This window comes from Paenibacillus xylanivorans (genome assembly GCF_001280595.1).
GTDB lineage: Bacteria > Bacillota > Bacilli > Paenibacillales > Paenibacillaceae > Paenibacillus > Paenibacillus xylanivorans.
This window is the reverse complement of record NZ_LITU01000071.1, coordinates 415-102,633: the sequence shown is the minus strand read 5'-3', so window position 1 is coordinate 102,633 and position 102,219 is coordinate 415. Positions and strand designations below refer to the sequence as shown.

Here is a 102,219-nt window from a genome sequence, read left to right as displayed (position 1 = left end):
CCACGAACATCGACCGCCACTCTCCCAATACCGATGGTCACAGTAAAGTTCAGATACTGCCCCACCCTGTCCAGATAACCAGCGAGCAGCCTCTCCTCTGTTTCCTCACCCTTCTCCATCTCGGGAATCCAGAGTATTGCATACAGCCGCTGATCCGATATCCACTCTGCCCATACTTCGGTCCCTTCGTGCCTTGCACTCTCCTGCAGAATGCTGGATAACACGAATTTCAGGAGGGATTGATCCTGATTGTGATACTCCTCCATAAACCGGGAATACTGATCGATCTCCACAACAATTACAGCCCATCGATCCTCCAACTGCGGGAGCTTGAACCTGTTCATCTCCGCTATCAGCTCATTGCCGGTGAAGTCTCGTGTACCCTCCAGCAGCTCCTGAAAGAAATATTTCTTCTGCAAAATCAGGTTCTCTTCATGCTCCTCCTGATACTGCCTGGTTTGATTAATCATTTGCTCCAGCGTGGTCTGGATAAAACGGAACTCATTATCTTTTGGTTGACTCATCCCCGGCTGTTTCTGCGAAGCCACCGTCTCAATTAACGTAACAATCTGCTGAATGGGTTTATAGTTTCTTCGCGTCACATAGATCACCCACACTACGCCGATCAGGACAACGGCAACAGCAAAAACAAACCAGATATTATAAAATTGCAGGGCGAATTTGACGATCTTGCCATTATTCAGTCCGGTCTGTACCTTCCAACCGCTGTAACTGGATGTAAATTCGGAGAACACTTCACCTGACGCCATTTTGGGAGATACTTCCCTAGCGCTTTCCTGCTTTCCACCATCCCACAGATTGCCACCTGATCGATTAAAGATGTTGACGAAGGTGAACTCGGGATCATACATCTGCATGATAGACTTCTGCAAGGTAGGCAGATCCACGTTAACGACCACCAGACCTATGCCGTTCCCCACACCGCGAATGAGTGTAATCACCTGTTTTCCTTCCTCAGTCGGGAATGCCTTAAAGGATCTCGCCCCCACCCACTTTTGTGTTGCCGCAGCACGGCTGTCTTTAATAAATGCTGCATCGGGGAATTCCTCAATCGGCACTGCCTTGCCGTTGCTGAACACCGTATCGTCGTTGTATCTCACCAGATAGATTGAATCAATCAGCGGATACTCTATTTTCAATTCATCAATAACCTGGACCGCTTGAATTCCGGCATACACATCCTCGCTTCCGGTTACCGAGTAATAATTTTTCAGGTTGGGATTGGTCAAAATATCACGCAGCACCTTGAAGTCGATGGAGCGCAGTGAATTGTCCAGATATTGCGTTACCTGTGATGCCAGAAATTCATTGGCTTTGAGTGCTTCTCTTCGGTTCTGTTCATTAAATACCTGGAAGAAGATAATAAACAGGATTGTGGTCACGATAAAAAAAACGGGCAAATATGATAGCAGCAAACGTCTAAACCAACTGTTGTTCATCTCCGAGACCCCCACCACTGTTTATGTGCATGACGACAACCACGCTAATCTGGTCGCTAATTTTCATAAATATTCAGTAAATTATATCGGATGAAGTGGGGTTGTCAAAAGGAGAAGACCATCCCGATTCCTGTGTTGACATCGGGACAGCCTCAATCATGAATCCATCAACCTTTATTGATTCTTCTCAATGGCACGCTGGTAAATCTCAAGGTAATTGCTGAGTCCCAGACCATCAAAACCTTTCACGTACGCGTCCCATTCCTTTTCAATGCTTTTGCTGCCGATAATAAATTGAGCCATATTGGTCATCACGTAATCCTTGACGGCCGTCGTGAGCTGCGCAGCAGTTTCTGTATCTTCAGGACGGATAAATACGTTCGCAGGATAGACTTCTTTTGGTGCATAAGGTTCATATACATTGGTCGCTTGCGCCAGACGTGTTCCATAGCCTTCTGCTTCCAATGGGTTCTGACCTTCTGCAAACAGATTGCGGAACGTATTGGACAGGTCATGTGCCCCGATCTGTGACCAACTCTCGTTGACTACAACATTCGGGTCACGCTCAGGCAGGTTATAATAGCTGTATTTGGCAGGCTCTCCATTGATGTTTTTCTCATCAGCATCCGCCTTCTTCCAGCCTTTCCCTTCTGTTGGCCCGTACTCTGCGTACAAGGCGCCTTCTTTGCTGAACATATAATCCACGATTTTGATGGCAGCAATCTGTTGCGCTTCGGTCGCTTTGTTAGTGATGGCAAACTCAAACTCACCTACGCTCTGTGTAGCGCCCGTCGTTTGTACGCCATCCGGCCCTTTCAGCGGAGGCACGATGTCCCAGTGCTGGTGGCGGGTGATATCTTTGTCATACGTGTTCACGAGGTAGCTGACCAACGCTGTCGTAATGGAGCCGACCACTTCGTCGCCTTCCTTGTTACCCAGCTGTCCGATCGCCTGATCGTTCTGCGTGAAGGAAGCGGGATCAATCAGGCCTTCTGCGTACAGCTTGTTCATGTACTCCAGCCCTTTTTTCCATTCTTCCTTATTCGCTGCAAAATCCACCTTGCCGTCGTTCACGATCAAGTATTTGTCGTTATCATTGTAAATAAAGCTGTTCATGAGATAGGCATCGATGTTGCCGTTCCATACATACTTGTTCGGTGCACCCGTGAGTGGAATCTCATCGGCCTTGCCATTGCCGTTCGGGTCTTGCTCCTTGAACGCTTTCAACACCGTGTAGAGTTCATCGGTCGTGGTCGGCATTTTCAGACCCAGATTGTCGAGCCATTCCGTGTTAATCCAGTATTTCTGTGCATACGTACAGTGGTAACATTCATTGAAAATAGGCAGGGCATAGATGTTGCCGTCAGGTGCAGTAATCGCTTCTTTGAAATACGGCTTCTCCTCCATAATCTTGGTGAGATTCGGACCGTACTGCTTGATCAGATCTTGCAGCGGAAGGAATACTCCCTGCTTGCCATATGTCTGAAGGTCTGAGGTGGTGAACTTGCCATGGAGGAACACTTCAGGATAATCGCCACTCGCCAACAGCAGCTGTCTGCGGTCTTGCAAGGCGTCCGTCGGGGCCAGATCCCATTTCAGGGTCACATCGAACTTGTCTTCGATAAATTTGGTGAACTCATTCTCTTCCATGGACGCTTTACCTTGTGGGGCAAAGAAAGTCATCGTTACAGGGCCACCGCTCTCCCCGCTACCGTCGCTTCCTGTACCCGTCTCCTCGGATGAACCGCATGCGGACAACAAAGTCATCGAAGCAAAGACCAGAAACAACATCGAAATCCAAGATTTTCTCAATCTGACTCCTCCTTTTTGTTGAAAACGGCATAACCATCTGGTTACGTACTCGTGTTAAACCTGATCCCGGAAGCCGGAGTGTTCCCCCACCTCCTTTCAAGTGGCTTAGCGGCGTAGATTACAAAGATCATCCTTTGAGTGATCCAACCATGACCCCTTTGACAAAATGCTTCTGCACAAACGGATACATGATGAGAATCGGAATACTCGCCACGACGATTAGCGCGTATTTCAGTACCTGCTCGAACCCCTGATCCCGCAGCTGCTGGCTCGTGTTGGCAAGCATTGCCGGGTCTGCGGCATTTAGAATCAGCAGATTGCGCAGCACATATTGTAGTGGGAACAACTTCTCGGAACGAAGATAGATCAGGGCATCAAAGTACGCATTCCAGTGGCCCACCGCATACATCAGGGTCATGACCGCCAGAATCGGCTTTGATAACGGAAGAACCACACTGATCAAATACCGGATATCTCGGCATCCATCCATTTCTGCCGCCTCCCCCAGCTCTTCCGGGATGGAAGACTGGAAGAAGGTTCTCGCTACGATGACCTGGAACACTGCGAGTGCCCCTGGCAGCCACATTGCCCAGCGTGTATCCAGCAGATGAAGGTCTTTCATCAAGAGATAGGTTGGAATCAGACCGCCATCAAAGAACATCGTGATCATCATGAAAATAATGATGACCCCCCGTCCATAAAACGACTTGCGCGATAACGGATACGCGAGCATGACCGTAAGCGCCACATTGATAAATGTGCCTACAACGGTATAGATGATCGTGTTGTAGAACCCGAGCATGAGCTGTTGGCTTTTGAAAATGGAAATGTAGGCCTTGATGTTAAAGTCTACCGGGAACAGCCACACCTGACCGGATGTAACGGCACGGGAGGAGCTGAAGGAAGAACTGATGATGTACAAGAGCGGGTAAAACACCGTTAGCAGTATGGCGAACAGAAAGATATAGTTGAATGTCATGAAGATGCGGTCACCGAGCGGGTCCTTGATCCGGTTACGATTAATCAGGTTGAACATGGATGAGCTCCTCCTTTACCACAAGCTGTTCTGGGATACTTTGCGGGAAATGCCGTTGACGATAACCAGCAGGATCAGGTTGATAACGGAGTTGAACAATCCTACCGCCGAGGAGAAGCTGAAGTTGGCCCCGATCAGACCCACCTTGTACACATACGTGGAGATGACCTCCGAAGCGCTCGTGTTGAGTGGATTCTGCATCAGATATATTTTTTCGAAGCCCACGCCCATAATGCTGCCTAAACTCAGAATCAGCATGATGACGGTGACCGGAACGAGCGTTGGCAGGTCAATATGCCAGATTTTCCGAAGCCTTGAAGCCCCGTCCATCTTCGCTGCTTCATAGAGAGATGGATCAACGCCAGCGAGAGCGGCGATATAAATGATCGATGAATAGCCCATGCCCTGCCATACACCCGACCACACATAGATGGATTTGAAGTATTCGGGAATGCCCATAAAGTTGGTCATCGGGAAACCCAGGAAGGTAAATAGCTTGTCTACAACGCCCACATGTGGTGATAACATCAGAATGATAATCGATACCATGACGACTGTGGAGATGAAATGCGGAGCGTACGTGACCATCTGGACGGTCTTTTTAAAGTAACCCGTTCGAATTTCGTTCAGCGCCAGCGCAAGCAGGATCGGAATGGGAAACCCGGCGAGTAAAGAGTAGAAACTGATGCCAATCGTATTTTTGATCAGCAACCAGAAATTCGGGGATTCGAAAAAGGCTTCAAAGTGTTTCAGTCCAACCCATGGGCTGCCCCAGATTCCTTTGACGACACTGAAGTCTTTGAAGGCAATCTGTACACCGACCATCGGGATGTACTTAAAGATCAACAGATACAACACGGGAGGCAGCACCAGTAAATAGAGCTCCCAATGCTTCTTGAGGCTTCTGATAAATGGATGCTGTCGCTTGGGTTCAACATCATACCTTCCTTGCTGGAGCTCCACCGGTGCAGGTATGCTTTCCGTAGCTCGACTCATTCGCGTCACTCCTTCTACACCATAAGTGTAATAATACATTACATTTACATTCCTTAAACATCCTTTCCTTTGACTACTTTTCTGTTTCAGCGTGTTACGTGTCAACAATAGTGTCAGGTAACGCTTTCTTGAATTGATAGTACCGTGAGCAGTGTTCTTTTAGCAATTTGCAATTTTCTCCCACCTCTCCTTATTCTCAAAACCCTTGCGGGACAAGGAGAAATCTCCCTTTAGCATATGTATTTCGCAAAAATCACCAACCCAAAAAATCCCGAAGGACTGTAGAAGTCCCTCGGGATTTGGAGTGTAAATTTATTGGTTTGTGAACAATCTGAACGTCAGCGTGATAGGTGCTACTTCCGTAGCTGCTGCCTGCGGCAACTCTACAACAAGTCCATCTTCTGTCCGTTGGAATGACAGCACATCATCTGTGCCGACGAGTTCAATTCGCTCCACCTTTTCCACATATGGAATGACCACCTGTGATTGTACTGCCTCGTTCTCGTTTCTGTACAGACGGAAGGCATATGATACGTTGATATCTTCCTTACGTGTGAAGGCCCAATCTCCTGTGTAGTATGGCCCACAAATCCGTGTGCCATAGATACCTTCCCCGTTGGTTCCTAGCCATTCTCCAAGGGCTTTAATGCTTCGGACTGCCCCTTTTGGGAGACGTCCGTCCGGTTGCGGTCCCACATTCAGTGCCAGGTTACCGCCCTTGGACACTACCTCAAGCAGAATATGCGCCAGTTGTCTTGCCGATTTATACTGATCATCAAATCCAAACGCAAAGGAATTGCCCACCGTGATACAGCTCTCCCAAGGAATATTCATTGGATGCTCCGGGATGGTCTGTTCCGGGGTTACGATATTCTCATACGGCCCGCCCACCGTGCGATCTGCTGCCAGGAGCCACGGCTGTGTTGTCTGACGAGCCCGCTCCACCACCTCGCCCAATCGGATATCCTGACCGTGGCGTCCTTCACGTACCCACCCTGCATCCAGCCACAGACATTCGATTCGTCCATAGTTGGTCAGCAGTTCCATGATCTGTTCATGCGTGAACTCCACGAATTTTTCCCACAGCCATGGATACGCTTTCGGATCATAGGATGGTCCACGCCACATATGACTTCCCCGCTCCATGCCAGGTGTCCAGTAATACGGCGTGTGCCAGTCCGCTTTGGAGAAGTAAGCCGAGATCCCGAGCCCTTTGGCACGAAAAGCGTCAAAAAGCGCCCGGCAAATATCTGCATACTTATGCGTGTGAAAAGGAGTGTCCTTGCCCGTAATGCGATAATCGGTTGTATGTGTATCCCACATGCAGAAACCATCATGATGCTTGGTCGTGAACAGGAAATATTTGAACCCGTTATCTGCGGCCATCTGTGCCCATTCCTCAGGCTGAAAGCGAATCGGATTGAAGGTTTTGTTGAGATCAAAGTATTCCTGCTTGAAATGTTCCATGTCGTCAGTCCAGTCGATGTCATTACGCGACCAATCGCCATCTTCGTCACTTAGCGCCCAGGACTCCACGAGTCCAAGCTGGGAATATGGGCCCCAGTGCATCATCAGCCCCAGCTTCTGATCTTTGAACCACTCTAGCCGTTCATTCAGCAACGGATCTTCAGGCTTCACCCATTCATCTTCTTTGCTAAAGTTGTGAACCCCGGATTCGACGATCTGTTCTTCCTGTTCCAGCACCGTATCTTTGGTTTCGCTCATCCCGTTCATCTCCTTCGGATTGGATATAAGATAAACTACACAAGTTAAGCCCCTGTCACTCCGATTGCAGTACCATCTTCCGATCGCTGTTATCCCCGGATTTCTTTGATTTCACTTTATAAATGGTCGGAAATCCGGGGATAAAGGCGAGATTATGCTTACGAAGTAGCTTTCTTTCAGAAAGCTTTTAGCTCCGCTTCTTCAGATTGGTTCTGCACTCTCCGTTTTGGCTTAAACGTTCAGTTCAACTTATAAAGACGTATTAAGTCCAGTCATTTCGATTGCGGTGCCATCTTCAGATTGCAATACACCTTTTTAAAGTGAAATTTCGCGCCCTTCACGTGCGGACTCGTAGATAGCACAAAGGATTTTCATGATTTCAACGCCATCCTCAACAGGACTAAGCGTCTCTTTGCGCCCTTGGGTACTGTCGATAAAATGATTGACTTCATTACGGAAAGAACCTGCGAAATCAAGGGATTTAAAATCCACCTGTGGCGTCATATTCAAGATGGTATCGAATTTCTCGCCAATCAGTGAAATTTCCGGTTCCAGCTCAGCCCCACCCTTGTCGCCATACAATCTAACCGAAGTTTCATCCTGTTTCGCGTGCAGCGTGAAGCTTACATCCACCAGTAGGCTCGCCCCGTTCTCGAAACGAATTAACGCATTGGCCATATCCTCCACGGTGTTTTTATTCGCATCATAGTCCGCCGCCTGGTAGAACGACAGATTACGGATATTGGCACGGTTACCCAATCGATTGGAGACATTCGCGGAGACGGTTTTCACCTTCGGTTTGCCCATCAGGTACCAGGAGATATCAATAATGTGTACGCCAATATCGATCAACGGGCCGCCACCAGAACGATCAACATCTGCAAACCAGCCGCCCGGATTGCCCAGACGCCGCAGACAAGATGCTTTGGCGTAATAGATCTCTCCCAGCTCGCCTTCATCAATGAACTTCTTCAGGATCTGCGCATTGTCGCTATAACGGCGTACAAAGCCAACCTGAAGCAGCTTTCCACTACGGTGAACGGCCTTCTCCACCTCTAACGCATCTTCTACCGTCTGACAGAGCGGCTTTTCGCAAAGTACGTTTTTCCCCGCATCCAGCGCAGCAATGCTGATCTCGGCATGTGTGTCATTCCAGGTACAGATGCTTACCGAATGAATTTCGGGCAATGCCAGGAGTTCCTTATAGTCCGTGAATACATGGGTAGCGTTATATTTTTTCGCCGCTTCCTGGGCACGAGCTTCATTCAGGTCACATATGGCGTAAATTTCAACTTCGGGATTACTGTCATACGCTTGTAAATGAAAATCGGATATTGATCCTGCACCGATAACGGCAATTTTAAGTTTGGACATGGATTTTCCCCTCCATAATCTGGTGAATGATGGTCATATCAGTTGATTCATCGCTTCTAAAAAGTAATATAGCGTTCTACGAAGTAGCCGTTCCAGTTACGAATCGTTCTTCCGATCGCTCTTATCCCCAAATTTCTTATCATCCCTTTAAAAGGTGGAAATTCGGTGATAAGCTTATGCTTCCGATGTAGCTTTCTCACGAAAGCTTTTAGGCGCACGCTTCGCTTCTTCAGAATCGATTTCGTCCCTTCCACTACTATTCGACTTATAAAAAACTAATTTCGAGATTCACCAAAGCTTATATTCCACTTATATAGTAGTGCAGTAGCTGCTTATGCTTCCTCCCAGAAACGGCGGACGTTATCCATTGCGATTCGGGATGCTGTTTTGCAATTTTCCATGCCTTCGAATTCAACAGAGATATATCCGTCATAACCGGATTGCTTCAACACACGGAATACTTCCGGCATATCGATATCCCCATGGCCCACAATTGCTCCGCGCAGGTAATTGCCGTGTGAGGTCTGGAACCAGCCCTCCCCGGGATTACGGTAAGAGGGTCTCCGATAGAAATCTTTGGCGTGCACCATGGATGCATAAGGAATGTTATTTTTCACAGCGCTAACCGGGTCTTCATCCACACACAGAAAGTTGCCGATATCCAGTGTTGTCTTGAAGTTTTCTCGCGCCGTCTCATGCACCAGCCGCCGGACTCGCTCACTGGACTGCACATAGTAACCGTGATTCTCCACACTTGTCGTAATACCGTGACTCGCTGCGTAGTCGGCAATTCGCTGACAGGCCTTCACCAAAACAGGCAGATCGGCCTCAAACTGGGCGACCGTCCCTTCCTGTGCAGGACGAAATGCAACATCATGGCGCATTCTCGTAACGCCAAGTGCGGCAGCGACATCCACATGCTTCATGACAGCAGCAATTTCATTTTCAAGTGCATCCGGGCCTTCTCCTGAAACAAAGTTGGCACCAATTGCGTAATTGGAAATATCGATTCCCACTTCTTGTGCAGTCTCTCGAATCTGTTCAATTAATTCCGGCTGGTCGATCAGACTGTACCCTATCGGAACAATCTCCACATGTTCTCCGCCTTGATCGGCGATGTAACGGATGGCGTCGGGTACAGTCAGTTCTTTGGCATCCAGTGCCTGTTGCAGACTGTATGTGCTGAGTCCTACTTTCATATCCTCTCATCCTCTCCTGCTGGTGTGTGGCTCTACCTTACCTATACCTTTTTCCATAAGATCATACAATTACCAATAATCGTTTGCTACTCTATTTTCCAAGGGATGAATCCAAAATCTGCTTATCTACAAATATTACGGCTCAATCGCCAGCTTCATGCACCTCTTGTTTGCTCAGATATACACCCAGCCAGGACAATGTTGGATACCATCTGGATTCATGAATGGTCAGACGAATGGTTTTGGCGGTAAAGGAATCGAAACGACAGATTCGTTTGTGACCAACTACCGTGCCGCAATACAGCTCCTGCCAATCACCACGCTCTCCCTTTGCCTCCAGCGTAAAGCGCTCAATTCGTTGACCTGAACGGATATGCTCCATGAGAACCATTCGATCGAACAGCTTTTCCTCGGGCAGTTCCACCTCTAGCCAAGCCAGTTCAGTTCCTTCAGATGGGCACCAGAACGTATCCAATTCATCACGCAATATCTGGGTAGCCGTATGTTCTTCATCCATGGTCTCCGATGCCTGAATCTTCGCTCCCACAGCCAAACTCTGCCGATAAGTACCATGCAAAATGTCTCCGAGCTGTTGCAGCCGCTCAGCATCCTGTTCGTGAATATGCCCGCGTCGATCTGGAGGAAGGTTAAGTAGAAAATTGGCATTGCCCCCAACCGCTCCATCATAAATGCCAAGCAGTTCCTCCAGCGATTTGACTTGATCGTCCTCGCTTGCATGATAGAACCAACCCGGACGGATGGACGTATTCACTTCTGCTGGATACCAGATGAGCTTGCCCTCATGTTGCCGGATCACCTCCCGACTCCCCAAATCCGCATCCTGTGTATTAATTCTGCTGGCAAACTCGCCATCATCCACTTGCTGTGATTGCTCTTGGATCTTCTCGTTATCCTGCAAGTAGGCAGGTACAACGCTCCATTCCGAAGCTCGGGTATGACCTGCCTCATTGCCGCACCAGCGAACATCCGGCCCACATACCGAGATTACAGCCTCTGGCTGCAGCTCCCGAATCAGTGCATAATAGGAATCCCAATCGTAGACCTGCCTTTTCCCATTCGGCCCTTCTCCGCATGCTCCGTCGAACCACACGCAGAAAATTTCACCATATTGGGTTAACAGCTCACGCAACTGATTTTTGAAAAACTCATTGTATCGCTCCGAATCTCCATAGGATGCTTCATGACGATCCCATGGAGACAGATAGATACCAAACTTCAACCCGCCATCCCGGCAGGCATCGGCAACCTCTTTCACCAGATCACCCGCACCATTTCGCCAAGGGCTTGCGGCTACTGTATGACCCGTGTACTGGCTTGGCCATAAACAAAACCCGTCGTGGTGCTTGCATGTGAGAATTAATCCTGTCATACCGGCGGACTTGCACGCCTGAACCCATTGCCGGGCACTCAGATGAGAAGGGTTGAAAATAGCGGGGTCTTCATTCCCCGTTCCCCACTCCTGATCTGTAAACGTATTCATGGTAAAATGAATAAATGCGTAGAACTCCATCTCCTGCCATTTCAGCTGACGTTCTGATGGCACGACCTGCGCCGCTGCCTTCACCCAATCGGTGGTATTCACTGGATTCTTCTCCTCTCATGCCGGTTCTCTGTCCTCTTTCCGACAAATGCCATAAAGGACCGACAGAGCACAGCATCTCCAGCGGTCCTTAATTATGTTCATCTGTCCAATCTCAGTGGAACGGTCCGTGACCCCTCCTGCCGTCCCAACACCCTGATCGCCACATCAATTGCCTTTTCATGCTTGCCTGCAAACCATGCCGCCATAATCTTCATGAATGGGTCTCCTTTCAGAAAATGATGAGTTAGCCATTGGAGTAGGACATTTGTTATTTTCGTTATCATAATAATGTTATTGTTTTATTCATAAACAGTCTAAGACGTTATGAATGAAACGTCAATACACAAAAAAGACACCCCTACGGGTGCCTCTCTCTTGATTCTTATCTAATATATTATACGTTTATTTTCGCTTTGCCTTTGTCATTCGGTTAAACATAATCAGTGCAGCAATCAACATGGCAACAATTGCGATATTACTTGCTGCATCATGCGACATGCCGAACAGAACGCCCAGGTTGGTAACCAGGCCTCTGACAATCAGCGCAACCGCAATCAGCAGAATGGGGCTCCAAAAATTATACCTTCTCATCCTTCGCAACACTCCTGACCAGATTGTTCAGAAATTCCGGATCTCATAACACAATCATAACAGTCGTCATGTTCAGTTACAACCGATCAGACGATCCTGCGTTACACTTGTTTGAATTCGATCCAGTCGATCTGCAGACCCGGTTTAGTGAAGTCCAGCTTCAATTCGTATACGCCTGCTTCCAAGTCCACTTTGACAAGTTTCTGTCTGATCCATTTACTTTCGGTACCATTGGTTTGAATGGTGGTCATCAATTGATCATTGAGAATCACATTACATGCACTTTGAGCCAGTTCCGGCTCAGGAGACATGATCTGTACAATAATCCGGTATTGGCCTGCTTCATCCACTTTCATGTAGACAGGCTCGCCCACAGCTGGTTTGACCTGTGCATTGTCAGCCAGCACTTGCGCCTGTTCTGTGGTAAGTGATGCATTGGCTTGGAATGAGGCGACATTCTCTACAATCTCATGTTTTCTGGAGAAGACAGGAGCTTTCATGATGAATTCACAAATATTCATAGCCGAGCGCTGAAGCTCTCCGCGTGTCAACGTCCCATTTTCCAGAGATTCGATCGTGTTGTCATCCCAGCCGTTGATTTCTGCACCATAGTTAGGTACAACCATGTACAGATCGTTTTGAGCGCGAACCATCCAATTGGTGTTTTTCCGATCTGCTGGTCCACCTTCAACACCGTCGTTCATAATAGCCCACCAGTCGGTCATCACGATACCTTGGAAACCCCACTCTCCACGAAGAATGGTTGTGTTCAGATCGTAGTTGGAAGCCGCCCAATGTCCATTAACCGGATTGTAGGAAGTCATAATCGAATTCGCACCGCCTTCTTTCACGGCAATCTCGAACCCTTTCAGATAGATCTCACGCAATGCACGTTCGGATACTACGGCATCCACTTTACTGCGATGTTTCTCCTGATTGTTGCAGGCAAAATGTTTCAGCGTAGCATTGGAGCCACCCTTCATGATTCCTTTCGTACATGCAGCAGCAAATACACCGGAAATCAGCGGATCTTCTGAGAAATACTCAAAGTTACGTCCGTTCATCGGACTCCGGCGAATATTCAATCCAGGCCCGAGCAGTGCATCCACCTGATTTCTCAGCAATTCCTGGCCTTCCATCACATACAGCGCTTCGACGAGTTCTGCATTCCATGTTGCTGCCAGCAAAGTTCCAATAGAAACTTGTGTAGCCTTCTCCCCGCTATCCATACGAATACCGGATGGGCCATCTGCAGTACATGCGACAGGAATTCCGAAGTTAAACAGACTGTCACTCACGCCGCCAAATGCGGAAGCTGTGCCCGATGTAACGAGTGGGCTGCTCATACCTTCGCCTCTCACGATAGCTGCCAGATCCTGATCACTCAATTGGGCGATAAAAGCTTCTAAACTGACTTTACCATCCTTCACATCTCTCAGCTTGTAGCCCTGATTGCCGGTTTGCTCCAGCGTTTGCGGCAGGCATTGTTCAATCCGTTCAGCCATGGATACTTGGCGCGTCGGTACATCTACAAAGATCATCTCGTAAGACCCATCTTCTTTGCGAGTTCCCGGCTTCATTCTCGTAAAGCTTTCAGTCGGTGCCATTGCCTCCCGGAGCTGTTCCACGAGTTGAATCGTTTCTACGACGTACCCATCTTGGCCATCAATGCTGACAAGTTCCACATTTTTCACACTGGTTCCCACGTACAAACGATATTTTCCTGCCTCAAGTACATATGCCGATGCATGTCCTGTAACGCCAGCATCATCATAGGAAGCCATGGAATCCACAGGGAAGCTCACAGTCAGACGCTGAGACTCACCCGGCTGAAGCAGATTGGTTTTGCCGAATGCCACCAGAGCTTTCGCAGGTTTCCCCAATTGACCTTGTGGGGCTTCATAATAGATCTGCACCACTTCTTTACCGGCATAGGTTTTGCCCGTATTGGTTACGGTTACATTCACCTTAATGCTGTTTTCTCCATCTTGTGAGATCCATTTTGCGTCTTCAGCCTTGGTTGTGAAGGTGGTATAGGACAAGCCATATCCAAATTCAAATTGTACTTTTTCAGGTCGAAACGTTTCGAAATAACGGTAGCCTACGTAGATATCTTCCTGATATAGGTTCTTGAACTCATTACCGTAATTGCTTGTTGATGGATAATCTTCGATAGAATATGCGATCGTATCCGTTAATTTGCCGCTTGGTGTAACGTCCCCTGCCAGCACATCAGCTATCGCATTACCACCCTCCATACCGCCATGCCACGAGTAGATGACACTTTGGATCGGATGAACATAACTTTCATCATTTAACCAGCTCATGTCCATGATATTTGATACATTCAGCACCACGATCGTTTGTTCAAAATGATTCGTGACCTCCTTCAGCATCGCTTTCTCATCTTCCGTCAACCGGTAGCTGCCCGGTGCATCGACGTTATCCTGATCTTCGCCTGCTGTACGTCCAATGACCACAATCGCTTTGCTGGATTTACTTCTGGCTTGGGATACCAATTCATCGGTTAAAGGCATTTCTTGCTGATTCCAAGGCTCTGCCGCCCACACTTTCCCACCGTCATCAAATGGGTTTTCCTCAATCCATTTTTCATAGACAGCTGCCAATTCTTCATTGACCGTAAGTCCCTTCTTGCTACGCAGACCGTCCAGCAAATTGGTTGTATACGCCACATGAACGCTGCCGCCTGAGCCTGTACCACTGCGATAATAGTTAACTTGAATCCGTCCAAACACTGAAACGTTTTCGTCTTTTTGAATCGGAAGAGCCTGTCCTTCGTTTTTCAAAAGCACTGCGCCTTCAGCAGCAACCGTGCGGCTAAACTCTGCAAACCCTTCCAATGGAACTCCGATTTGATGTGTGCTCAATGATTTCCCTCCTGTTTGTCATCTCCATACCCACGAATCGCTATGTATATTCGTTAATCTGGTAGATTCACTTGTATCTAGTCTCATATTAACAGATTCTACAGTAGAAAATAAATCAGGTTAAACGTTTTTCTTATTGTGGACATAATTTTCATATATCTAATCCAAAAAGTCACGAACGTGAATCCGTTCGTGACTTTTCTATCTAGCTCGACCTACGCATCAGGTCGTTAATTTGGCATAGACAAGGAAGAATACCATGTTCTCACCCACAATTGCATAATTAGGCACCCGATAGATCAGATCGACAAGGACAAACGCGGCCATTATTCCCAGCATAAGCACCAAGTGACGCGGACGGAGCCGCAGATGAGCATGTCTGTATCGATGGAACACCAGGGAAGTGGACATAAAATACAACAGAACCGACCCGAATACAAAAGCCAACATGAAACCGTAATTGAGTTTATCCAGGTACAAAAGTTGAATGGAAGCGGCAATCATGCTCATGGATATATAGATGAACAGATGGCCGTAGATAATGGCTTGCCCGGCAGTCTGGATCTCCTTACTGACTTTCTTCTCAACGTTATCAAAATACTGCCACCACATCGCAATCACGAATAAAGATGTAAACGCGGCGAACAAAACAGATTGTACATCCCAGTGATCCATTTGCAGCACGGCAATGATACTGACGACGGATTCGCCGAGCAGGATAAGCGTAAACAGAGCGAAACGTTCCAATAAATGATGGGTGTGTATCGGCACCTTCACCAGATTTTTACGTCCAATCAGCGGAAGGATGATATCCACGGCAATTCCCACATACAAAATTGCATATCGCAGCCACGAATCAAAGAACAGGGAACCTGTTGAGATCAATATGCCGATGATGAAGCATAAGCCCAGATAACGGGCAGCCTTTTGCTGATGTTCGCTTTTAGAATTATGAATCATAAAATATTGGATGGCTGTCAGTGCCCTAGAACCAATATAACCAGCAAAGAAGGGGAGATAGTATTGGTCAAAATCAACCGAAAGGCTCGCCGTCATCACCAAAATGGACAGGAGCTGAAGGATGAGAAATACACGATGGATGAAGATATCCTGACCATAACGGTTAATAAATAGGGTCTGACCGACCCATGCCCACCAGACAGGAATGAAAATCAATACAAATTTCATCAGATATTCAAACGAAATCACGCCGTGTTCGGCATGCAGCAGGACATGACCGGCTTTGGAGACCGCTGCTACAAAGAGCAAATCATAGAACAGCTCCAGCCAGGTAACCTTTTTCTCCATCATCCTTCAATGCTCCTTTAGTTGAATTTATATCAGAAAGATTACCTTGTTCTTACCTTTCGTTTAACGCGCCAGCATAGAATGCGAAGGCTCTAACGCTCTTACCTGGATGGGCTGCAAGTTGCCTTCGATTTGGGCACGGTATGGCTCAAACCATTCGGGCAGCATGAGTTTCTGTCCAAGCGATTCCGCAGGCTCATCTTTCGCGAATCCAGGAGGATCGGTAGCAATTTCGAACAGGATTCCGCCAGCTTCTCTGAAATAGATTGCGTTAAAATATTGACGGTCCCGAACTGGGGTTGGTTGATAGCCATACTGTTGCACAGCTTCTCTCCACAGTTCGTGCTCTGCAAAATCTTTGGCACGCCATGCGATATGGTGGACCGTCCCTGCTCCGCCTGCTCCCAAAGGCATGCGGGTGACAGGAACATCCACGACATTACCGATATCTCCGAAGGACCGGAATCGTACATATTCCTCGTCCTCATCTACTTTGGTAAATCCGAGTATTTTATCCAGCGCATCCATCGTTCTCTGCGGATTGACGCTGAACAACACGGCACCTCCAAATCCTTTGATGGCTTTATCCGCTGGAATGCCTTCAAACACCCAGGTGCTAGCTGCACCCTCCTCACGTTCAACAAGCTCAAGACGCAAGCCTTCGCTGTCTTCGAATTGCAGCAGCTCTTCGTTAAAACGACTTGTTTTGGTTACCTCAATGTTATACTGCTCCAGCCGATCCTGCCAGAAGCCAATAGTCCCAGGCGGAATCACATATGAGGTAATACCGACCTGACCGCCACCAATTTTGCCTCGCGGTGATCCGGCTGTTGGGAAGAATGTAATGATGGTGCCCGGACTGCCGTTCTCATCCCCAAAGTACAGATGGTACACGTCTGGTGCATCGAAGTTGATCGTTTTTTTCACAAGACGAAGTCCCAGAACTCCAGCATAAAAGTCGACATTAGCCTGCGGATCGCCCGCGAAAGCTGTAATATGGTGAATACCTGCTGTTTGAATTGTCATCATCATTTCCTCCTTGGTTTAACGAACATTTTTGTATCGGAATGGTTATTTTCAGATAGCCTGATATGCCTAATTTATATTTATGATCATTTATATTATCTTTAAATTAAGATATTAATCCGAACTTAGTCAGTTATTATTTTGTTGTGCCTGTTCAAGTTTCAATTTATCCGGAGTGACGTCGTCGCCGTTCGGATCATAGATGGTTACATTCAGCAGAATATCATTGATCAAACCACGAAAGGTTTGCAGATATTCCTGACGCAGACGAATTTGTTCCACTTTCTCAATCTCCGTCAATCCTGCCTCTTTGGCTTTTCTTGAAAGTTCATTAATTCTGGTCAATGTTGGGATCATCATCTGGATCTCTCCTCTAAAGTGAATTTAAGATATTTGTAAACGGTTAGTCTTGGGTGTAATTTATATTCAAATTAAATATCTTAATTTAAAGATAAATGATTTGCGATGGATTGTCAACCGTTTTCTCCCATTTAAATTGGAATGAAAAAAAGGGCCTCCTCCACAGTTTGCACCCTAGAGTAAGCCCTTCTTAATATTTAGATATGTTAACCCAACTTCTGACCACAGTTTGGACAGAAATTGGCTCCTTCATTCTTTGCGCCACAGTTCGGACAGAAGTTCGGCTTTTTGTTATCCCCGGACGAAGAAGATGCACCTGCATCGCTGTTTTGAATTGCCGTAGGCTTTTGATCCGAATTCTGATTCTGAGACGGGTTAGCATTATTGTTTTGATTTTGATTCATGTTCTTCATCATTTCATTCGCCATGTTCATGCCCATCATCATGCCCGCCATATCCGAAGCAGCGCCGCCGCCCTTAACTTTACCGGATGAGATGCCGTCAGTCATGCTAACCTGCTGATACTTTTGCAAATTACCGATCATTTCATGTGAAGCCGTCTTCGTAATCATATCCTGGATTTCCTGCGGATAATTGAAGCTCATCACTTGGAAGCCTGTGATTCCGATCCCGATATCCATCATTTGCATATCCAGATCTTCCTGAATGCCTTTCGCAATATCCGAAGCATTCGCCTGCAGGTTGAACATGTCCTTGCCCTCACGGCTAATCCACTTCATCAGCAACTGATCGAGCACAGACGTAATCCGGATTTTTACATCCTCGACCAAATAACTTTGCTTAATACCCGCGATTTTGTCGATCAGTGTGACATAGTCACTCACTTTAAAATTAAACGTACCATTCGCACGAATCGGCATGCCGCCTGGAAGTTGTGGGGTCGGAATCAGTACCGGACTCTGAGTTCCCCAACGAACGGTAAACTCCTTCGTATTTACAAACAGCACTTCGACCCGCATGCCGCTGTTAAATCCGAACTTGAATCCTTTTAAGGTAGACAGAAACGGAATGATCTCGGAATCGATATTAAACGACCCTTCGTCCTCGAAAATCCCTTCTACCTTACCGTTATTCAGGAAGATCGCATCCTGTCCCGAACGGATAATCAGTTTACTTCCTTTCTTGATCTCACGGTTACTCCACTTCCAGAAAATCATATCATCTCTGAACTCTTCCCATTCCACCACATTCGAAAATTGATTTTTGAAAAATCCCATACTCGTTCCCATCCCTTCTATTTGGTCTTACTTCGTATCTTAGAAAGATCTGCTGCTACCACTGTGCGAATGTCCACCTCGGCTGGTACCTCCACCGCCGCCTCCTCCGCCACCGTTATTGTTGTTCTTCTCAATTTTGCGTTTGGTTACGGTAGTACGGATATACCGATCCTGACGATCGATCACACTGGAAGTACTTGAATCCTCATAAGTAGCACGATTGACTGTAACTCGCCCACCGGAACGATAGGCCATTACCCCAACAGCAATACCTCCAATGGCTACTGACGCAACAAGTTGGAACCAAATATTGAAGAGGATATTATCTGGATTTACTCCCGGTCTAATTCCCATATATTCGTAGGACAGCTTGATATACTTCTCAAAAGCCAGTTTATAATTACCATCCGTTACATCGGGTGCAATCTTGGCTGTGATTTTATCGGCTCTGCCGTTGTCGATATACTCTTTCCCTTTATAAAAACCAGCAAGATACATCTTCCGGTTATACATATCAATTGTCAAAATAACTGCATTGCCATGAGCCTTATCGTAACCAAGTCCCTGGTCGTCGTAGAAATCCTCGGTCAGTAACATTTCACTCTTCTGCTGCTCATTGTTTGAAGTATAAATAACAAAATCCGTCTGCCTTTCAGCCCCATACTCATTCGCCAATGCATTCAGTTCACTTTTCTCCTGCTCATTCAACAGATTAGCTTCATCGTAAATCAGGTTTTTGCTGTCGGCTGCCGATGCCACTGACATTGGAATCAATGGAGCAACGAGGCAGATCACGAATAAGATAAACGTCGTCAACGCGAGCACGTGTTTTCTTTTTCTCACAGGAATCCACCTCCCATCATCCAGGAGACCAGTTTCAATGACAACAATGAAACTGCCGAAATTCCTGCGAACCATCCGGCAACTTTAGCTTTACTAATGGGCGGTTTCCCCACCACTTTACCTGTCTGGCCATTCATGGCAAAGGTATACTGCGAACGATTGTAGTCATAGTAAACCATCCATACCGGGAGCAGCACATAGTCTGCATTTTTTAACGTAGTATCAATCTGTTTGTCTGTGTAACTGACACTGTTATAACCCGAAACTGTTGATGCAATATAAGAATCGATATAAGAGCTCGTTTTTTCCTTGGCGCGAGGGTATAGTTCCTCGTCAGTATAATTGTATTTTTCCGCAATGTACCCGGCGAGATACGGGGTTTTGAAAAGTTTCAACTGGTTATACGGAAAAGGCTCCAGCTTATCCATCAGTTCATCTTTCATTTTCTCCGAAGCATCAATGGGCAGATTCACATAATTAAGCCGGATTCTCCGGTAAATATCGAAATGCTGCGTTTCCGTGTAATGGTAATCACCCTGCGTGTAAGTTCTGATCTTCGTGCCACGGCCATGAACTTCGATTTTGTTATGTAACTCATATAACCAGAAGGGCACGTACATCCCGGTAATGCTCTTGACCCGGTCAGCCGTCATGAATCCGCTAGGTGTCAGCAAGCCGTTTCTGCACCACTTTTTGAACGCCTGCTTGGCTTCATCCTTACTGATCGAAAAGGGTAGGACCATGGCCGGTGCCAGATCTCCCGTCAGTCGATCACTCAGAACAACGGCAGCTCCACAGAAGCTGCATGTCGTTGCACTTGTCTCCGGCTCAGTCACGATGTCCGCGCCGCAGCTGTTACAGTGATACTCCTTGACCTCATTCTCCGTGAACACCTGTTTCTTCAGCGGATCAGGGATCTGTTCGATATTATCTTGTCGTCCGCAGCTGGGGCAGGATAACGCTCCAGTCGCGCTATCAAAAAGCATTCCACTCCCGCAGTTGGGACACTTGTACTCGATTACCGGCATTTGCTCACCTCAATGTTTAACGAAATGTATGACATTTTATATATCGTTATTTATCTTCCAATTTCTTCTGTATTGCTGCCAGCTCTTCCTCTGGACTCGGCGTCAACTGTGCATTATTACCCGCTTCGGCATTCATTTGTTGCTCCAACTGCGCAATTAGCACATCCAGATCATCTTCCTGTGCCCCAGCACGGAGTTCAGCCAAAGCCTCAGCTTCGTTAAGCGCCTGATTCGCTTTGTCTTCCATAGCCTTGAAAGCAGCATTCGCACTGGCAGCGGAGGCGTTCCGTTCATTGGCCTGTTGTTGCGCATTGGCAGCCGCCATCCTGCCCTTCAGCTCCGCATGCCGAGATTCCAATTGCCCCATATCCGCAACCAGCTTCTCATGCATATGCTTCATCATTTTGGCTTTGGCAGAAGCCCGATCATAGGCAGCTTGTAATTCATTCAGTCTCTCAGCCTGCTCTGCCTTCTTTTCGAGAAAACCACGTGCCTTGTCTTCATCACCCGACTCCGCAGATTTCTCTGCATACCGCTGTAATTTCTTTATCTCTGCGGTGCATTCGTCCAAAGCCCTCTTCGCCCTGCTCTCATCCGAGAGAACTGCAGCCGTCTCTGCCTTCACCTGACCCAGATCACTGCTCAAGCTCCGCATATATTCATTCACGGTCTTCTCCGGATCCTGCGCCCGAGCCAGCACATGGTTCACATTCGCTTTCATCACGTCCCTAAACCTCGATAAGATTCCCATCATTCGTTCCTCCTTCGATCAGTTCATATGTACTATAATACATGAATATGAGGTTGAAGGTTTCATTTACTGCCTCCTTACCATCAAATCCGAAACGATCCTGAGTCCTCTAGAAGCCAGGGATGCCATTCCTCTGCAAGTTGGCTATAATAAGGAAAGCCCTCTGGTCTTATGTACCAGTAGGAACCATGAATGATTTTTATAAAAGGCAGGAAAATTATGCGTACACGAGTTCATATTATTGCTCCTTACGAATCCATGACTACTATTATAGAAGAATGTATTCCGCTATTTCCCCAGTTAGCCATTCAATATGAGGTGGGCGACCTGATGAAAGGCGCCGAATTGGCGTCCCAGGCTGAACGAAACGGAGCGGAGATTATGATTAGTCGCGGTGGTACCGCTCAGCTAATCAAGGAAGCCGTAACCATTCCCGTCATTGATGTGCAGCTGTCCGGATATGACATGATTCGTTCGTTGACACTGGCTAGCCAGTTTAACGGCCAAACGGCTATCGTGGGCTTTGCCAACATTACCTCAGGTGCACAGTCAATTATCGATCTAATGGAATTGCCTTTAAAGGTATATACCATACGCAGCTCGGAGGAAGTGGCAAGGCTGCTGCTGGAGCTGAAAGCATCGGGGTACCGTCAGATTGTTGGCGATGTCATCACCGTGAATACGGCCAAAACATATGGTTTGGAAGGCTTACTGATCCAATCTGGTAAGGAATCCATCCTCAGAGCGCTTGAAGATGCACAGTTGGTATATCGGTACTTGAGCAAAAACCACGCGATATCCATCATTCTGAACAACCTGGTCACCCAAGAGCATCCAAATCTCATTATCTTGGACGATCAGAACGAAGTTGTATTCGAGAATTTGACTGATTTTGAGCAAAACCCACTGACCGATAATCACATTTATCTTACTAATACCAATCTGGATTTCCACCAGTCTCAAGTCCAAAATGTGTTCATCGTGGATGATTACCAACTTACGGTGACGGCCTATGAAACGACGCTAAGCAACAAAAGCTATAAAGTATACTCCCTTGAAAAAGGGCAGCCCTATGCTTTTGCACAATTTGGCATAACGGCATATACCGATATATCCATGGAGCCTATCGTTGCCGAATCCCCTGCCATGCAGGCGGTATTGAAGAACATCCGGGCCCTTTACGAGAACCATGAACCCATTTATCTGCTAGGCGAAGCGGATTCGGGTAAGTCTTTTCTGGTAAAACATATCCATCAGATGTACTCCAGCGGTGGGCTGATGCTTCAAATCAATCTTGCCCAGGTTCCTCCCGGTCATTTGCACAAAATCCCACTTTCCAAAGTCCGCAACGTGGAGATAAATCATTTGGAAAATGGCCCATCGGAAGAGGAACTGACCTCATTCATTCAGGCTTGTCTACAGAGGCAGATCGGGGTATTCATCCTGGGGGAACAGGGATTGAATCCAAATAGAACTCTGGATGTTGAGCTTAATACAATCATTATGCCAAGCCTTGTGGACAGGCAAGAGGATCTTGCTCCACTAATCCAGCATTTTCTCAGCGATTATTATCAGAAGTATGGAACGGTTGCGGTCAAAATGAAAGAGGACGCGTTGCAACTAATCAGAGATCAAATTTCACATATGACAGTGAACCAGTTGAGGCATCTGATCAAACAGGCGGCACTGAATGAGCAGGACTACGTGATCTCAGCCGAGACCTTGTCACATCTGCTTGGTGAACAACCCTCATCGAATACGATGAAGCTAAGTGGTACGCTGAAAGAAATCGAAAAAGAGATTATTCAATTCGTTCTACATGAGGAAAACAATAATCAATCCAAGGCGGCCGACCGCTTGGGGATTAACCGTGCCACGTTATGGCGTAAACTTAAAGAGTAACTTTAGGTTTACGCTTTTTTTACGACTATATGTGTTGCATTATTAAACACTTTTATAATTACTTTAAATTTACAATAATTAATTGTTGCTAAAATAAACAATATGGGATAACATAATCCCTGCAAACGCTTTATAAAAACGATTACTTCATAAGGAGCCACTACTATGAACATTAAAGCAACATTAGATCGTATTCCTGGCGGGATGATGGTTGTTCCCCTGTTGCTCGGCGCAACCATTAACACATTCTTTCCGAATGCTTTGCGAATCGGGGGTTTCACTGAAGCCCTGTTCGTAAACAGTTCAAGCACGTTGATCGCCCTGTTCCTATTGATTGCTGGTACACAAATCACGTTCAAGACGGCCGGTTCTTCGGTCGGTAAAGGCGTTACATTGCTTGTGTTCAAGTGGGCAGTTGGTGCAATAATAGGTTTAATCGCCATCTATTTTGCAGATTCCAATGGTTTATTCCTTGGTTTGGCACCGCTTGCCATTATCGCTGCAATGACGAATTCCAATGGTGGACTGTACATCGCGCTGGCCGGACAATACGGCAAAGAAGATGACAAGGCGGCTTATCCTTTCCTCGCGCTCAGCGACGGACCGTTTCTCACCATGGTTGCTCTTTCCATTTTCGGTGCGATGGGCTTTGCCAACGGCATGTTCTCCCCGATGTCCTTTGTAGCTGTACTGCTTCCGCTTATCGTCGGCGTAATTATTGGTAATCTGGATCGGAACTTGGCTGATTGGCTGCATAAAGGCAGTGACAAACTCGTTCCATTCTTCGCCTTTTCACTGGGTATGGGAATTAACTTCTCGTCGATCATTCAAGGCGGACTCAGCGGTATCTTGCTGGGTGTGCTAACTGTACTGATCACTGGCGGCGTTGGATTCCTGCTGTTCAGAGCCATCGGTTGGAACCCGATCGTTGGTGCTTCTGAAGGTTCCACAGCCGGTAACGCTGTAGGTACGCCTGCTGCCATCGTGGCTGCAAACGCTTCTTTTGCCCCGATTGCCGAGATCGCTACGGTACAGATTGCTGCGAGTGTTGTGACGACTGCCATCCTGTTGCCGATATTCATCGGGTTCCTTTCCAAAAGGCTGGAGAAATCAGGCGGCGTCGAGAAATACAATCAAAGACCGTCAACATAAATGCATTAAACTTAGCTGACCGGACTTATATTTAATTTTGCTTTCCAAGGAGGGATGACTGCATGAAATTAGCCATTATTGCAGATGATTTGACCGGCGCCAATGACAGCGGGGTGCAGCTTGCCCGTCATGGATTAAAGACAAGCGTACTTTTCAACATGGATGAAGATAACATTCGTAATTACGATGCGGTCGTCTTCGATACCGATAGCCGTTCCATCACACCGGTGGATGCGTATCAGCGGGTTAGCCGAGCAGCCGAACTGCTGTTGAGGAACGGATTTGGCACCATTTTTAAAAAAATGGACTCGACCATGCGCGGAAACATCGGAATCGAGATCGACGCTTTATACGATGTGGTCAAACCAGACTTCATGATGATCGCCCCGGGCTATCCCAAGAACAATCGCACCATTCTTAATGGAACGCATTATCTGAACGGAGTTCCGCTGGCTGATACCGAGATTGCGAATGATCCGAAGACACCTGTGACCCTTTCCTATCTTCCGGATTTGCTCAAGCTCCAGACCAAGTATGAAGTGGGCGAAATCAAGGTGAGTGATCTTGAAGCGGGTACAGATCATATGAAGACGCTATTGGAAACCTATAGAGCAAACGACATTCCCTATATCCTCGTCGACTCGACAGATGAGCAGCATCTGGAGCAAATCCTGAGTATCACCAGCAAGTTGGATTATACATTCGCCTGGGCAGGATCAGCAGGTATCGCGAACTACCTTCCCACTCATTACGGCTTGGGAGCCACGTCTGCGGAAATGACCATTCCGGCAAATCCGGGTCCGATCCTTACCGTTGTAGGGAGTGTGAATAAAAACTCTCGTGAGCAGCTCAAACAATTGCTACAGAAAACCAACGTATCAGCAATCGCTTTTCACTCCTTCAAAGCCGTGTCGGGTTCAGCAGATCGTGAGCAAGAAATCAATCGTGTGTATGAAGAAGTGAAGGCCAAAGCCGTTGAAGGCAATGACGTTGTCCTCTATTCAACCGCGGAACAGGTCGATATTGAACTGGCACGTGCTACGGGTGAAGTCAGAGGGCTTAATCACACCGAGGTCAGCAATGAAATTGTACGGGCTATAGGTGAGATCTGTGCCAAGCTATTGGAGAATGGGTATTTCAAAGGTGTATCCATGACGGGCGGAGATACGGCTAAACAAATCTGTATGAAGTGGAATATCAGCGGTTTCGAACTGCTCGATGAGCTTGAAATTGGTGTACCGATATCGAAATTTATTGGAATTGAGGATCTGTACGTGATTACCAAAGCGGGCGGATTCGGCAAGCCCGCCGTCTTCATCCATGCGATTGAAAAATTAAAAGGAGGAGTTACCGTATGAAACCAACCGTTGGAATTACAATGGGCGATGCAGCAGGCATTGGACCCGAGATCATTATGAAAGCATTGGGCCATCAGGAGGTCTACAACAATTGCAATCCACTCGTCATTGGCGACGCGAAAATATTGGAGCGTGTCCTGCCTGTCATCGGATCGAGTCTGAAAGTAAATGCCATTCATGAGCCATCCGAAGCCAAGTATGAATTCGGTACTGTGGACGTCATTGATCTGGATCTCATTCCTGCAGATCTGGAATATGGACAAGTATCTGCCGTTGCGGGAGATGCAGCATTTCAGTTTCTGGCGAAAGCCATTGATCTGGCCAAAAAACAGCAAATCCACTCCATCTGCACGGCGCCTCTGAACAAGGAAGCCCTGCATATGGGTGGGCACTTGTATCCAGGTCACACCGAGATTTTGGCTGATCTGACCGATACCGAGGACTTCTCCATGATGCTGACTACACCCAATCTGCGAGTGATTCACCTTACGACGCATATGGGTCTGATTGACGCCATCGCAAGCATTAACCCGGAAAGAACATACACCGTGGTTAAACTGGCTCACGATACATTGAAAAAAGCCGGCTTCGAGAACCCGCGTGTGGCAGTATGCGGCATTAACCCGCATGCAGGCGAGAACGGACTGTTCGGTAATGGTGAAGAGGAAGAAAAACTGCAGCCCGGCATCGAGCGTGCACAGAAGGAAGGCATTAACGTCGTTGGCCCACTTCCGGCGGACACGTTATTCTTCCGCGCTGGCCGTGGCGATTTCGATATCGTTGTTGCTTGTTATCACGACCAGGGACATGCACCGATCAAAGTCATGGGCATTGAAGAGGGTGTGAACATTACAGTGGGTCTCAAAGGTGGCATCATCCGCACTTCCGTCGACCATGGTACAGCCTTTGACATCGCTGGCAAAAACATTGCTGATGACAAAAGCATGCTGGCTGCCATCCGTTCTGCCATTGAGCTTGCGCCAAAAACGCAAATTTAACAGCACGTTTTCAAATATAAAGATTAAAAAGCAGCGATTCTGTCATCACGGAAGAATCGCTGCTTTTTCTTTTGGGTCAAAATATTTTAATTCATCGGCAAGGAACTTGTTCATAATCACTTTATTGACGATCGTACCAATAGCCAGGAATACCTCTTTCAAGACGCATTAACGCTTCAAGATAAAAATAATCGCCCCAGATCGTGTAATCATCAGGTGAATCCCCACCTCTTACGGAGTATGAGCCATGCTTCAGCAGACCCTCCGCTGTATCGGAGCCCTGCGTGGAATAATGATTAATTAAGGATTTCATAGACGATTCCGCTGCTTTCCGAAAAGCCTCCCGTTCAGGATCGGCTTCATCAAGCTGTCCGGCAATTTCCAACAGACCGCAGGCAACAATGGCCGATGCAGAGCTGTCCCTTTTCGTATTAGGCGTCTGCGGGGCATCAAAATCCCAGTACGCTACTTCATCCTCCGGAAGATGGGCAATAAAATAACGAGCGAGACGCTTCGCTGTCTCCAGCATCTCGGCACTTTGCAGATAGCGGCTGCACAGTGCAAAACCGTATATCCCCCATGCCTGTCCGCGTGTCCAGGTAGAGCCGTCATGGTAGCCTTGATGCGTACCGCCTCGAATAGCCTCTCCGGTAGCCTGATCAAAATAAAAGGTATGATAGCTTGAGTCATCCCCACGAACGAGAAAACGGCGGCTTTTCAGCGCATGCAGCTCGGCAACGCGGCGATACTCCTCGTTATTGGTCTGCTCATACGCCCAGAACAGCAGCGGAAGATTGAGCAGGCAATCGATAATAATTCGCCCTCCGTTATTCACATCGCCTTTACGACCCCAGGCCTGAATCAGTCCAGCATCCTCACGCCAGCGTTTCATCAGCATATCCGCAGCTTCCAGCGTGAGTTTTTTTGCGGCGGCGTCATGCTCCACAATCCATTGTGCCTTGGAAGACAACGAATAGAGGAAGCCAATATCATGATGATCAAATATGATTTTCTGATCCATTCGCCGACGGAAGTTATCGACGCTATTTACGGCTGCCTCATGAAACCTCGGGTCCTGAGTATACTCCGTACTTAACCACAGAATGCCCGACCAGAATCCTGCCGTCCACTCCGTATTATCGTTAAGCACATAATGCTCATCCCCGTTACTAACATGGGGAAAGCGTCCCTCAAATCGATCTATATTACGCCGGGTGACATTCAATGCATCTTCAATAGCCTTTTTCCACATGGAACTGTTCCTCCTCTATGCATGTAATATTCTTCAACCGTCTTGCTGGATAAGTCTGCTGTTTTGTTTATATTGGCCGGGTGTAATTCCCTCATATTTCTTAAAAACACGAATGAACGAATTGCTGTTCAGGAAACCCACTCGCTCGGATACGTCCTGGATCGTCAGTTCTTCTGCCTGTAAAATCTTCTTGGATTGTTCAATTCGATATTGATTGATGTAATCGATCACGTTGACCCCTGTCTGTTCTTTGAAGTACTTGGAGACATAGGTTGGATGAAAACGAAAGCGTTCAGACAAATGGGTCAAGCCCAAATTGACATCCGCATAACTCTCATGGATAAATTCCACTAGTTGATCCCTCAATTCCTCACTGCGGGATCGCTTGCGCTCATGCACCGTCTGGCAGACTGTCTCCAGTATCCGCAACAGCTCGGCCTCGATCTCCTCAAAGGTCTCACATGCAAACAATTGTCGGATCAGATCATTGCGCTGCGTCATTTCGTTCTGGTCATCCGTCTTGATCTGTTCCGTAGCTTTCAGGAAGGTACCGATCAACTCAAACATCAGACAGCGAGCCAGTTCAACAGACAAGGGCTCTCCTGCGAAATTGGTCATGAGAATTTCGTTCATCACTTCCGTGGAACGAGCATAATTCCCTGTAGCGATATAATTGATGAGCTGTCTCTCCAGATCGAGAGGGTAATACAGCTCCTCCTTGGGCCGATGAATCCGGTTCGGGTCAATAATCTGACCGATCCCCAGAATCAGCCGATATTCCAGTGCTTCTTCCGATTCCCGGAAACAATCTGCGATCTCCACCATACGGTGATGAACATGGCTAACCCCAACAGAAAAGTACACACAGAATCGGGAGCCGATGAAACGCTGGGCTTCTTCGACTGCACGAATTAACCGATGACCGGTATCCTCCTCACACTCCCGAATATTAATCAGGAATGCGATTCTCCCATTAATGTCCGCAGAGTATACGTGACCGATTGAGCCGATCATCTCCTCCAGCACATTGGTCAGAATCAGATGTACAAATTGATGCTTTTCCTCCTGGTCCTGCTCGCGTCCTCTGGAACGGAACAGTCCTTCAACATCCTCAATGTGCAGGAGCAATACGGCAAAGGAATCCGTCTCGAACCGAATGCCCGAACGTTCCAGTGTCGAAGCAAACTCCTCACCCACCTGTAACCTTCCCTTCATCAGCTTGGAGAGCAGACTGCTCCGCACAACGCTTTGCTGATCCTTAAGCCTGTTCGCAAATTGATCCTGCTCTTCCCAGGCTTGGATCAGGACAGATTGCAAAATGCCATATTCATCGTCTGGCTGCTCCAGTTTCCATTTGACCTTATCGGAGATAATGTTCATGATCCGGCCCAGCGGACGGTAATTCCGTCTGGTGAACCACCAGGCTGCCACCCCGCCAAGGATAAGTCCTGCGGCAACGCCTCCAAGCGTAATATCGCGGATAACCGTCAGCTTCTTGGCATAGATTCGGGTAGGTATGATGGATACATACTTCCAGTCCTGGATCTTGGAAGAAATCTGCGATATGGTCACGGATTCTCCATTCCAATCGATCGTTTCCGTTCTTTTCCCAGCATCATCGAAAAGGTTAAGGTCCTCCCCATTCATGTAAGGGGTTTCAAGTGATCCGGTAGAAAATAACGTTTGACCGTCGTGGTCCAGAATGAACACGGTGCTCTCTTTTTCCAAACGTACATTATCAATGGCTTGCTGGAACCGATTGGGGTCCAGGTTAACGACGAAGGTCGCAGGACTGTCAGCGCCATTCTGAATAGGAAACGGCTGAATATAGACAAGCGTGTCTTCAATCCGTCGGTCCTCACTCCGGACCTCCATCTTTCGGTACATGCTCTTACTGGAATCATGCATAAGCCGGGTCCACGCTTCCTCGGATACATTCGTGCCTTGATAGAATATGTCATATAGATACTTTTTCTGAATGAGTGAAGAAGAGGACAACGCGATATCGGATTGTTTGATATAAATATACAGTTCACTGATCAAACCGTTTCCGACACGTGTGGATTTCAGGTTTTTGATCAGATCTATCCCCATGAACCTCCAGCGGGCATCCTGTTCGGATGCGTGATTAATGAAGCTCATGAGTTGAGAGTCAGCCATTAATTGATTGCTGATGCTGCCAATATCGCCAATCTGGTTATCAATGGTTTCCTGCACCTGAGATAACAGCACCATGTTGGAACGATTAACTTCTTCCTCAAGCAGCATGCGAGACTCGGCAAAAACAGCAGCACCGATCACAATGGGAATGAGCAGAATGACCATGTAAGAAATGCCCCAGGACAACAGGATGCTTTTTCTCTTCATGCGTCTCCTCCTCACACTGTGTTATTTGGTATGGCATGACCTAAGGCAACTCTATTCTTTGATTGCTCCGATCATAACACCTTTAACAAAGTATTTCTGCAGAAATGGATAGATGAACAATATAGGCAGGGTGGCTACCATGACCGTTGCGTATTTTACGCTTTCCCCGATAGCCTCTTTGTCCATAGCGGTCGCTCCTGTCGTCATCGAGTCTGTACTGTTCTGAATCAGAATTTCCCTTAACACCAGTTGAAGCGGAAACAGGTTCCGGTCCCGAATGTACAGGATCGCGCTAAACCATGAATTCCAGTGACCGACGCCGTAAAAGAGAATCATGACCGCAATGACGGGCATTGATAATGGCACGACGATCCGCCAGAGAATGAGCATCTCTCCTGCCCCGTCAATACGGGCTGACTCTAGCAGACTTTCCGAGATTTCTGCAAAGGAAGTCCGCATAATAATCAGATTATAGCTGCTGATCAAACCAGGTACAATCAGAGCCCAGAGGCTGTTCCCCATATGGAGCGTGTTATTGATCAACAGATAGGACGGTATGATTCCGCCGTTAAAAAACATCGTAAATACAATCGCCAGCATGATCGGATTGCGGAGCATGAAGCTTTTGCGGGACAACGTATACGCCCCCAGAATGGTGAACAGCAGATTCAGCGCCGTGCCCACTACCACAATAAATATTGTGTTCCGGTATCCGGACAGAATGTTGGGGTTGCTCAGCACCAGCTTGTAACTCTCCATCGTAATGCCTTTGGGAAAAAGCAGCAGACCTCTGTGTGCCATGAGCTGACTTGAGTCACTGAGCGACGCATTTAGCACATGCAGCAGCGGATACAAGGTTACGATAATCAGCCCTGTCATCAAAATTGCATTCGCACCACCAAACAGCCGCTCTCCAATGGATCTTTTCATTCGCAAAGAAATCCCTCCCTTCACCTCGTTCTTGGCTAGAACAGCTTGGTATTGGATATCGCCTTAGACAGGCGATTGGCACCGATTAGAAGCGTAAAGTTAATGACCGACTGGAATAATCCCACCGCAGTCGTATAGCTGAACTCGGCACTTTCACTTATCCCTTTGCGATAAACAAACGTCGAGATTACATCTGCCGTATCATACACATTCGGATTATAGAGCAGAATAATTTTCTCGAACCCAATCTCCATCAGTCCACCAATGCGGAGTATGAGGAGAATCATAATCATCGGAATGATGCCGGGTAGCGTGATATGCCACACCTGGCGAAGCCGACTCGCTCCGTCCACGTTGGCAGCATCATAGAGTTCAGGGTTAATGCCGCTAAGTGCAGCCAAATAAATGATGCTGGAGAAACCAAGCTCCTGCCAGATCGATGAGGCGGTATAAATGGTACGAAAATTGGCCGGATCACTGAGAAGTGCGCTGCTCTGACCGCCAAAATAACCAATAATGGTGTTAAACAGTCCATCTCGGGACGAAAAATCAACAATCATGCCGCAGATGACGACAATGGAAATAAAATGGGGAATGTACGAGATCGTTTGCACCGTGCGTTTGAAGATTTCATGCCTGAGCTCATTAAGCAGAAGAGCAAGAAGAATGGGAGCCGGGAAACCGAACAACAGCTGATAAAAACTTAGCAAAAGAGTATTCTTCAAAATCCGCCAGAAATAATAACTCTGAAAGAAATCACGAAAGTGCTGTAATCCGACCCAATCACTACCCCATATGCCTTTGCCCACCGAGTAGTCCTTGAACGCAATGATGGCCCCGTACATCGGTAAGTACTTGAAGACGAGAAAATATAAAACGACGGGAAGAGCCATCCAATAGATGGCTTTATTCTTTTTGTAATTAAGCCATAACAAGGAAAGCTTGTGCGACACCTTCTCCATCCCCTTCCTTATTCATTCCAAAGAGGGCGTCCACGACGATGAAGCGGTAAAAATGGCTTCACCACCCGTGGACATTTCCTCCTTATCTGGCGTTATAACGGTCTAGGGCCGCTTGCTGAATTTCAATAGCCCGTTTAATGTTAAACTTGTTGATCTGATCGACAAACTTGTCAAAGTTCTCAATCGGCTCAACCCCAATGACGAATTTGACGAACATCTCATCCCGATAGGTTCCAATATCACTCATGATTTTGCTGTACTCCGTGGATTCTTCTGTCGTCAGACTGGTAGGTGGAAGGCCTACCTTCAGCGTATTCTCGCTGTATTTGGAGAACAGCACCGCCGCATCCTTCTGCTGCTGGAGCTGATAATACTGCTCATTGTACCGATCGTCATCCTCCCCTACGAAGGGATAGTTCGCAATAAAATGTTTGGCCATGGCCTGAGCAACCGACAGACCATCCGGATTTTTCAAAATCTCATCGGTATAAGTCGGGTAGCCGTCCTTCATCGTATAGGTGAGGCCTTCCACACCGAAATTTTTCAGCATATGTCCTTCTTCACTGAAAAAATAATCGAGTGCTTTGACCGTTTCCTCCGGATGTTTGTTGCTATTGGTGAGCACAACGCCGCTACTGCTCCATTCCCAGGAACGTCCGGTAAACATCGGTTCATCACCCTTGTTCAGCACCGGATATTGCACGGCTGTCAGATTGGCGTTCGGATCCGTTTCCTGCAGAGCGGGCAGGTAACGGCCTACACCTCCACCAATGAAGGTGAAAAACGCACCAGCTTGACTGCTCAAAATTTTGGCGTCGTATGTTTTCTGGTCATTGGTAGCAAAATCGGGATCAATCAATCCCTCCTGATACCAGCGATGGAACATCGTTAGAAATTCCTTATATTCCGGCTCGATTGGTCCATAGACCACCTTGCCATCTTTCATAAACGTATTATTAGTGATGCCATAAGCCTCTAGATACGTCGGTGCGGCTGGTCCCATCGTGGTCATTTTGGGTGGTGCACCAAACAACAGGGGCGCTGCTACGCCTTTTTTCTCCTTGAAGGCCTTGAGTACCGTCTCCCACTCCTCAATCGTTTCCGGTTTCTCCAGCTTCAGCTCATCCAGCCAATCCTGACGGATGAACGTACCGCCGAAGGTTTTGTATTCCCCCAGACGCAGATGCGGTATCGCATAGATATCTCCGTTATCGGCTTTTAACTGTTTGGCAACCTCGGGATTCTCCTCTAGGATCTTTTTCAAATTGGGAGCGTATTCATCAATGAGATCATTAAGCCGGATAATGGTGCCATCATTAAACAGTTTGGCGTAATCACCATACACAAACATCGCATCAGGCAGCTGGTTCGAAGCAATCATGACATTGAATTGCTCAGTCTCTGCACCCACCGCAGGATGCTGAAATTCGATTTTGGTATTGGTTTTCTTTTCCCATTCCTTGATCGCCGTAATTTCATTCATGCTCTTGAGTGTGATGGAAGCATTGGTATTCATCGACATCCAGATTGAAATGGGTGTAGGTCCATCTCCTCCTGCTTCACCTGCACTTCCATTATCTGCCGAGCAGCCTGCAAGAGCAGTAGTAACCATCATCAGGCAGATTCCAATTGTCAGTCGTTTTCTCCATGACCGTTTCATCGATTCACGTCCCCCCATTGAATTCATATCGTTGATAAGCAGTCCTGTCATCGCTCCCCATAAAGTTACCGCTTGCCCGTCACAATGGCTATCTTCCATTTTTGCCGACATATCCAAAATTTGATATTTCCTTATGCAGCGCAGGATTTGCACATGAATGCAAGAGATCAAGATCATATTCCAGATTGAACGGTAAGCAAAAGAAGGAGATCGATCAAGCCTGTTTCCAAAATCATAGGGTGTTTGACCAGTCGCTGCCACTTATATGGAATAAACTATTATCACTTCTTACTTGAACGTGTTCGATTTTTTCATAAGGAGCGTCCAACAACGTGAAGGAGGAAACAGGAATGGCGATCCGCTATAGCGTCATTATCCCAACCTATAATCGGGCTCATCAGTTATTGCTTACACTGGCAGCCCTCGAGACACAAACCTATCCGAAGCACCTTTTCGAGGTCATCGTAGCTGATGACGGTTCCACTGATGGAACGAAAGAACAGATCCAGACATTCCAGACTTCATATCCTTTAACCTACGTATCCCAAACGGAGCAACGTGGCAGGTCAGCTATTCGGAATTTGGGGCTTCAGCATGCCAAAGGTCTGTATGTTATCTTCTGTGATGCTGACTTTCTGGCGTTACCCGAATTTATCCGAACAGTGCGTCAATATCATCGCAAAAATCCCAGAGCCGTCGTTTCGGGTTTTCCGCATTCTTTTGCCGATGCTTATACCCACTACTATCCAGACTTCTCGCCATCAGAAAAAGAACATTGCTGTTCGATCCTTACCCCTTCAAACTTATGGCGTCCTGAATTTGATGCAGCGAATGAAATTATCCCACTGGTCACACCGGAAGATATCATTCATCAGACAGATGCATTGTCCAAAGTGACTTTCCCAACCAAAATACCGCCTGCTTTCATCAAGCAATTTGCCAGCACCGATGTGGCTCCATGGATGCTGCTTGTCACTCGGTGTGTATCCATCCGCCGAAGCCTTCTGAATCGAGTTGGAGGTTTCAATGAACGGTTCGTACTCTATGGGCTTGAAGACTGGGATCTGGGCTACAGGCTGCATCGTTTGAAAGTGCCCTTCTACTGTATGAAAGAGGTCGTGGGTTATCACCAGGAACATCCCACTCATTTCCGAGGGGAAGTGCTCAATACAGAGAATCTGAAAATCATGCTTGAAACCTATGGATTCAATGATTCCGCACTCAATTTATTCTGCGTTGTACCACCATCAGCTGACCTGGAAACCTACAAAAAAACGCTGCGAATCTTGCGCAGAGGCTTCCGGTCCAGAACAACACGTTCTTCCGCACGATTGTTAAAGAAAACATTACGGATTGCCGCCAAACACTTCGCGCTTCAAACAGATGTGGAAGCGTATAAAAAATCTCTCGCAAGAATACAGAGAAAAGCAAAAGGCAGAAGAAGTCGGGTGGCTCGCGTTTTACAGGATATGGCGCAGAGGTCTGAAAAACTGGTCGAGTAGTTAGCTGTATCAATAACTTCGCCCATACTACTCCTGTTCCAATTGCATTCACTTTTTTAATACAACACAAAGCCCCCTATCTACATCTTTGTAGAATAGGAGGCTACGTTTCCTTCATGCTCGTTTTCCTCACCTTACGGTGAATCGCACGTTTTCAAATTCAATAATTTAAAACTCTTCGTATTCGCTCGGGTCCTGATTCCACAACCGTCCATCCTCACGATTATAAGAAGAAATGACTTCCATCTCCTTATCGCTCAGCTCGAAATCGAAAATATCGATATTTTCTTGCTGGTGTTGAAGAGAGCCTGCTTTAGGGATAGGAATTGAACCAAGCTGGGTATGCCAGCGCAAAATAACCTGAGTACCCGTTTTGCCATGAGCTTCGGCAATACGAAGGATCTGCTCATCCTTTACGATATCTTGCACTGCATCATTGCCACGCCCAATGGGACTCCACGATTCGTTAACAATGCCATGCTGCGAATCCTTCTCCCGCTGATCGGCTTGGTCAAAGAATGGATGCAGCTCAATCTGATTCAGGCTTGGCGCTACTCCCGTCTCCTTAATCAGGCGTTCATTATGTTCCGGTAGGAAATTGCTAACTCCTATTGAACGGATATATCCGCGTTTTTTGGCCTCAATGAGTGCCTGCCACGCTTCCACATACATATCCTGCTTGGGATTCGGCCAATGAATCAGATATAGATCATAATAATCCAGATCTGCTCTGTATAGGGATTCTTGGATGGCTACAATCGCCTTTTCAAAGGCATGGTAACGCCCTGGCAGTTTAGATGAAATCAGCAGATCTGCTCTGGAAACGGAGCTCTGCTTAATGGCCTTTCCGACAGTCGCCTCGTTCTCATAGTTATACGCTGTGTCAATCAGTCGGTAACCTGCATCCATCGCGGACGCTATGGATTTGACACCTTTTTCTCCTTTTAAGCTATAAGTCCCAAAGCCAATGGCAGGTACTTTTAAACCATCATTCAACGTATATTCCGGGATTGTATGATTCATCTGTAAACTCTCCTTTGCGAAAGATATACTAAAACGATATGGAAAAGGTGATATGCCCTCTCCGTTTATTCTACCCCTCCATACGCGGATGAATCAAATGAAAGAGCCACCACCCCGTTTAACGGGGTAGTGGCTTTCTCGTTTAGTTCTATTGGAGGCCAGTCGCCTCTTCATTCAAACGAAGAGATCGGCGTGGCCGATAACGACTGCTTGCCCATAAAGTTCTTAATGGCCATAGCAGCCTGCTTGTACCCGCCAGCATCGCGTAACGTTTTCCCAATAACCTCAGCATGTTCCTTGTAGGAGGCATTACCGAGCACTTCTAATACCGCGTTTCTGAGTACGTCGGGTGTAAGGTTATTTTTATCCACGATGACCCCTGCTCCCAACTCCTGCACCCGGCCTGCTACACGCGGCTGATCCGAGGTTAACGGGAGCAAAACCAACGGTACATTATAATACAAAGCTTCGCTTGTACTGTTCATGCCCGCATGTGTCAGAAAAGCATCTACACCCTGCAAAACCTCCAGTTGCGGGAGGTAGGGTCTGATGATGAAGTTGTCAGGAATGAGATCAGCAATGGGCTCCAAGTCGGTATCCTTCCCTGAAGATAATATAAATTGCACAGGCAAATCCCGAAAAGCCGTAAAGCACAGCTTATAAAAATCAAGATCCTTATTTAAAATGGTTCCCATCGAAATATAAACCGCCTGTTTATAAACGGCATGCAGGGATTCGTTTGCAAAGGATGGTGCATCCTTGCGGGGTGTTATAGATGGGCCGGTGAATACAAAGCTGTCGTCCAGCTTGTCCCCCATTGGTTGAAAATAACGGCTTGTATAAACAATCTTCAGTTGTCCTGGATGCCCTGAAAGTTCCGCCAGAGAAGGCACAGCCACATTGAACTGGGAAGCTAATTGCTTGGACATCTCCATGATGCCGTTATATAGCTCTTTGACCTCCTCATCGTCATCCTTCAGTTGATTACCTAATCCGAGAGGCTCTACAAAAACAAAAGTGGTGGTTGAGCATACTGCTGGTATTCCCAGCTTTTCGCCTAAAATTTGTCCTCCCCAGCCTATTAAGGAGTCAAAAACTAAATAATCGTAGGTTTCATTTTCGATCAGATTCAGAACATCCGGAATAAACCGTTGAATAATTTTTTTCAAAACCATATATAAAAATTGGTAAGGGTGCTTGATTTCAAATGGCTTCATATCTGGGTTGTTGAGCAGGGTTGCCTCGTTGAAGGAGTATGCTTTAAATTGTGCGCCTAATGCTTCAATCTTTGTCCGATATTTTTCCGTACAACAGTAGACAACTTCATCTCCGTTCTCTATCAGTTCCTTGATTATTCCGAGCGTCGGATTGATATGCCCTTCTGCAGGCATCATTACAACTAATACACGTGCCACGAGATTCACCTCCATTAAATTTTCCAATCTTCAAAGCGGGACATTGTATTTCTAGCTTCAAGATACGATACGTGTAAAATAACATCTGGAAATCATGCCCATATGAATATACTATTAATTATTTCCATTTTTGTAAATAGTGTATATGTCACTTTTTGAACAAAAAAAGCACCTTTACGGTGCTTCCTCTGTTCATATTTATATTGGATCGGGTAAATAACCTATCTCAATATCCTCTCGAATATTGCGGGCTTTCTTTTAGTTGCACGATATCATGACCTGTTGGATTTTGGAAGGCACGAAGGCCAAATGTCGGCGCAACGGCGAAGATATGGTCAAAAATATCCGCTTGGACCGATTCATACACGCCCCAGGCGATATCATTGCTGAATGCATAGATTTCAAGTGGCAGTCCGTTATCTCCCGGCGCTAATTGTCTCACGATCAACGTCATATCCTTATGAATTTTCGGATGATTCCTCAAATATTGATGAATGTATTCTCTGAATACACCCACATTCGTAAGCTGTCTACCGTTCACAATACTTTCCGTATTAATGTGGTGTTCATTGTTGTACTCGTTAATTTCATCTAATTTTGTCGCAAGATACTCCGTAAGGTAATGGATCTTCTGAAATTCACCAATCATTTCCTTGGAGCAGAAACTGATGCTGCTTGTATCAATATAGACGCTTCGCTTAATCCTTCTGCCACCAGAGACTTGCATGCCTCTCCAATTTTTAAACGAGTCCGAGATGAGCGCGTAGCTCGGAATCATCGTGATCGTTTTATCAAAATTCATAACCTTTACCGTGTTTAATGTAATATCGATGACGTCGCCGTCAGCATTATATTTGGGCATCTCAATCCAGTCACCGACACGCACCATGTCATTCGATGATAATTGCACGCCTGCCACCAGGCCCAATATAGAATCCTTGAAGACGAGCATCAGAACAGCTGATAAAGCGCCAAGTCCACTGAGAATAATCAATGGATTCTGACCAATGAGACTTGAGATGACGATAATGCCCCCAATGATGAAAAGCACGATCTTGGCTACCTGAATGTATCCCTTAATCGGTCTGATCTTGGAGACTTCATAGGAACGATATATGGTATCAAAGGCATTAAGCAGCGCATTTAATACCGTGATGGTTATGACGATCATATAAGTTAGAGCTGCTTTTTCAATTAAAGCTTGATAGGACGGGAAGATATACGCAGAATAATAAATGATAATTGCTGGTACCAGATGCGAGAGCTTGTGGAACACTTTTTTCTCCACAATGATTTTATCCCACGTGTACCGATTGTTGTTGACGATTTGGATAATAATTTTCAGCACGATTTTTTTGGCTATAAAATTGGCCAGTATGGAGACCACAGCTATAAATACCACCATGATCATATTCGAAAGATATCCAATGGTTTGTTCACTCATGCCCGTTCCGTCTAGTTGATTTTTGATAAAGTCCATTGTATCCTCCTGACGCAGTTTATATTAACTTATTATTATAAATTAGATTCTAGTACGAAGTAAAATTTCAAAATATTACAGCAATCGGCTGATGGGGTAAAGTGTACATGCCCCCTTCATGAGTATCACGTAACACAAATGGGCTAATGTGCATAGACTGGGCTTAAATATAAACCAGATTCTTGCATTGGAGATGTGAACATTGAGTAATACAAAAAATAAGGCTAAGACTCAGCAATTTCCCATGAAAAAGCTTTCTCCCGTAAGCATGGTAACAGAGCTTCCACCCGTCCGCGGTAATTTAAGAACCTCCGCCTCAAATCCGAATAAGCCCATTCATAGTGAAAAGGACACATCATCGGCTATCGATGCCTGTGTGGATCGCGCTTTTCGTATTCCTATCTTTCTGAGTACAACCAACACGGTAAATGACCCGCAAGAACAATTTTTGAACCGTCTCATTGCGGAAATTGAAGATGCATTGCTCTTTCCCCGCACATTGCCCGTTAGTGAACAATACCCGGAAAACATTCTGACGAATATACGACGCCTGGTTTTTTCAAGCTATGGTCTGCTCGCGATCAACTTCCGAAGATTTTTTGTTCAAATTCTTGAATCCAATGTAGGGGAGCCCCCAACGACCACCCCGTTCTGGGAAGGATCGACGTTTTCTCAAATTGAGCCTGCCATGGCTTTTCAATTCGGCATTCCAATCTTATTGGTTAGAGAGAAGGGCACGGACGTCAGTAATGGCATTTGGGCTGGAGGAATCACACCTCTCAATATATTTGTTGACTGGGATTCCGACAATCAATCCGTAGACGATTTCTTTAACAGTGTTCAATGGAGAGAGGTCTTTGCCTACTGGGCCGCGGAGGTAAGGGGTAACTATTTGCTTCGCACGGAGCCACTTTTCAATAATTAAAGTTAATTTAGTAGATTCACTGCCATTGACGATGGAATTTTTGCTAGATTGCAATGCCGGGCTTGGGAGCTTCTTTCACTGGTGCGGGTGCTTCTTAACCTCATAGACAAAGCAAAAGAGACCCAACGGGTCTCCTTTGCTGTCTCGTATGGAGGCGAGGTGGCATCCCCCATTCGGTACTTAATTTGATGATTGCTGATTCTCTTATCTACTTATGGAAACAAAAGTAGAACCTGTCATTCGAGAAGACGACAAGTTCTTTTTAATCATACCTTTCTTGCCTTATTAAACGTTCGAAATGTAAGAGTACAGCCTAATGCAATGGTGCTTAATAATGTAACCAAATTTGCACTACCCCGTAAGTAGTACCAAAAATTAATTGCAATGTAAAGGATCATGAAAATTAACAAAATCCATTTTGTACTAGGCATTCTTTTAAGTATCAAATAACTAATTCCTATAAATAAGACTAGAGCTCCAAAAGACAGTAGAATAAGGTTCAGTCCTGAAATGTATACCATTTCACACCCCTTTTTTCACTTTTGATTATACTAACATATGTATAAGTTACACTCGATGGTAAGTTGTATTCGCGTTTCCGTGCATGTTGATTTTCTTTTTTTAAATTTCTTGAAGCTGTTCGCGATTTTCAAACATCTTGAGTGCTTCCATCTCTATAACTATAAATTATTATATCATAAACTGAAAAGCCACCAACCAGAACAACTGGTTGATGGCTTTTGCTTACTACTCTAATCGAGGCGAGGGGAGTCGAACCCCTGTCCGAAGATAACGACACATAAGCTTCTACGGGTGTAGTCACAGTTTTGATGTCACCATTTATATACATGGTCATTACTAGCATTCCAACTTAAATGCCACGTTTCCATATCATGTACTGAATCATATCAGAGTCAAAATGCAACTTAGCTCCACCTTTTTCATGTGGAAAGAGATCGATTCGCTTCATAATGAAGGCTTCAACATGATCCATGGATAAACAAATAAATCCTGGTATATTCATCTGTCTTTTTGTTACCAGAAGCTTTCCCACCTCATGGAATTGTCCCTTCGATACTTGATGGGATTTGAGGATTTCTGTGTGATGTCTTACTTTATTTTCAGAGAAAAACCCTATTCTTCTTAAGCAGTAAGATATTCGATCTTCTCTTTGTAGATATAGCCTTTCCCAATTAACTTGATTACCCGACTTCACTTCACATATTAATCCAATATTTGTTAGGGGACTAAAATGCCTGAAGATTTCTTCATCGCGGTGTTCTCCACCAACATCTTCCGACACAAACTTTGGGCGAACTGCAAGGAGATCCGCATCTGCACTTTGATGGTTATCACGTAAACCCTGACGATGCAATACAAAATTAGTCAGCGGATAGAAACCATTAAATCGTAAGTACCAATAGACTAATTCTTCAGCGAAGTTTTTCATTGCTATCCCCTTTATCCAACAGGTAACTGATGGACTTTTCTCTTTTCCAGGTCTTCCTTCAGCTTGGTGATCATTGCGTTTACTTCCGCACCCCGGTAGACCAACGAGGTCTCAAAACGACACCATTGGCTATTAGGCTGCCTTACCGCAGAAAGCCAATTAAATGATCCTTCGATGAGAACGGACGAGTCGACCCACAAGGCCTTGCTGTGTACCCTTTTAGTCAAAGATAGATAGATACCAGGTTTATCAAGAATCTCTTTAGCTTTCAAATAATTTACATTCAGCTTGTTCTGAAAATAATTTAAAGCTTCATCGGTATAGATATGAATCTTGACTCCTCTTTGGATCGCCTCATCAAATAAAACATCCAAATTATCCGCTTTGATGGCTGCGGAGGACAGGAAGGGCGACACAATATGGATTTCGTGATTAGCTGCTCGAATACAATCCCGTAACGTGTTTCGATGATATTCGAGCTCATGCAAATGCTCGATAGGCAGGCCATATTTGGTCTTGTAATAACCTCCGAGGTCAATATTCTTAATTTCATTCTGTTCCGATTGGAATAAGTATTTAGCCAAAACGCTTGAAGGTGTTGGTGTTCCCGGTATAAATGTGCCCATGTCACCGAATACCAAGAAACTGTCTCTTGCCCTGGATACGGCAACATTTAGCATAGATACGTCTTGATCGTAGAAATAAGTGTTCGAGTAATTGTTGTCATAGACAGGAGAAAAGATCACGATGGGCCGTTCATCTCCCTGTAACGTATGCACGGTACCGGCCTTTATTCCCCCCATGCCTGCCTTTCTTAATTTCCTGTGCAGCAGTTCTTTTTGAGAGGTGAAGGGCGTGACAATCGCAACAATTTCCTGTATGCTCGTCATTCCTTCATTCTGGTAATATCCTAGAATTTGATCTTTATTTCGATCAATCCAACTTACGATAATTTCCGCCTCAAGTTCATTTTTTAAGCTGCCTCCCTGCTTATTCGCACTTCCTGGTATATGTGCATATCCCATATGAGGAAGGAAATAATTCTTAATCGATGGCCTTTTTGGCAAAAGCTTCTCATGATAAGCGAGGTCGTTGCAGTACTTAATAATTTCAGGCACGCATCTTCTGTGCTCGGTCAGCCAAAGCCCACCGTCTGCTCCAGGTTCTGTGAACCTCGACAAACTCTTAGCCATCTTCATAACAGAGCCACCAGATGCCAATGCACCGATTATCCCTATTTTCTCATAATCATTTACGGTCTCCGCTATACCGGAGCTTTGGGCGTTGCCAATATCTACGGATAACGGAATCTTCCATACCGGTGGGATTTGAAGGGTATCTCCCACAATCACAGCTTTTTTCGCCAATGCAAAGGATGCTCCCGCTACCTCCGGAACTACTTGCCCTGCCTCGTCAATAATCAAGATATCTATAAAATTATACAAGGGGATTGTTTTTCCCAAATAAGCACTAAAAAAGGTAGGTACCATATATAGGGTGGATACAAAACAAGGAGTCAATTTCGCTAATCTCTTCCACATGAGCTCTACACCTTGCTTGCCGTTATTGCGCTTATATTTGGGATCCGACAGCATCGCTTCGGTTTCCAGAATCCATCTGCCCTCCCAATAATGCACGGCCAGCTTAAAAGCATCATAACGAAGGGTCCGATCCAAGGTATCTAGGTAGCTCTCGCCCTCTTTCATAGAAAGCTCAGCCAAGTAATCCTCCCACTCTTGCCGTAAATTCTGTAATTCTTCATGCTCTTGTTGAACCTCTGCACTTTGAATAGTACATAAGTTTACCTCATTTAAAGCCAATTCGTTTTCAACCTGTAACCAATGAAATAATTCATCTTCAATTTTCAAATTTGGCATGTCATTCTCAAAGCAGAAGTTTTGACAACGGATCTCCTTTTTCCTCAAAGCAATGTGTTTTAAAATCGGAATGCGAATCAAAATTGCAATCCACCAGTCTTCTCCCGAATGAAATTGGTTCCATTTTTTACGAAGAACCCGATTGGCTTCAAGACTGTCCACCGCCACTTGCTTCTTTTTTTGCAAATCTTCAATTACCGCTTGCAGTCCCAGCGGATATTTCTTAATAAGACGACTCTCAAGGGCTTTATAAGCGTCTCCTGTTTGGATAATGAGCTGCATCCGTTTCACTTTGCTTTGCAGTTCAGTATGCAAAAGTTTAACAGCTTGCTTGATCTCCGAAATTTCAAATCCTGCAAATTTGGAGCTGCATGTCAGATATTCTCGAGAACAATGCTCAATATATTCGAAACTCTCTAGCTTATCAAAAAATCCGCTTCCTCCCATATTCCCCTTATGTATCGTTAGCCAATTGCTTCCAGATTCCTCTTTTTTACCGGATGACTTCAAATAAGCACCGTAGCTGTAAACATCACGAACCCATCTTCCTGCAAGAGGATGCTCATCTATTTCGTTAATCTTGCCAAAGCTCTCAATCACATTGGTAACTGCATTATTATTGGTTGATGATACAACGATAATCGGTGGTTCCGCATCTTGTAAGGCATGTTCAATGACGGCAGTAGCAACGATACTCTGCAGCAAGGTAGTTTTCCCCGTTCCCGGAGGTCCATTAATGGCGAGTAAATCCCCTGTATCCAACAAGGTGGTGTGATGCATCGCTATTCGTTGAGATTGCGACAAACTGAACTGGTTGCTCATTTGTCCAAGGTGCATGGCGGCTAGAGGTTCACTATCTACATCTGAAAATACCTGCTCGGTCTGCACATCTGAAAACTTCGAGAACGTATTTAAAAGCCTGAGGTCTTCCTGCTTAGAGCAATCTCTTTCTATATGTCCATATAGATCTTGAATAGATCTGGAAGCCCCCAAGATCAAATCGTTTGACAATAGGTAACACTCATCTGATTTCTCGTATTGTGGATGGGCGAATTCCCCTAATGACATTCCTGTTACATTCAAGAACATCTCTAACGCAAAAGTTTCATACTCTTCCCATTGTTCCATTTTCGTAGAACGACTAGATAAAAAGTAATCCGCATCAACAACAGTTCCGATCGGTTCAATATCAGACTCACAAGGCTCCAAATACTCTCTACATATCCATGGTAAATAGCGAGGATGTGGTTTAAGAACGCCTTCTTTCGTCAAGAGTGCCGGGATCCATAACGGAACAATTGAAGCTGGAAGCTTGCTCGTAACTGGGCTTCCATGTTCACTTTTGACATACAACACAATTGGGCAAAGCAACACATCATATATCTCTTTCTTCTTATCTGGATGCTTTGCGATTAGTTTATTAACCGCATCGGCTGAAATTTCTCCTTGGATGATCCAATTATTCTCGATTTGGATACCATTCGGCTTTCTCTTCTCGAAGTCGGGATTGAGTCGCTCTGCATCTGCCAAGGAATTTCTCCAATATTCTAACTGCTTCATTTCTATAACCATCTCCAAAATCTTACTAAATTAATATGTTCATTCGACAGACAATTACAAAAACCTCCTAAATGACCGTAAGATAAAAAAAGAACACATATGTTATAAAAATTACCCCATAGATAGACTTTTTTAAATTGTCTACTCTTTAGGGTACAGTTTAATAGTGGCCGTCACTGATACTAATGAGGAGAGGCCCTGTCCGAAGATAGCGACATATAAGCTTCTACGGGTGTAGTCACCGTTTTAATGTTACCCGTTTGGCTTCGCCCTCATTCCTCTATTCTCTTCGCAATGATCCTGAAAACATCGACCAATCTTTGATTATACACTGTCACATCTCCACCTGAGTGAACGGAAGAAGACAAACTGGTTGATTAAATGTATAGCCTTTTACGGGGCGATACTCGGGTGACAATAAAAACTGATACATAAATAGGTACCGCCATGTACACCATCAGAGATATGTCGTATGCGACTACAGAGAAGCCCGAAGCCCTAGAACCAGAGCGGTTTACACTACCACTCCGAATCCAAACATGCAAAAACGGCCACCAAATGGTGGCCGTTGCTGATACTACTAATGGAGGCGAGGGGAGTCGAACCCCTGTCCGAAGATAACGACACATAAGCTTCTACGGGTGTAGTCACAGTTTTGATGTCACCCGAGTATCGCCCCGTAACCGGCTATACGTTGGGTCAGCCTGATTGTCTTCTTCAGCACACCCCAGGCGGAGATGTGACAGCGTATCCCACTACTTGTTAGCCCCTAATCCTGTCACATGGGCGATGCAGGTTAGAAGCACGCACACAGTTTCTTAGGCTGCGAAAGCGTAGTTTGTTTGTTGTTTGCCGTTTAATAGGCTTTAGCGTTGATGAAGTGGACGCGTCCCCACTACCCGCTACCCATGCTCGAACTATCCCCGTCGAATCCATAAACGCCCCCTCATATAAGAAGGGCTCCAGGATTAATCCGTGAATACGGAGCAAAGTTGCTGCACATCTTTTTCCTCCAAGGTAAAAAGATGCTTCTTTCAAACTCGGCATTCCTGTCTGCTACAAGAACATCATAACACAGGACCAATCACCGATATAGTACAGATTGCTGGAAAACGTTCCAGCAGGCTGAGCAACTGTGCAAGTTTAACCAACACACTTATGAGGCTCAATCGTCTACATATTATACCGCGTCCCTCAAGCGAAGTAAAGTTGAGTACCGAAGTGCAGACAATTCATGAGCATGAACAGCTTTCTTAACTATCTTACCCACGATCCGAACAAAGTACGCAGTCATCAGCAAACTTACTCCAACGATTCTTTCCAACAAACTTCAGAGTTTTACTCGGTACCACATTACTAACATTTTTATTGGACAAGGTACGTGGTAACAATTGGTGTATCTCATATTATAACTGGCACAATAATCTGACAGACTTGGCCGTACGGCATGTCAGCGTGATGCGCCAAACTCATTACAATGATCCCCCGTAGCAAGGACTCTCTAATCAAATTAAAAAAATCCCAAGCTCCACCCCATTACGGGCAAAACTTGAGATCCTGTACTAACATAACTCGCGTTTCTCACTAACTTACCATGCGCCATTCAACACATAGCAATCGCAAATCCAAATCAACGAGCAACCTTCTGCTTCTCACGCAGAACCCGTTGAATATCACGTTGTGCATCACGTTTTGCAGCAGACTCCCGTTTATCATACTGCTTCTTACCTTTACCCAGTCCGAGCAGCAGCTTTGCATACCCGTTACGAATATAGATCTTCAGCGGCACAATGCTATATCCATCCTGCTTCGAAAGCCCTAGCAGCTTGTGAATCTGCACTTTATGCATCAGCAGTTTGCGTGTACGTGTTGGATCAATTGGATTATGACGGTTCCCTTGTTCAAAAGGACTAATATGCATATTGTGAATATGAATCTCACCGTTCCGAATCGTGGCAAATGCATCGCCAATATTCGCACGGCCGTTACGAAGAGATTTAATCTCCGTTCCGGTAAGCACCATGCCCGCTTCATACGTATCTTCAATGAAGTAGTCATGGGAAGCCTTTTTATTCTGTGCAAGCACTTTACTCTGTCCATCATTCTTGCCCATGTCCTCACTCCTTCTCCGTAAAATAAGCCGGTACCATGCTCTACAGCAGCGCACCACACAGTTCTCTCGGTACCACATGCCAGACCTTAATTGTAGCAAGGACCGCTGTTAAAATCAAGAAAGAGGCGGTCTGCGCCGCCCCTTCTCATTACACTCACTTCATGCTCAGCGAAACGCGATTACTTTTTCTTCTTCCGCACAAAAGCCGCCGTTCCGTTGGCAGGTGCGCCTTTATTCTTCTTGCGCTTACGACGTGGTGCTCCGTCTTCCTGAACACCGCCTGGTGTAGCTCCTTCGCCGATAAACACACCGCTAGGTGAGGTATTTTTGCGTCCACTACCGCCTTTTCCACCTTTACCTCCGCCTTTACCGGATTTGAAGCTTCCTTCACCGCGACTGCTGCTGCTGCTCAAGCCATTCCCTTGTCCACCAGTTGAAGTGCCTTCCTGGCCACCCGCTGTAGAACTATATCCGCCTTTGCCTGAGCCAAAACCAAAGCTTACCGCACCCTTGTTCCGACCCACTGATCCGCCGGCATCTCCAGCACGACGCTCACCTCTCGGTTTACCGCCAACTTTGCCACCTGCGCTTCCTGCTGTGCTCGGAGCTCCGCTACGGCTGCCACGACCGCCTTTGCTGCTCTCTTCGGCTGATCTGCCACCACGGCTGCCTCCAGCACCAGTTGGCGCTTTACCACCACGCGAGCCACTGAATCCACCGGAACCACTCTTCGCTCCACCGCGTCCTCCGCCACCAGCAGGACGTCCACCTTTACCGCCGCGTCCACCACTGAAGCCACCTGGACGTTCGCCGCGAGGCTTCATGTCGACCATTTCAAAGTCAATCGTGTACTCTTCCATGCTCACACGGGCCACACGAATCTTCACTTCATCACCGATGCGGAAGACTTTTGAGGTACGTTCGCCAATCAGAGCCATATGTTGATCGTCAAAATGGTAATAGTCGTCCGTGAGCGCACTCAGGCGAATCAGACCTTCTACCGTATTCTCCAGTTCAATGAACATACCGAAGCTGGTTACACTGCTGATCATGCCTTCGAACTCTTCGCCGACTTTATCAAGCATGTACTCCGCTTTCTTCATTTTCTCGGTATCCCGTTCAGCTTCAACCGCCACACGCTCGCGTTCCGAGGACTGTTGCGCAATATCGGCCATACGTCCAGCCAAATACTCCTGACGGTTCTCAGGCAAAGCCCCATTGTTCTCAATCACTTCCCGAATAACACGGTGAATGACGAGATCGGGATAACGACGGATCGGTGATGTGAAGTGACTGTAGAACTCTGCTGCCAGACCAAAGTGACCCGACATCTCGGAGTCATACTTCGCCTGCTTCATGGAACGCAGCATCATTGTACTGATAACCGTCTGTTCCTTCGTTCCGTTAATATCCTCAAGCAGGGATTGAAGCGCCCGTGGATGAATCGCGTTGCCACGTCCCTTGACGTGGTGTCCGAAATTCGCCGCAAAGGCGAGAAAATTTTGCAGTTTTTCCTGATCTGGATCTTCATGCACACGATAGATGAACGGAACCTTCAACCAGTGGAAATGCTCTGCTACTGTTTCATTGGCTGCCAGCATGAATTCCTCAATGATTTGCTCCGCAATCGAACGCTCCCGTTTCACGATATCCACTGGTTTGCATTCTTCATCCACAATGATTTTGGATTCTTCAAAATCAAAGTCAACCGCACCACGGCGCATACGCATCGCACGAAGCTTCAGAGCAATCTCTTTCATCAAGTGGAAATCGTCCACCAGATCCTTGTAACGCTCCAACAATTCAGGCTCTTCACCTTCAAGAATTTTGCGAACGTTGGAATACGTCATCCGCTCTTTGGTTTTGATAACACTTGTGAAAATGTCGTGTTTCACAACCTTCATCTGATCGTTGAACTCCATCTCACAAGACAGGGTCAAGCGGTCTACCTGTGGATTCAAACTACAGATCCCGTTGGACAGACGTTGCGGCAGCATCGGAATAACCCGGTCCACCAGATACACACTGCATCCGCGGTTGTACGCTTCCTGATCGAGCTTGGAGTTTTCACGCACATAATAACCTACATCGGCAATATGAACGCCCAGACGATAGTTACCGTTAGGCAGTTTCTCCACATTGACAGCGTCATCCAGATCCTTGGCGTCTTCGCCATCAATTGTAACGATATTCAGCCCACGCAAATCGCGGCGACCCTGTTGGACAATTTCTTCTTCCGTAATGGCGTCTGGCGCTTTTTCGGCTTCTTCCACCACTTCATCCGGGAAGGCTTCTGGCAGCTGGTGCTTACGGATTACAGACAAAATATCAATACCCGGTTCATCCTTATGACCGAGAATCTCGATCACTTCACCTTCTGCTGCTGCCCGGCCCTCTGGATAGCTGACGATTTTTGCAACAACTTTTTGCCCATCAACAGCCCCGTGGAAGTTCGTACGCGGAATGAAAATATCCCGGTTAATCCGCTTATCATCCGGTATAACGAAACCGTACACCTCGTGGCTTTGGAATACACCAACAACCTGCGTAACCGCACGTGTAACAATACGGACAATCTCACCCTCCAAACGTCCACCGGAAGGTCCTTGAGAAGTCACTTTAACAAACACCGTATCTCCGTTCATGGCGCTTTTCATATCATTGGCGTGGATGTACACATCCGGGTGCTCCCGGTCCTCAGGGATGAGGAAAGCAAACCCTTTCGCATGAGCCTGCAATCGTCCGCGCACCAAATCCATCCGTTCTGGCATGCCATAGCGGTTATTGCGGGTGAGCAGGACTTTGCCGGATTCCTCCAGCGTATTGAGCATAATCAAAAAGGCTTTGAAATCAGCCGAGTCCTCAATCTCGAAGTGCTGTTCCAGTTCCTGATAAGTCATCGGTTTATAAGCGGTTTCCCGCATGAAGTCGAGCAATTGTTGTTCTGTTATCATTAATATTCACCTCGGGAAACATAAAAGTGTAATCTTGTCTCATCTCTCTATGTATCAGAAACCTTACCAATAGGAGCCATCTAACTCAGGCCTCACTATCTCATACCCTAGTATACACGAATTCAATCCGGCGCATCCGTACCCTGCAAAATAAACTAAGCATGCATGACCCTTTAAATAACCGCGCTTTCATGCAACATAACAGCATTTATGCTACATGTGTTTTTGCTCTCGAATAGACAGAAAAGAAACGGCCCAGAACAGGGCGAATATGTAGGAAGGTAACCGAACGGAAATGAGAAGAAATCGAAGATCAAAATCGTGTGGGTCATTGGAAAAGACTGGGCATGAATATATTTATTAAAAAACCTCCGTTTCTTCTCGAAACGAAGGTTAATCATTCAAGCGTCATGCTCGAAACTATCGAGTTATATAAGGAATTCCATTTCTTACTTGGAGAAGACCGTAACTACGATAGACAAAATGAAGAATCCTGCACCCAGTACAACCGTTGCACGTTGCAGGAAAAGATCAAGTCCGCGCGCTTTCGTTTTACCGAAAAGATGTTCCGCACCACCGGAGATGGCACCCGCCAAACCAGCGCTTTTCCCGTGCTGCAGCAATACTACAGTGATTAGACCGATCGAAAACACCACGAGCAGCAATTTCAAAGCAATATCCATTCTTTCCACCTCCTACCCATGTGGGCATAACATCTCACCATAAAAACAGTTACTTTAATTGTAACACAGCTATTAACGTGATACAAGTAGTGACAGCTACGTACATCCGCTATACAAAATAATTAGAATATTAAATGTAGTTTCTGAAAATTTACTGCCAATCTTAATTATACTTAGGAATCTTACGTTATAACAATCCTTCCATCTTCAATCCGAATAATTCGGTCACAGTAAGCTGCAATGTCAGGGTCATGTGTGACCAAAATTATTGTTTTTCCTTCTTCTCGATTAATAACTTGAAGCAATTCAATAATTTCTGTTGAGGTTTTCTGATCAAGTGCACCCGTTGGTTCATCAGCTAAAATAATTTCAGGATTATTAATTAATGCTCTCGCAATCGCTACACGTTGCTTTTGTCCACCTGATAAATTCATGACAGGTTCATTAATTTTTTGCCCTATGCGTAGTTTTTCGAGTAATTCAGGAAGCTTAGCTTCTCTGTTTTTTCTCAGCTTGTGACTCTTTACATAATGTAGAGGCAAGAGAATATTTTTTTTTACCGAATAATATTCAATTAAAGCGAAATCCTGCATAACAAAGCCTAATTCTTGGTTTCGGACTTGGGCAAGAAATTTCGGGGATTGTTTTTCTATTGCCTGTTTTTTCAGAAGGTACCTTCCTTCACTTGGCTTGTCCACACATCCTATTATGTTAAGTAATGTTGTTTTACCAGAACCAGATGTTCCCATAATAGCTACCATTTCTCCTTTAGCAATACTTAACGAGACATCACAAAGAGCATGGAAACGGTTTTGCTTCTGGCTAAATACTTTGTTTATTTTCTGTAACTCGATCACACTCATTTTTGCTTCCTCCTTAACATATCATTCATGGGTGTGTACCTCAACTTCATCAAAGGAATTACTAAAAAAATGATCATTACTAATAAACTAATCACGATAGAAATTGACAGATTAGAGAACCATGAGAAAAAAAGATTAACAATGAGATTACTTATGATAGTTAGAATGATAAATTGTCCACCAATCCTGATCATCACATCTTTGATCGAAGCACCTGATAATAGATGAACACCAAAATCATAAGTATACCTCTCAATAAACTGTAAATAAGATACAGTAACTGTTAAAAAGGTGAAAATAAATATCAGGCCAGATAATAACAATTGTGTTTGTAATATCTTTTTTTTGTCTTGAGCTACAAATTCTGATTGATATTTCATACTTTTGTAAGCAAACGAATACGTATTAAGATCAGCCGCCAGTTTTACGATATTACCGAGCGAGTCTTCATTCTTTGTAGCCATATATGCTCTTGTAATTACACTATCGAGGTTGGTGACTTCAGACAGATAGTTTAGATTTTGGGGAAGGATAATCATCCTATCCAAATTTTTAAAATCACGTGTTGCCATAATATCAATGTATGAACTGTTATCCTCAAGGACTCCAATTACGTTATAGCTTTTTCCCGATACATCCGAGAATGTTTGATTCAGTTTAAACATAGATTGCATTTCACTGCCAATAATAACAGGAATATTTTGTTCTTTTTCTGTATAATCGATCTCACCGAATGGTCTGCCCTCCTTAATACCAAGATTGAAATAATTAAAGAAAGAGGGATTCGCGTAAATGAATGGCACTCGGTTCATATCCTTTGGAGTTAGGGTAGCAACATTTTCCAGAGATTTGGCCGTATAGAGATCAGCTGAATAAAGCGGAAACGCCTCAATTTCTGGATTTTTATATATGGAATCATATAGTTTACGTAAGTCTTGTAAATGTGTATCATCGGCGAACAGCTTTTTAATTTGGTTTTCGCTGGTGTAGTCAATAAAGCTATAGACTTCCTTTTGACTATTCAAACGTTCGATTTCTTGCTCCATTTTATTCATATCATTAAAACTCCAAAAAAGTAGGTTGACAATAATAAGTAATATGACCATTTCTATAAGCAGAATAACAGAAGTTCCTTTGTGGCGCCAAAGATCTTGTATAGAAAAGTGAAATGGATTCACGGGAGAAGAGCCTCCTCTAATTCTGACTTTCTATTCTTGTATCCATAACGATAAATGCTAATTATTGCTGTTAATGTGCCAATTATCAAACAAAACAGAAAAGAGAGAAGGCTTCCCCATACAGAAACTTCTTTAATGATAGCATTGAATATTTCCATTTTTGCAATTACCCATGCCAATACACATCCAATTGTAAAACTAAATAACAATAACGGCCAGTATTCTTTAAGAAGCCACTTTCTCAAATCTGAAGCAGTAGCACCCACAAGATGACGTGTTCGTAGTTCGTCTCTTCTCGATTGTATCCATGACACCGTGGTCCCAAATATACTCAATAGCATCAATAAAAGAGAAACTGCGAAAACGATAACAATGAAAGCCTGATCTTGCAGAGCTAGCCTTATTCGTTCTGTATAACTTTGAGTAGCTGGGATAATCGAGTATGATATAGATGTTTTCTGATTCAATTCATTTAGAGCAACTTCCAATTTAGTAAGATTTATACCATCGACAGAATATTGTCCAGAAGAAATCTGATCCTGTTCAAGTGCTACAAAAAATTTGCTGTCAATGTTAATGTATTTATTAATCCAAATAAAGGAATCTTTCACTTTATAGTATTTTCCATTATATAAAAAGAATAAATCATTTTCATGAATAACAGTATTGTTGAGTAAGCTTTTATCTAGAATAACATTACCAGGAGGAATAGAAGTAATCTGCCTTTCACTAGAAGTCATCATCGGGAATATATAATTATGCAAATATATTGATTTTGCATAGCTGTTCCCCTCATCTTTGTATAGCAAAAAAGAACTTGATTGCTTTTTCAATTCATCCAGAAGCTGATTAACCTTGACACTCGGTGCATGCTCTGCCTGTATCGAAAAATATATACTCTCTTGAGTCAATCCATTCTGGAGAGTCTGAGTATTCGCATAAGATGTCAGTAAAGCAGAAAACGAAAGGGTAGTAAATGTACCTACTGCTATATAATAAATAATAATATAAATTGATCTCTTGATTAACGTCATCTTTGTCACACTCCAGCATAAGTTAAGCCCCTTCTGAAAACAATGAAGGGGCTTATGTATTAATTTTTATTTACTATTTAGAAGTAAATCCAACCATATCCTGAAGTGGCTGTTGAGAATGGGTTATTCACTTTGGAAGTAACTGCTTCGTATAAATTACTGTCTGATGTATTCTTAGCAGTAGGAGAATATACACGACCTGAGTCATAGTTTCCTTCTTTAAGCCATACATAAGCTTGCTTTACATTTTTCCCTGGGGTCAGTCCGAATCCATGAGAGCTTGTTGTAACTACGGATGGAGTGAAACTAGCACTTACCGTTAGTGTAAAATTATTAGTGTATGAAGAAAAATTGAAAAATCCCATTCCTGAAACCAATGAACCTCCCACCCCAACCACCCCAATAGCTAAAGCTAATGAAGTTGCTACCAATTTCGTTTTAAACATTCTAAATCCTCCCATTTAAATGTATTATTATTACAAATATATAATAGATCAAATGAAAAACAATGTCAACCTAATATACAAATATATGGAATTTTATTTCATTTTGTCCATAAAGTTTTTTTGTATCAATACTATAAACTCGCAAATAATCTAGATATCCAAAAAGATTTTGCAAAAAAAAAGACAAGCCGGTTACCCGGCTTGCCCGTGAGTTGTCGTAAGACAACTTATTTTTTGAGGTTGTAGAAACCTTTAAGACCATTGTATTGAGCCAGTTCACCCAGTTGATCCTCGATGCGGAGCAATTGGTTGTACTTCGCGATACGGTCTGTACGGGAAGGAGCACCCGTTTTAATTTGACCCGCGTTTGTTGCAACAGCGATGTCAGCGATTGTGCTGTCTTCGGACTCACCCGAACGGTGAGAGATTACAGCAGTGTATCCTGCACGTTTAGCCATTTCGATTGCATCGAATGTTTCAGTCAATGTACCGATTTGGTTAACTTTGATCAGGATGGAGTTACCGATACCTTCGTCGATACCTCTACCCAGACGCTCAGTGTTCGTTACGAACAGGTCATCACCAACGAGTTGTACTTTGTCTCCCAATTTCTCAGTGAGCAATTTCCAACCATCCCAGTCATCTTCGGACATACCGTCTTCGATTGTGATGATTGGGTATTTCTCAACCCATGAAGCCAGAAGGTCAACATACTCAGCAGAAGTGTAAGATTTACCTTCGCCAGCAAGTGTGTATTTACCATCTTTGTAGAACTCAGTGGAAGCAACGTCCATACCCAGGAATACGTCAACACCTGGTTTGTAACCTGCTTTTTCAATAGCTTCGATGATTGTAGTGATTGCTTCTTCGTTCGAACCAAGGTTCGGTGCGAAACCACCTTCGTCACCTACAGCTGTGTTCAAGCCTTTGGAGCTCAATACGGATTTCAAGTTGTGGAAGATTTCTGCGCCTACGCGAAGAGCTTCTTTGAAGCTTGGTGCTCCAACTGGAAGAACCATGAACTCTTGAACGTCGATGTTGTTGTCAGCATGCTCACCACCGTTGATGATGTTCATCATTGGTACTGGAAGTACTTTAGCGTTGAATCCGCCCAGGTAAACGTACAATGGCAGGTCCAGAGCGTCAGCAGCTGCACGAGCTACAGCCATGGATACAGCCAGGATTGCGTTAGCACCCAGTTTACCTTTGTTTGGCGTACCATCCAAAGTGATCATCAATTTGTCGATACCCAGTTGATCCAATGCATCCATACCGATTACTTCTGGAGCGATTGTTTCGTTTACGTTTTTAACAGCTTGCAGAACACCTTTACCCAGGTAACGGGATTTGTCGCCATCGCGAAGCTCAACCGCTTCGTGGGCACCAGTGGATGCACCGGATGGTACGATAGCGCGTCCGATTGCGCCGGACTCCAGGTATACTTCAACTTCAACTGTAGGGTTACCGCGGGAGTCGAGGACTTCGCGAGCGTACACGTCAGAAATAATAGTCATGAGTGATAATCTCCTTTTAATTTGGAATTTTATTTTAATACGTTCAGAACAAACACGTTTCACCAAGCCACTCCGCGTGCAGTACCGTCCTTCGATCGCTGTTATCCCCAAATTCTTTGAACTCCTTATAAAAGGTGAGAATTAGGGGATAAAGGCGAGCGCTTCGCTTCTCCAGATCGGTTCTGCCCGCTTCGTTAAGGTGTAACTTAGGTCTTATTCGACAACCTATTAAAATTATATTATTTGCGGGTAGCGATGACAGATGTACCTGTCATTTCATCCGGTTTAGGCAATTGCATCAGGTCAAGAATCGTTGGGGCGATATCCGCCAGGATTGCACCTTCGCGCAGAGTAACATTAGCATCTGTAACGATGAATGGAACCGGGTTCGTAGTATGAGCTGTGAACGGACGTCCCTTCTCATCGAACACCATATCTGCGTTACCGTGGTCAGCTGTAATCAGGACTACGCCGCCTTTAGCAAGAACAGCATCTACTACACGTCCCATACATTCATCTGTCACTTCAACTGCCTTGATGGTAGGCTCCAGCATACCGGAGTGTCCAACCATGTCCGGATTGGCAAAGTTCAGGATGATGGCATCATGTTTATCTGCTTCAATCTCACGCACACAAGCATCAGCCACTTCATAGGCACTCATCTCAGGCTGCAGATCATACGTTGCAACTTTTGGTGAGTTGATCAGCACGCGTGTTTCGCCTGGAAGCTCTACATCACGGCCGCCACTGAAGAAGAAAGTAACGTGTGGATATTTTTCAGTTTCTGCAATACGCAGCTGCTTCTTGTTGTTCTGAACCAAAACTTCACCCAGCGTGTTGTCGAGGTTCTTCGGCGAGTAAGCCACATAACCTTCAACCGTCTCGCTGAACAGCGTCAGGCACACGAAATGCAAGCCCACAGGGAACTTCGGACCACGGTCGAAACCACGAAAATCCTGGTTCGTGAATACTTGCGACAGTTGGATTGCACGGTCAGGACGGAAGTTGAGGAAAATGACGGAATCGCCGCTCTCCACCAAACCTACCGGCTGGCCATCCGCTTTAACGATAACCGTTGGTTCAACGAATTCGTCAAATACGGATTTTTCATACGATTCTTCAACCGCTCTTAGTGGGTCAGTGTATTTTGGTCCATCACCATAAACGATGGCACGATATGATTTCTCAACACGTTCCCAACGTTTGTCACGGTCCATCGCATAGTAGCGACCTTGAACCGTTGCGATTTGTCCTACACCGACTTCTTCAATTTTGGCAATCAGCTTCTGCATGAATTCTCTACCGCTATCTGGCATAACATCACGGCCATCCATGAAGGCATGAATGTATACATCGTTCATTCCTTCTTTTTTGGCAAGATCCAGCATAGCGAACAGGTGGTCGATGTGACTATGTACGCCGCCATCGGACAACAATCCATACAGATGAAGCTTTTTACCACTTTGTTTTGCTTCGCGAACGGCTTTGACGAGTGTTTCATTGTCATAAAACTCACCGTCACGAATCGACTTGGAGATTCGAGTCAAATCCTGGTATACGATCCGGCCGGCACCAATGTTCAGGTGACCTACCTCGGAGTTCCCCATTTGCCCTTCAGGCAAACCTACAGCTTCACCGCAAGCAGTGAGGGTTGTTTGTGGGAATTGGCTCATAAAACGGTCATAGTTCGGTTTTTTGGCTTGCGCTACTGCGTTGCCTTCCACCGTGTTCCGAAGACCAAAGCCATCCATAATGATCAGTGCTACAGGTTTTGGAGCTGTCATTACTTCGCCCCCTCAACAAGCGCGATGAACGAAGCCGGCTGCAAGCTGGCACCGCCAACAAGTGCGCCGTCGATGTCGCTTTGTCCGAGGTATTCTGTTACGTTCTCCGGTTTAACACTGCCGCCGTATTGGATACGAACTGCATTAGCAACCTGGTCGTTGTACAGATCCTTCACCAGCGTACGGATGTAAGCAATAACTTCATTCGCATCTTGGGAAGTGGAGGATTTGCCAGTACCAATCGCCCAGATTGGCTCATAAGCGATAACAACCTGTGCCGCTTGCTCTGCGGACAGACCTGCCAAAGCCGCTTCTGTTTGCACTTTGCATACGTCTTTCGTCTGATTGGCTTCGCGCTCTTCAAGCGTTTCACCAAGGCAGAAGATTGGAGTTAATCCGTGACGGAATGCTGCATGCAGTTTTTTATTGACAGTCTCATCGGTTTCCGCAAAATATTGACGGCGCTCCGAGTGACCAATAATGACGTAATCCACACCCAGGTCTTTCAGCATTACGCCGCTGATTTCACCTGTGAATGCACCATTGTCTTCAAAATGGAGATTTTGTGCACCAATTTTGATGTTTGTGCCTTTAACGGCTTCTACCAGGGATGGCAGATTTGTAAACGGTGCGCAGATTACAGTCTCCACGCCTTCAACTTCCGCTTTTCCTTTAACTTCCTGAATGAAGTCATTGGATTCGGAAACCGTTTTGAACATTTTCCAGTTACCTGCGATAATCGGTGTTCTCATGGGTTTCAACTCCTTCATGCTATAGACTAAAACTTACTTGTCGTTCAATGCCACTACGCCTGGAAGTACTTTACCTTCCATGAACTCGAGCGATGCACCGCCACCTGTAGAGATGTGGTTCATTTTGTCAGCCAATTTGAACTTCTCAGCTGCTGCTGCGGAGTCACCACCACCAATTACAGTGTAAGCTTCTGTCTCTGCGCAAGCTTCTGCTACTGCACGAGTACCATGCGAGAATGGTTCGATTTCGAATACACCCATTGGTCCGTTCCATACAACCAGTTTGGAGTTTTTGATCACGTCAGCGTAGATCTCACGTGTTTTAGGACCAATGTCGATGCCTTCCCAATCTGCTGGGATGCCGTCGATGTCAACGATTTGTGTGTTTGCTTTCGCACTGAAATCGTCAGATACTACGATATCTACCGGCAGGTAGAAGTTTTTGCCCAGTTTTTTCGCTTTTTCGATGAAACCAAGAGCAACGTCCAGTTTGGAATCATCCAACAGGGATTGTCCAATTTCATGTCCTTGTGCTTTGAGGAACGTGTAAGTCAGACCGCCACCGATGATAACGTTGTCTGCAATGTTCAGCAGGTTGTCGATTACATCGATTTTGTCCTTAACTTTGGACCCACCGATGATTGCTGTGAAAGGACGCTCAGGGTTGGAGATTGCTTTGCCCAACACTTCAAGTTCTTTCTCCATCAACAGACCGGATACTGCTGGCAACAGGTGAGCGATACCTTCTGTCGATGCGTGTGCTCTGTGAGCCGCGCCGAATGCATCGTTAACAAATACGTCAGCCAGTTCAGCAAATTGTTTTGCCAATTCCGGATCGTTTTTCTCTTCGCCTGCGTGGAAACGAACGTTTTCAAGCAACAATACATCGCCGTTGTTCAGTTCAGCGATTTGAGCTTTAACAGCGTCACCAACGGAATCGTCAGCTTTAACAACTGTTTTACCAAGCAATTCAGACAAACGCTCAGCTGCTGGAGTCAAACGCAAGGATTCAACCACTTCGCCGTTTGGACGACCCATGTGACTTGCCAAAATGACTTTAGCGCCTTTTTCGATCAAGAAGTTAATCGTAGGAAGCGTTGCACGAATACGTTTGTCATCTGTAATTTTACCATCTTCGAGCGGCACATTAAAATCTACACGGACAAATACCCGTTTTCCTGTCAATTCGATATCGCGTACACTTTTTTTGTTCATCTGTATTTCCTCCGCACCCATGTATTTGGTGGATCAATCAAGAGCTAAAATCCCTTGTCAATCCTGGTGTTTTTGAGAAATTTGCAAAATGTTGATATATAAAGAGCGGAAACAATAGCATCTGTTTCCGCTCTATGTTGTTGCAGATATTACTTGATCATTTTTGCAAAGTGCTCCAAAGTGCGAACCAGTTGAGCAGTGTAGGACATTTCATTGTCATACCAAGCTACAGTTTTAACCAATTGTTGGTCGCCAACAGTCAGAACTTTAGTTTGAGTTGCATCAAACAAGGAACCGAAAGTGATACCTTGGATATCAGAAGATACGATTTCGTCTTCAGTGTATCCGAAAGTTTGTGGATCGGAAGCTTCTTTCATAGCTGCGTTAACTTCTTCAGCAGTTACTTTTTTGTTCAGAACAGTTACGAGCTCAGTCAGGGAACCAGTAGCTACTGGTACACGTTGAGCTGCACCGTCGAGGATTCCTTGTAGTTCTGGAATAACCAGACCGATTGCTTTAGCAGCACCAGTTGTGTTAGGGATGATGTTTTCAGCTGCTGCGCGAGCACGACGGAAGTCACCTTTAGGGTGTGGAGCATCCAACGTGTTTTGGTCGCCAGTATAAGCGTGAATTGTAGTCATCAAGCCTTGAACGATTCCGAATTTGTCTTGCAGCGTTTTTGCCATAGGTGCCAGGCAGTTCGTTGTGCAAGATGCGCCGGAGATTACAGTTTCAGTACCGTCGAGGATTTCATGGTTTACGTTGTAAACGATGGTTTTCATGTCGCCAGTAGCTGGTGCGGAAATAACAACTTTCTTAGCTCCGCCTTTCAAGTGTTTCTCAGCTGCTTCTTTAGTTGTGAAGAAACCAGTACATTCCAGAACGATATCTACGCCCAGGTCGCCCCAAGGAAGTTCTTCTGGGTTACGGTTAGCCAATACTTTAACTTCTTTGCCATTCACTTTGAAGAAGCCATCGTGTACTTCAACATCGCCATCGAAGCGACCTTGAGTTGTATCATATTTGAGCAAATGAGCCAGCATTTTAGCGTCAGTCAAGTCGTTGATTGCTACTACCTCGATGCCTGCTACATTTTGAATACGGCGGAATGCCAAGCGTCCAATACGTCCAAAACCGTTAATACCTACTTTAATCATGAGTAAGTTCCTCCCAAGTTTTGATTAATTTTTTTTATGAAACTTATATATTCAAGACAGACGGTGAAGTCCGTCAAGACAACAATGATTGTGGTGCAAAATAAAGCCTTATTCCATTTCGGCAACGATGACTTCGGCAGCAGCCTCATCAATAATCAGAATATCTTCCTGACCAAATCGCAGAACGGAATGTATGGCAGCAGCCTTGCTTTTGCCACCTGCAATCCCAATCACAACATCGGTCCGTTCAATATCCTGAAGTCGCATGCCCAGCGTAAGCATGGTATGTACCACCTCACCCTGATCATTAAAGTAATAACCGAAGGATTCAGATACGGCCCCTTGCTCCTGAAGTTCATTTATAATCTCAGGTGCAAGCTTGCGTCGCCGCGCCATCTCTACGGCATCACCGATTCCATGAATGACGATTCGCGATTGCCTAATCAGCTGCAAAATCTCCTGGACACTCGGGTCCATGATTAGTGATTCGTAGGCGTGATCACTAAGCAAATCCGGTACATGCAGGAGTTTGTATTGGGCTCCTACCCGCTTTGCCATCGTGGATGCAATCGTATTGGCTTGAATTTCAAGGCTTTCTCCCAGCCCGCCGCGTGCCGGTACGAACCAGACACCTTTCAGCGATGTTGGCGGAGTCAGTTGCTCTGCAACTCCAGCTGTTGTTGAACCACCAGTAACAGCGACAACGTCGTTGTCACTCATAATATTACCCAGAGCCTTCGCTCCAGCTCTGCCCAGTTCCCGTTTGGCAAATGGAGAAACGTCCGAATCACCGGGAACCACAACTACCTTTTGCAGACCGTAGGCTTGCTTGATGTGCTCTTCCAGTTCGGATAATCCAAACAGTTCTTTGGCGACGGGTTCTAACTGCTGCAGCAATTCATGCCCTGCCTCGCTGATCTTCATCCCTGCACTGTCAATTTCAATAAGTCCCTGAGCCTTTAACAAATCGGTCTCAGCCCTCAGAACCCGCTCGGTCATCTGCATGGAATTAGCTAACGTTCTTCGTCCGATCACATCCGATAACATGATCTGATGCAGAATCGTATACCTCTTCTTCAAGACATCCATGAGATCAGGCAGAAGCTGCTTTTGCACTTCTAAAATCGTTCGCATGCTTTCCACTCCCGCAAGCTTCTCGTTCCAAGCTTCTTTCATGGCCCTAAAACGTCCCGGGTTAACTTTTTAAGTCCCACGTCTATTCTACCTAAAACTGACGCGACATGCAAGTGTTTCGAAGCCTTAATTCGACACGTTTCAGGCGTTAGTACGCGCCTATTTTCACAATGTTAAACTCCCATGATCAAGAACAAGCTCTTCGATACCATATATAGAAGGAAAGTGAAAATCTCATCTACATATTGCCCGCTTTTGTTTTTCATATGGCATGTCCAAAACCTCTTTTAGCATTTACCTATTTGCGCTCTTTATCCACTTATCTTCATCATGATCCATTTCTGAGTAATCCAAACCAAAACAGCGAGCATCTGCTTGCAATTAAATTACTCATGAGCTATAATCATTATTGCTGTCACATATCTGAAACTTATATTTCTTATATGCTTTCGTGCAACTTTATTTGCAGCAATATCAATGTGCGCCCGTGGTCCAATGGATATGACGTAGGCCTCCGAAGCCTGAGATCCAAGTTCGATTCTTGGCGGGCGCGCCATTCTTAATTAGTAGCTCATAACCCTTTTAACCAATGAAACCGAATAGGTTTCTTTTTTTTAAACTTAGTTTGACTTTCTTTGACTTTTTGTTTGAAATTGTTTATGATGTGGGTAATACGGTAACAGTTTATATATAAACACCAATTTAACATTTACATTTCCGAGGAGGTTTTTCACGTGAGTTATATTCCAATGGTCGTTGAACAGAGCAACCGCGGTGAGCGCGCCTATGACATCTATTCCAGATTGCTGAAGGATCGTATCATCTTCCTTGGCAGTGAAGTAAATGACGTTGTAGCGAATGCCATCATGGCACAGATGTTGTTCCTAGCTGCGGAAGATCCGGAGAAAGACATTCACTTATACATCAATAGCCCAGGCGGATCGATTACAGCCGGTATGGCCATTTACGATACAATGCAATTCATCAAACCGGATGTATCTACCATCTGTGTAGGTATGGCGGCTTCCATGGGTGCATTCCTGTTGAACGCGGGTGCCAAAGGTAAACGTTTTGCATTGCCTAACAGCGAAATCATGATTCACCAACCACTTGGTGGTGCTCAAGGTCAAGCTTCGGACATCGAAATCCGTGCTCGTCGCATCCTGAAAATGCGTGACACCTTGAACCGTATCATTTCTGAACGTTCAGGCCAACCGCTGGAACGTATCGAGAAAGATACAGATCGTGACTACTTTATGAGTGCTGCTGAAGCTGCCGATTACGGTATCATCGATAAAGTCATCGAAAACGTAGGTTCCCAAGGCATCTAAGCCGAGGCGAACGCAATTACGTTGATATACCATACAGCCAACTCAAATAGCATCGCCCATTTGAGTTGGCTGTATGAAAAAAGGACGCTCTCGTCAATATGACGAGGGCGTCCTTTTTTTGAAGATAACATATGAGTGCATGATATATTTTTAATCGATTCACCTTAACTCTCATGGCGTTACGCTAGCAATAAACCCAACACTAACGCACATCTAACAAATTAAGCACACGCTATTAGCCAACATTTCAACGAAATGAAATTTTAATACTTTACTTGTTTGCTGTTAAGCCACTAAACGGCTCTGTTCCTTTCGGAAGCAACTCTTTATACGTGAACGGGAATTCCGGGAAGCCTTCTGCGTAAGCTGTGTACTCATACAACTGGAAGAATACAACCACACCTGTTGGTGTCACATAGAAATCCTGATCCTTATTCAGGCCTTTATAGCCTTCAAGGTAACCACCACGAGCTTTAAGCTGATCTCCAACTTTTTTGCTTACCGTTTCACGCACGGTTTTGTTGTTTTGAATCACATCATCCAGACTCAATTCCTTACCGGAATCAAGGGCGAAGGAGTGTCCTGAACGCGTCGTCATGCCATGTGCACCAGCATAGTCCTCATAACGCTGAGTAACCAGACCCAGCACACCATTTTCGTTGTACGTTACGACATAAGAGCTCTCAAATGCATATGGGCGGTTCGCTGCTGCGTCGCCAAATTCCTTGGTTTGTTTTTTGAAATCTGCTACAAAAGCATCCACTTCATCCTTCAGCACCTTGTTGATGGCCGCTTCTGCTTTATCGCTAGCCAGTCCGCTTACCTGAGGATATTGAATATCGACTTCGGCGTTCTTGATGCTGACTTTCAATGTTGCCGGCTTAATCGCCACACTATTCTGCTTCACCTTGCTCAGTGTCAGTGTCTTCGCTTTTCCATCCCAGCTGCCCTGAACACCCAGATAATCTCTCATTGCAGAGAATGGAATATACAATCGGCCATTAATCAGCTTCGCTTCCACCTGTGGGTAGTAGTTGTTAATTCTAACACTCGGCGAACCATCAATCAGGCTGATTGTCATCGTATTATTGGCTGCCGTTAAGGCATACTCCTTAGCCTTTGCATCATATTTCAAGCTTCCACCCGCAACATCCTTCACTGCGGTAAGCGATACCCAGGTAGAGCCACCTTGCAGAAGTCCTTTTTGAGTAAGTGACTTGCCTCCAGATTTCAGGGTTACCTCCGTAGGTGTTGTCACTTTTGTCGATACCGAAGCCGCCTGTACGGAATTATCCTGCCATACAGCCCCACTCCCCACAATAATTCCTGCCGCCAATAGTGCACTTGTCCATTTTTTCCATGATGTCATATATATAACTCCTCTCTCGAATTCAAATTTGAGTGTCATTGCGTATGTATCCTGACTTGATCGTATGCCCCATACGCTCACCTCTTTATTATAATTAACCCAATTCCGGAAAGGTTTACAGCTCCAGTTACAATGTTGTTCAATCCAGATGCCTATAATGAAGGTTTTGTTACGAACAAACGAACAAAAAAGATACTAAAAAACAGCATTTTATTTCGCCATATTTCAACTCTTCTTTTCAAACTTCATCAAAGTCCGCCTTTATAACAAAAAAAGACGTCGTCCAATGGACAACATCTTTGTCATTATTGCCCTTCGCCCGATGAAGCATATCTTTAACGGACATTCAGCAATAATTATTTTGCTTATTTCATTTCATAAGTAATATTCAGCGTTGTACTTACTTTAACCTGTCCTGTTTCAATTTCTGTGCCTCCAGCAGAATCAGCTTGCGACTTGGACATCAGAGCCTCACTTGCATAGAATACAGGTACATTCGCGTCACCTTGGCTCACGGACAGAACAGCACCCAGTTGACGTTTAACCGCTTTTGCAATTGCTCCAGCTTTTACATCAGCATTGGCAACAGCTTTTTCAATCACTTGAGCCTCAAAGCTCTCCGGTTTTTCTACCGTAAAACGAACGTTTTCAATATTGTTGGCACCAGCTTGGGAAGCGGCATCCAAAAGCTCTCCGATCTTGTCCATCTGACGGTAAGTTACGGTAAGTGTGTGATGAGCTGTGTACCCTTTGATCTTCTGTCCATCTTTTTCACTATACGTGTAATTAGGCTGTACGTAGAACTGACTGGTTTGAATATCGTCTGCACTGATTTTCCACGTACTTTTCAGCAGATTGCTCACCTTTTGAATTTTCGCTGCATTCGCTTTTTGAGCAGAGGCAGCTGTATCCGCCGTACTGTTCACTCCGATGGAAAGATAAGCGATGTCAGGCTTCACCTGAATCTCACCTGTACCCACAACGTTAATCACGTTTTGCTGTACCCCCTGTACCTCAGCAGCATACGCATAATTACTAGGCGCCACCCACGCCGTACCTCCAACAAGCAATGTACCTGCAACCATCACCGCACCCAGCGGTTTCATCCATAATTTACCCATTACGTTAGCCTCCTTAAGTTTTAACATCTCAATCTCAAATCGATTTGATACCTAACAGACGGGCTTAATTCCATAATGTTGCACTTGACAGTCATAAAACGCAAAAAAGCCCCTTTCGGGACTTCTTCATTGGGTTCAAATCATATCTTATTGGTTCTCAAGCTCTTCCTTGCTTACCAGACTAACTAAAGCGTTTACAGCCTGTTCGGCGTCCGCGCCTTCTGCACTAATCTGGATTTCCGTACCAGTACTGATTGCAAGGCTCATGATCCCCATGATACTTTTTGCATTTACTTTTTTGTCGTCCTTCTCGACGAACACTTCAGATGAGTACTTATTCGCTTCTTGAACGAACAGTGCCGCAGGTCTGGCATGGAGACCCGTTTTCAAACGGACAACTACCGGGTGCTTTGTCATGGAAACTTACCCCCTATTATGAAATCTGGACATTAAATACACAATTATATTTATAACATTATACCATTAACCAGAGCAGGACACTAGAAGAAAAAACTCAGGGTGATTGGGATGTCATTATTATGACCTATTTTAGTCTTTTTACATCGCCTCATTACCTGAGTAGCTCCCCAAGATCCTTACTTACAGGCTGACGTTAAGCTGACCTTTTGACGGAAAATCAAAACATTCCGCTTTCGCAGGTCACCCTAACTCAACCGTAACGCTCGGTACGAACCTTCTCGGCCAGCTCATCAATCTTGCGGAGCCGGTGATTCACTCCCGACTTGCTGACTGTACCCTTAAGCAGTTCGCCTACTTCCTTCAAGTTAATATCCGGATGGGCGAGTCTAACTTCAGCCACTTCACGTAGCTTTTCGGGCAATGACTCCAGACCAACTTCTTTTTGCAACAGTCTGATATTATCGATCTGTCTGACTGCTGCTCCAATCGTTTTGTTCAGGTTAGCTGTCTCACAATTGACGATTCGGTTGACGGAATTACGCATATCTCGCATGATACGCACATCCTCAAACTTGAAAAGGGCCTGATGTGCACCAATGATACTGAGCAGCTCAATGATTTTCTCGCCTTCCTTAATGTATAGGATGAATCCTTTTTTGCGTTCTATACACCGGGCATTGAGATGAAATTCATTCGCCAGGTCCACCAGGGACTGACAGTGCTCCTCATACATGGACGCAATCTCCAGGTGGTAGGATGAACCTTCGGGATTGTTGACCGAGCCTCCAGCCATAAATGCCCCTCGTAGATAGGCGCGTTTACAGCAGTTATTATTGAGCAGCTCTTCACTGATCCCCGGAGTAAACAGAAATCCTTCGGAAACAATGTACAGATCTTTTAAAATTTCCTGTACCATAGTTGGAATCCGAACAATATACACATTGTTCTTTTTCAGCCGCATTTTTTTGCGGACAAGCAATTCCGTATGCACTTGAAAATGCTTTTTTAGCAGAGAGTATGCCCGTCTTGCAATGGCGGCATTCTCCGTCGAAATATCCAAGATGACTTTTTTATTCGATAACTGCACCGCACCAAGCATACGGATGAGGGCTGAAAGTTCCGCCTTTTCGCAGCACGGTTCGCTTTCGATCATCGTTAGTTCTTTTTTGGTCTGTGCTGCAAACGACATGGGACTTCACCTCTTCCGTAACATCCAATTTTGTACAAGTTGATAGATGTGATGGCTCAGTTTATCGGCATCATGCCGCAGATAGGTCCGGAACAAGACCAACGTATCCGCAACGACTTGATAGCCGGCACTCTTCAGCACATTCATATCCAGCACAACCGGTTTAGCTCCTTTTTCCGCATACTTATTCTGCACCTGCAGCGGAATATCACCATTATTTACAATGACATAATCGAAAATTTGGTGTCCTACATGTTCGTGCACCGCCTTAAGGTGGTCACTCACCGTGTAATTATCCGTCTCTCCCGGCTGTGTCATCACATTGCAAATAAACATTTTCACTGCGTCAGCCTCAACGACAGCTTCAGCCAGCTTAGGCACTAGCAGATTGGGCAGAATGCTCGTGTAGAGACTACCTGGTCCAATCAGAATGGCGTCTGCCTGACGAATGGCTTCAACAGCCTCTGGCAACGGCTCCACGTGATCCGGTTCAAGGAAAACGCGTTTGATCCGTAGACCAGCTTCAGGGATCTTGGACTCGCCCGTAACAATCGAGCCATCCTCCATCTCTGCGTGCAGGATAACGGCCTGCCCGGCTGCGGGCAAAACCTCACCCCGAACGGCAAACACGCGGCTAAGTTCCCGCACAGCGGTTACGAAGTCGCCCGATATATCCGTCATTGCAGCCAAAATCAAGTTACCCAGGCTGTGGCCTGCAAGCCCCGCGCCTGTATTGAAGCGATAATTCAGCATATCCGACAACAACGGTTCTACATCAGCCAGCGCCGTGAGTACATTACGAATGTCGCCCGGAGGCGGCATTTGCAGCTCATTACGCAGGATGCCCGAACTTCCCCCGTCATCCGCAACCGTGACAATGGCCGTGATGTCCAGCGGCTTTTCCTTCAAACCGCGCAGCATCACGGATAGTCCGGTTCCGCCGCCCATGACTACAATTCTCGGACGTTCTCTTCGTGGTCCGGCTTCTTTCATCCCTTCACCCTCTTCAATGACGGTCCCGGTCGGCGTCGCGATGGCTCACGGTGACAGCCTCAGTTTCGCTGCTTCCCAACATTTTGCCCAAATATTCCGATATTGCTACCGAACGATGCTTGCCTCCGGTACAGCCGATTCCAATAATAACCTGGCTTTTGCCTTCCTTCCGGTATTGCGGAATCAGAAAATGCAGCATATCCAGCAGCTTGGTCAGAAACGCCTGCGTCTCCGGCCATTTCATAACATATTCGTATACATCACTATTCTGTCCCGTATTCGGACGTAAATGTTCAATATAATGCGGATTTGGCAAGAAACGAACATCAAACACCAGATCCGCATCAATCGGAATACCGTATTTGAACCCAAACGACGTAATATTTACCGACAGCATATGGCTTTCCAGATGAGAAAAGCGGGATATGATGCGCTCTTTCAGTTGAGCAGGCTTCATCGTACTTGTGTTCAGCACCTGAGTGGCGGAATTTTTGAGCTCCTCCAGCATCTTACGTTCCAGCCGGATGCCGTCCAGCGGCATGCCCTCAGGAGCGAGTGGATGTCTGCGCCGGCTCTCCTTATAGCGCTGGACCAATACAGAGTCTGTCGCGTCCAGGAATAATATTTCACAATGAATGGTAAAATGATCTTTAATATAGTTCAATGACTCGGACAAAGCCGTAAAGAACTCACGACCGCGAAGGTCGATAACCAGTGCGACCTTGCCAATTTTTCCGTTCGATTGTTCAATCAACTCCGCAAATTTCGGAATCAATACCGGCGGTAGATTATCCACACAGAAGAAACCAAGATCCTCCAGGCTTTGTACTGCAATCGTCTTGCCTGCTCCGGACATGCCCGTAATGATAATGAGCGTGGCGCCTGTGCCCGGTGAAACTTCACCTTCAAGCATAAATGTCCCCTCCTTATCATATTGCTGTCGGATTATACTGTTACGAGGTTACTAGGAACGCAAGAGAAGACCAGCCGCGCCAACAATACCTGCATTATTGCCAAGTGTTGCTTCAAGAATTTTAACCCCTTCTTGCAGCGGTTCAGGTGTCAGTTTCGCAAATACAGTGCGTACTTCATCAAACAAAATATTACCCGCTTTGGATACACCGCCACCGATAATGAACATCTCAGGGTTAATCACAGCCGCTACAGCCGCCATCGATTTGCCCAGATAGAACGCCGCACGATTGACAATACGCAGCGCAACTTCATCGCCCGCCTTGGCTGCATCAAACACTTCCTTGGCCGCAATCTTGTCGACGAGTGCCAGTGATGTATGGTCTCCACGCTCTACAGCGTCTTTGGCCATACGAATAATGCCGGTTGCTGAAGACACAGTTTCCACGCATCCCATTTTGCCGCATCCGCACTGAATCGCTTCCAGATCAGGAACAACACTGACATGACCAAGCTCACCAGCCATACCGGAGAACCCCTGATAGATCTTGCCATTTAAGATCAGTCCGCCACCAACGCCTGTACCAAGCGTATAGCATACACAGTTGTCCACGCCCTTGCCAGCGCCTGCCCAGGCTTCACCCAGTGCAGCCACGTTTGCATCGTTATCTATTTTGACCGGCTTGCCCAGACGTTCTTCCAAAATCGAACGAATGGCTACATTCCGAAATCCAATGTTAGGGGCAAGAACGATAATTCCCTCGCGTACATTGGTGAACCCAGCCACGCCCGCTCCCACACCTGCAAGCTGTTCCCAGCTGTAAGGCGATTCGACAACGATATGACGGACATACTTTTCGATGTTGGCAATGACCATGTCAACGCCCTTATCCACTTCAGTCGGTCCTTCATACGTATGCATAAGCTGACCGTGTTCATCACATATACCGACCTTGATTGCTGTTCCGCCGAGATCGACCCCAACGTAGATTTTCTCAGACATGCTACAAGCCACCTTTATCTATCTATAATAGTTTAATCCTACGTACCAACTATAATTGAAGGATACGCCTGGGTCAAGACGATAAGACCTTTGCTGTGATTAGCTTCCCCGCTATTGTGAACAACATCACAGGCTATTTTTGAATACGTATACAACCCCATTTGTCTCTATTAAAAATGCAAGCTTCATTCCTTCCTTCATAGAATAGGAAGCCTCAACTCATGATATTGCATATCCACTCGTTCCATGCGTAAAAGATGACAATTGTCATCTGAATTTCATGACAATCCTTACTAATCACGTCTCAGGCAGTTCGGTAAGATGGGATTATCTTACAGAACTGAACAAGGACGTGATTCAAGATGAGTTCAACCGTCATAAAGCTGGAACAGGTAAGCAAAAGGTACGGCAACAAAGAAGTTGTCAACAATATCTCCTTAAAGATCAGTCGTGGTTCGGTTGTTGCGATCCTTGGCCCTAATGGAGCAGGCAAAACAACAACAATGAAAATGATGCTAGGCCTGTCCACCGCTACATCAGGACTTGTAACTGTACTGAACCAGAAACCAAATCACAAACAGGTTCGGCAGAAGATTGGTGTTATGCTGCAGGACGTGAGTGTAATGGATGGACTTACCGTTCGAGAAATTATACGTATGGTACGCAGCTATTATCCCGCACCGCTTCATGAAGACCATATCGGAGAACTAACGGGGCTCTGTCCTGCCGACTTGAACAAAAGAGCAGAGAAGCTGTCTGGCGGACAAAAGCGCAGCCTGAATTTTGCTCTCTCCATGGCAGGTGATCCCGATATTCTATTCTTTGATGAACCTACAGTCGGACTAGATTCCGAAACCCGGAGACATTTCTGGGAACGAGTCCGCCAGCTAGCACAGGAAGGTAAAACCGTAATCTTCACAACACACTACCTCCATGAAGCAGATGAAGTAGCGGATCGGATTATTCTCTTTAACCGAGGTACCATCGTCGCAGACGGAACACCCGAGAATATCAAGGCCGGAATCACCATACGGACGGTTTCCTTTTCAACTTCGGAAAGTATGTTCATCAATGATTATGAGTCCAATACCGAGATGGCAGCCGAAGCCGATGTCCGTGCACAAATCGAAGAGTTGCCTGACGTGGACCGGATTGAATATCACCAAGATCGTTGCATTCTACACACCAAAAATTCGGATGCGCTGCTCCGTAACCTGATTGAACATCGGATTCCCGTTAGTGACATCCGAGTTGAAACCGGACAACTGGACGATGCCTATGCAAGCCTGATGGAAACCGTGAAGGAGGAAATTTGATATGTTGATGCTTCTCGCCCAATCCCGCGTTGAAATGCTCCGCATGTCCCGCAATGTCTACTTTATTTTCTGGTCTTTGATGATGCCCGTTGCCTTCTACTTTCTTTATACACGCATATTCACTACAGGAACAACGGATTCTGAACAATGGAATGCACACTACTTGATGTCCATGACCTGCTTCAGCATCATGGGATCCTCTATCATGACACTCGGTATCCGACTTGTCCAAGAAAGAGCACAAGGTTGGGTCGCCTACCTGCAAGTGACTCCGTTACCCAACTCGATTTATTTTGGAGGAAAAATGGTGGGGCAAACGATAATGCATCTGTTTTCCATCATCGTCATCTTTACAGCTGGATTCCTGATTAATGGTGTATCACTTCCTCCTGCTCAATGGATCGGCTCCGCCCTTTGGATTCTGGCTGGATCTCTCCCCTTTCTTGCACTCGGGACCTGCATAGGAACATTGCGGCGGGTGGACACCGCCAGTGGACTGAGCAATGCCCTCTATCTATCTCTTGCCTTGCTGGGCGGGATGTGGATGCCTCTTGACATCATGCCTAGCTGGCTCGGACAGATCGGAAACTGGCTGCCCTCCCATAGCTTTGGAAATGGAGCGTGGGTTATTATCACCGGAGGCGCGCCTGCCCTGCGCGATATCCTACTTTTGGCAGCATATCTGGTGGCGTTTATGTTACTATCCACATATATCCGTAATAAACAAAGGGAGGCGTAATCTTCAAACATGCTTCAGCATTTTGAGCTTTTCCCAAAGCGATATGGATTTTATCCTTATATATGGATGATCTATCTGGCCATGCCAATCTATTATTTATGGAACGCACAAGGACATGCGCAGTACATCGGAATAACTTCATTCATCGTTTTTATCCTGACTTATCGGCAGCTCTACATGACGTCAGGAACCTCACTCTTTTCCTATTGGCTCAGTCTACAGATGCTTTGCGTTCTGGTACTAAGCCTGGTGATCGATCCCAATATGTTTTTTCTCGGATTTTTCACAGCCAATTTTATTGGATGGTACACAGAGAAACGTCAGTTTCGAATGTTTTTGGTGATATTCGCCATCGTTCAGACCATTCCGATTGCCTTAAAGATTCAATATCTTACCGCTTATCAACTCATGTTCTTTGCGCCATTTTACCTCATTATGCTTGCTTCACCCTTCGGAATCCGCTCCATGCTGGATCGCCAAAAGCTGGAAGCCCAGCTGGATGAAGCCCAGCAGCATATCAAGGAATTAATCAAACGCGAAGAGCGAATGCGAATTGCCAGGGATCTGCATGATACCATGGGACATACGCTCTCGCTGATCACTCTGAAGAGTGAGCTGGTCACCAAACTCATTGTCAAAAATCCGGAACGTGCCATTCAAGAAGCACGGGAGATTGAGCGTACCTCCCGCGCGGCTTTGCGGGAAGTACGCCAGCTCGTCTCTGACATGCGGGCAATCAGCATTGTTGAAGCACTCGCCGATGCCAAAGAAATGTTAAAGAGTGCGGATATCGAATTTGAACTGGCAGGAGAACAGGGTCCATTTCATGATGTTCCTGATCTTACTCAGAACATGGCGAGCCTCTGTCTGCTTGAAGCCGTAACGAATATTGTAAAACACAGCAAAGCCACCTGCTGTGTAATCAAGCTGGAACGAACGCATGATGGCATAAGCATTCAGGTTAAAGATAACGGTAATGGCATGAGTCCAAATGAACATCAAGGCAATGGCCTAAAAGGGATATCTGAACGCCTGAGCCTCATCGACGGTTCCCTTCAGATTTCCTCGGACTCCAGAGGAACCGATCTTGTCTTTTCCTTTCCCCTGATCGCAGCTGAACACCAAGGAGGAATTTGAGCATGATTCGTATTTTGATTGCTGAAGATCAACGCATGCTGAGAGGTGCGCTTGCATCACTATTAGACCTTGAAGATGATTTTGAGGTCATCGGTGAAGCAGGTAATGGAGAGGAAGCTCTGAAGCAAATTGCTTCCCTCCAACCAGATCTGTGTCTTATGGATATTGAAATGCCTGTGATGAGCGGCCTGGACGTAGCAGAACGTATACAACAATTCGGTCTGCCCTGCCGTATTATCATACTCACTACCTTTGCCCGTCCGGGATTTCTGGAGCGTGCCATCCAGGCTGGTGTACAGGGATATTTGCTCAAGGACGAACCGAGCGATCGTTTGGCGGGAGCTATTCGCCGGGTTATGGATGGTGGTCGAGAGGTTTCTCCAGAGCTCGTGTTTGGTGCAGCTAAAGAGACCAATCCATTAACTGAACGTGAGAAAGAAGTGCTTAAGCTCGCAGCCACTGGCATGAATGCCAATCATATTGCTGCCTCACTTCATCTTTCCTATGGAACCGTACGCAACTACCTGTCCGAAGCTTTTAACAAGCTTGATGCCAAGAATCGCATCGAAGCCGTCAGCATTGCGGAGGAGAAAGGATGGTTGTAGAGACTAGTGCGCTCAGTTCATAAGCATCAACATTGTACTAGTTACATACGCATCCATATATACTCCAATGATATGGACAGAGAAAAACGCCTTCCCGGAACGGAAGGCGTTTCTCAACTTTTATGGACATTACCTAAACCTGATACCTTCAGCAGATATTCAGCTACTGATCACAACTTCGTTTCCACACGTATGGGCTCTTCCGTTTTTTCCATCTTGTTGACGTCCAGAATATCGAGCAGGAAGACAAAGATCGGAATACCGATGATAAGCCCCCAGATTCCAAGGAAATGTTGAGACAGAATCAGTACGATAAACGTGTAGAACATCGGCAATTTCGTTTTGTGCGCCATCAGCTTCGGATTCAGGAAGTACGTTTCCAGCGCATGAATGATGATGATCATAATGATCACGATCACGCTGAGCTGCAATCCTCCCAGTTGATAACCGATTAGACACAGTGGAATCAGTGAGATGATAACCCCCGCAACGGGTACCAGACTGAGCATGAACACCAGAATGGTCAAGGCGAACAAGTACGGGAACCCCAGTATCCATAATCCCAAAATCGTCAAAGCTGTATTGAATACCGCAATCAACAATTGCGCCTCAATCACTTTACCAAAGGAGGATACGAATTTATCTCCAAGGTACGCCACTTCATTATAGAACCAGCCGATCTTGCTTGTTTTGAACTTGGAGGTAAACTTGGAAATCTCCCGCTTCTGCAACAAGAAGAACAGACTGAGGATGATGACCAGCAGAATGAACTCCAACCATTTGCTTAACGCAAAAATATACTTCAATGCGTCGTTGGTATAGTTTTTGATATCGAACGATTGAAGATAACCTGCAATTTTGGAAGCAAAATTATCACCGTCAGCGGTATCAAGAAACTTCATGATCTCATTCGTTAACTGAACGACCTGATCCACGATCCGTGGTGAATACCTGGAGATGCCCAGTACAATGGCTGCAATAACGATAAGATAGAGCAGTATGACTACGACTTTATAGTTAACCGGAAATAAACGATTCAACTTCTCTGTGATAAAATGCTGCAACCTGTTCATGACATATGTCACCAGGAATAACAGCAAAATCATGTGCAGCATACTCCCCATGCTGAAAAGCACCAAACAAAACAACAGCAGAATCAAAAATCGCCGCACTGTTGCATTCTGTAACCAATCTTTTATCATTTCCCCCAAAGTCTTCACCTCACAGCTAATATGCCCATTATGTATACGATCTGATGCTCATTTTGGTTTCAAAAAAAGAGAAGCCTGCCGGCTTCTCACATCATGAGACTTCCCGTTGTCTCTTCTACTTAATTTATGCCAAACCATACCCTTTTCATGCTTATTTATCCAGTGTTTCGCTCCAGTCATGCACAATGCTGCCTTCAAGGAATTTCTCGCAGTCCATTGCGGCCATACACCCCGAACCTGCTGCTGTAATGGCCTGACGGTACTTCGTATCCTGAACATCACCACAGGCGAATACACCTGGAATGTTGGTCTCAGTAGTACCCGGTTTAACAACAACATAGCCGTGTTCATCCAGTGTAATCTGATTGCTCAGGAAACCCGTATTCGGTGTATGCCCAATTGCAATAAATACGCCGTCCGCTTCAAGCAATTCTTCCTGCCCAGTCTCGTTATTTCGTACCTTAAGCCCTTTTACTCCCAGAGCCTCAGGCACAACTTCGAGCGGTGTACGGTTCAACGCCCATTTCACCTTCTCGTTGCTGCGAGCCCGGTCCTGCATAATTTTCGATGCACGCAATTCGTCCCGGCGGTGAACCAGGGTAACGTCCGTCGCAAAACGGGTCAGGAAGCTGGCTTCCTCCATCGCGGAGTCTCCACCGCCGACAACGACGATCTTTTTGCCACGGAAAAAGAATCCGTCACATGTAGCACATGTGCTCACTCCACGTCCCACATTCTCCTGCTCTCCCGGAATACCGAGATACCGGGCCGAAGCACCGGTAGAGATAATGATCGAATCGGCTTCCAGTTCACCGATGCCTCCAACTTTAACCTTGAAGGGCGGTTTGCTGAAATCCACTTCTTCCACCCAACCATTTTTGAACTCAGCTCCAAAACGCTCCGCTTGCTTTCGCATATTGTCCATCAGTTCCGGACCCATGATGCCTTGCGGAAAACCAGGGAAATTCTCAACTTCCGTTGTCGTCGTCAATTGACCACCCGGTTGAAGACCTTCGATAACCAGTGGGTTTAGATTAGCACGAGCCAGATATATCGCTGCTGTCAGACCCGCAGGTCCGGTTCCGATCACAATCGTTCTGTATTTAGACATATAGATACAGCCTCCTTAATAAGGTTGAGAGTGTGTTGAGTGGCGATTAACTTTGCTATGATGATATCCTACAGGCATGTCGAGACCTATTCGTTAAGTTTACCCGTTTTCCAGGCCAATGTATCCTTCACGCAATGAAGTCTATCCCAAAGCGAGATTTTCAAGAAACATTTACAGGACTGGTGGTTTGGCGTTGCAGACTTTATTGATCTGCCGTGCATATTTGCTAACTGTGGCAGCTGATATGCCATATCGATCGGCTATGCTTTGGTAGGTCACCGGACGACTATGAATCTTGGCCGCCAAATATTCCAATCCCGCAGCCAAGCCTTCAATTTGCTTCGTGCCAGGCACCTCTGGGTGTACGCGAGATACATAGTCGGTCCACAAACGCTCCATTTCTTGCTGCAATTCGGCTTTGGCTTCAGACATCTGTAACGCACGGTCCACGACCGCCTGCCAATGCGAAGAAGGTTTCGTCTCCGTTTGCTCCGTCATCGACTCTATCTTCGGAATGGAGCGTTTGCTCAACGCAGTTAGCGGTCTCAGAACAGGAGAATCATCTTGCTTAGCTCCTTCTGAATCAAGACCATTCAGTACGGAACGAGCAACTTCCACCAGCTCTTGATCTTCACCGGGTTCCTGGATAAAGGATTCCAGTGCCTGCTGCACCTCATAATCACCAATCATACCAAGAGCATGAATGACCTGAAGCTTGGTTGCCCGATCCCCATGTCGCAACGCCCAGAAGAAAGAGGAACGAATCAAGGGATCATTTTTCATCTCTTCAGGTATGCCGTTGCCATAGTTCTCCCATTGTCTGAATTGCTCATCAAATGGCAGATGATAGTGATAACTTAGTTTTTCCGGATCTTTTTCTCCCTGTCTCACAGCCTCAAGTCCCGACAGATAGTACCGGGATACTTCCGAACCCGGGTCCAGCTTGCCCACATGACGCCACAGACGTTCAGCGGAATCGTAACGCCCCGTATTATACGCCGCGACTGCTGCATAATGTGCGAGAGCTGGGTCTGCAGCGGTTTCTTCATCCTTCAACAGGCGACGGAAATGTACATAGGCCGTATCATGTTGACCCAGGATACCCATCGTGGTAGCCAGTTTGTAGACCTGTTCGTGCTGGAAAGGCACGATAACACGCAATTTTTTGATCAAGAGCAGCACTTGGTCGGCTCGATTCTCGTTCTGATGAAAGATTGCCAAATTACACAATGCATGCAAATTACCAGGTTCCTGTTCCAGTACTTCGGCAATCGTCTCTTTCGCTTTGGGAAACAGTCCCATATAATAATAGGCAAGCGCCAAGTTGTTGCGAGCAGCCAAGTAATCAGGATAATCGGGTGATATGCCTTCCAGCAGCTCAGCCGCCTGTGCAAACTTCCCTTGTTCCAACAATTCCCGCGCCTGATCGTGCTCAACGACACCTTTACGTGATTTGATCCGGTTCAGTTTGGCTGGTCGATCCAACTCATAATACAGAAGCTCCATCATCTCTTCGGCTTCCGTCATAAACTGACCCTGGGTATCCTCCTCCAAATACGTAACAAGCGCTTGCTCAGCTTCTTCAAACCGATCCATATTCGCATAATTGTTCGCCATGTAGAAATAACATTCCGTCATGGACGGATCTACCACGTCGAGCACATGTGCTAGAACGGCATTCGAAGCTTCGTAATCCCCCTTCTCAGATAATATACCCGCCATATTACAATGATTCACCGGATTTTCCGGTTCATATTCAACAGCTTTACGAAAATATTTTAATGCCTTGTCGACGTGATTACGGTCCAGCGAGCGGACAGCTCTCTCAAAAAAGAAAGAAGCATCCAAGTGAATCGGTATAACATTGGCAAGGTGTCCCTCAGCCCGCAGTAGCTTGCCCTTCATCTTCCAAGGCACCTCCTCTTTGCTTTCATTCATACTCTCCAGTATACCACATCTTAAGGCCCACTTCTCAATATGTAGTTTCATGTCGTTTATGCCAAAAATGCGCAAAAAAGATGACACCCCCTCATCCCTTTTGAATGAAATGTCATCTTATTTGCTTCTTGGACTCTTCCTAATAAAGAGATTCATTAGAATTACAGCTTCAACGCCATGGATGGCGAAAGTGAGATATGAACCGTCTTGTGGAAAGGTGTCATGAAATTGACCAGCACAACCTTACACTTATCAGGCAGCTTCGCCTCACGTACAGTTGCCGCCAAATGCTCCATCTCGCCTCCGGTCAGCTCAATCCAGTCATCTCCACAGGAATAACGCATTGTGCCGCTCTTCCACAGATAATGGCCTTCATCCGTCTCAAGCAATTCCCCTTGGGAAAACTTGCCCTCGCTTCCGAAAACGAAAGACAACTGCACCATGAGCTGCTCCGGCTGCTCTCCCGCCAGTTTCAGTGTCCAGCCATTTTCGGTTTGTAACACTTCCGTCTGTACACGGAACGTCTGCTCATGGGTAAGCGTTCGACTCTGATGGGGCAACAAATACCACGGACTGATGGCTGTTCCCGCCGTCTCAGGCAGTTGACTATCAGGGATCGGACCATAGTAGCCCTTCTTCTGTTCGCCCGTCAGAAGGTAACCTGCTGGAAATCGAGACATGTGCTGCATCGGCACATATCCAGGATTAAAATAGGAGGCCAACTGAACAGCCAGCAGACGTACCGCACCATGACGAAGGGCAAAAAATGAAGGCACCTCCGTCATTACGGTCGCGCTTGTAATGCCCCTCCGAATACGCGCTACAGGTGCGCCGAAGTCCGTATGCATCCGGCTGTACGAGATATGTCCATGATGACCTGCCGAATCCATTCGCTGCAAATAACCCTCCCTCACAAATCGTTCGTTCAGTATGATCTCGTACAGCTCAGGCAGCTGATCGCGTGCCTTACCTACCTGCTGAAGCTCTGGCTCCAGCAGCAGCCGAACGAGCGCATTGACCGAACATACACCGGGATCTGTTAACATTTCTCCCGCCCAATCGGCCATGCCCGCAAAGATCGGATCACCATCCAACCGAGCCAAAATGGCATACGGCAAGTAATACGGTGATAAATCATGCACGCTCCCCAGATCCTGGCGACCCGAGTAATCCGTAACAACCTCACCGGTTGGATGTACAAGATACACCATCATGCGCAGATTGAGCCTCACTGGTTCCAACAACTCGGGACGATTTAACAGACGCGCCGCATGTATTAACATGATATCACTGACCGCACTGTAAATTCCGTTACTCCGTTCAGTCCACTCCCCATCGGGCGTAATATCCATACCTTCAGCCAGCCACTGCTCTGCACGCTGCACGGCTTCCTCCAGGCCAAACAATTGATGCAGGAAACCGAGCGCCGCGCATAGCACCCAGCGATGATTCGGCGTATGACAGCCTCCAGTCAGCAAGACCGGAACAGTTCGTTCCAGAAACAGGCGCATATTGTCCAGCACAGGTTGCAATGGCTCCCAGTCCTGCTGCTGAAGAAGTTGATATAACTGGGCATATCCCACGACGAGAAATGCGGTATCCGGCGGAGAATGGGAATTGGTCCAGCCGGGGGAGATGGAGCCGTCTCCATGCTGATTGCGGAGTACGTACTCCGATGCAAGCTGCAGACGGTTTAACAGTTCTTCATCCCGATAATAGATCGAATCCGGATTGACGAGCGCCGCTCCCCAGTAACACATGTCCGTAGGTGTTCCGGTCGTGTGGTTGACCCAGGCGATGCCTGTAGAGGGATCAATCGTTCCCCCATAATAGCGGCTTTCCGGATCAAGCACTTGCCGGGATATCCCTTTTTGCACTGCTCTATCATTGCTTTTCACCAGTTGTCTGTACATGTCTAGTCCCTCCAAACAAATGCAATTATTCCGTTATCATCAACCCTTAACTGCCCCAAGCATAGCACCGCTAACAAAGTATTTCTGCAGCCATGGATAGACGAGTAGAATCGGCACGGTGGCAAAAATAACGGTGGCAGCCTTAAGACTTTCCGGGGTTAATGGAGCGCGATTGGCACCTTCCATCTGTGTAAGCTCACTCACCATGTTGTTTTGCACCATTTGGAACAGTTTGAGCTGAAGCGGATACAGCTTAGGATCGTTAATATACATCAGGGAATCCTGGAAACCATTCCAGCGACCAACCGCGTAGAAAAGTCCCAACGTAGCCATGACTGGCATCGAGAGCGGCAATATGATTTTCAACAGTGTGTGCAGATGTGAACTGCCGTCAATTTCAGCCGACTCCTCCAGACTTTCCGGTATACCATTGAAAAAGGAGATAAGGATAATAAGGTTAAACGGACTGACCAGACCTGGCAGAATCAGCGCCCACGGCGAATTCAGCAAGTGCAGGTCACGAATGAGCAAGTACTCGGGAATGATTCCTCCACTAAAGAACATCGTAATGATAATCACGTACATGAAGAGCTTGCGTCCCTTTAATTTTTTCTTCGTCAGCGGGTAGGCAGCTGCAATCGTGAACACCATGCACAACACCGTTGTCACGATCGTCAAGAGGGCAGTATATCCCAGGGAATACAGCATCGAATGATCGGAGAACACCTTCACATACGCATCCCAATTGAATTCTTTGGGGAAAATGGTCACCTCACCCGAAGTAATCGCACGATTAGAGCTTAAAGATATGGCAATCGTGTGCAGAAACGGAGCGAGACAGAACACAACGAACAAGCTAATAAACAGGATATTAACGGTATCAAAAATCCGGTTTGAGGTGCGTTCACTCATATGCGCACAACTCCTTTACTGATGTCTACATATAAAGTAGCTTGGCGTACCCTTTGTTCTTTTAAAGAATGCCTTCACCTGTTGTCTTTTTCGATATATAGTTCGAGCCGAGTACAAATATAAGTCCAATGACCGCCTGGAACAGTCCAACGACAGTTGCCAGCGTATATTGTCCCGATTCCAGCCCGACCCGGTATACAAAGGTACTGAGCACGTCGGAATATTCACGTACTGCCGTATTCCCGATAATAAAAGGACGATCAAAGCCGATGCTGACCATGTGTCCCAAATTAAGAATGAGCAGGGTTACGATGGTTGGCTTGATGCTTGGCAGGGTAATATGCCAGATTTTCTTAAGCCGCGTTGCTCCATCAATCTCTGCCGCTTCAAACAATTCCTTGTTAACACCCGTCAGCGCAGCCAGATACAGAATGGTTCCCCAGCCTGCACTTTGCCAGACACCTGTGAACAGGTAGGTCACAAGCCATGGATTTTTCTCCGTTAAAAATGGAATCGGGTTTAAACCCATACTTTCAAGTACACCATTTACCATACCTGATTGGTTACCGAATAACTGGTACACAATTCCCCCAATAATGACCCATGAAATGAAGTGAGGGATATACAGAATCGTCTGTGATATTTTTTTAAACCATTTAAACCGGATTTCATAGAGCATGATGGCTAATATAATGGGAGCAGGAAACGAAACGATCAGATCAAGAAAATTCAGCATAAAGGTGTTGCGCAAAGTCGTGTAGAAATCTCGCATCCCGAATACCTCGCGAAAGGCATCAAAACCGATCCACTCACTGCCGTTAATACCTTGAAACAGATTAAAATCCTTAAATGCGATCTGAACGCCATACATCGGCCCGTAGCGAAACACCACGAAATAGATGAGGGGCAGTGAAATCAACACGTATAATTGCCAATACCTCTTCAAGTATGCGGTCAAGTCGGTCTCCTCCTAACAATGAAGAAACGCTGTGCCGCCTTAGCCTCTGCCGACGGCACAAGTTCCTTCATGAATGATGCGATATCAAGCTTGTGTTCTATAGATTCGTACGTTCGTACATATCTCAGACGACTATTTCGCAGCAAGCTCCTGAACCGCTTGATCCAGTTCCTTCTTCAGCTCTGTGCCACCCAGGGACATGAAATCATTCATTTCCCGTTCATACACTGCATCGAACTCTTCCGGTTTAGCCATTGCTGTTTTTACGATAATGACATTAAGCTTATCTTTGAGCGCCGTACTGTACTTCATCTCTGCCTGAATCGGTTTATCAAAAATGATGGGTCCTACCGTATCAGTGTTGGCAATATCAATGGACTGTTTGAGCAGTTCCTGATTATTTTGCGGGAAGCCCATAACCCATGCTTTTTCGTTGATAGCCTGATCACCGATATTTTTACCGTTTGAGATAATAGCTGTATCTCCTGCGTTGAACAGACGATCCTTCGCTTCCTGTGAAGCATCCTCTTTGACAACCGGAATGCCGTCTACCAGATCGTAGTTCTCTCCTTCCACGCCACTGTAAATATCAATCAGGTTATTGTCTGATGCCATCCAATCCAAATATTTTATGGCTTCCACCGAACGTTTGCTGCTCTTCGGAATCATGATGTACATGCCGTTTGAGCCGTAACGGGATTTGATATGTTTGTTGTCTACGTTTGCGTTGGTGTATGAATCGACCGGAAGCACTTTACTTCCTGCGGTATTTTTAAGCAAATTATCCAGAGTGCCATCTGCATAGAAAATGGCATCGACATCCTCAGACCAATAGCCAATGTTACCATTCTGTACATCCTTCACCAGTTGAGCCTTATCTTCATCCAAACTGAAGTCCTTGCTGATCAAGCCTTCATTGTACAGCTTGTTCATGAACTTCATGGCATCCTTGAAGCCTTCATGAAGAGGCAGTTCATAACGTTGGGCGTAAGTCAGATCCCCACTGATCGGCTTGATGAATGAGTAAATTAAAGTCTCGAACTGAGCTGGTGCCAGTGCCATCCCCATTGGAATGTTTTTGCTGCCAAGTCCGCCAGGATCCTTCTCTTTAAATGCTTTCAGAGTGGTGTACAATTCATCCGTCGTCTTCGGTACTGGCAATCCCAGTTTATCCAGCCAATCCTGACGAATATAAGAGCTATATCTGCCTGTGATGGCACGTTTGCCAGGAACTGCGAACTGCTGTCCCTCTAATTGACCAAATTTAAGTGTGTCCTCGCCAAGGAATTTTTTCAGATTCGGTCCATATTGGTCAATTAACGCTCCCACATCAGTCAGACCGCCTTGCTCGGCATAACGATAAAACACACTTGAGTCATATACAAATACAATATCCGGAACATCCGTATTACTCGCCATCAGGACATTCAACTTTGTTACTTCCTCCGAGCGCTGAATCGGAACAAATTGTATATCAATGTTATTCGGGTCGCCGAACCGTTCCTGTATCAGTTTGGACAAATAGTTATTCGTAATGGTGTAAGGAGAAGGGCTGTTTCCACGGTCAAACACCTCCACTTTCAAAGTGACACGCTCGCCATTGCCTGATGCACTGCCTTCTGACTCCTGATTCGATGCAGATGAACAGCCGGCCAGCAAGGAAACTCCCATTACCATAGTAAGCGCCAATCCCATCCATTTCTTTAGACTCCCTTTGGTTGCTTTTCCTGTCATTTTGTCATCTCCTTAGCATTGCGTGAATGTTTAAAGCTTGCCCAGAGTATTCCACATCTTTCCGTGCTCTGGCAATAAACTCGTTTCGGAAACGCTTACATAAGGATAATGGTTTATCCCGAGCGACGATTTTCGCAGACTGACTATATTCGTAAAGGGGCCAAAAACAGGCGTAAATCAAGGGTTTCTTGCATAGGCGTAGGCTTCCAACCGAAATACAGGTCAATACAGGTCTACACCAGCAGCAAAAAAGGCGGACTCCTGCTTGGCTCCTCCTGAGAGAAACCTGCATGAATTCCACCCTGTGCTTAGCACGATATAATGCGCATCATGAGCCTTTGATTTGCGACTCGGGATCGTGATGTTCACGTTTCATACGGCGATAGTCTCCCGGTGTAATACCCGCAACCCGTTTAAATACACGTCCCAAGGTAATTCCATTGGCATACCCCACCTTCAAGGCAATGTCCTGCAGGGAAAGATCCGTACTCCGCAGAAGACGCTCCGTTTCCTTCATCCGCAGTTCTGTAAGGAAGTCTACAAATTTCATATTGAACTCTGTCTTAAACAAATAACTCGCATGTTTGCCGGTAATCTGGAATCGATCACTAAGGTGTTTCAGTGAAAGATCAGGATTCGCAAACTGTTCTTCGATATAGTTTTTCATTTCATTGACCATCGCTTTGTAGCTCTTGGTTTCAGTTACCGACACATAAGTTCTGAACAGATCCGTTAGGTCATCAAAAAGAATGTCTTTAACAGCTTCAAGTGTCTCTGCTTCTTTCATCAGCATCAACCACTTGTTTATGTTTTCCTCCGATAATTTCTCCTGCAGCTGTTCAGACATGACCGCTACCTCCCGGCTGAGCATCTGTAGCATCGCCTGAATCAAGGAGTGAATCTCATCATCTGGCAGCTTATCACGTTCAAAAGCCGCGAATATCTCCTCCAGCTGATCACGCCACTGACTGCTCGACATCCGAAACCGTTTAACAAAATCAGCAATCATCTGCAAATAAGTATAGGTATCAAGCAGTTGCTGCTGGTTTTCTCCATACCCAGCCAGAGCGACATCACCGTCCCTCAGTAATCTGCGGTGCATCACAGTCTCAGCCGCCACGTATGATTCATGAATAACCTTAATGCCCTCTGCGATCGGTCCGATACCGAAACTCAATGATATACGCAGATTCTGCTCAACCCAAGATCGGCACTCCTCCGCAACCAAGCGAATCTGCTCAGTCATATCCGGGCTGCCGTCTGTAGACAGGAAAAAGATCGCAATCTGATCCGAGCTGACCCATTCCGTCCAGCATTGCATGCCCGCATTGCGCGAGAGCTCTTGCAGTACGTTCATTAACGCAAATTTGAGTGTATTCTGCTCACCTCTTGTAAATCGTTCCTGGAATCCCTTCTCATATCGGTTGATTTCGCCAACCACCACGGCGAAGCATGACGAAGTATCCACGCCAGTTAATGGGGAAAGGTCCTTTAATCGCTCTACTGCATGATCCAAATTCTCTCCATTCAGCAGATCGTTAAAAAGTTTGCTGCGTTGCAGCAGCACGTTTTCCCGGCTCTTTTTGTCCGAATCCATCATATGGTTGATCAGGTTTTCCAACACGCCATCAATCAATTTCATCTCATCGGTACGAGAGCCGGATTGTTCCAGCACACGAATCTGGTGGGCCTCAATCCGATTCATGATAATCTGAATCGGTTTATAGTTGCGACGAGTAATATAGATAATATAGACGATCGCACAGATGACGGTCACAATCGCAATAATTACCCACACATAGGAAACGACCGATACCCAACCATACAGGTTTCCCTCCTTGATCCCACTGGATATCGTCCAGCCCAATCTTTCCAGCGAAAGGGTGTTAAGCTGTTGTCCTTCTATGGCACCTTCACGATCTGAATGCGCATCGTATACAACTCGACCATCACGATCAAGAATACTCATGAAGGAAAGCTGGCCATTGACCATGCTATCAATACTCTGCTCGATACTGCTCATCTTGATATTAATGACAAGTGCCCCATCCGAGCCGAATGGCAGGGGCATGTCCTTATCCACCGTCAGCACCCGAATAGGCGTACGCTGATTAACCCCTGCATCGTATTCCCTGACAGGCTGCCAGCCTGAAGAAAGAGAACCGGACTCGATCCGGGTGATCCACGCCTTATCTGAAAAGCTGTCTACATCCTTGGAACCGCTTGAGGTTAAAACGCTTTCATTTTTCTTGTCATACAAATAAATCGATTGGATCCAAGGGTTGGAACTCGTCAACTCACGCAAGCTCTGTGCAATGCTATACACGTTCTCTTTGCCCATCTGATTCTGGCTATTGAAATAATACTTGTAGGCTTGTTCACTCTGCACCGCTTCCATCACTGACAGCTCAATATCCCGGATCGTCCGATCCAGACTGTCCACCAAATAGCTGGAGGAGATGCGGTCTGCCTTCCTTGTTTCTTCCCTGGAGATGTCATTAATGAAAACAAAAGCGATAAAAATGAGTACGGTCATGGTCAGAAAGAAAATAGGAAAATAAGAAAACAGTAAACGATAATACCAAGTCCGGGACAATAGACCCCACTCCTCACTCCACGACACCATTGTATAATAGCCGTGGTTCTACTGTTCATCCATCCGTTACATCTCTGGGATTGAGTCATCCTAACAGCACGCAGCCATAGAACTAATTTTAAGTTATTATAGCACAAGCCTTCAGGCAGCAAAGCAGGAATCGATTGTCTCCTTCGCCATAACTCATCCGAATCCTCACCATATCCACCATCATAAAAAAAACAAAAACCGTGCTGAGCAGCAAACTACTCAAACACGGTACAGTAAACCTGGATTCGCACAGTCTGTGCTACTAGTGGTTAAATCCCTGAATCTTTAAACAGCGTAGCCATAGACCCCCCATCCACAATGATGCGAATAGCACGAGCAAGCATTGGAGCTACGGGCAACACTTTGAAGCATTCGGGATGATCATCAGGCAATGCAATAGAGTCTGTGACTACCACCTCGGCAATGGACGGATGATTGAGCTTACCTAGCGCTCCGTCCGAAAACAGGCCATGGGTTGCGCATACGTATACATTTTTGGAGCCCCGTTCCTTCAATCCTTCAACAACATTGAGAATCGTAGTTCCGGTATCGATCAGATCCTCAATAATAATTGGAGTTCGCCCCTCAACATCCCCAATGACATGCGTAATGATCGATTCGTTGTGGCTTGGCCGCTTCTTGATCATAATGGCAAAGGGGGAATCTAGACGATTCGCCAGTTTCTCTGCCATCGACGCTCGTCCCGCATCAGGGGAGACAACCACCGGATTTTCAATCCCTTTACTCAGCAAATAATCACTAATGAGATCCAATGATGTCATGTGATCTACCGGAATATTGAAAAACCCCTGAATTGCTGCTGCATGCAGATCAATGGTTACTACCCGGTTCGCCCCGGCGGTAGTGAGCACGTCCGCAACCATCTTGGCCGAGATCGGCTCACGCGGTGCAGATTTACGTTCCTGACGAGCATATCCGTAGTAGGGAACGATAATATTTACTGTACGGGCAGAAGCCCTTTTGGCTGCATCAATCATGACGAGCAGTTCAACGAACAACTCATTAATCGGATGAGATAATGATTGAATCAGAAACACATCACAGTTGCGGATCGACTCTTCGTAATGAACGTATATTTCTCCGCTCTTGAACCGTGACAGCTTGATTTTGCCTAGTTGTACACCCAGCTTGTCGCATACCTGTTCTGCCAGCTTAGGGTTCGATGAACCGGAAAAAATACGTAACGAATGCTGCATAATGCCCTCCCGAGGGTTGAAGTCCCTATATAATCCTTATCTAAAAGGTTATTTCCTACCCTCATTATACTCCACTGCTCTATACATTTAAAGAAAGGAACGAGCGCTGACGTCCTTCAAAAACAGCTACCTCCGTACAGCCCAGCTCGCGCAGGAGCGCCTCAGCCTCAGGCAGATAATCCCCCAGCTTCAGTGGATCATGTGCATCGGAGCCAAGCGTGAGCGGAATTCCCAATTGAATAGCCTCCGTTAACATCCGGCGACCAGGGAACATCTCTGCACATGGCTTCGATAATCCTGATGCATTGAGCTCCATGGCGCAGCCACTTTTCGCGATGGCTTGCAGCGCTGCATTCTCCAGAGCTATACGCTCTTCAGTCTGCTCAGCTGCCGGAGCGAAACCAAAGCGTTTGATCACATCCGTATGGCCCATAATATCGTACATTCCCGTCGTTGCTGCCTTGCTCACAGCATCATAGTATTGCCGATAAACTTGTAGCACATCTTTGCCTTCCCAATGATGGGTCTGGCGAAAATCCGTAATATCCCATTCTCCGAGAAAGTGAACCGATCCAATCACATAGTCCCAGGGGTAGCGCTCGATAATGGCCCGAATTTCTGTCTCCCAGCCTTCAATATAGTCGCCTTCGAGGCCGACACGGACATCAATCTGTCCACGGTACCGCTCCTTCAGAGAGAAACACTCTTCCACATAACGCGGCAGCTCGTCCATGGGCATCGCCATTTCGGGATAATAATGAGCGGGGTCTACATGCAGCAAAGGCATATGATCGGATAGCCCAATCTGCGATAGGCCTATCTCCACCCCACGCTGCACATACGCCTCCAGCTTGCCAACGGCATGACCACACCGTTCATGGTGTGTATGATAGTCTACGCGCATAGTCTCGCCTCCTAATCGCGGCGAGGCCGCTCGTGGCGACGGCTCAGCTCTGACATAATGTCATCCAGCGGTAGCTTGCGCTCTTGTAACAGTACGAGCAAGTGGTACATCAGGTCACTGACCTCAAGACGAAGCTCGTCATTGTCTTTATTTTTGGCGGCGATGATCGTCTCGGATGCTTCTTCACCGATTTTTTTCAGAATTTTATCAACGCCTTTATCAAACAGATACGTCGTATATGCGCCTTCCGGACGCTCGCGTTCACGCTCTGCAATAACGGATTCCAGTTCAGCCAGTACTTCAAAACGACTTTCCGAGCTGGAACTTGCAGTAGTTGCACCCGATTCGCTTGAAGCCTGTTCTTCGGATTGCTCTGGCAATCCCACGATTTCATTATGGAAACACGTCACCGATCCGGTGTGGCAAGCAGGACCACTCGGTTTTACCTCAACGAGCAAGGTGTCACCATCACAATCGTATTTCAATGAAGTAATCGTCTGTACGTTGCCTGAAGTTGCGCCCTTGTGCCACAGCTCTTGACGCGACCGTGACCAAAACCACGTTTCACCGGATTCCAGCGACAATTTCAGGGATTCCCGATTCATATAAGCCATCATCAGAACTTGACGTGTCTCCGTATCCTGCACAATGGCAGGTACCAATCCGTCGCTCCAACGAATGTGCTCCACAACCTGCTCCAAGGAAAGCTGCTCCTTGATCTCATTGCTTACTTTAGTCACGGATCTCCACCCCTTGTTCTCTCAAATGTTGTTTTAACGCCGTAACGGCGATTTCTTTGTAATGGAATATCGTTGCCGCTAGTCCTGCGTCCGCTTTGCCTGTCGTGAACACATCATAGAAATGAGATTCCTTACCTGCACCACCCGAAGCAATTACCGGAATACGTACAGAATCGGATACCGCTGCGGTCAGCTTCAAATCAAAGCCATCTTTCGTTCCGTCCGCGTCCATGCTGGTCAGCAAAATTTCTCCAGCACCTAGTGTCTCCGCCTGCTTAACCCATTCCAGCGCCTTGATCCCTGAAGGTTTACGTCCACCATGCGTATAAACCTCCCACTCGCCCCAAGCCTCATTATACTTGGCGTCTATTGCTACGACGATACACTGGGAACCAAAGCGGCGCGCTCCGTCTGCAATCAGCTGAGGATTAAGCACTGCTGCGGTATTTACGGCAATTTTGTCCGCTCCAGCACGTAAAATACGCTTCATGTCTTCCACCTTGGAGATGCCTCCACCTACAGTAAAGGGAATAGCGATCTCACCTGCGGTTTGCCGTACCACTTCTTCCATCGTCTCACGGCCTTCCACCGAAGCGGAGATATCGAGAAATACCAGTTCGTCCGCGCCCTCGCGGTCATACAGCGCCGCTAGCTCCACCGGATCACCCGCATCGCGGAGATTGACGAAGTTAACGCCTTTGACAACCCGACCGTCCTTCACGTCCAGACAAGGAATGATTCTTTTTGCCAGCATGCTCCTCTTCCTCTCTCCTGATGATCGTTATCGTGCCAATGTTTAATTAAGCATTTATCGTACTTGCTATTATTTATTTACCGCACGAACCGCTTCGGACAGAGCAATACTGCCAGTATACAGCGCTTTGCCCACGATTGCTCCTCCGACACCATCTTCCGCATGCTTGCTTAAAAGAAGCAGATCATCCATGACACTAACTCCCCCGGAAGCAATCATCGTACGGCCACTCGCCTTCGCAAGAGACACAATCGCTTCCACGTTAGGACCCTGCATCATGCCATCACGGGAGATGTCTGTGAAGATGAAGGTTTCGGCACCGAATGCCGCCAGTTCCTTCACCAGTACCTCAGCCTGAACTTCCGATGTCTCAAGCCAGCCGCGCGTCGCTACATACCCATTGCGTGCATCAATACCAATAGCTACTTTGTCTCCATACCGTCCCAGTACTTCTTCTGTAAAAGTGCGATCCTCAATAGCAGCTGTTCCGATAATAAGACGACTCACACCAAGACCCAACAAGCGCTCTACATCAGCCACTGTACGAAGACCACCACCTACCTGAACAGGCACGTTCACGGCCGACGCAATACGTCCGATCAGCTCATCATTCACGGGATGACCTGCTTTTGCACCGTCCAGATCCACCAGATGAACGTATGTACCACCTTGCTTCTCCCAGGAAAGAGCAACTTGAACCGGGTCATCGTTATATACCGTCTCCTGATTGTAATCTCCCTGCACCAGTCTTACACATTTGCCGTCCCGGATATCAATTGCTGGATATATGATAAAAGATGACATACAAGGCCTCCTGAATATATTTAAATTTGTGCTCTAAGCTACATTCTATATAAGTTTAGCTACAGATTATTTGGAAGGATGAATTTGGAACGAGCAACATAATTGAGACACGCTTTCAAACAGGATTCCCAAATGAACTGAACAATGACGATAAGAATGATAATTACGCCTTCAATCCAGTCAAGGCCAGGAAGTTTCCAAGCAGCTTCATTCCCAGCTCTCCGCTCTTCTCCGGGTGGAACTGCATGCCGAAATTGGAACCTCTTCCGACAATCGCCGTAACCGCATGTCCGTAATCCGTTACTGCCAATAGATCGCTCTCTACTTCCGTTCGTGCATGGTATGAATGGACAAAATAGACATGGCCTGCCTCAAGCCCGACGAATAGCGGATTCTCCGGATGCAGGAACTCCAATCGATTCCAGCCCATATGTGGAACCTTTAATTCTCCAGGTGCGAATCTCACCACTTGACCAGGCAAAATATCCAGTCCTTCATGCTCGCCATGCTCCTCACTTGAGCTGAACAACAACTGCATGCCCAAACAGATCCCGAGCAGCGGTTTTGGTCCGGCTGCCGCTTCCTTCACTACAGCGTCCAACCCACTTTCCCGCAAGTGCACCATCGCATCGCCAAACGCACCCACGCCTGGCAAAATCACACCATCTGCACCAAGAATAACATCCCGGTCACCTGTAACCAGCGCTTCGTAGCCAAGACGTTCGACCGCTTTGCCGACGCTGTGCAGGTTCCCCATACCGTAATCGACAATTGCAATCGCCATCGTCTACAGCACTCCCTTCGTTGAAGGCACACCCGTTACACGTGGATCAATCGTTGTCGCCTCATCCAGTGCACGGCCCAGTGCTTTGAATATCGCCTCGATCATGTGATGCGTATTTTGTCCGTAGTGTACAATAACGTGCAATGTAATGCGTGCTTCAAGCGCTAATTTCCACAGAAACTCATGTACCAGTTCGGTCGAAAAGCTGCCCACTTGCTGGGACGGGTACTCTGCACGGTACTCAAAGTGAGGTCGGTTGCTGACATCAATCACAACCTGAGCGAGTGCTTCATCCATTGGGACAAATACACTGGCATATCGCTTGATGCCCCGCTTGTCACCCAACGCTTCACGAAGAGTTTGTCCCAGACAGATCCCGATATCCTCTACCGTGTGGTGGTCATCAATATCAATATCGCCGCGCGCCTGTACGTTCAGGTCGAATTGTCCATGCTTCGTGAACAGGTCCAGCATATGATTCAGGAAAGGTACGTCCGTTTCAATCTCGGATTTCCCGGTTCCATCTACGGCAAAAGCAAGCTGAATGTTCGTTTCATTGGTTTTGCGGTCTACCTCTGCCTGACGTACAGCACCCTTGTTCTGAAGGTCCAAACCATTATTCTGCTTATCCATTATCCGATTCCGCCTTTCCTTCCTGTTCTAACCGTACAGCGATCGCACGGGCGTGTCCTTCGAACCCTTCATGCCGGGCTAACTCTATAATAGCCGCTCCGTTTTGAAGCAACGCTTCCTTACTGTAATAGATCAAACTCGATTTTTTGATAAAATCATCCACGTCCACAGGTGAACTGAATCGGGCCGTTCCATTTGTCGGAATAATGTGATTCGGTCCGGCAAAATAATCCCCTACCGGCTCCGAACTATACGGGCCGAGAAAGATCGCTCCGGCATTTTCAATCCGGCCAGCGTAAGCCATTGGCTCCTGCACCATGATCTCCAGATGCTCCGGTGCGAGCCGGTTCACCACATCGATTCCTTCATCAATTGAATCGACCACAATAATCGCGCCATACTGCTCCACGGAAGCAGCAGCGATATCGCGCCGCGGCAGCACGTCCAGCTGCTGCTGCACTTCGGCCTGCACGGCTTCCGCCAGCACGGCCGAGGTCGTGACGAGAATGGCCGATGCCATCTCGTCATGCTCCGCCTGCGACAACAGGTCGGCGGCGACATATACCGGGTTCGCCGTATCATCGGCGAGCACCACAATCTCACTCGGCCCGGCGATACTGTCGATATCGACCGCGCCGTACACCTCGCGCTTCGCGAGCGCCACGTAAATATTGCCCGGTCCACAGATCTTGTCGACCGGGGCAATGCTCTCCGTGCCGTAAGCGAGGGCGGCGATCGCCTGAGCGCCGCCAACCCGGTACATCTCGCTCACGCCTGCTTCCGCAGCAGCCACGAGAATATACGGGTTAATACCTTCACCGCCGTTCGTTGAAGGCGGAGTCACCAGAACAATCTCCGGCACGCCGGCCACCTGTGCCGGAATCACATTCATCAGCACTGACGAAGGGTACGCCGCTTTGCCGCCAGGTACATAAACGCCGACCCGCTTCAGCGGCCGGATCACCTGGCCCAGCAGGCTGCCGTCCGGCTGCCAATCCATCCATGAATTGCGTTTCTGCTTCTCATGAAACGAACGAATGTTAGCCGCGGCTTGCCGGATCGCCGTCACGAAGGAAGGCTCAACGGCTGCATAAGCCGCCTGCAGCTCTTCCTGCGGCACGCGCAGCTCCGAAGCCGTCAGCTTCGTGCGGTCCAGCTGCTCTGTGTAACGCAGCAGTGCCGCATCTCCTTCCCGTCGAATGTCGCTGACAATGCGCCGTACCGTTTCATTTTGCTCCGGTGTACCGTACTCCACTTCCCGCTTCAGATCAAACTCCCGTGCAGATACGATTTTCATGCGTACAACCTCCCTATCCCTGTAGTGCCTGCGTAACCTCTAATACCCGTTTATGCTATATGATCAATTCTCGAATAGTTACTTCTGTTCCATCTTGCCTGCTTCATTTATCCCCGAAAAATCCCCGCAGACACCTCATTCGAGGCTGGAATGACCTGCTGAAGTGCATCGCATAACGCCTGAATCCGTGCGTTCTTCATCCGATAGCTTACCCGATTCGCGATAAGGCGGCTCGTGATATCCAGGATGCCTGTCATCTCAACGAGTCCGTTCTCCCTCAACGTCTGTCCGGTCTCTACCAGATCGACAATCCGGTCAGCCAGACCAATCAGGGGCGCCAGTTCGATGGAACCGTTCAGTTTGATGACCTCTACCTGTTGTCCCTGCTCGCGGAAATATTGGGAGGCGATTCTCGGGTACTTTGTTGCCACCCGCTGCTGAATGCCAGGCGCCCAGTCGGGTAGTCCAATAACAGACATGCGGCACTGTGCGATTCCCAAGTTTAACAATTCGTATACGTCCCGATTTTCCTCAAGCAGCACGTCTTTACCAACAATCCCAATATCCGCTACTCCATATTCCACATAGGTAGGCACGTCCACGGGTTTCGCCATGATGAACTCCATCCCCGCTTCCGGCACTTCAATCACCAGTTTGCGTGTATCATCTACATCAACGGGAATATCAAGTCCAGCCTCGCGGAACAATTTGGAGGCTTTCTTATAGATTCGGCCCTTCGGCATGGCTACCTTCAAAATATCCGACATCTCAGCGTCCCCCTCCATTTTCAGATCCGTACGTGATAACCCGCTCAGCCTGGATTGGTTTGTTGCCTGTTAGAGCACCAATCTTTGTCCCGCTTGCCTCTGCTCCATCTCCAGAAAGGAGGAACGTTACTACATTTTGACCGATGCTGCGTAGTCTCGCCGCCTCCGTTAGAGCCTCAGCCCGGCGTTCCGAAGTATATTGAATAAGTACAGGCTTCTTCTCTTCTATTGTAATTCCATGAACACCATCAATAATCCGGTTCGTTTTGAGCGCAAATCCTGTAGCTGGTAATGAACGACCAAACTGCTGCAACAGATTGTCATATCGTCCCCCACTGCATACCGGTGATCCGAGTTCTGCCGCATACCCTTCAAACGTCATGCCTGTATAATAGGAGAAATCACCAATCATCGTCAGATCAATCAACACATGCTCAGACACACCGTACGCTTCCAACACTTCAAATACCGCACATAAATGTGCAATCGATTTTGCTGCTTCATTACTTGAACTTAGCTCTGCTGCGTGTGTACATACTTCTTTACCGCCACGAAGACGTAAGATCGCTTCGAGCTGTTCCTTCAGTTTCGGTTCCAGATTCAACGCTTCAATGGATTGACGATAGCCGACATAATCGCGTCCCAGCAATCCTTCTTTCAACTGCTCCTGTTGTACCGTTTGACCTGGAATGACTTCCTCCAGCAACCCGTTCAGAAATCCCATATGACCCATCGCGATTTTAAAGGAAGACACACCCGCTGCCTGCAAAGAAGCAATCGCAAGTGCTACAACTTCTGCATCTGCCTCTGGCGAATCATCACCAACAAGCTCTACACCTGTTTGGAAAAATTCCGCCTCACGTCCCGCTTCCTCTTCTATAGAACGAAACACATTGGCATGATAGGACAGACGCAGCGGAAGCTCTTCATCCTTCAACAAAGAAGAAACCACCCGTGCAATCGGGGCTGTCAGATCTGATCTTAACACCAGCGTAGTCCCTCGACTGTTCAATAATTTAAACAGCTTGCGATCCGATGTGGAGCTCGCTACACCTACAGTATCGTAGTATTCAATCGTTGGTGTAATGATTTGGCGGTAACCCCAGCGTTCCATGCATTCCAGTACATTTCGCTCAATCGTTCGCAGTTTGGTCACCACAAGCGGTGTATAGTCACGAAAACCTGTCGGTTTTTCAAAGCCTTTTGGTTTGGACATTGGTATTATTCACCCCGAGTCAGTAGTTTAAGATTGGTAGACGTTCTATTTCAACAGGATTTATGTAGTGTAAATCCCCATTCTATCTTGTAACCTGATTTCTTATTGCTGCTGCCAAGCAGACTTCAAAAAGTGATTCGTAAGTGTTCAATTTTACTTAACTATAACTAACTTCCATCCTGTTTCTTTAACATGGTAAAGTGCTAATAAACTAAAGTATATGGGATATGATAACATGAATGACTCTCCATCGTCAACAATACGGCCCCTTTGGTGTACTTATAACGCATCTCCATTTTGATCCCCTTGCTGAAGAATAGTCTACTTATTTGTATACGAAAAAAGCTGCCATCAGCAGCTTCCTTATTCCAGTGAGTTCAACTTATTCTCTTCCCCTGACTGAACCAATTCAGGTTAATTTCCGTATGTTCGTTAACCATCTTTTCAGATGTTTCTTAAATCACTTTCGGTATACCCTTAAATTTTTCCCGCTTTCCTTTGTTTTCACCTGTTCTTGATTTCTTATGATGAGTCTTCTTACTCCAAAGTTCCCGGAACAGATGGCTCAGTCTTTATGACGATCTCCTCCGCTGAAGCATCCGAGCGAGACAGATCACGAAGTGGATTCCCTCCAACAAAAGCCCCCGGAGCCACATCCTTATGAACAACTGCTCCTGCAGCTACAACCGCACCGTCTCCAATGGTCACACCCGGCAGGATCGTTGAATTTGCACCGATCAGTACATTTTCCCCGATAATCACCTCACCGAGTCTGTATTCTTTAATAAGATACTCGTGTGCCAGGATCGTGGTATTGTAACCAATCACGGAGTTTTCGCCCACCGTAATTTTCTCCGGGAAGAACACATCAACCATAACCATCAATCCAAAGGCCGTATGTTTACCCACCTTCATGCCAAGCATGCGACGATAGATCCAGTTCTTGACCGATAGAATCGGGCAGTACCGTGACAACTGAATCCAGATAAAATTACGCACGCCTTTCCACGGACTCACTGTCTTATAGATATGCCAAAGTGCGTTATGGCCTTCTACGGGATAGCGGGTTACTTTTCTCATGAACGTTCCGTTTCAATCAGCGTAAGCAAATCCTTCATGTCGTGCAAAATATAATCCGGGTTATAGCCGCTCAATACGGCCTCTCCCTTAAGCGACCAGGCTACGCCTGCCGCAAGTGCACCCGCGTTCTGTGCCGATTGAATATCGACTGGGCTGTCACCCACCATCAATGTTTTGGAAGGATCTGCACCCAACTCCTCGATTGCTTTCAGGACGGGTTCAGCATGCGGTTTGGGATGGGTTACATCGGTAACCGTCACAATCGATTTCATATATTTCAACAGGTCGAAACGCTCCAGCACCTTAAGAGTAGATGGACGAATCTTCGTTGTGACAACCCCCATCACAATTCCTGCCTCATGAAGAGCTTCAACGACCTCAATGACGTGAGGAAACGGCTGAACCATCGCCTCATGATGAACGTCGTTGTATGCCCGATATCCTTTCACATACTCCGCAACATCCTCTTTCCCAGAGAAGGTACGCATCTGATTCTCCAGTGTCCCCCCCATATGTGGGATGATCTGTTCGCGTGTCCAAGGGGTTGATAATTGCAAATCATCCATGACATGAAGAAAAGAGTTGATAATCAACTCATTCGTATCAATAATCGTCCCATCCAGATCAAACAAAACCGTGTCAATCATGCTGCATTACTCCTTTTTCTCTTCAGCTTGCTTCAGATCCTCTTTGGCCGAGGCTGGAGTTACCGTGTCCTCTTTGCCTGCAACTGGGCCTGTATGCACCATATCATCCGATGATTCTGAAGGAACGTTGGAAGATACAATTGGATCGCTATATCGCACATCTGCCTTGCCTGTCATTCTTCTCACAACGATGAAGATAATCGCAACAATAATGATTCCAATAGCCAGCAGCTGCGAAATTCTTACATTACCATAGGCCGGATCAAGATATCCTTGCTCGAAGCCCATAGCTGTCATCGGGGACCATAACCCATTAACCATGGAGGCGACCCATTGCGGAGCCTGGAATCCCAGACTGTCGGTACGCAGCGCTTCGATAAAGAAACGACCGATCGAGTACCAGATAAAATAGGACATGAACAGCTCACCTGCACGCAGGAACTTCTGCCGGCGCAGTACCAACAATATGATTAAACCAACAAGACTCCACATCGATTCATACAAAAACGCAGGATGATGGAATACACCTTCCACGTTCATCTGATTCACAATAAAGTCTGGCAAATGAAGCTTGTCCCTCAAAAACGATTCTTCTACAGGACCGCCATAGGCTTCCTGATTCACAAAGTTACCCCAACGTCCGATCATTTGTCCCACGATCAGTCCAGGTGCACAGATATCGGCCATACGCCAGAAGTTATACCCTTTACGACGGAAGAAAATGACTGCACATATAATCGCACCTATCAGTGCGCCATATATGGCGATACCACCATTCCATATTTTAAAGACATCCCAGAAATTATCCTTATAATCGTCCCATCGAAATGCCACATAGTATATGCGGGCACCGATAATGGCAGAAGGCACACCAAGCAGAACCATGTCCATGAACACTTCCTGCGGAATGTTATACCGTTTGCCTTCCCGAATAACGAGCAGCAAACCTACAAGTGCCGCTGTACCGAGAATAAGCCCGTACCAGTGAACCTTTAACGCTCCAATGGAAAACGCAATCGGGTTCAACAGTAATAATGTATCCATTCATTCACACTCCTATAAATTGACTCATTCACACGCATGACCAATTGTGCATGTCTCCAACACTTGATAAAGGAGTGGAACATGTCAACAATTGGCCTTAATCATATAACGGTATCTTCTCTTCTCTTAGTCCATGTCTTCCATATCTTCAGAGATCGTTGCTGTCAGCTTGTTTGTAAACTGCAGTGCAGCATTCAGACCCATCTGTTTCAGGCGATAGTTCATTCCCGCCACTTCAATGATAACAGCCAAGTTCCGTCCCGGACGAACTGGGATCGTTACAAGTGGTACATCCGTATCAATGATGCGAGTCGTTTCTTCATCCAGACCAAGACGATCATATTGCTTATCCTGCTGCCAAGCTTCCAGACGGACAACCAGTGTAATCCGTTTGTTATTGCGAACCGCGCCCGCACCGAACAATGTCATTACGTTGATGATACCAACGCCGCGGATCTCAAGCAGGTGACGGATCAATTCCGGTGCAGTTCCGTGCAGCTGGAAGTCTGATGTCTGACGAATTTCTACCGCATCATCGGCTATCAATCGGTGACCACGTTTCACCAGTTCCAGTGCAGTTTCACTTTTACCAATACCGCTGCTTCCGGTGATCAACATCCCTACTCCATACACATCACAGAGTACACCGTGAATTGTTGCTGTAGGCGCCAGTTTCTTCTCCAGGAATCCGGTAATCCGGCTGGATAAAATCGTTGTAGCCATGTTGCTGCGAAGCACAGCCAGATTCTGTTCTTCACTGATCTCAATCAATTCCTGTGGTACTTCAAGTCCACGAGTTACTACGATACAAGGTGTTTCTTCCGTACAGAGGCGCTGCATCCGATCACGGCGCTCATTTTCCGGCAACATTGCAAAAAAGGCCAGCTCTGTTCTACCAAGCAGCTGTACCCGTTCTTGTGGATGATATTCAAAATAACCAGCCATTTCCAGTCCAGGACGGTTCAAGTCGTCTACAGTAATGATTCTCTTCAGTCCGTGAGATCCAGAAACAACCTCCAACTGGAACTGTTGTACCAATTCAGATACTTTCACGTTTTTCGCCATTTGTCTCTTCCTTTCAGCATTCGCTGCCCTCTATGTACATCAGCATTAGCGTCATTCCATTGCATTAATAGCGCATTCATGTTGTTCAATTCAGCTTATAACCTTCAAATAATCTTAAATGAATTCCGGGCTGAATGCAATCTTGGCTTCACTCACCGATGAGTCAAAAAGCCCCTTCCAGCAATAACGGAAGGGGCCCAGATTACAATGTATGATTGCGTTAACTGATAGATTCCATCGCTACCGATGAATCTCAGTACTATTAGTCTTGAAGAAGAACGTTCGCTTCAGTCTCTTTGTCAAAGATATGAACTTTGTTCATGTCAATTGCCATTTTAACTGTGGAACCATCACGAGTGTTGGAACGTCCGTCTACACGTGCGATTGTAGTGTCGTTACCTACACCGCTCAAGTAGAGGAGCATTTCGTGACCCAGGTTCTCTGTTACATCTACGTGTGTAGAGAATACAGAGTTCGGGGATGCTTCCAGGAATACTGGCTCTTCGTGAATGTCTTCTGGACGAACACCCAGAATCACTTCTTTGCCAATGTATCCTCTTGATTTCAGCACTTGTGCTTTACCTTGTGGGATCTCAACATCCACACCAGGAGCTACGAAATGCAGGCTAGTACCTTGCTCAGCCAGTTTACCCGAGATAAAGTTCATTGTCGGGGAACCGATGAAACCAGCTACGAACAGGTTAGCCGGGAGGTTGTAAAGCTCTTCTGGAGAAGCTGCTTGTTGGATGATACCATCCTTCATAACAACGATCCGATCACCCATTGTCATTGCTTCGATCTGGTCATGCGTTACGTAGATAACAGTTGTTTCCAAACGTTTCGCAAGTTTAGTGATCTCAGCACGCATTTGACCACGCAGTTTCGCATCCAAGTTGGAGAGAGGCTCATCCATCAAGAACACTTGTGGATCACGGACGATCGCACGTCCCAGAGCGACACGCTGACGTTGACCACCGGACAATGCCTTAGGTTTACGCTCAAGCAAATGCTCGATATCCAGGATTCTAGCTGCTTCACGTACACGTTTGTCGATCTCATCTTTTTTCACTTTACGCAATTTCAAACCGAACGCCATGTTTTGGTATACGCTCATATGCGGATACAAGGCATAGGATTGGAATACCATCGCGATATCGCGGTCTTTAGGAGCAACATCATTAACGACACGGTCGCCGATATAGAGTTTACCTTCAGAAATTTCCTCAAGGCCTGCGATCATACGCAGTGTTGTTGATTTACCACAACCGGACGGACCTACCAGTACCAGAAATTCTTTATCTTTAATGTCCAGGTTAATATCAACTACTGTTGCTTTATCAGAACCCGGGTATTTTTTGAAAATATGCTCTAAACGTACACCAGCCATGATTGTTGCCTCCTCAGAGATCATTTTGTAATCGAATACATTTTGTAGTTTTATATTAACCCATTTACATGATGTTTGACTATTCGCAAACTGCACAAAAATATCAAAGCTTTTTCGTCACTTTGTACATAAGCAGTAAAATCCGCACCAGAACAGCACTTTCGAAGTTCCTGACATCATATCCAATCTCCTGTTTGATCTTATCTAGACGATATACCAAGGTATTTCGATGAATGAAAAGGCGCTTTGCCGTCTCGCTGACATTACAATCCAGATTGAAAAAGGTCTCCAGCGTAGCTAGTGTCTCACTATCACTAAACAACACAGTACCCTTCCCCGTTTCCTGTATAAAACGAAGACGTTGTTGCACTGGAATGCTATCTACCAACCGTTCAAGGTGCAAATCCCAAGGGAGATGAATGTGCTGTGCAACGTGAAAGGCCCTGCCCAGGTGAACACTTTCTTGAAGAAGTGCCGTAACAGAAGATAGTTCCTCTGCAGGGATACACGGTAAGGATGCAGACAAATGAAATACACCCGCCCATTCACTGGCTACTAATTCATATAGCCCCTGACAAAAGGCATTCAGCAAATCCTTTCTGGCTTCAGTCGTATCCTCTTCAGCTTCCCCTGTAACAATCTGTTCATCACCCAGAAACACCCACTCCTGCGCCCCTACAGGAATCAGTATAATTTCTTCACCAAAATAACTTTCGAGTAGTTTATTCAGTTCCTTGGAACGAATACGATGAGCATCAGGTGTCTCACATTGCAACAAAAATGGGATTTTCTCTGTATTCAACTCTCCTGCCAATGAAAAATAATCTGGGATAGGCTCCTGCTGAGCTGGTTGCTCAATCTGCTGTCGAAGCCAATGACCCAATTCAGCAAGCTGTTGCTCTCTATCATTCTCATAGATCACAGGCTGTTCTTCATCCAGTAATCTATTATGATTGCTAATGAGTAGTTCAATTAAACGCTGTACTTCAAACGTAACAGAGTTAGCAGAACATCCCCAACACAAGATATTGCCTTCTTGCTCATTCAAACCAACTTTAAAATAAATACGTTCCTCTGTACTCCAACTGCGTACATCCGTAACGAGATCATCTGAGCTTTCATTTTGAGGTGCAAGATCGTCGGCCTCTTCTGTCCCCTTACTCAGGGTCATTTGTTTAGCTTCATATGCAACTGACTTTATTGCAAATTGATTCCATTCTTCTATAGTTAACACAGATTCGTCCAATGTAGTGCCTATAATTGCTTCAATTTGTTGTTTTAGATCAGGTATGAGCTTCATAAAATGAACGCCACCACTCTGCTTTTTTCTATTATTTTATCATATCTTGCGGAGCATCGCCTTTTTTCAGTCCTTATTATGATTTTCTACTTTATTACTTGATTTATCCATAACAAAAAAGAGTGATTAATCAAATTAATGATCAATCACTCTTTTTCAAAAGA

General features: G+C 46.2%; 83 protein-coding genes, 1 tRNA gene and 1 other RNA gene. 12 read left to right on the top strand and 73 right to left on the bottom strand.

Annotated elements, in window-relative coordinates:
• The 18 genes from AMS66_RS22875 to AMS66_RS22795 form a co-directional block, all read right to left on the bottom strand.
• Positions 1-1,460: cache domain-containing sensor histidine kinase (locus AMS66_RS22875; RefSeq protein WP_181014151.1), on the bottom strand; the 1,460-nt coding region annotated here is incomplete at its 3' end.
• 174 nt (positions 1,461-1,634) lie between these two features.
• Entirely contained in the window at positions 1,635-3,272 is a 1,638-nt protein-coding gene (locus AMS66_RS22870; RefSeq protein WP_082350855.1) for a type 2 periplasmic-binding domain-containing protein, read from the bottom strand.
• A 127-nt stretch (positions 3,273-3,399) separates the two neighbouring features.
• Positions 3,400-4,308: a carbohydrate ABC transporter permease gene (locus tag AMS66_RS22865; protein WP_082350854.1), complete on the bottom strand. Its 909-nt coding sequence runs from the start codon at positions 4,306-4,308 to the stop codon at positions 3,400-3,402.
• A 15-nt stretch (positions 4,309-4,323) separates the two neighbouring features.
• Positions 4,324-5,304, bottom strand: coding sequence for an ABC transporter permease (locus AMS66_RS22860; protein WP_082350853.1), 981 nt, complete (start codon positions 5,302-5,304; stop codon positions 4,324-4,326).
• Between the two features lie 312 nt (positions 5,305-5,616).
• Positions 5,617-7,029, bottom strand: coding sequence for an alpha-L-fucosidase (locus AMS66_RS22855; RefSeq protein WP_053782990.1), 1,413 nt, complete (start codon positions 7,027-7,029; stop codon positions 5,617-5,619).
• A 315-nt stretch (positions 7,030-7,344) separates the two neighbouring features.
• On the bottom strand, positions 7,345-8,403 hold the full coding sequence (locus AMS66_RS22850; protein ID WP_053782989.1) for a Gfo/Idh/MocA family protein: 1,059 nt from the start codon (positions 8,401-8,403) through the stop codon (positions 7,345-7,347).
• Positions 8,404-8,735: 332 nt separating this feature from the next.
• Entirely contained in the window at positions 8,736-9,602 is an 867-nt protein-coding gene (locus AMS66_RS22845) for a sugar phosphate isomerase/epimerase family protein (protein WP_053782988.1), read from the bottom strand.
• Between the two features lie 142 nt (positions 9,603-9,744).
• Complete coding sequence (locus AMS66_RS22840) at positions 9,745-11,205, bottom strand: alpha-L-fucosidase (RefSeq protein ID WP_053782987.1); 1,461 nt, start codon at positions 11,203-11,205, stop codon at positions 9,745-9,747.
• 98 nt (positions 11,206-11,303) lie between these two features.
• Positions 11,304-11,420 carry an exo-alpha-sialidase gene (locus AMS66_RS34085; protein WP_236703580.1) on the bottom strand — a complete coding sequence of 39 codons (117 nt, stop codon included), beginning with the start codon at positions 11,418-11,420 and terminating at the stop codon, positions 11,304-11,306.
• A gap of 187 nt (positions 11,421-11,607) precedes the next feature.
• Complete coding sequence (locus tag AMS66_RS22835) at positions 11,608-11,796, bottom strand: hypothetical protein (RefSeq protein WP_024629467.1); 189 nt, start codon at positions 11,794-11,796, stop codon at positions 11,608-11,610.
• 101 nt (positions 11,797-11,897) lie between these two features.
• A complete protein-coding gene (locus AMS66_RS22830; protein ID WP_053782986.1) occupies positions 11,898-14,684 on the bottom strand; it encodes a glycoside hydrolase family 3 C-terminal domain-containing protein in 2,787 nt (928 codons plus the stop codon).
• 222 nt (positions 14,685-14,906) lie between these two features.
• Complete coding sequence (locus tag AMS66_RS22825; RefSeq protein ID WP_053782985.1) at positions 14,907-15,995, bottom strand: low temperature requirement protein A; 1,089 nt, start codon at positions 15,993-15,995, stop codon at positions 14,907-14,909.
• A 60-nt stretch (positions 15,996-16,055) separates the two neighbouring features.
• Positions 16,056-17,018 (bottom strand): ring-cleaving dioxygenase, encoded by a 963-nt coding sequence (locus AMS66_RS22820; RefSeq protein ID WP_053782984.1) that lies wholly within the window; start codon positions 17,016-17,018, stop codon positions 16,056-16,058.
• Between the two features lie 129 nt (positions 17,019-17,147).
• Positions 17,148-17,375: a DUF896 domain-containing protein gene (locus AMS66_RS22815; protein ID WP_053783024.1), complete on the bottom strand. Its 228-nt coding sequence runs from the start codon at positions 17,373-17,375 to the stop codon at positions 17,148-17,150.
• Positions 17,376-17,584: 209 nt separating this feature from the next.
• Complete coding sequence (locus AMS66_RS22810) at positions 17,585-18,616, bottom strand: SPFH domain-containing protein (RefSeq protein WP_053782983.1); 1,032 nt, start codon at positions 18,614-18,616, stop codon at positions 17,585-17,587.
• Positions 18,617-18,655: 39 nt separating this feature from the next.
• Complete coding sequence (locus AMS66_RS22805; protein WP_053782982.1) at positions 18,656-19,459, bottom strand: TPM domain-containing protein; 804 nt, start codon at positions 19,457-19,459, stop codon at positions 18,656-18,658.
• Positions 19,456-20,487: a TFIIB-type zinc ribbon-containing protein gene (locus AMS66_RS22800; RefSeq protein ID WP_053782981.1), complete on the bottom strand. Its 1,032-nt coding sequence runs from the start codon at positions 20,485-20,487 to the stop codon at positions 19,456-19,458. The genes AMS66_RS22805 and AMS66_RS22800 overlap by 4 nt, the downstream gene beginning before the upstream one ends.
• Positions 20,488-20,533: 46 nt before the next feature.
• Positions 20,534-21,238: a PspA/IM30 family protein gene (locus AMS66_RS22795; RefSeq protein WP_181014155.1), complete on the bottom strand. Its 705-nt coding sequence runs from the start codon at positions 21,236-21,238 to the stop codon at positions 20,534-20,536.
• Positions 21,239-21,457: 219 nt separating this feature from the next.
• Between AMS66_RS22795 and AMS66_RS22790 the strand changes: the two genes are divergently transcribed.
• The 4 genes from AMS66_RS22790 (at position 21,458) to pdxA (ending at position 26,648) form a co-directional block, all read left to right on the top strand.
• Positions 21,458-23,140: a sigma-54-dependent transcriptional regulator gene (locus tag AMS66_RS22790; RefSeq protein WP_053783023.1), complete on the top strand. Its 1,683-nt coding sequence runs from the start codon at positions 21,458-21,460 to the stop codon at positions 23,138-23,140.
• A 165-nt stretch (positions 23,141-23,305) separates the two neighbouring features.
• Entirely contained in the window at positions 23,306-24,292 is a 987-nt protein-coding gene (locus AMS66_RS22785; RefSeq protein ID WP_053782979.1) for a 2-keto-3-deoxygluconate permease, read from the top strand.
• Between the two features lie 62 nt (positions 24,293-24,354).
• Positions 24,355-25,650, top strand: coding sequence for a four-carbon acid sugar kinase family protein (locus AMS66_RS22780; RefSeq protein ID WP_053782978.1), 1,296 nt, complete (start codon positions 24,355-24,357; stop codon positions 25,648-25,650).
• Positions 25,647-26,648 carry a 4-hydroxythreonine-4-phosphate dehydrogenase PdxA gene (gene pdxA, locus AMS66_RS22775; RefSeq protein ID WP_053782977.1) on the top strand — a complete coding sequence of 334 codons (1,002 nt, stop codon included), beginning with the start codon at positions 25,647-25,649 and terminating at the stop codon, positions 26,646-26,648. The genes AMS66_RS22780 and pdxA overlap by 4 nt, the downstream gene beginning before the upstream one ends.
• 121 nt (positions 26,649-26,769) lie before the next feature.
• On the opposite strand, the gene AMS66_RS22770 is transcribed toward pdxA, so the two are convergent.
• From AMS66_RS22770 to AMS66_RS22750, 5 genes are all read right to left on the bottom strand, one after another.
• The gene (locus AMS66_RS22770) at positions 26,770-27,900 is read right to left on the bottom strand and encodes a glycoside hydrolase family 88 protein (RefSeq protein WP_053782976.1); all 1,131 of its coding nucleotides are present in this window, start codon (positions 27,898-27,900) and stop codon (positions 26,770-26,772) included.
• A gap of 33 nt (positions 27,901-27,933) precedes the next feature.
• Positions 27,934-30,267 (bottom strand): AraC family transcriptional regulator, encoded by a 2,334-nt coding sequence (locus AMS66_RS22765; protein ID WP_053782975.1) that lies wholly within the window; start codon positions 30,265-30,267, stop codon positions 27,934-27,936.
• Between the two features lie 51 nt (positions 30,268-30,318).
• Positions 30,319-31,203: a carbohydrate ABC transporter permease gene (locus tag AMS66_RS22760; RefSeq protein WP_144424583.1), complete on the bottom strand. Its 885-nt coding sequence runs from the start codon at positions 31,201-31,203 to the stop codon at positions 30,319-30,321.
• Positions 31,204-31,232: 29 nt separating this feature from the next.
• Complete coding sequence (locus tag AMS66_RS22755) at positions 31,233-32,090, bottom strand: ABC transporter permease (RefSeq protein ID WP_236703587.1); 858 nt, start codon at positions 32,088-32,090, stop codon at positions 31,233-31,235.
• A 151-nt stretch (positions 32,091-32,241) separates the two neighbouring features.
• Positions 32,242-33,930 (bottom strand): extracellular solute-binding protein, encoded by a 1,689-nt coding sequence (locus AMS66_RS22750; protein WP_236703578.1) that lies wholly within the window; start codon positions 33,928-33,930, stop codon positions 32,242-32,244.
• Positions 33,931-34,169: 239 nt separating this feature from the next.
• On the opposite strand from AMS66_RS22750, the gene AMS66_RS22745 reads away from it, so the two are divergent.
• A complete protein-coding gene (locus AMS66_RS22745; RefSeq protein WP_053782971.1) occupies positions 34,170-35,321 on the top strand; it encodes a glycosyltransferase family 2 protein in 1,152 nt (383 codons plus the stop codon).
• 168 nt (positions 35,322-35,489) lie between these two features.
• On the opposite strand, the gene AMS66_RS22740 is transcribed toward AMS66_RS22745, so the two are convergent.
• The 3 genes from AMS66_RS22740 to AMS66_RS22730 form a co-directional block, all read right to left on the bottom strand.
• Entirely contained in the window at positions 35,490-36,344 is an 855-nt protein-coding gene (locus tag AMS66_RS22740; RefSeq protein WP_053782970.1) for an aldo/keto reductase, read from the bottom strand.
• 170 nt (positions 36,345-36,514) lie between these two features.
• Positions 36,515-37,759 carry a macrolide family glycosyltransferase gene (locus tag AMS66_RS22735; protein WP_053782969.1) on the bottom strand — a complete coding sequence of 415 codons (1,245 nt, stop codon included), beginning with the start codon at positions 37,757-37,759 and terminating at the stop codon, positions 36,515-36,517.
• A 226-nt stretch (positions 37,760-37,985) separates the two neighbouring features.
• Positions 37,986-39,239, bottom strand: coding sequence for a mechanosensitive ion channel family protein (locus AMS66_RS22730; RefSeq protein WP_053782968.1), 1,254 nt, complete (start codon positions 39,237-39,239; stop codon positions 37,986-37,988).
• Positions 39,240-39,441: 202 nt separating this feature from the next.
• On the opposite strand from AMS66_RS22730, the gene AMS66_RS22725 reads away from it, so the two are divergent.
• Entirely contained in the window at positions 39,442-40,164 is a 723-nt protein-coding gene (locus AMS66_RS22725; RefSeq protein WP_082350852.1) for a hypothetical protein, read from the top strand.
• An 871-nt stretch (positions 40,165-41,035) separates the two neighbouring features.
• On the opposite strand, the gene AMS66_RS22720 is transcribed toward AMS66_RS22725, so the two are convergent.
• The 16 genes from AMS66_RS22720 to AMS66_RS22650 form a co-directional block, all read right to left on the bottom strand.
• Positions 41,036-41,614 carry a hypothetical protein gene (locus tag AMS66_RS22720; RefSeq protein WP_053782967.1) on the bottom strand — a complete coding sequence of 193 codons (579 nt, stop codon included), beginning with the start codon at positions 41,612-41,614 and terminating at the stop codon, positions 41,036-41,038.
• Between the two features lie 11 nt (positions 41,615-41,625).
• The gene (locus AMS66_RS22715; protein WP_053782966.1) at positions 41,626-45,051 is read right to left on the bottom strand and encodes an AAA domain-containing protein; all 3,426 of its coding nucleotides are present in this window, start codon (positions 45,049-45,051) and stop codon (positions 41,626-41,628) included.
• A gap of 581 nt (positions 45,052-45,632) precedes the next feature.
• Positions 45,633-45,997: a transfer-messenger RNA gene (ssrA, locus tag AMS66_RS31950) on the bottom strand.
• A gap of 684 nt (positions 45,998-46,681) precedes the next feature.
• Positions 46,682-47,164, bottom strand: coding sequence for an SsrA-binding protein SmpB (gene smpB / locus AMS66_RS22710; protein WP_024629496.1), 483 nt, complete (start codon positions 47,162-47,164; stop codon positions 46,682-46,684).
• Positions 47,165-47,343: 179 nt separating this feature from the next.
• Entirely contained in the window at positions 47,344-50,118 is a 2,775-nt protein-coding gene (rnr, locus tag AMS66_RS22705; protein WP_053782965.1) for a ribonuclease R, read from the bottom strand.
• A gap of 449 nt (positions 50,119-50,567) precedes the next feature.
• Complete coding sequence (secG, locus tag AMS66_RS22700) at positions 50,568-50,801, bottom strand: preprotein translocase subunit SecG (RefSeq protein WP_053782964.1); 234 nt, start codon at positions 50,799-50,801, stop codon at positions 50,568-50,570.
• A gap of 182 nt (positions 50,802-50,983) precedes the next feature.
• Complete coding sequence (locus AMS66_RS22695) at positions 50,984-51,664, bottom strand: ABC transporter ATP-binding protein (RefSeq protein ID WP_053782963.1); 681 nt, start codon at positions 51,662-51,664, stop codon at positions 50,984-50,986.
• A complete protein-coding gene (locus tag AMS66_RS22690) occupies positions 51,661-52,842 on the bottom strand; it encodes an ABC transporter permease (RefSeq protein ID WP_053782962.1) in 1,182 nt (393 codons plus the stop codon). The genes AMS66_RS22695 and AMS66_RS22690 overlap by 4 nt, the downstream gene beginning before the upstream one ends.
• Positions 52,839-53,876: an ABC transporter permease gene (locus AMS66_RS22685; RefSeq protein ID WP_053782961.1), complete on the bottom strand. Its 1,038-nt coding sequence runs from the start codon at positions 53,874-53,876 to the stop codon at positions 52,839-52,841. The genes AMS66_RS22690 and AMS66_RS22685 overlap by 4 nt, the downstream gene beginning before the upstream one ends.
• A gap of 77 nt (positions 53,877-53,953) precedes the next feature.
• Positions 53,954-54,322 carry a type 2 periplasmic-binding domain-containing protein gene (locus AMS66_RS22680; protein ID WP_053782960.1) on the bottom strand — a complete coding sequence of 123 codons (369 nt, stop codon included), beginning with the start codon at positions 54,320-54,322 and terminating at the stop codon, positions 53,954-53,956.
• Positions 54,323-54,549: 227 nt separating this feature from the next.
• Positions 54,550-55,836, bottom strand: a complete 1,287-nt coding sequence (gene eno / locus AMS66_RS22675) for a phosphopyruvate hydratase (protein WP_053782959.1) — start codon at positions 55,834-55,836, stop codon at positions 54,550-54,552.
• Positions 55,837-56,075: 239 nt separating this feature from the next.
• Positions 56,076-57,620 (bottom strand): 2,3-bisphosphoglycerate-independent phosphoglycerate mutase, encoded by a 1,545-nt coding sequence (gene gpmI, locus AMS66_RS22670; protein WP_053782958.1) that lies wholly within the window; start codon positions 57,618-57,620, stop codon positions 56,076-56,078.
• Positions 57,620-58,372 carry a triose-phosphate isomerase gene (gene tpiA, locus AMS66_RS22665; protein WP_053782957.1) on the bottom strand — a complete coding sequence of 251 codons (753 nt, stop codon included), beginning with the start codon at positions 58,370-58,372 and terminating at the stop codon, positions 57,620-57,622. Before tpiA ends, gpmI begins: the two co-directional genes overlap by 1 nt.
• A gap of 33 nt (positions 58,373-58,405) precedes the next feature.
• Positions 58,406-59,587, bottom strand: coding sequence for a phosphoglycerate kinase (locus AMS66_RS22660; RefSeq protein WP_053782956.1), 1,182 nt, complete (start codon positions 59,585-59,587; stop codon positions 58,406-58,408).
• A 149-nt stretch (positions 59,588-59,736) separates the two neighbouring features.
• The gene (gap, locus tag AMS66_RS22655; RefSeq protein WP_053782955.1) at positions 59,737-60,744 is read right to left on the bottom strand and encodes a type I glyceraldehyde-3-phosphate dehydrogenase; all 1,008 of its coding nucleotides are present in this window, start codon (positions 60,742-60,744) and stop codon (positions 59,737-59,739) included.
• Between the two features lie 108 nt (positions 60,745-60,852).
• Positions 60,853-61,878 carry a sugar-binding transcriptional regulator gene (locus tag AMS66_RS22650; RefSeq protein ID WP_053783021.1) on the bottom strand — a complete coding sequence of 342 codons (1,026 nt, stop codon included), beginning with the start codon at positions 61,876-61,878 and terminating at the stop codon, positions 60,853-60,855.
• 481 nt (positions 61,879-62,359) lie between these two features.
• Between AMS66_RS22650 and AMS66_RS22645 the strand changes: the two genes are divergently transcribed.
• A tRNA-Arg gene (locus tag AMS66_RS22645) sits at positions 62,360-62,434 on the top strand.
• Between the two features lie 178 nt (positions 62,435-62,612).
• A complete protein-coding gene (gene clpP / locus AMS66_RS22640; protein WP_053782954.1) occupies positions 62,613-63,209 on the top strand; it encodes an ATP-dependent Clp endopeptidase proteolytic subunit ClpP in 597 nt (198 codons plus the stop codon).
• Positions 63,210-63,480: 271 nt separating this feature from the next.
• On the opposite strand, the gene AMS66_RS22635 is transcribed toward clpP, so the two are convergent.
• From AMS66_RS22635 to AMS66_RS22605, 7 genes are all read right to left on the bottom strand, one after another.
• Positions 63,481-64,578, bottom strand: a complete 1,098-nt coding sequence (locus tag AMS66_RS22635) for a PdaC/SigV domain-containing protein (protein ID WP_053782953.1) — start codon at positions 64,576-64,578, stop codon at positions 63,481-63,483.
• Between the two features lie 365 nt (positions 64,579-64,943).
• Positions 64,944-65,699: an SIMPL domain-containing protein gene (locus AMS66_RS22630; protein ID WP_053782952.1), complete on the bottom strand. Its 756-nt coding sequence runs from the start codon at positions 65,697-65,699 to the stop codon at positions 64,944-64,946.
• 147 nt (positions 65,700-65,846) lie between these two features.
• The gene (locus tag AMS66_RS22625) at positions 65,847-66,116 is read right to left on the bottom strand and encodes an HPr family phosphocarrier protein (RefSeq protein ID WP_017691248.1); all 270 of its coding nucleotides are present in this window, start codon (positions 66,114-66,116) and stop codon (positions 65,847-65,849) included.
• Between the two features lie 253 nt (positions 66,117-66,369).
• The gene (whiA, locus tag AMS66_RS22620; RefSeq protein WP_053782951.1) at positions 66,370-67,308 is read right to left on the bottom strand and encodes a DNA-binding protein WhiA; all 939 of its coding nucleotides are present in this window, start codon (positions 67,306-67,308) and stop codon (positions 66,370-66,372) included.
• Between the two features lie 6 nt (positions 67,309-67,314).
• On the bottom strand, positions 67,315-68,301 hold the full coding sequence (locus AMS66_RS22615) for a gluconeogenesis factor YvcK family protein (RefSeq protein WP_053782950.1): 987 nt from the start codon (positions 68,299-68,301) through the stop codon (positions 67,315-67,317).
• A 13-nt stretch (positions 68,302-68,314) separates the two neighbouring features.
• A complete protein-coding gene (rapZ, locus tag AMS66_RS22610; protein ID WP_053782949.1) occupies positions 68,315-69,214 on the bottom strand; it encodes an RNase adapter RapZ in 900 nt (299 codons plus the stop codon).
• Positions 69,215-69,265: 51 nt separating this feature from the next.
• On the bottom strand, positions 69,266-70,216 hold the full coding sequence (locus tag AMS66_RS22605; protein ID WP_053782948.1) for an ROK family glucokinase: 951 nt from the start codon (positions 70,214-70,216) through the stop codon (positions 69,266-69,268).
• Positions 70,217-70,578: 362 nt separating this feature from the next.
• Here AMS66_RS22605 and AMS66_RS22600 point away from each other — a divergent pair, with 362 nt between their 5' ends.
• Genes AMS66_RS22600 through AMS66_RS22585 form a run of 4 tightly spaced genes read left to right on the top strand, consistent with a single transcriptional unit; the run spans position 70,579 to position 74,013 of the window.
• Entirely contained in the window at positions 70,579-71,532 is a 954-nt protein-coding gene (locus tag AMS66_RS22600; protein ID WP_053782947.1) for an ABC transporter ATP-binding protein, read from the top strand.
• Between the two features lies 1 nt (position 71,533).
• Positions 71,534-72,271, top strand: a complete 738-nt coding sequence (locus AMS66_RS22595) for an ABC transporter permease (protein ID WP_053782946.1) — start codon at positions 71,534-71,536, stop codon at positions 72,269-72,271.
• Positions 72,272-72,280: 9 nt separating this feature from the next.
• Positions 72,281-73,408, top strand: a complete 1,128-nt coding sequence (locus AMS66_RS22590; protein WP_053782945.1) for a sensor histidine kinase — start codon at positions 72,281-72,283, stop codon at positions 73,406-73,408.
• Between the two features lie 2 nt (positions 73,409-73,410).
• Positions 73,411-74,013 (top strand): response regulator transcription factor, encoded by a 603-nt coding sequence (locus tag AMS66_RS22585; RefSeq protein ID WP_053782944.1) that lies wholly within the window; start codon positions 73,411-73,413, stop codon positions 74,011-74,013.
• Between the two features lie 170 nt (positions 74,014-74,183).
• Here the strand turns inward: AMS66_RS22585 and AMS66_RS22580 are convergent, their stop codons facing one another.
• The 24 genes from AMS66_RS22580 to AMS66_RS22465 all read right to left on the bottom strand — a co-directional run bounded on the left by AMS66_RS22580 (position 74,184) and on the right by AMS66_RS22465 (position 102,055).
• On the bottom strand, positions 74,184-75,215 hold the full coding sequence (locus AMS66_RS22580) for an AI-2E family transporter (protein WP_029881471.1): 1,032 nt from the start codon (positions 75,213-75,215) through the stop codon (positions 74,184-74,186).
• A gap of 160 nt (positions 75,216-75,375) precedes the next feature.
• Positions 75,376-76,335, bottom strand: a complete 960-nt coding sequence (gene trxB, locus AMS66_RS22575) for a thioredoxin-disulfide reductase (RefSeq protein ID WP_053782943.1) — start codon at positions 76,333-76,335, stop codon at positions 75,376-75,378.
• A 171-nt stretch (positions 76,336-76,506) separates the two neighbouring features.
• Positions 76,507-78,240, bottom strand: a complete 1,734-nt coding sequence (locus tag AMS66_RS22570; RefSeq protein ID WP_053783020.1) for a tetratricopeptide repeat protein — start codon at positions 78,238-78,240, stop codon at positions 76,507-76,509.
• A 194-nt stretch (positions 78,241-78,434) separates the two neighbouring features.
• Positions 78,435-80,186 carry a hypothetical protein gene (locus AMS66_RS22565; RefSeq protein WP_053782942.1) on the bottom strand — a complete coding sequence of 584 codons (1,752 nt, stop codon included), beginning with the start codon at positions 80,184-80,186 and terminating at the stop codon, positions 78,435-78,437.
• 39 nt (positions 80,187-80,225) lie between these two features.
• Positions 80,226-81,098: a carbohydrate ABC transporter permease gene (locus tag AMS66_RS22560; RefSeq protein ID WP_053782941.1), complete on the bottom strand. Its 873-nt coding sequence runs from the start codon at positions 81,096-81,098 to the stop codon at positions 80,226-80,228.
• Between the two features lie 61 nt (positions 81,099-81,159).
• The gene (locus tag AMS66_RS22555; RefSeq protein ID WP_053782940.1) at positions 81,160-82,056 is read right to left on the bottom strand and encodes an ABC transporter permease; all 897 of its coding nucleotides are present in this window, start codon (positions 82,054-82,056) and stop codon (positions 81,160-81,162) included.
• A gap of 132 nt (positions 82,057-82,188) precedes the next feature.
• Positions 82,189-83,790 (bottom strand): extracellular solute-binding protein, encoded by a 1,602-nt coding sequence (locus AMS66_RS22550; protein WP_053782939.1) that lies wholly within the window; start codon positions 83,788-83,790, stop codon positions 82,189-82,191.
• Positions 83,791-84,118: 328 nt separating this feature from the next.
• On the bottom strand, positions 84,119-86,386 hold the full coding sequence (locus AMS66_RS22545) for a helix-turn-helix domain-containing protein (RefSeq protein ID WP_053782938.1): 2,268 nt from the start codon (positions 86,384-86,386) through the stop codon (positions 84,119-84,121).
• 299 nt (positions 86,387-86,685) lie between these two features.
• A complete protein-coding gene (locus tag AMS66_RS22540) occupies positions 86,686-87,633 on the bottom strand; it encodes a ribose-phosphate diphosphokinase (protein ID WP_053782937.1) in 948 nt (315 codons plus the stop codon).
• 79 nt (positions 87,634-87,712) lie between these two features.
• Positions 87,713-88,537, bottom strand: a complete 825-nt coding sequence (hisJ, locus tag AMS66_RS22535; protein WP_053782936.1) for a histidinol-phosphatase HisJ — start codon at positions 88,535-88,537, stop codon at positions 87,713-87,715.
• Positions 88,538-88,548: 11 nt separating this feature from the next.
• Complete coding sequence (gene hisIE / locus AMS66_RS22530; RefSeq protein ID WP_053782935.1) at positions 88,549-89,277, bottom strand: bifunctional phosphoribosyl-AMP cyclohydrolase/phosphoribosyl-ATP diphosphatase HisIE; 729 nt, start codon at positions 89,275-89,277, stop codon at positions 88,549-88,551.
• On the bottom strand, positions 89,270-90,031 hold the full coding sequence (gene hisF, locus AMS66_RS22525) for an imidazole glycerol phosphate synthase subunit HisF (protein WP_053782934.1): 762 nt from the start codon (positions 90,029-90,031) through the stop codon (positions 89,270-89,272). Before hisF ends, hisIE begins: the two co-directional genes overlap by 8 nt.
• Before the next feature lie 69 nt (positions 90,032-90,100).
• Positions 90,101-90,835 carry a 1-(5-phosphoribosyl)-5-[(5-phosphoribosylamino)methylideneamino]imidazole-4-carboxamide isomerase gene (gene hisA / locus AMS66_RS22520; RefSeq protein ID WP_053782933.1) on the bottom strand — a complete coding sequence of 245 codons (735 nt, stop codon included), beginning with the start codon at positions 90,833-90,835 and terminating at the stop codon, positions 90,101-90,103.
• A gap of 163 nt (positions 90,836-90,998) precedes the next feature.
• Positions 90,999-91,619, bottom strand: coding sequence for an imidazole glycerol phosphate synthase subunit HisH (hisH, locus tag AMS66_RS22515; protein ID WP_053782932.1), 621 nt, complete (start codon positions 91,617-91,619; stop codon positions 90,999-91,001).
• Positions 91,620-91,622: 3 nt separating this feature from the next.
• Positions 91,623-92,252, bottom strand: a complete 630-nt coding sequence (gene hisB, locus AMS66_RS22510; RefSeq protein ID WP_053782931.1) for an imidazoleglycerol-phosphate dehydratase HisB — start codon at positions 92,250-92,252, stop codon at positions 91,623-91,625.
• Positions 92,245-93,549, bottom strand: a complete 1,305-nt coding sequence (gene hisD, locus AMS66_RS22505; protein WP_053782930.1) for a histidinol dehydrogenase — start codon at positions 93,547-93,549, stop codon at positions 92,245-92,247. The genes hisB and hisD overlap by 8 nt, the downstream gene beginning before the upstream one ends.
• Before the next feature lie 107 nt (positions 93,550-93,656).
• Positions 93,657-94,316, bottom strand: coding sequence for an ATP phosphoribosyltransferase (gene hisG, locus AMS66_RS22500; protein WP_053782929.1), 660 nt, complete (start codon positions 94,314-94,316; stop codon positions 93,657-93,659).
• 1 nt (position 94,317) lies between these two features.
• Complete coding sequence (locus tag AMS66_RS22495; protein WP_053782928.1) at positions 94,318-95,532, bottom strand: ATP phosphoribosyltransferase regulatory subunit; 1,215 nt, start codon at positions 95,530-95,532, stop codon at positions 94,318-94,320.
• 537 nt (positions 95,533-96,069) lie between these two features.
• Positions 96,070-96,612 carry an acyltransferase gene (locus AMS66_RS22490; RefSeq protein WP_053782927.1) on the bottom strand — a complete coding sequence of 181 codons (543 nt, stop codon included), beginning with the start codon at positions 96,610-96,612 and terminating at the stop codon, positions 96,070-96,072.
• Entirely contained in the window at positions 96,609-97,259 is a 651-nt protein-coding gene (gene ppaX / locus AMS66_RS22485; RefSeq protein WP_053782926.1) for a pyrophosphatase PpaX, read from the bottom strand. The genes AMS66_RS22490 and ppaX overlap by 4 nt, the downstream gene beginning before the upstream one ends.
• 6 nt (positions 97,260-97,265) lie before the next feature.
• The gene (gene lgt, locus AMS66_RS22480; protein WP_053782925.1) at positions 97,266-98,303 is read right to left on the bottom strand and encodes a prolipoprotein diacylglyceryl transferase; all 1,038 of its coding nucleotides are present in this window, start codon (positions 98,301-98,303) and stop codon (positions 97,266-97,268) included.
• A gap of 126 nt (positions 98,304-98,429) precedes the next feature.
• Complete coding sequence (gene hprK, locus AMS66_RS22475) at positions 98,430-99,368, bottom strand: HPr(Ser) kinase/phosphatase (RefSeq protein WP_053782924.1); 939 nt, start codon at positions 99,366-99,368, stop codon at positions 98,430-98,432.
• A gap of 262 nt (positions 99,369-99,630) precedes the next feature.
• Complete coding sequence (locus AMS66_RS22470; protein WP_053782923.1) at positions 99,631-100,755, bottom strand: ABC transporter ATP-binding protein; 1,125 nt, start codon at positions 100,753-100,755, stop codon at positions 99,631-99,633.
• A gap of 103 nt (positions 100,756-100,858) precedes the next feature.
• A complete protein-coding gene (locus tag AMS66_RS22465; RefSeq protein WP_053782922.1) occupies positions 100,859-102,055 on the bottom strand; it encodes a PucR family transcriptional regulator in 1,197 nt (398 codons plus the stop codon).
• Positions 102,056-102,219: the final 164 nt, after the last annotated feature.

What these genes read in the sequence shown, in the direction of transcription:
- AMS66_RS22865 (WP_082350854.1), bottom strand. Translation starts at nt 4,308, where the DNA reads ATGTTCAACCTGATTAATCGTAACCGGATCAAGGACCCGCTCGGTGAC.
- AMS66_RS22860 (WP_082350853.1), bottom strand. Translation starts at nt 5,304, where the DNA reads ATGAGTCGAGCTACGGAAAGCATACCTGCACCGGTGGAGCTCCAGCAA.
- AMS66_RS22855 (WP_053782990.1), bottom strand. Translation starts at nt 7,029, where the DNA reads ATGAGCGAAACCAAAGATACGGTGCTGGAACAGGAAGAACAGATCGTC.
- AMS66_RS22850 (WP_053782989.1), bottom strand. Translation starts at nt 8,403, where the DNA reads ATGTCCAAACTTAAAATTGCCGTTATCGGTGCAGGATCAATATCCGAT.
- AMS66_RS22845 (WP_053782988.1), bottom strand. Translation starts at nt 9,602, where the DNA reads ATGAAAGTAGGACTCAGCACATACAGTCTGCAACAGGCACTGGATGCC.
- AMS66_RS34085 (WP_236703580.1), bottom strand. Translation starts at nt 11,420, where the DNA reads ATGAAGATTATGGCGGCATGGTTTGCAGGCAAGCATGAAAAGGCAATT.
- AMS66_RS22835 (WP_024629467.1), bottom strand. Translation starts at nt 11,796, where the DNA reads ATGAGAAGGTATAATTTTTGGAGCCCCATTCTGCTGATTGCGGTTGCG.
- AMS66_RS22825 (WP_053782985.1), bottom strand. Translation starts at nt 15,995, where the DNA reads ATGATGGAGAAAAAGGTTACCTGGCTGGAGCTGTTCTATGATTTGCTC.
- AMS66_RS22820 (WP_053782984.1), bottom strand. Translation starts at nt 17,018, where the DNA reads ATGACAATTCAAACAGCAGGTATTCACCATATTACAGCTTTCGCGGGC.
- AMS66_RS22815 (WP_053783024.1), bottom strand. Translation starts at nt 17,375, where the DNA reads ATGATCCCAACATTGACCAGAATTAATGAACTTTCAAGAAAAGCCAAA.
- AMS66_RS22810 (WP_053782983.1), bottom strand. Translation starts at nt 18,616, where the DNA reads ATGGGATTTTTCAAAAATCAATTTTCGAATGTGGTGGAATGGGAAGAG.
- AMS66_RS22800 (WP_053782981.1), bottom strand. Translation starts at nt 20,487, where the DNA reads ATGCCGGTAATCGAGTACAAGTGTCCCAACTGCGGGAGTGGAATGCTT.
- AMS66_RS22795 (WP_181014155.1), bottom strand. Translation starts at nt 21,238, where the DNA reads ATGGGAATCTTATCGAGGTTTAGGGACGTGATGAAAGCGAATGTGAAC.
- AMS66_RS22790 (WP_053783023.1), top strand. Translation starts at nt 21,458, where the DNA reads ATGCGTACACGAGTTCATATTATTGCTCCTTACGAATCCATGACTACT.
- AMS66_RS22785 (WP_053782979.1), top strand. Translation starts at nt 23,306, where the DNA reads ATGAACATTAAAGCAACATTAGATCGTATTCCTGGCGGGATGATGGTT.
- AMS66_RS22780 (WP_053782978.1), top strand. Translation starts at nt 24,355, where the DNA reads ATGAAATTAGCCATTATTGCAGATGATTTGACCGGCGCCAATGACAGC.
- pdxA (WP_053782977.1), top strand. Translation starts at nt 25,647, where the DNA reads ATGAAACCAACCGTTGGAATTACAATGGGCGATGCAGCAGGCATTGGA.
- AMS66_RS22770 (WP_053782976.1), bottom strand. Translation starts at nt 27,900, where the DNA reads ATGTGGAAAAAGGCTATTGAAGATGCATTGAATGTCACCCGGCGTAAT.
- AMS66_RS22765 (WP_053782975.1), bottom strand. Translation starts at nt 30,267, where the DNA reads ATGAAGAGAAAAAGCATCCTGTTGTCCTGGGGCATTTCTTACATGGTC.
- AMS66_RS22755 (WP_236703587.1), bottom strand. Translation starts at nt 32,090, where the DNA reads ATGGCTCTTCCCGTCGTTTTATATTTTCTCGTCTTCAAGTACTTACCG.
- AMS66_RS22750 (WP_236703578.1), bottom strand. Translation starts at nt 33,930, where the DNA reads ATGTCGGCAAAAATGGAAGATAGCCATTGTGACGGGCAAGCGGTAACT.
- AMS66_RS22745 (WP_053782971.1), top strand. Translation starts at nt 34,170, where the DNA reads ATGGCGATCCGCTATAGCGTCATTATCCCAACCTATAATCGGGCTCAT.
- AMS66_RS22740 (WP_053782970.1), bottom strand. Translation starts at nt 36,344, where the DNA reads ATGAATCATACAATCCCGGAATATACGTTGAATGATGGTTTAAAAGTA.
- AMS66_RS22730 (WP_053782968.1), bottom strand. Translation starts at nt 39,239, where the DNA reads ATGGACTTTATCAAAAATCAACTAGACGGAACGGGCATGAGTGAACAA.
- AMS66_RS22720 (WP_053782967.1), bottom strand. Translation starts at nt 41,614, where the DNA reads ATGAAAAACTTCGCTGAAGAATTAGTCTATTGGTACTTACGATTTAAT.
- AMS66_RS22715 (WP_053782966.1), bottom strand. Translation starts at nt 45,051, where the DNA reads ATGAAGCAGTTAGAATATTGGAGAAATTCCTTGGCAGATGCAGAGCGA.
- smpB (WP_024629496.1), bottom strand. Translation starts at nt 47,164, where the DNA reads ATGGGCAAGAATGATGGACAGAGTAAAGTGCTTGCACAGAATAAAAAG.
- rnr (WP_053782965.1), bottom strand. Translation starts at nt 50,118, where the DNA reads ATGATAACAGAACAACAATTGCTCGACTTCATGCGGGAAACCGCTTAT.
- secG (WP_053782964.1), bottom strand. Translation starts at nt 50,801, where the DNA reads ATGGATATTGCTTTGAAATTGCTGCTCGTGGTGTTTTCGATCGGTCTA.
- AMS66_RS22695 (WP_053782963.1), bottom strand. Translation starts at nt 51,664, where the DNA reads ATGAGTGTGATCGAGTTACAGAAAATAAACAAAGTATTTAGCCAGAAG.
- AMS66_RS22685 (WP_053782961.1), bottom strand. Translation starts at nt 53,876, where the DNA reads ATGACGTTAATCAAGAGATCAATTTATATTATTATTTATTATATAGCA.
- AMS66_RS22680 (WP_053782960.1), bottom strand. Translation starts at nt 54,322, where the DNA reads ATGTTTAAAACGAAATTGGTAGCAACTTCATTAGCTTTAGCTATTGGG.
- eno (WP_053782959.1), bottom strand. Translation starts at nt 55,836, where the DNA reads ATGACTATTATTTCTGACGTGTACGCTCGCGAAGTCCTCGACTCCCGC.
- gpmI (WP_053782958.1), bottom strand. Translation starts at nt 57,620, where the DNA reads ATGACAGCTCCAAAACCTGTAGCACTGATCATTATGGATGGCTTTGGT.
- tpiA (WP_053782957.1), bottom strand. Translation starts at nt 58,372, where the DNA reads ATGAGAACACCGATTATCGCAGGTAACTGGAAAATGTTCAAAACGGTT.
- AMS66_RS22660 (WP_053782956.1), bottom strand. Translation starts at nt 59,587, where the DNA reads ATGAACAAAAAAAGTGTACGCGATATCGAATTGACAGGAAAACGGGTA.
- gap (WP_053782955.1), bottom strand. Translation starts at nt 60,744, where the DNA reads ATGATTAAAGTAGGTATTAACGGTTTTGGACGTATTGGACGCTTGGCA.
- AMS66_RS22650 (WP_053783021.1), bottom strand. Translation starts at nt 61,878, where the DNA reads ATGCGAACGATTTTAGAAGTGCAAAAGCAGCTTCTGCCTGATCTCATG.
- AMS66_RS22635 (WP_053782953.1), bottom strand. Translation starts at nt 64,578, where the DNA reads ATGACATCATGGAAAAAATGGACAAGTGCACTATTGGCGGCAGGAATT.
- AMS66_RS22630 (WP_053782952.1), bottom strand. Translation starts at nt 65,699, where the DNA reads ATGGGTAAATTATGGATGAAACCGCTGGGTGCGGTGATGGTTGCAGGT.
- AMS66_RS22625 (WP_017691248.1), bottom strand. Translation starts at nt 66,116, where the DNA reads ATGACAAAGCACCCGGTAGTTGTCCGTTTGAAAACGGGTCTCCATGCC.
- whiA (WP_053782951.1), bottom strand. Translation starts at nt 67,308, where the DNA reads ATGTCGTTTGCAGCACAGACCAAAAAAGAACTAACGATGATCGAAAGC.
- AMS66_RS22615 (WP_053782950.1), bottom strand. Translation starts at nt 68,301, where the DNA reads ATGAAAGAAGCCGGACCACGAAGAGAACGTCCGAGAATTGTAGTCATG.
- rapZ (WP_053782949.1), bottom strand. Translation starts at nt 69,214, where the DNA reads ATGCTTGAAGGTGAAGTTTCACCGGGCACAGGCGCCACGCTCATTATC.
- AMS66_RS22605 (WP_053782948.1), bottom strand. Translation starts at nt 70,216, where the DNA reads ATGTCTGAGAAAATCTACGTTGGGGTCGATCTCGGCGGAACAGCAATC.
- AMS66_RS22600 (WP_053782947.1), top strand. Translation starts at nt 70,579, where the DNA reads ATGAGTTCAACCGTCATAAAGCTGGAACAGGTAAGCAAAAGGTACGGC.
- AMS66_RS22595 (WP_053782946.1), top strand. Translation starts at nt 71,534, where the DNA reads ATGTTGATGCTTCTCGCCCAATCCCGCGTTGAAATGCTCCGCATGTCC.
- AMS66_RS22590 (WP_053782945.1), top strand. Translation starts at nt 72,281, where the DNA reads ATGCTTCAGCATTTTGAGCTTTTCCCAAAGCGATATGGATTTTATCCT.
- AMS66_RS22585 (WP_053782944.1), top strand. Translation starts at nt 73,411, where the DNA reads ATGATTCGTATTTTGATTGCTGAAGATCAACGCATGCTGAGAGGTGCG.
- AMS66_RS22580 (WP_029881471.1), bottom strand. Translation starts at nt 75,215, where the DNA reads ATGATAAAAGATTGGTTACAGAATGCAACAGTGCGGCGATTTTTGATT.
- trxB (WP_053782943.1), bottom strand. Translation starts at nt 76,335, where the DNA reads ATGTCTAAATACAGAACGATTGTGATCGGAACCGGACCTGCGGGTCTG.
- AMS66_RS22570 (WP_053783020.1), bottom strand. Translation starts at nt 78,240, where the DNA reads ATGAAGGGCAAGCTACTGCGGGCTGAGGGACACCTTGCCAATGTTATA.
- AMS66_RS22565 (WP_053782942.1), bottom strand. Translation starts at nt 80,186, where the DNA reads ATGTACAGACAACTGGTGAAAAGCAATGATAGAGCAGTGCAAAAAGGG.
- AMS66_RS22560 (WP_053782941.1), bottom strand. Translation starts at nt 81,098, where the DNA reads ATGAGTGAACGCACCTCAAACCGGATTTTTGATACCGTTAATATCCTG.
- AMS66_RS22550 (WP_053782939.1), bottom strand. Translation starts at nt 83,790, where the DNA reads ATGACAGGAAAAGCAACCAAAGGGAGTCTAAAGAAATGGATGGGATTG.
- AMS66_RS22540 (WP_053782937.1), bottom strand. Translation starts at nt 87,633, where the DNA reads ATGCAGCATTCGTTACGTATTTTTTCCGGTTCATCGAACCCTAAGCTG.
- hisJ (WP_053782936.1), bottom strand. Translation starts at nt 88,537, where the DNA reads ATGCGCGTAGACTATCATACACACCATGAACGGTGTGGTCATGCCGTT.
- hisF (WP_053782934.1), bottom strand. Translation starts at nt 90,031, where the DNA reads ATGCTGGCAAAAAGAATCATTCCTTGTCTGGACGTGAAGGACGGTCGG.
- hisA (WP_053782933.1), bottom strand. Translation starts at nt 90,835, where the DNA reads ATGTCATCTTTTATCATATATCCAGCAATTGATATCCGGGACGGCAAA.
- hisH (WP_053782932.1), bottom strand. Translation starts at nt 91,619, where the DNA reads ATGGCGATTGCAATTGTCGATTACGGTATGGGGAACCTGCACAGCGTC.
- hisB (WP_053782931.1), bottom strand. Translation starts at nt 92,252, where the DNA reads ATGGATAAGCAGAATAATGGTTTGGACCTTCAGAACAAGGGTGCTGTA.
- hisD (WP_053782930.1), bottom strand. Translation starts at nt 93,549, where the DNA reads ATGAAAATCGTATCTGCACGGGAGTTTGATCTGAAGCGGGAAGTGGAG.
- hisG (WP_053782929.1), bottom strand. Translation starts at nt 94,316, where the DNA reads ATGTCGGATATTTTGAAGGTAGCCATGCCGAAGGGCCGAATCTATAAG.
- AMS66_RS22495 (WP_053782928.1), bottom strand. Translation starts at nt 95,532, where the DNA reads ATGTCCAAACCAAAAGGCTTTGAAAAACCGACAGGTTTTCGTGACTAT.
- AMS66_RS22490 (WP_053782927.1), bottom strand. Translation starts at nt 96,612, where the DNA reads ATGAGAAAAGTAACCCGCTATCCCGTAGAAGGCCATAACGCACTTTGG.
- ppaX (WP_053782926.1), bottom strand. Translation starts at nt 97,259, where the DNA reads ATGATTGACACGGTTTTGTTTGATCTGGATGGGACGATTATTGATACG.
- lgt (WP_053782925.1), bottom strand. Translation starts at nt 98,303, where the DNA reads ATGGATACATTATTACTGTTGAACCCGATTGCGTTTTCCATTGGAGCG.
- hprK (WP_053782924.1), bottom strand. Translation starts at nt 99,368, where the DNA reads ATGGCGAAAAACGTGAAAGTATCTGAATTGGTACAACAGTTCCAGTTG.
- AMS66_RS22470 (WP_053782923.1), bottom strand. Translation starts at nt 100,755, where the DNA reads ATGGCTGGTGTACGTTTAGAGCATATTTTCAAAAAATACCCGGGTTCT.
- AMS66_RS22465 (WP_053782922.1), bottom strand. Translation starts at nt 102,055, where the DNA reads ATGAAGCTCATACCTGATCTAAAACAACAAATTGAAGCAATTATAGGC.